The sequence below is a fragment of the Flavobacterium sp. PL02 genome, assembly GCF_035013205.1.
Lineage (GTDB): Bacteria > Bacteroidota > Bacteroidia > Flavobacteriales > Flavobacteriaceae > Flavobacterium.
The window spans coordinates 403,701-519,043 of the sequence record NZ_JAYGJP010000002.1 but is presented as its reverse complement, the minus strand read 5'-3'; the positions used below and the strand labels follow the sequence as shown (position 1 = coordinate 519,043).

102 protein-coding genes, 2 tRNA genes and 1 riboswitch (2 of these 105 cut by a window edge) are annotated in these 115,343 nt (G+C 32.6%); of the genes, 65 read left to right on the top strand and 39 right to left on the bottom strand.

The features are described from left to right. The 6 genes from thrA to SHI72_RS10250 all read left to right on the top strand — a co-directional run. Positions 1–684: the 3' portion of a bifunctional aspartate kinase/homoserine dehydrogenase I gene (gene thrA / locus SHI72_RS10275; protein ID WP_323489904.1), read on the top strand. It extends 1,731 nt beyond the left edge of the window; the window shows 684 of its 2,415 coding nt (coding positions 1,732–2,415); its start codon lies beyond the left edge, outside the window; it ends in the stop codon at positions 682–684. Between the two features lie 34 nt (positions 685–718). After that, a complete protein-coding gene (locus SHI72_RS10270) occupies positions 719–1,276 on the top strand; it encodes a hypothetical protein (RefSeq protein WP_323489903.1) in 558 nt (185 codons plus the stop codon). A gap of 105 nt (positions 1,277–1,381) precedes the next feature. Next, positions 1,382–2,017: a LysE family translocator gene (locus SHI72_RS10265; protein ID WP_323489902.1), complete on the top strand. Its 636-nt coding sequence runs from the start codon at positions 1,382–1,384 to the stop codon at positions 2,015–2,017. 16 nt (positions 2,018–2,033) lie between these two features. After that, positions 2,034–2,459 (top strand): OsmC family protein, encoded by a 426-nt coding sequence (locus SHI72_RS10260; protein ID WP_039112462.1) that lies wholly within the window; start codon positions 2,034–2,036, stop codon positions 2,457–2,459. A 154-nt stretch (positions 2,460–2,613) separates the two neighbouring features. Beyond that, the gene (locus SHI72_RS10255; protein WP_039112461.1) at positions 2,614–3,786 is read left to right on the top strand and encodes a trans-sulfuration enzyme family protein; all 1,173 of its coding nucleotides are present in this window, start codon (positions 2,614–2,616) and stop codon (positions 3,784–3,786) included. Positions 3,787–3,968: 182 nt separating this feature from the next. Next, the gene (locus tag SHI72_RS10250) at positions 3,969–4,379 is read left to right on the top strand and encodes an RrF2 family transcriptional regulator (RefSeq protein WP_035619819.1); all 411 of its coding nucleotides are present in this window, start codon (positions 3,969–3,971) and stop codon (positions 4,377–4,379) included. An 81-nt stretch (positions 4,380–4,460) separates the two neighbouring features. Here SHI72_RS10250 and SHI72_RS10245 read toward each other — a convergent pair whose 3' ends face one another. Next, the gene (locus SHI72_RS10245; protein WP_039116909.1) at positions 4,461–5,243 is read right to left on the bottom strand and encodes a sulfite exporter TauE/SafE family protein; all 783 of its coding nucleotides are present in this window, start codon (positions 5,241–5,243) and stop codon (positions 4,461–4,463) included. Positions 5,244–5,525: 282 nt separating this feature from the next. Between SHI72_RS10245 and SHI72_RS10240 the strand changes: the two genes are divergently transcribed. The 19 genes from SHI72_RS10240 (at position 5,526) to SHI72_RS10150 (ending at position 30,111) form a co-directional block, all read left to right on the top strand. Then, the gene (locus SHI72_RS10240; protein ID WP_039112459.1) at positions 5,526–6,428 is read left to right on the top strand and encodes a sulfite exporter TauE/SafE family protein; all 903 of its coding nucleotides are present in this window, start codon (positions 5,526–5,528) and stop codon (positions 6,426–6,428) included. 24 nt (positions 6,429–6,452) lie between these two features. Then, on the top strand, positions 6,453–7,163 hold the full coding sequence (locus SHI72_RS10235; RefSeq protein ID WP_323489901.1) for a phosphoadenylyl-sulfate reductase: 711 nt from the start codon (positions 6,453–6,455) through the stop codon (positions 7,161–7,163). A gap of 109 nt (positions 7,164–7,272) precedes the next feature. Further along, on the top strand, positions 7,273–8,172 hold the full coding sequence (gene cysD / locus SHI72_RS10230; RefSeq protein ID WP_035619812.1) for a sulfate adenylyltransferase subunit CysD: 900 nt from the start codon (positions 7,273–7,275) through the stop codon (positions 8,170–8,172). A gap of 122 nt (positions 8,173–8,294) precedes the next feature. Continuing rightward, the gene (locus tag SHI72_RS10225) at positions 8,295–9,539 is read left to right on the top strand and encodes a sulfate adenylyltransferase subunit 1 (protein ID WP_039112457.1); all 1,245 of its coding nucleotides are present in this window, start codon (positions 8,295–8,297) and stop codon (positions 9,537–9,539) included. Between the two features lie 114 nt (positions 9,540–9,653). Next, complete coding sequence (locus SHI72_RS10220; RefSeq protein WP_323489900.1) at positions 9,654–11,744, top strand: nitrite reductase; 2,091 nt, start codon at positions 9,654–9,656, stop codon at positions 11,742–11,744. Further along, on the top strand, positions 11,737–12,513 hold the full coding sequence (gene cobA / locus SHI72_RS10215) for a uroporphyrinogen-III C-methyltransferase (protein ID WP_323489899.1): 777 nt from the start codon (positions 11,737–11,739) through the stop codon (positions 12,511–12,513). Before SHI72_RS10220 ends, cobA begins: the two co-directional genes overlap by 8 nt. Next, positions 12,513–13,091: a precorrin-2 dehydrogenase/sirohydrochlorin ferrochelatase family protein gene (locus tag SHI72_RS10210; RefSeq protein ID WP_039112454.1), complete on the top strand. Its 579-nt coding sequence runs from the start codon at positions 12,513–12,515 to the stop codon at positions 13,089–13,091. The genes cobA and SHI72_RS10210 overlap by 1 nt, the downstream gene beginning before the upstream one ends. 103 nt (positions 13,092–13,194) lie before the next feature. After that, positions 13,195–14,247 (top strand): NAD(P)/FAD-dependent oxidoreductase, encoded by a 1,053-nt coding sequence (locus tag SHI72_RS10205; protein ID WP_039112562.1) that lies wholly within the window; start codon positions 13,195–13,197, stop codon positions 14,245–14,247. A gap of 432 nt (positions 14,248–14,679) precedes the next feature. Then, positions 14,680–14,792: riboswitch (SAM riboswitch) on the top strand. Between the two features lie 267 nt (positions 14,793–15,059). Next, entirely contained in the window at positions 15,060–16,061 is a 1,002-nt protein-coding gene (locus tag SHI72_RS10200) for a homocysteine S-methyltransferase family protein (protein ID WP_039116916.1), read from the top strand. A 108-nt stretch (positions 16,062–16,169) separates the two neighbouring features. Then, complete coding sequence (locus tag SHI72_RS10195) at positions 16,170–16,619, top strand: hypothetical protein (RefSeq protein ID WP_039112452.1); 450 nt, start codon at positions 16,170–16,172, stop codon at positions 16,617–16,619. A 257-nt stretch (positions 16,620–16,876) separates the two neighbouring features. After that, positions 16,877–19,552, top strand: coding sequence for a methionine synthase (gene metH / locus SHI72_RS10190; RefSeq protein ID WP_323489898.1), 2,676 nt, complete (start codon positions 16,877–16,879; stop codon positions 19,550–19,552). A gap of 84 nt (positions 19,553–19,636) precedes the next feature. Further along, positions 19,637–19,993 (top strand): four helix bundle protein, encoded by a 357-nt coding sequence (locus tag SHI72_RS10185; protein WP_323489897.1) that lies wholly within the window; start codon positions 19,637–19,639, stop codon positions 19,991–19,993. 87 nt (positions 19,994–20,080) lie between these two features. After that, positions 20,081–21,037, top strand: coding sequence for a methylenetetrahydrofolate reductase [NAD(P)H] (metF, locus tag SHI72_RS10180; protein ID WP_039112451.1), 957 nt, complete (start codon positions 20,081–20,083; stop codon positions 21,035–21,037). 167 nt (positions 21,038–21,204) lie between these two features. Then, complete coding sequence (locus SHI72_RS10175; RefSeq protein WP_323489896.1) at positions 21,205–21,861, top strand: class I SAM-dependent methyltransferase; 657 nt, start codon at positions 21,205–21,207, stop codon at positions 21,859–21,861. 75 nt (positions 21,862–21,936) lie between these two features. Further along, positions 21,937–23,160: a dicarboxylate/amino acid:cation symporter gene (locus SHI72_RS10170; protein ID WP_323489895.1), complete on the top strand. Its 1,224-nt coding sequence runs from the start codon at positions 21,937–21,939 to the stop codon at positions 23,158–23,160. A 219-nt stretch (positions 23,161–23,379) separates the two neighbouring features. Beyond that, positions 23,380–24,789: a pyridoxal phosphate-dependent decarboxylase family protein gene (locus SHI72_RS10165; protein WP_323489894.1), complete on the top strand. Its 1,410-nt coding sequence runs from the start codon at positions 23,380–23,382 to the stop codon at positions 24,787–24,789. Between the two features lie 285 nt (positions 24,790–25,074). Then, positions 25,075–27,456, top strand: coding sequence for a TonB-dependent receptor (locus SHI72_RS10160; RefSeq protein WP_323489893.1), 2,382 nt, complete (start codon positions 25,075–25,077; stop codon positions 27,454–27,456). Positions 27,457–27,505: 49 nt separating this feature from the next. Next, entirely contained in the window at positions 27,506–28,741 is a 1,236-nt protein-coding gene (locus tag SHI72_RS10155; RefSeq protein ID WP_323489892.1) for a DUF4374 domain-containing protein, read from the top strand. Between the two features lie 197 nt (positions 28,742–28,938). After that, positions 28,939–30,111: a PepSY-associated TM helix domain-containing protein gene (locus SHI72_RS10150; protein ID WP_323489891.1), complete on the top strand. Its 1,173-nt coding sequence runs from the start codon at positions 28,939–28,941 to the stop codon at positions 30,109–30,111. A 427-nt stretch (positions 30,112–30,538) separates the two neighbouring features. Here the strand turns inward: SHI72_RS10150 and SHI72_RS10145 are convergent, their stop codons facing one another. From SHI72_RS10145 to gldA, 3 genes are all read right to left on the bottom strand, one after another. Next, a complete protein-coding gene (locus SHI72_RS10145) occupies positions 30,539–32,656 on the bottom strand; it encodes an outer membrane beta-barrel family protein (protein WP_039116923.1) in 2,118 nt (705 codons plus the stop codon). 628 nt (positions 32,657–33,284) lie between these two features. Beyond that, on the bottom strand, positions 33,285–34,481 hold the full coding sequence (locus tag SHI72_RS10140) for a DUF5018 domain-containing protein (protein WP_039116924.1): 1,197 nt from the start codon (positions 34,479–34,481) through the stop codon (positions 33,285–33,287). A 40-nt stretch (positions 34,482–34,521) separates the two neighbouring features. Further along, positions 34,522–35,418, bottom strand: a complete 897-nt coding sequence (gene gldA, locus SHI72_RS10135) for a gliding motility-associated ABC transporter ATP-binding subunit GldA (protein ID WP_323489890.1) — start codon at positions 35,416–35,418, stop codon at positions 34,522–34,524. A 144-nt stretch (positions 35,419–35,562) separates the two neighbouring features. Between gldA and SHI72_RS10130 the strand changes: the two genes are divergently transcribed. Further along, the gene (locus tag SHI72_RS10130; RefSeq protein ID WP_039112444.1) at positions 35,563–36,144 is read left to right on the top strand and encodes an outer membrane beta-barrel protein; all 582 of its coding nucleotides are present in this window, start codon (positions 35,563–35,565) and stop codon (positions 36,142–36,144) included. A gap of 304 nt (positions 36,145–36,448) precedes the next feature. Here SHI72_RS10130 and metE read toward each other — a convergent pair whose 3' ends face one another. Next, positions 36,449–38,770, bottom strand: coding sequence for a 5-methyltetrahydropteroyltriglutamate--homocysteine S-methyltransferase (gene metE / locus SHI72_RS10125; protein ID WP_323489889.1), 2,322 nt, complete (start codon positions 38,768–38,770; stop codon positions 36,449–36,451). Positions 38,771–38,926: 156 nt separating this feature from the next. Here metE and SHI72_RS10120 point away from each other — a divergent pair, with 156 nt between their 5' ends. Both SHI72_RS10120 and SHI72_RS10115 read left to right on the top strand, forming a co-directional pair. Continuing rightward, positions 38,927–39,388, top strand: coding sequence for an Lrp/AsnC family transcriptional regulator (locus SHI72_RS10120; RefSeq protein ID WP_035619782.1), 462 nt, complete (start codon positions 38,927–38,929; stop codon positions 39,386–39,388). A 120-nt stretch (positions 39,389–39,508) separates the two neighbouring features. Then, the gene (locus SHI72_RS10115; protein WP_086893563.1) at positions 39,509–40,855 is read left to right on the top strand and encodes a deoxyguanosinetriphosphate triphosphohydrolase; all 1,347 of its coding nucleotides are present in this window, start codon (positions 39,509–39,511) and stop codon (positions 40,853–40,855) included. A 12-nt stretch (positions 40,856–40,867) separates the two neighbouring features. Here the strand turns inward: SHI72_RS10115 and SHI72_RS10110 are convergent, their stop codons facing one another. Genes SHI72_RS10110 through SHI72_RS10100 form a run of 3 tightly spaced genes read right to left on the bottom strand, consistent with a single transcriptional unit; the run spans position 40,868 to position 44,599 of the window. Beyond that, entirely contained in the window at positions 40,868–41,863 is a 996-nt protein-coding gene (locus SHI72_RS10110) for a DUF3078 domain-containing protein (RefSeq protein ID WP_323489888.1), read from the bottom strand. A 38-nt stretch (positions 41,864–41,901) separates the two neighbouring features. Then, on the bottom strand, positions 41,902–43,683 hold the full coding sequence (locus SHI72_RS10105) for a 1-deoxy-D-xylulose-5-phosphate synthase (protein WP_323489887.1): 1,782 nt from the start codon (positions 43,681–43,683) through the stop codon (positions 41,902–41,904). 52 nt (positions 43,684–43,735) lie between these two features. Continuing rightward, complete coding sequence (locus tag SHI72_RS10100) at positions 43,736–44,599, bottom strand: hypothetical protein (protein WP_323489886.1); 864 nt, start codon at positions 44,597–44,599, stop codon at positions 43,736–43,738. Between the two features lie 61 nt (positions 44,600–44,660). Between SHI72_RS10100 and SHI72_RS10095 the strand changes: the two genes are divergently transcribed. The 5 genes from SHI72_RS10095 (at position 44,661) to pbpC (ending at position 55,659) form a co-directional block, all read left to right on the top strand. Further along, positions 44,661–45,104: a nucleoside deaminase gene (locus SHI72_RS10095; protein WP_039112436.1), complete on the top strand. Its 444-nt coding sequence runs from the start codon at positions 44,661–44,663 to the stop codon at positions 45,102–45,104. Positions 45,105–45,139: 35 nt separating this feature from the next. Continuing rightward, positions 45,140–45,772 carry a hypothetical protein gene (locus tag SHI72_RS10090; protein ID WP_323489885.1) on the top strand — a complete coding sequence of 211 codons (633 nt, stop codon included), beginning with the start codon at positions 45,140–45,142 and terminating at the stop codon, positions 45,770–45,772. 803 nt (positions 45,773–46,575) lie between these two features. Beyond that, positions 46,576–52,260: an alpha-2-macroglobulin family protein gene (locus tag SHI72_RS10085; protein ID WP_323489884.1), complete on the top strand. Its 5,685-nt coding sequence runs from the start codon at positions 46,576–46,578 to the stop codon at positions 52,258–52,260. 213 nt (positions 52,261–52,473) lie between these two features. Continuing rightward, positions 52,474–53,064 (top strand): transposase, encoded by a 591-nt coding sequence (locus SHI72_RS10080; RefSeq protein ID WP_323489883.1) that lies wholly within the window; start codon positions 52,474–52,476, stop codon positions 53,062–53,064. Between the two features lie 219 nt (positions 53,065–53,283). Next, positions 53,284–55,659, top strand: a complete 2,376-nt coding sequence (pbpC, locus tag SHI72_RS10075) for a penicillin-binding protein 1C (RefSeq protein ID WP_323489882.1) — start codon at positions 53,284–53,286, stop codon at positions 55,657–55,659. 6 nt (positions 55,660–55,665) lie between these two features. On the opposite strand, the gene SHI72_RS10070 is transcribed toward pbpC, so the two are convergent. The 3 genes from SHI72_RS10070 to SHI72_RS10060 form a co-directional block, all read right to left on the bottom strand. Further along, positions 55,666–56,466, bottom strand: coding sequence for a hypothetical protein (locus tag SHI72_RS10070; protein ID WP_323489881.1), 801 nt, complete (start codon positions 56,464–56,466; stop codon positions 55,666–55,668). A gap of 150 nt (positions 56,467–56,616) precedes the next feature. Continuing rightward, complete coding sequence (locus SHI72_RS10065; RefSeq protein WP_039116937.1) at positions 56,617–58,161, bottom strand: ribonuclease E/G; 1,545 nt, start codon at positions 58,159–58,161, stop codon at positions 56,617–56,619. 419 nt (positions 58,162–58,580) lie between these two features. Further along, positions 58,581–58,871 (bottom strand): HU family DNA-binding protein, encoded by a 291-nt coding sequence (locus tag SHI72_RS10060; RefSeq protein WP_039112429.1) that lies wholly within the window; start codon positions 58,869–58,871, stop codon positions 58,581–58,583. 131 nt (positions 58,872–59,002) lie between these two features. Between SHI72_RS10060 and mutY the strand changes: the two genes are divergently transcribed. Genes mutY through gldD form a run of 4 tightly spaced genes read left to right on the top strand, consistent with a single transcriptional unit; the run spans position 59,003 to position 62,413 of the window. Further along, a complete protein-coding gene (mutY, locus tag SHI72_RS10055; protein ID WP_323489880.1) occupies positions 59,003–60,037 on the top strand; it encodes an A/G-specific adenine glycosylase in 1,035 nt (344 codons plus the stop codon). Between the two features lie 48 nt (positions 60,038–60,085). After that, the gene (locus SHI72_RS10050; RefSeq protein ID WP_039112427.1) at positions 60,086–60,526 is read left to right on the top strand and encodes a single-stranded DNA-binding protein; all 441 of its coding nucleotides are present in this window, start codon (positions 60,086–60,088) and stop codon (positions 60,524–60,526) included. A gap of 23 nt (positions 60,527–60,549) precedes the next feature. Next, the gene (locus SHI72_RS10045; RefSeq protein WP_323489879.1) at positions 60,550–61,845 is read left to right on the top strand and encodes a gliding motility-associated protein GldE; all 1,296 of its coding nucleotides are present in this window, start codon (positions 60,550–60,552) and stop codon (positions 61,843–61,845) included. A gap of 4 nt (positions 61,846–61,849) precedes the next feature. After that, positions 61,850–62,413 carry a gliding motility lipoprotein GldD gene (gene gldD / locus SHI72_RS10040; protein ID WP_039112425.1) on the top strand — a complete coding sequence of 188 codons (564 nt, stop codon included), beginning with the start codon at positions 61,850–61,852 and terminating at the stop codon, positions 62,411–62,413. A 73-nt stretch (positions 62,414–62,486) separates the two neighbouring features. Here the strand turns inward: gldD and SHI72_RS10035 are convergent, their stop codons facing one another. Beyond that, the gene (locus tag SHI72_RS10035; protein ID WP_039112424.1) at positions 62,487–62,867 is read right to left on the bottom strand and encodes a heavy-metal-associated domain-containing protein; all 381 of its coding nucleotides are present in this window, start codon (positions 62,865–62,867) and stop codon (positions 62,487–62,489) included. A gap of 104 nt (positions 62,868–62,971) precedes the next feature. Between SHI72_RS10035 and SHI72_RS10030 the strand changes: the two genes are divergently transcribed. After that, on the top strand, positions 62,972–63,838 hold the full coding sequence (locus SHI72_RS10030; protein WP_039116941.1) for a DMT family transporter: 867 nt from the start codon (positions 62,972–62,974) through the stop codon (positions 63,836–63,838). A 279-nt stretch (positions 63,839–64,117) separates the two neighbouring features. Here SHI72_RS10030 and SHI72_RS10025 read toward each other — a convergent pair whose 3' ends face one another. Together SHI72_RS10025 and SHI72_RS10020 are read right to left on the bottom strand one after the other, a co-directional pair. After that, entirely contained in the window at positions 64,118–66,166 is a 2,049-nt protein-coding gene (locus SHI72_RS10025; protein WP_416348470.1) for an insulinase family protein, read from the bottom strand. Positions 66,167–66,179: 13 nt separating this feature from the next. Further along, the gene (locus SHI72_RS10020; RefSeq protein ID WP_323489878.1) at positions 66,180–67,502 is read right to left on the bottom strand and encodes a pitrilysin family protein; all 1,323 of its coding nucleotides are present in this window, start codon (positions 67,500–67,502) and stop codon (positions 66,180–66,182) included. Between the two features lie 270 nt (positions 67,503–67,772). Here SHI72_RS10020 and rplU point away from each other — a divergent pair, with 270 nt between their 5' ends. The 4 genes from rplU (at position 67,773) to SHI72_RS10000 (ending at position 70,538) form a co-directional block, all read left to right on the top strand. Beyond that, entirely contained in the window at positions 67,773–68,210 is a 438-nt protein-coding gene (gene rplU, locus SHI72_RS10015) for a 50S ribosomal protein L21 (protein ID WP_035619759.1), read from the top strand. A 24-nt stretch (positions 68,211–68,234) separates the two neighbouring features. After that, positions 68,235–68,495, top strand: a complete 261-nt coding sequence (rpmA, locus tag SHI72_RS10010) for a 50S ribosomal protein L27 (protein WP_007805051.1) — start codon at positions 68,235–68,237, stop codon at positions 68,493–68,495. 226 nt (positions 68,496–68,721) lie between these two features. Beyond that, positions 68,722–70,014: a hypothetical protein gene (locus SHI72_RS10005; protein WP_323489877.1), complete on the top strand. Its 1,293-nt coding sequence runs from the start codon at positions 68,722–68,724 to the stop codon at positions 70,012–70,014. Positions 70,015–70,100: 86 nt separating this feature from the next. Next, the gene (locus SHI72_RS10000) at positions 70,101–70,538 is read left to right on the top strand and encodes a GNAT family N-acetyltransferase (protein WP_323489876.1); all 438 of its coding nucleotides are present in this window, start codon (positions 70,101–70,103) and stop codon (positions 70,536–70,538) included. An 18-nt stretch (positions 70,539–70,556) separates the two neighbouring features. Here the strand turns inward: SHI72_RS10000 and SHI72_RS09995 are convergent, their stop codons facing one another. Then, positions 70,557–71,105 carry an ATP-binding protein gene (locus SHI72_RS09995; protein ID WP_323489875.1) on the bottom strand — a complete coding sequence of 183 codons (549 nt, stop codon included), beginning with the start codon at positions 71,103–71,105 and terminating at the stop codon, positions 70,557–70,559. A gap of 202 nt (positions 71,106–71,307) precedes the next feature. Here SHI72_RS09995 and SHI72_RS09990 point away from each other — a divergent pair, with 202 nt between their 5' ends. From SHI72_RS09990 to SHI72_RS09975, 4 genes are all read left to right on the top strand, one after another. Next, positions 71,308–72,378, top strand: a complete 1,071-nt coding sequence (locus SHI72_RS09990; protein WP_323489874.1) for a PQQ-binding-like beta-propeller repeat protein — start codon at positions 71,308–71,310, stop codon at positions 72,376–72,378. A 266-nt stretch (positions 72,379–72,644) separates the two neighbouring features. Then, positions 72,645–73,784 (top strand): AraC family transcriptional regulator, encoded by a 1,140-nt coding sequence (locus tag SHI72_RS09985; protein ID WP_323489873.1) that lies wholly within the window; start codon positions 72,645–72,647, stop codon positions 73,782–73,784. A gap of 155 nt (positions 73,785–73,939) precedes the next feature. Then, positions 73,940–75,424 (top strand): serine hydrolase domain-containing protein, encoded by a 1,485-nt coding sequence (locus SHI72_RS09980; protein ID WP_323489872.1) that lies wholly within the window; start codon positions 73,940–73,942, stop codon positions 75,422–75,424. Positions 75,425–75,849: 425 nt separating this feature from the next. Next, positions 75,850–76,458, top strand: coding sequence for a GNAT family protein (locus SHI72_RS09975; RefSeq protein ID WP_323489871.1), 609 nt, complete (start codon positions 75,850–75,852; stop codon positions 76,456–76,458). Positions 76,459–76,654: 196 nt separating this feature from the next. Here the strand turns inward: SHI72_RS09975 and SHI72_RS09970 are convergent. The 3 genes from SHI72_RS09970 to SHI72_RS09960 form a co-directional block, all read right to left on the bottom strand. Beyond that, positions 76,655–76,735: transfer RNA gene (locus SHI72_RS09970), tRNA-Tyr, on the bottom strand. 80 nt (positions 76,736–76,815) lie between these two features. Beyond that, positions 76,816–76,890: transfer RNA gene (locus SHI72_RS09965), tRNA-Val, on the bottom strand. Positions 76,891–77,092: 202 nt separating this feature from the next. Next, complete coding sequence (locus SHI72_RS09960; protein WP_323489870.1) at positions 77,093–78,331, bottom strand: folylpolyglutamate synthase/dihydrofolate synthase family protein; 1,239 nt, start codon at positions 78,329–78,331, stop codon at positions 77,093–77,095. Positions 78,332–78,462: 131 nt separating this feature from the next. On the opposite strand from SHI72_RS09960, the gene SHI72_RS09955 reads away from it, so the two are divergent. Genes SHI72_RS09955 through SHI72_RS09945 form a run of 3 tightly spaced genes read left to right on the top strand, consistent with a single transcriptional unit; the run spans position 78,463 to position 80,211 of the window. Continuing rightward, a complete protein-coding gene (locus SHI72_RS09955; RefSeq protein ID WP_039111796.1) occupies positions 78,463–79,158 on the top strand; it encodes a MotA/TolQ/ExbB proton channel family protein in 696 nt (231 codons plus the stop codon). Positions 79,159–79,161: 3 nt separating this feature from the next. Next, positions 79,162–79,557 (top strand): ExbD/TolR family protein, encoded by a 396-nt coding sequence (locus SHI72_RS09950; protein ID WP_035619731.1) that lies wholly within the window; start codon positions 79,162–79,164, stop codon positions 79,555–79,557. Positions 79,558–79,608: 51 nt separating this feature from the next. Next, positions 79,609–80,211 (top strand): hypothetical protein, encoded by a 603-nt coding sequence (locus tag SHI72_RS09945; protein ID WP_039117337.1) that lies wholly within the window; start codon positions 79,609–79,611, stop codon positions 80,209–80,211. 77 nt (positions 80,212–80,288) lie between these two features. On the opposite strand, the gene SHI72_RS09940 is transcribed toward SHI72_RS09945, so the two are convergent. The 5 genes from SHI72_RS09940 to SHI72_RS09920 all read right to left on the bottom strand — a co-directional run bounded on the left by SHI72_RS09940 (position 80,289) and on the right by SHI72_RS09920 (position 85,530). Further along, complete coding sequence (locus SHI72_RS09940) at positions 80,289–81,191, bottom strand: hypothetical protein (protein WP_039117336.1); 903 nt, start codon at positions 81,189–81,191, stop codon at positions 80,289–80,291. A gap of 398 nt (positions 81,192–81,589) precedes the next feature. Beyond that, on the bottom strand, positions 81,590–82,816 hold the full coding sequence (locus SHI72_RS09935; protein WP_039111794.1) for a Glu/Leu/Phe/Val dehydrogenase dimerization domain-containing protein: 1,227 nt from the start codon (positions 82,814–82,816) through the stop codon (positions 81,590–81,592). 123 nt (positions 82,817–82,939) lie between these two features. Beyond that, on the bottom strand, positions 82,940–83,515 hold the full coding sequence (locus tag SHI72_RS09930) for a chalcone isomerase family protein (RefSeq protein WP_323489869.1): 576 nt from the start codon (positions 83,513–83,515) through the stop codon (positions 82,940–82,942). Between the two features lie 607 nt (positions 83,516–84,122). Then, a complete protein-coding gene (locus tag SHI72_RS09925; RefSeq protein ID WP_323489868.1) occupies positions 84,123–84,698 on the bottom strand; it encodes a chalcone isomerase family protein in 576 nt (191 codons plus the stop codon). 256 nt (positions 84,699–84,954) lie between these two features. Next, the gene (locus SHI72_RS09920) at positions 84,955–85,530 is read right to left on the bottom strand and encodes a chalcone isomerase family protein (RefSeq protein WP_323489867.1); all 576 of its coding nucleotides are present in this window, start codon (positions 85,528–85,530) and stop codon (positions 84,955–84,957) included. Between the two features lie 655 nt (positions 85,531–86,185). Here SHI72_RS09920 and SHI72_RS09915 point away from each other — a divergent pair. The 5 genes from SHI72_RS09915 to SHI72_RS09895 all read left to right on the top strand — a co-directional run bounded on the left by SHI72_RS09915 (position 86,186) and on the right by SHI72_RS09895 (position 90,223). Continuing rightward, positions 86,186–87,328, top strand: coding sequence for an acyl-CoA dehydrogenase family protein (locus SHI72_RS09915; RefSeq protein WP_195735617.1), 1,143 nt, complete (start codon positions 86,186–86,188; stop codon positions 87,326–87,328). A gap of 184 nt (positions 87,329–87,512) precedes the next feature. Next, complete coding sequence (locus SHI72_RS09910) at positions 87,513–88,487, top strand: M20/M25/M40 family metallo-hydrolase (RefSeq protein WP_323489866.1); 975 nt, start codon at positions 87,513–87,515, stop codon at positions 88,485–88,487. A gap of 37 nt (positions 88,488–88,524) precedes the next feature. Next, positions 88,525–89,202 (top strand): SDR family oxidoreductase, encoded by a 678-nt coding sequence (locus SHI72_RS09905; RefSeq protein ID WP_323489865.1) that lies wholly within the window; start codon positions 88,525–88,527, stop codon positions 89,200–89,202. 28 nt (positions 89,203–89,230) lie between these two features. Beyond that, positions 89,231–89,584, top strand: coding sequence for a four helix bundle protein (locus SHI72_RS09900; RefSeq protein ID WP_323489864.1), 354 nt, complete (start codon positions 89,231–89,233; stop codon positions 89,582–89,584). Between the two features lie 33 nt (positions 89,585–89,617). Then, the gene (locus tag SHI72_RS09895) at positions 89,618–90,223 is read left to right on the top strand and encodes a SprT-like domain-containing protein (protein ID WP_323489863.1); all 606 of its coding nucleotides are present in this window, start codon (positions 89,618–89,620) and stop codon (positions 90,221–90,223) included. 92 nt (positions 90,224–90,315) lie between these two features. Here the strand turns inward: SHI72_RS09895 and SHI72_RS09890 are convergent, their stop codons facing one another. The 6 genes from SHI72_RS09890 to gcvP all read right to left on the bottom strand — a co-directional run bounded on the left by SHI72_RS09890 (position 90,316) and on the right by gcvP (position 97,631). Then, positions 90,316–91,077 (bottom strand): ABC transporter ATP-binding protein, encoded by a 762-nt coding sequence (locus SHI72_RS09890; RefSeq protein ID WP_323489862.1) that lies wholly within the window; start codon positions 91,075–91,077, stop codon positions 90,316–90,318. Then, positions 91,074–91,823, bottom strand: a complete 750-nt coding sequence (locus tag SHI72_RS09885) for an MlaE family ABC transporter permease (protein WP_035619715.1) — start codon at positions 91,821–91,823, stop codon at positions 91,074–91,076. The genes SHI72_RS09890 and SHI72_RS09885 overlap by 4 nt, the downstream gene beginning before the upstream one ends. Positions 91,824–91,904: 81 nt before the next feature. Next, the gene (locus tag SHI72_RS09880; protein WP_323489861.1) at positions 91,905–92,753 is read right to left on the bottom strand and encodes a glycosyltransferase family 2 protein; all 849 of its coding nucleotides are present in this window, start codon (positions 92,751–92,753) and stop codon (positions 91,905–91,907) included. A 30-nt stretch (positions 92,754–92,783) separates the two neighbouring features. Further along, on the bottom strand, positions 92,784–93,305 hold the full coding sequence (locus SHI72_RS09875; protein WP_323489860.1) for a methyltransferase: 522 nt from the start codon (positions 93,303–93,305) through the stop codon (positions 92,784–92,786). A gap of 156 nt (positions 93,306–93,461) precedes the next feature. Then, positions 93,462–94,520 (bottom strand): ketoacyl-ACP synthase III, encoded by a 1,059-nt coding sequence (locus tag SHI72_RS09870; RefSeq protein ID WP_323489859.1) that lies wholly within the window; start codon positions 94,518–94,520, stop codon positions 93,462–93,464. A gap of 261 nt (positions 94,521–94,781) precedes the next feature. Continuing rightward, a complete protein-coding gene (gene gcvP, locus SHI72_RS09865; protein WP_323489858.1) occupies positions 94,782–97,631 on the bottom strand; it encodes an aminomethyl-transferring glycine dehydrogenase in 2,850 nt (949 codons plus the stop codon). 135 nt (positions 97,632–97,766) lie between these two features. Between gcvP and SHI72_RS09860 the strand changes: the two genes are divergently transcribed. Continuing rightward, positions 97,767–98,582 carry a hypothetical protein gene (locus SHI72_RS09860; protein ID WP_323489857.1) on the top strand — a complete coding sequence of 272 codons (816 nt, stop codon included), beginning with the start codon at positions 97,767–97,769 and terminating at the stop codon, positions 98,580–98,582. Positions 98,583–98,644: 62 nt separating this feature from the next. Here the strand turns inward: SHI72_RS09860 and SHI72_RS09855 are convergent, their stop codons facing one another. The 7 genes from SHI72_RS09855 to SHI72_RS09825 all read right to left on the bottom strand — a co-directional run bounded on the left by SHI72_RS09855 (position 98,645) and on the right by SHI72_RS09825 (position 103,421). Further along, on the bottom strand, positions 98,645–99,043 hold the full coding sequence (locus SHI72_RS09855) for a DUF1090 domain-containing protein (protein WP_039111782.1): 399 nt from the start codon (positions 99,041–99,043) through the stop codon (positions 98,645–98,647). A 216-nt stretch (positions 99,044–99,259) separates the two neighbouring features. Beyond that, complete coding sequence (locus SHI72_RS09850) at positions 99,260–99,715, bottom strand: SRPBCC family protein (protein ID WP_323489856.1); 456 nt, start codon at positions 99,713–99,715, stop codon at positions 99,260–99,262. A 348-nt stretch (positions 99,716–100,063) separates the two neighbouring features. After that, on the bottom strand, positions 100,064–100,972 hold the full coding sequence (locus SHI72_RS09845; RefSeq protein ID WP_323489855.1) for a TIGR01777 family oxidoreductase: 909 nt from the start codon (positions 100,970–100,972) through the stop codon (positions 100,064–100,066). A 75-nt stretch (positions 100,973–101,047) separates the two neighbouring features. After that, on the bottom strand, positions 101,048–101,434 hold the full coding sequence (locus tag SHI72_RS09840; protein ID WP_323489854.1) for a hypothetical protein: 387 nt from the start codon (positions 101,432–101,434) through the stop codon (positions 101,048–101,050). 13 nt (positions 101,435–101,447) lie between these two features. Next, positions 101,448–101,804 (bottom strand): hypothetical protein, encoded by a 357-nt coding sequence (locus SHI72_RS09835; protein WP_039117328.1) that lies wholly within the window; start codon positions 101,802–101,804, stop codon positions 101,448–101,450. After that, positions 101,801–102,514: a DUF2071 domain-containing protein gene (locus SHI72_RS09830; RefSeq protein WP_323489853.1), complete on the bottom strand. Its 714-nt coding sequence runs from the start codon at positions 102,512–102,514 to the stop codon at positions 101,801–101,803. The genes SHI72_RS09835 and SHI72_RS09830 overlap by 4 nt, the downstream gene beginning before the upstream one ends. 403 nt (positions 102,515–102,917) lie before the next feature. Then, complete coding sequence (locus SHI72_RS09825) at positions 102,918–103,421, bottom strand: GbsR/MarR family transcriptional regulator (protein WP_039111775.1); 504 nt, start codon at positions 103,419–103,421, stop codon at positions 102,918–102,920. A gap of 377 nt (positions 103,422–103,798) precedes the next feature. Here SHI72_RS09825 and SHI72_RS09820 point away from each other — a divergent pair, with 377 nt between their 5' ends. The 10 genes from SHI72_RS09820 (at position 103,799) to SHI72_RS09775 (ending at position 112,526) form a co-directional block, all read left to right on the top strand. Continuing rightward, positions 103,799–104,452, top strand: coding sequence for a hypothetical protein (locus tag SHI72_RS09820; RefSeq protein WP_323489852.1), 654 nt, complete (start codon positions 103,799–103,801; stop codon positions 104,450–104,452). Between the two features lie 174 nt (positions 104,453–104,626). Next, a complete protein-coding gene (locus SHI72_RS09815) occupies positions 104,627–104,938 on the top strand; it encodes a hypothetical protein (RefSeq protein ID WP_323489851.1) in 312 nt (103 codons plus the stop codon). A 90-nt stretch (positions 104,939–105,028) separates the two neighbouring features. Continuing rightward, positions 105,029–105,205 carry a DUF1843 domain-containing protein gene (locus SHI72_RS09810; protein ID WP_081912437.1) on the top strand — a complete coding sequence of 59 codons (177 nt, stop codon included), beginning with the start codon at positions 105,029–105,031 and terminating at the stop codon, positions 105,203–105,205. A gap of 74 nt (positions 105,206–105,279) precedes the next feature. Beyond that, entirely contained in the window at positions 105,280–105,453 is a 174-nt protein-coding gene (locus SHI72_RS09805) for a DUF1843 domain-containing protein (protein ID WP_323489850.1), read from the top strand. A 78-nt stretch (positions 105,454–105,531) separates the two neighbouring features. After that, entirely contained in the window at positions 105,532–106,962 is a 1,431-nt protein-coding gene (locus tag SHI72_RS09800) for a radical SAM/SPASM domain-containing protein (RefSeq protein ID WP_323489849.1), read from the top strand. A 193-nt stretch (positions 106,963–107,155) separates the two neighbouring features. After that, positions 107,156–108,076, top strand: coding sequence for a glycosyltransferase family 2 protein (locus SHI72_RS09795; RefSeq protein ID WP_323489848.1), 921 nt, complete (start codon positions 107,156–107,158; stop codon positions 108,074–108,076). 441 nt (positions 108,077–108,517) lie between these two features. Next, on the top strand, positions 108,518–108,781 hold the full coding sequence (locus SHI72_RS09790) for a hypothetical protein (RefSeq protein WP_323489847.1): 264 nt from the start codon (positions 108,518–108,520) through the stop codon (positions 108,779–108,781). A gap of 110 nt (positions 108,782–108,891) precedes the next feature. After that, positions 108,892–110,733, top strand: a complete 1,842-nt coding sequence (locus tag SHI72_RS09785; RefSeq protein ID WP_323489846.1) for a hypothetical protein — start codon at positions 108,892–108,894, stop codon at positions 110,731–110,733. 111 nt (positions 110,734–110,844) lie between these two features. Next, on the top strand, positions 110,845–112,035 hold the full coding sequence (locus SHI72_RS09780; RefSeq protein ID WP_323489845.1) for a hypothetical protein: 1,191 nt from the start codon (positions 110,845–110,847) through the stop codon (positions 112,033–112,035). A gap of 2 nt (positions 112,036–112,037) precedes the next feature. After that, on the top strand, positions 112,038–112,526 hold the full coding sequence (locus tag SHI72_RS09775; protein WP_323489844.1) for a hypothetical protein: 489 nt from the start codon (positions 112,038–112,040) through the stop codon (positions 112,524–112,526). A 30-nt stretch (positions 112,527–112,556) separates the two neighbouring features. On the opposite strand, the gene SHI72_RS09770 is transcribed toward SHI72_RS09775, so the two are convergent. The 3 genes from SHI72_RS09770 to SHI72_RS09760 all read right to left on the bottom strand — a co-directional run. Then, positions 112,557–113,966, bottom strand: coding sequence for a hypothetical protein (locus SHI72_RS09770; RefSeq protein ID WP_323489843.1), 1,410 nt, complete (start codon positions 113,964–113,966; stop codon positions 112,557–112,559). A gap of 141 nt (positions 113,967–114,107) precedes the next feature. Further along, on the bottom strand, positions 114,108–114,767 hold the full coding sequence (locus tag SHI72_RS09765) for a SanA/YdcF family protein (protein WP_323489842.1): 660 nt from the start codon (positions 114,765–114,767) through the stop codon (positions 114,108–114,110). Between the two features lie 19 nt (positions 114,768–114,786). Further along, positions 114,787–115,343 carry the 3' end of a M3 family metallopeptidase gene (locus tag SHI72_RS09760; protein ID WP_323489841.1) on the bottom strand. 1,471 nt of this gene lie beyond the right edge of the window, so only the last 557 of its 2,028 coding nucleotides appear in the window; its start codon lies off the right edge, out of view; the stop codon is at positions 114,787–114,789.

The window sequence follows — 115,343 nt, the reverse complement described above, 5'->3', positions numbered from 1 at the left end:
GCATTGGCAGACAATCAAAAAAACTATTTGTATGAAACCAATGTTGGTGCAGGATTGCCATTAATTGATACAATAAAATTATTACACCTTTCAGGAGAGAATATTACTAAGATAAAAGGCGTTTTCTCAGGAACGTTGAGTTATTTATTTAATAATTTCTCTGCCAAAGATGCTCCGTTTAGTGAAATATTGAAAGAAGCAATCGATAACGGATATACAGAACCAGATCCACGTGAAGATTTATGTGGTAATGATGTTGGAAGAAAATTATTAATTTTAGCTAGAGAATTGGATTTGCAAAATGAATTTGAAGAAATCTCTATTCAGAATTTAATTCCAGAACATTTACGTGAAGGAAACGTTACCGATTTCTTGACTAAATTAAAAGAATTTGACCCAATTTATGACAAGATTAAAAAGGATCAAAAACCAAATCACGTATTAAGATACATAGGTGAATTATCTGGCGATTTGCAAAACGACAAAGGAGTTCTGGAAGTAAAATTAGTTTCGGTACCTTCGGATACAGCTTTGGGCGGATTAAAAGGTTCAGATTCTTTCTTCGAGATTTACACAGAATCTTATGGAGACAGACCAATCGTAATACAAGGTGCAGGAGCAGGATCGGCAGTGACAGCAAGAGGTGTTTTTGGAGATGTTTTGAGATTGTCGGATAAAGAATAATTCACGAGAACTATTAAAATCACATATTTAAAAAATGAAAAAACTTTTTTTACTGTTATTATTTACAAACGTTATTACTGCGCAAGTTTCGAGTATTGTTAGAAACAAAGACAGTTATACACAAGAAGTTTTTCCATACAAAGGAGTTAGAGCGATACAAATAGATGAGGTTAACTCTCCAGGAAACGAGGATAATGTATTTATTTTTTCTAAGATTGAAAAAAATGCAAATCCAGATAAAATGTATTTTCAACGGTTTACAAAAGTCGGCGACAAATGGATAGTAAAATCTATTATTGAAGTAAACCATAACGGAATCATATCGGCTTGGGGAAGTAGAAAAGCATTTTGGGATTTTGATAAAGACAAAAGTATTGATGCTCTTTTTATTTATGGACTTTATGATGCTGATTTCAAACAACAATCAGTTCATTTAATCTTTTCGCAAAAAGACCAGCTTTACACTATAGAATCAAGTGTCTCGGATAATTTTGGAACAGATAAATTCTCCTCTAATTTTGATTCTTTGAGTGAAATATATAAGGCCAAAATTCTAGAATATTGGAGTAAATTAGATAAAAAAGATAAATAAGCGGAATCACTTTTATCTTTCTAAAGAAGACGAATATTCGAATAAATTATAATCAGCTGAATTTGCATTTGAAGATTCGTGCAATCAGTATTTAATAAACAAAAAATGGTACCATTTAATGAGCTTATAGGTTTTATGATAGCTGCATTTCTTCTGGTATTGACTCCGGGGCCAAATATGCTTTATTTGATTTCAAGGTCGATTACTCAAGGTAAAAAGGCTGGGATAATTTCGTTAACAGGAATAGTATTTGGATTTTTATTTCATATCGTATTGGTATCATTTGGAATAACGGCTCTTTTATTTGCAGTTCCTTTTGCGTATTTAATCTTGAAAATTTTGGGTGTTGCTTATCTTCTGTATCTGGCTTTTCAGGCAATTAAGCCAAATGGAAAAAATATGTTTGAAGTAAACGATAAATTGACAATCGATAAACCAGGTAAGCTGTTTGGTATTGGGTTTTTAACAAGTGTTCTAAATCCTAAAATAGCAATGTTTTATTTATCCTTTTTTCCTCAGTTTATTAAACCTGAGCATGGCTCAATAATGACACAAAGTTTGCAATTAGGAATCACTCAGGCGACCATAAGTTTTACAGTAAACTTTGTAATTGTATTAACAGCATCAAGAATGGTAGTATTTTTTGCAACAAAGCCAACATGGTTAAAAGTTCAAAAATGGTTTATGGCTGGAGTTTTAACTTCAATGGCAATAAAAATAGCTTTTTCGAAAGCAAAATAAAATAAAAACAAAAAACATGAAAGTAACCTTAAACAGAGTAAACGACGCGTTTCATTTTAAGCTCAAAAATGAACGTGGTCATGTAGTTGATGTAGATAGCAGAGCCGAATTTGGCGGAAGCGATTTAGGTGCGAGCCCAATGGAATTAGTGTTGATGGGAGTTGCAGGATGCAGCGCTATTGATATGATTTCGATTTTGAAGAAACAACGCCAGGAAATCACTTCATTTAATGCTGAGGTCGAAGGAACTCGTGTTCAAATTGGAGAAGCAAAACCTTTTAAAGAAATCTTTGTAGTTTTTTATCTGGAAGGAGATATTAATCCTGAAAAAGCGCAACGTGCAGCACAACTTTCTTTCGAGAAATATTGCTCAGTTGGAAAAACTGTCGAGCCTACAGCCACAATAAAATATAAGGTGGTTTTGAACAACGAGGAATTATAGGAATTATAAGAATTAGAAAATTAGTCAATTAGAGGATGAGATAATTCTTTGACTAGCTATTATAACATAGTAAAAGAACTGTTTAGTTTAAGATTGTATCAAATGCCTTTGAGAATCTTTGTGTAATAGCTCTTTACAAAAAACAAAAAATAAAATGAACGAACAAGAATTTGGTTTTGAAACCCAAGCCATAAGAACGCAATTAGAAAGATCACAGTATTTAGAGCATTCGGTGCCATTGTACCTATCATCAAGTTTTGTATTTGAAGATGCCGAAGATATGCGTGCTTCTTTTACAGAAGAGAAAGATAGAAATATTTATAGCCGTTTTAGTAATCCGAACACAACTGAATTTGTAGATAAAATTTGCAAAATGGAAGGTGCCGAAGCAGGTTATGCTTTTGCAACAGGAATGGCAGCTGTATATTCTACTTTTGCAGCTTTGTTAAATGCGGGAGATCATATTGTGTCGGCAAGCAGTGTTTTTGGTTCAACTCATGCCTTGTTTGTGACTTATTTTCCAAAATGGAATATTGAAACTTCTTATTTTGATATCAATAAACCAGAGACTATTGAGAGTTTTATCAAGCCAAATACAAAGATATTGTATGCTGAGTCACCTACAAATCCTGGTGTAGATGTAATCGATCTGGAATTGCTTGGAAAAATTGCTAAAAAACATAACTTGATTTTAATTATCGATAACTGTTTTGCAACGCCATATATTCAGCAACCTATAAAACATGGAGCACATTTGGTAGTACATTCTGCTACTAAATTAATTGATGGTCAAGGACGTGTTTTGGGTGGAGTAACAGTAGGAAACGAAGATTTAATCAGACAAATTTATTTGTTCTCAAGAAATACAGGACCTGCTTTATCACCATTTAATGCTTGGATTTTATCTAAAAGTTTAGAAACATTAGTTGTGCGTGTAGAGAAACATTGCGAGAATGCACTTAAAGTTGCTGAGTTTCTAGAAGCACACCCAAATGTAAACAGCATTAAATACCCATTTTTAAAATCGCACCCACAATATGAAATCGCCAAAAAGCAAATGCTTTTAGGTGGTAATATTATTGCATTTGAAATAAAAGGCGGAATAGAAGCTGGTAGAAAGTTTCTGGATAAAATAAAATTATGTTCACTATCGGCTAATATTGGTGATACAAGAACAATTGTTACGCATCCAGCATCGACAACTCACAGTAAATTGTCTGAAGAAGATCAATTAGCAGTTGGTATTACACAAGGATTAGTGCGTGTATCTGTTGGTTTAGAAACTGTAAAAGATGTAATTGCCGATTTAGAGCAAGCGCTTTCTTAAATAATTTTGAATGGTGATTGGCGATTTTTTATTTGATATATTTCATCAGAAAAAGAATCGTTAATCATCATTTTTTATTCTTTTGTAATTGTTCACTCAAAAAGTATATTTTTGTTGTAGAAAAATATGTAGTCCATTTTAGCAGAAATCTAAAATTTACATTCTAAAATCTAAAATAAAAAATGCTTTCAAAGAAAACTAAATACGGAATTAAGGCTTTAACATATTTGGCCAGGCGAGAAAATAACGAGCCTGTACAAATTGCTGAAATTGCTAAAAGCGAGCATATTTCGATTAAATTTCTGGAAAGTATTTTGTTACTACTTAGAAACTCTGGTTTTCTTGGAGCTAAAAAAGGTAAAGGTGGTGGGTATTACTTGATAAAAGACCCAAAAGATATTAGCATGGCAAAGGTATATCGTATTCTCGAAGGACCTATCGCATTACTTCCATGCGCGAGTCATAACTTTTATGAAAAATGTGATGATTGTGATGATGAAACTACTTGTGCAGCAAGGCGCTTAATGACAGAAGTGAGAGATAATACTTTGAAAGTTTTAGAGAATAACTCACTTGCAGATATTGCGTTTTAGTTAATCCTGTTCTATATACTATAATAAAAAAAGACCATTTCAGATTCTGAAATGGTCTTTTTTATGTCTTTTAGATTTGGTTTAAAAAATCAATTTATATCCAGCTAAAAAAAGCATTACTGCAATAGCATTTCTAAGTAACGAATCTGGTACTTTTCCGCTTAACATACTTCCCATAAAGATCCCCGGAAGTGATCCCATTAATAACTGAGCTAATAAGGTTAAATCTAAATTACCCATTGAAGCATGTCCTATTCCTGCAACAAGAGTTAAAGGCACAGCATGAGCAATTTCAGTACCTACCAAACGTGGTGTAGGTAAAAGTGGGTAGAGGAAAAATAAAGTAACAGTACCTAAGGCTCCTGCGCCTATTGATGTTAATGTTACGGTTGCTCCAAGTAATACGCCAATTCCAACGGTTAACATGTTTTGTGTATCGCTTTCGCTGTGAAATTTATCGCCAGCGTGTTTTTGAGAGTATACTAATAATTTCTTTTTGAATAAAATTGCAATAGAAGTAAAAAGTAATGCCCAGCCTAAACTATATTTTATAACCGCATTTATAGTTGTAATATCTGTTTTGATGCTGTTTAATATCCATAAAGTCAATAAAGCAGCAGGAACACTACCTAAAGTAAGCCAGCCAGTTATAGACCAATTTATATTGCTTTTTTTATGATGTACAAATACACCTCCCATTTTGGTAAAAGCTGCGTATAGTAAGTCGGTACCAACTGCAGTTGTTGGAGGGATACCAAAATATAATAAAATAGGAGTCATTAAAGAGCCACCTCCTACACCTGTTAATCCTACTATAAAACCTACGACTAAACCTGCAATTACAAGACCTATTTGGAAATCCATAAATAAAATTTGGGTAAAAATAATAACAATTTCACGATAATCCTATAGATATGGTAGACTTTAAGAAAAATATCACAATTAGATAACAAAACATTATTTATAATACACAATGATAATTCTTAGAATTCTTTAAAGCGTATTACGATGTAACTTAAAGACAATTAGCGATGTAAAAAAATTAAAATTTATTTTGATATTTAGAAATAAGTAGTAATTTTGCATTGTAATCTACTAAGCCGATAGGGTAATGTATTTTAAAAATAAAAAAGAATAATTAGGTGTATGGAAAAAGAACTGAAGTTGGATACCGTAGCAATAAAATCAGGTGGATCGTTTTCAAAACAATTATGGGTTATAATTCCTGCTGCATTATTGTTAGGTTTGATTTCAGTATTGATTTATAATCATCATGCAGAATTTACTTGGGAAGGCTTTCTAGATGGATTTAATCAGGAATTTTTAGTGTTTTTCTTAATTGGAGTTTTTGCACAATTGGTAGATGGAACGTTAGGAATGGGTTACGGAGCTACATCAACATCTTTTTTATTGGCTTATGGAGTTTCTCCGGTTATTAGTAGTGGAGGAGTTCACGTAGCAGAAATGTTTACAACAGGAGCATCAGCAATATCACACCATAGATTTGGAAATATCAATAAAAAACTAGTTAAGAATTTATTGATCCCAGGGGTTTTAGGATCAATTACAGGAGCATATTTACTGTCGGATGTAATTGATGGAGATGTTATAAAACCTTTTATCGCGGTTTACATGATTGTACTGGCAGTAATAATTATCAGAAAAGCATTAAATAAAACTATAATCAAAAAGAAAACCAAGCGACTAGGAATCTTAGCAACCTTTGGAGGTTTTATGGATGCTGTAGGAGGTGGAGGTTGGGGACCAATCGTAACTTCGACATTGTTAGGAAGAGGTAGAAATCCTCGTTATACAATTGGGTCGGTAAATGCAGCCGAGTTTGCAGTTTCATTTGCAAGTGGTGTTACATTCATGCTTTTTGGAGGAATCCACGGATGGCAAGTTATTATAGGTTTGATTTTAGGTGGCGTAATTGCTGCTCCTCTTGCTGCTTTTTTAGTAAATAAAATTAAAAGAAAACCTATGATGGTGGCAGTAGGAATATTAATTATCCTTTTGAGTTTAAAAACATTATCTAAATTATTGTAATAATTTTTTAGAAATATCAAGAATATGAGCACAACAAATATTACATCTTTATTAGCTAAAACAAAAGATTTTTCTCTGGAAGAAACATTAGAATTTTTGGCTAATGAATACAAAGACAAAGTCGTTTTCTCGACTTCATTTGGTCAGGAAGATCAGGTTATAACCGATTTTATTGCTAAAAATAATATCGCAATTACCATTTTTACATTAGATACAGGTAGATTGTTTCAGGAAACATACGATGTTTTTCATAGAACATTAAAAAAATATAAAAAACATATCGAAGTTTATTTTCCAGAAGCAACTGCAGTAGAGAGTTTATTGAGAGAAAAAGGACCGAATAGTTTTTATGATTCGGTAGAGAATAGGAAAGAATGTTGTTTTATCCGTAAAGTAGTTCCATTAAGAAAAGCCTTGTCAGGAAATGCAGTTTGGATTACAGGTTTAAGAGCCGAACAATCGGAAAACAGAAATGATTTGCAATTGTTTGAATACGATGCAAACTTCGAAATAATAAAATTCAATCCATTATTAAAATGGTCATTACAAGAAGTTGAGAATTATTTACAAGAACACAACGTACCTCAAAACGCATTACATAAAAAAGGCTTTGTAAGTATAGGATGTGCGCCATGTACGAGAGCAATTTTGCCAGACGAAGATATTAGAGCCGGAAGATGGTGGTGGGAATCGAGCCATAAAGAATGTGGTTTGCATAGCGCTAAGAAAGAATAGAGAGCCTAGAGGCAAGAGAATAGAATAAAAAACAATAATGGTTATGAGTTTTTAGATGAGGTGATCAAAACCTTAAACTTTAAACTTTAAACTTTGAAACAAAAAAACAATGAGTTCAGTATTAAAAACAAATGCTTTAGAGAGTGAAGCGATATACATTTTTAGAGAGGTAATTTCTCAATTTGATAAACCGGTTTTACTTTTTTCAGGAGGTAAAGATTCGATTACTTTAGTGCGTTTAGCACAAAAAGCATTCTTTCCTGCGAAAATTCCTTTTCCACTATTGCACGTTGATACAGGACACAATTTTCCTGAAACGATAGAATTTAGAGATAAATTGGTTGCAGAGTTAGGATTAGAATTAATCGTAAGAAATGTACAGGATGCTATCGACGAAGGAAAAGTTGTAGAAGAAACTGGAAAATATTCTAGTAGAAACAGCTTACAAACTACAACACTACTAGATGCTATCGAAGAATTTAAGTTTGATGCTTGTATTGGTGGTGCGCGTAGAGATGAAGAAAAAGCAAGAGCTAAAGAACGTATTTTCTCAGTTCGTGATGATTTCGGTCAATGGGATGAGAAAAACCAACGTCCAGAGTTGTTTGATATTTTGAACGGAAAAATAGAAAATGGACAAAACGTACGTGTTTTTCCAATTTCAAACTGGACAGAATTGGATGTATGGAGTTATATCGAACAAGAAAAAATTGAAATTCCATCTATTTATTTTTCACACAAACGTAAAGTTTTCTTGAGAGATGGATTAATCTGGTCACATTCTCCTTATGTGTATCAGGAAGAAGATGAACAAATCGAAGAAAGAATTGTTCGCTTCAGAACCGTTGGAGATATGAGTTGTACAGCAGCCGTTGAATCGTATGCAGCAACAATTAAAGAAGTAGTTGGAGAAATCAGAACATCTACAATTTCTGAAAGAGGTGCCAGAATCGATGATAAACGTTCTGAAGCAGCAATGGAGAAAAGAAAACAACAAGGATACTTTTAATTGATAATTAATAATTGACAATTGATAATTAAAAAAACAAAAACATACAGATTTAAACTTTAGTTCAAAGAGAATCAACTTTAAACTTTAAACAAAAATTTAAACCTGAAACAATATACAAGATGGAAGTTTTAAAAATAGCAACAGCAGGAAGTGTAGATGACGGAAAGAGTACTTTAATCGGGAGATTGTTGTATGATACAAAATCATTGACTACAGATAAAATCGAAGCAATAGAAAAAAGCAGTAAATTAAAAGGATATGATTACTTAGATTTTTCACTTGCAACTGACGGATTAGTAGCAGAAAGAGAACAAGGAATCACGATTGACGTAGCTCACATTTATTTTTCGACAGCAAAGAAAAGTTACATTATTGCCGATACTCCAGGTCACGTTGAGTACACACGTAACATGGTTACAGGAGCTTCGACTTCGCAAGTTTCAATCATTTTGATTGATGCTCGAAAAGGAGTAATTGAGCAAACATACCGTCACTTTTTTATCAATAATTTATTGAGAGTAAAAGAGGTAATTGTAGCGATTAACAAAATGGATTTAGTTGATTATTCTGAAGAAGTTTATAATAAAATCAAAGCCGATTTTCAGGCTTTAAACGCCAAAAGTACTTTCAAGGAGCAAAACGTAAGCTACATTCCGTTAAGTGCAATCAACGGTGGAAACGTAGTTGATCAATCTAAAGATATGCCTTGGTACGATGGACAAACTGTTTTGGAGCATTTAGAAGCTTTAGAGCCAACAGATGTTTTTGAAAAAGGACAAGCACGTTTTCCAGTTCAAACAGTTATTCGTCCAAAGACCGAAGAGTATCATGATTTTAGAGGATATGCAGGTAAATTATACGGAAACTCAATTAAAGTAGGAGATGCAGTAACAGTTTTACCTTCATTAACAGAATCTAAAGTAAAGAACATTCATTTTTTTGATAAACAATTCGACGAAGCAATTGCAGGTTCATCAATCACAATTGAATTAGAAAATGATATCAATGTTACCAGAGGAGATATGATTGTAAAATCAACAGAACTTCCTAAAATAGAAAAAGATATCACAACAACAGTTTGTTGGATGGATTCTAAAAAGTTAGTTCCGGGAACAAAATATATCGTTCAGCATAATACAAACAGAGTTTTGGCAAAAGTAGAAAGTATCAAGAATACAATTGCAACCGATTACTCAGGAACAACACCAGCAACTCAATTAGCAATAAACGAAATTGGTGAAGTAAGTATTAAATTAAGCAAGCCTTTATATTTTGATGCTTACAATGACAATAAATCAAACGGAGCTTTTATCCTTATTGATACCGCAACAAATACAACTGCAGGAGTAGGATTCATTAGATAGTTTCACTGCTGTAAGCAATAAGCTTTAGGCTGTAAGCTTTTAGCAAAAAACGTATAACAAGGTACGCAAGAAAGCCTACAGCTTATTGCCTAAAGCCTAAAGCATTAAAAAGAAATGGAAAGTTTTAGAACAGAAATAGAAAATCCGATAGTTCAGAAAGAGATTATCGATTTAGAAAAAAAGATTCATTTATTCCGTGGAGGAAAAATTGATGATGAACGTTTTCGTAGTCTTCGTTTAGCACGTGGAATCTACGGGCAACGTCAGGAAGGCGTTCAAATGATTCGTATTAAATTGCCTTTTGGTAAAGTTACCAGCGAGCAATTAGTGCGTATTACTAAAGTTTCTGATGAATATTCTACAGGGCGTTTACATATTACAACACGTCAGGACATTCAGATTCACTATGTAAGTTTAGACAGAACTCCAGAACTTTGGGCAAATTTAGCCAAAGACGATGTTACCTTGCGTGAAGCTTGTGGAAACACCGTTCGTAATATTACAGCAAGCGAATTGGCGGGTGTAGATGTAAACGAACCTTTTGATGTTTCGCCTTATGCACACGCTTTGTTTCAGTACTTGTTAAGAAATCCTATTTGTCAGGAAATGGGACGTAAATTTAAAATTTCGTTCTCATCATCAGATGAAGATACTGCTTTGAGTTACTTACACGATTTAGGATTTATTCCAAAAGTTGTAGATGGCATTCGTGGTTTTAAAATAATGTTAGGAGGAGGATTAGGTTCACAACCAGCACATGCCGAATTACTTTCGGAATTTGTACCTGCAAACCAAATCATTCCAACGGCAGAAGGTGTAATTCGTATTTTTGACAGATACGGAGAACGTGCAAAAAGAATGAAAGCACGTTTGAAGTTTTTAATCAAAGAAATAGGAAGAGATACCTTTATGGATTTGGTTGAACAAGAGAAAAAAGCAATTGCTTTTGAAACTTACGAAATAGATACAACAGCTTTTGAAGCGCCAATTCCAGAAACATTATTACCAGTTCCAGCGGTTACTATTGAAGATACTAAAGGGTATGAAGCTTGGAAAAAATCAAACGTAATTGCTCAAAAACAAGAAGGATATTATGCTATCGGAATCAAAGTTTTATTAGGAGATTTTTACACCGATAAAGCAAGATTATTAGCTGATTTGATTAAGAATTATGCAGCAAATGAATTACGTTTTTCATTGCGTCAAAATATTGTAATACGTCACGTAAAAGAAGAGAATCTGCCCTTCTTTTATCAGGAATTAGCCAAATTAGGTTTTGTAAATCTAGGGTATAATTCTACTGCCGATATTACAGCTTGTCCGGGTACAGATACTTGTAATCTTGGGATTGCAAGTAGTACCGGAATTGCTGAAGAACTAGAAAAAGTATTAAATGCTGAATATCCTCAGTATAGCAATAACCATGAAATCGAAATAAAAATTAGTGGTTGTATGAATGCTTGTGGGCAACACAATATGTCAGCAATCGGGTTTCAGGGAATGTCAATTAACTCAGGAAAATTAGTAGCACCAGCGTTACAAGTTTTATTGGGAGGAGGAAAATTAGGAAATGGAGCAGGACGTTTTGCCGATAAAGTAATTAAGATTCCAAGCCGTAGAGGACCAGATGCTTTGCGTACTATCTTAAATGACTTTGATGCCAATGCAAACGGAGAAAAATTCCTGAATTATTACGACTTAAAAGGAGAGAAATATTTCTATGAAATCTTAAAACCTTTTGCAGATGTAACCAATTTAACCGAAGCTGATTTTGTAGATTGGGGTAATGCCGACAACTATGTAAAAGCAGTTGGAGTAGGAGAATGTGCTGGTGTTGTTATCGATTTAGTTGCTACTTTATTATTAGAAGCTAAAGACAAATTAACGTTTGCACAAGAATCATTCGACGAAAATAAATGGTCTGATGCTATTTACCATGCATATGCAGGATTTGTAAATGGTGCTAAAGCATTATTACTTTCAGAAGATGAAAAAACAAATAATCACGCAGGAATTGTTGATTTGTTTGATACTGTTTTTGTAGTAACTTCTAAAATTGAATTGCCAACAACTTTTAAAGAATTGGTATACCAAATCAATAAAGTAGAACCTTCAGAGGCATTTGCAAAACAATATATCCAAGAAGGAATTGCTTTTTTTGATACAATAGAAAAATATAGAGCCAAAGATTTAGCTAATGCTTAATACAGTAAAACCCAAAGTAACTTTAGTCGGAGCAGGTCCGGGCGATCCAGATTTGATGACTTTAAAAGGTGTAAAAGCACTTGCTGAGGCAAATGTGGTTTTGTACGATGCTTTGGCAAATGAAGAAATTTTAGAATATGCACCTAAAAGTGCAATCCGAATTTTTGTTGGCAAGCGAGTAGGGAATCATGCTTACACACAAGACCAGATAAATCAATTGATAGTTGATAACGCATTAACTTACGGAAATGTAGTGCGACTAAAAGGTGGAGACCCATTTGTATTTGGTCGTGGAAGCGAAGAAATAGAATACGTAGAGAGTTTTGGAATTCCTACTTTTGTAGTACCCGGAATCTCATCGGTAATTGCAGTTCCTGCTTATCAGGGAATTTCAATAACCAAAAGAGGAGTTTCAGAGAGTTTTTGGGCAATTACAGGAACAACTTCCGATAGAAAATTATCATCAGATGTAGCTCTTGCAGCACAATCTTCTGCAACAGTAGTTATCCTGATGGGGATGAGTAAATTATCGCAAATAGTTGCTTTGTTTCAAAAAGAATCAAAAGGAGAAACACCGATAGCGATTATTCAAAACGGTACAACGCCAGAGGAAAAAGTAGGAGTAGGAACGATAAATACAATCCAAGAAATCGCTGCAGAAAACAAACTAGGTTCACCAGCTATTATTATCATTGGAGAAGTAGTTAGAGAAAGTACCAAATTAAAAGGATTTTACGAAGAATTTGTATCAAGCCAAATACGATTATAATGGAAAGAAACGAATTGTATCCCATTTTTTTAAAACTGCATAAGCTTAATGTACTTATTGTAGGCGGTGGAAATGTGGGATTAGAGAAGCTTTCCTTTTTATTAAAATCAAGTCCTAATGCCAATGTTGAGGTTGTTGCAACCACTTTTTTACCAGAGATAGAAATCTTGGCAGAGAAGTATAATCTAACGCTAACAAAGGCAAAGTTCAAAAAGAAAATGCTTAAAAGGAGGCATATGGTTATTGCCTGTACCGACGATTTATTGGTTAACAAAAGAATATACGATTTATCTACAGAAAGATATCTCATATGTAATATTGCCGATACCCCCGAATTATGTGATTATTACTTAGGTGGAATCGTAACCAAAGGAAATGTAAAAATTGCCATTTCGACAAATGGTAAATCACCGACCACTGCCAAAAGGCTACGAGAATTTTTCGAAGAAATAATTCCCGAAGATATCAACCAGATGGTAGAAAACCTTAACGAATATCGAAAAACCTTAAAGGGGAATTTTGAAGATAAGGTTAAAAAAATGAATGAGATTACTGCTTCACTAAAAAATACACAGTAATTTTTTTTGGACAAAGGAAGAAATGAATGATAAAAATCATTGAAAATAGTGTAAATTATTTGTTTCTTTGTATTTATTAAGAATGATTATAAACAACAATAAAATGATTAAAACAGACATACTTATAATAGGAGCTGGTCCAACTGGTTTATTTGCCGTTTTTGAGGCAGGATTGTTAAAATTAAAATGCCATATACTAGATGCTTTACCTCAAGTAGGAGGGCAACTTTCAGAATTATATCCTAAGAAACCTATCTATGATATCCCTGGATTTCCAGAAGTATTAGCAGGAGATTTGGTAGATAACTTAATGGAGCAAATAAAGCAATTCGAACCAGGTTTTACATTAGGAGAACGTGCTGAAACAATAGATAAACAAGAAGACGGAAGTTTTATTGTAACCTCAAATAAAGGAACAAAAATTCATGCAGCAGTTGTAGCTATTGCAGGAGGTTTAGGAAGTTTTGAGCCACGTAAGCCACTTATTGAAGATATCGAGTTTTATGAAAATAAAGGAGTAAAATACTTCATCAAGAATCCAGAAAAATTCAGAGATAAAAGAGTTGTAATTGCAGGAGGAGGAGATTCAGCTTTAGACTGGAGTATATTCCTTTCTAATGTAGCTTCAGAAGTAACTCTAATTCACCGCAGAAACGAATTTAGAGGAGCTTTAGATTCTGTAGAAAAAGTACAAGAATTAAAAACAGCTGGAAAAATTAAATTAATTACACCAGCAGAAGTTATCGGAATCAATGGTGCAGAGCATATTGAATCATTAGATATCGAAGAAAACGGAGCACACCGTAAAATCGAAACCGATTATTTTATTCCACTTTTCGGATTAACACCAAAGTTAGGACCAATCGGAGACTGGGGATTAGAAATCGAGAAAAATGCGATTAAAGTAAATAACGCATTAGATTATCAAACTAATATTCCGGGAATCTTTGCTATTGGAGACGTTAATACTTACCCAGGAAAATTAAAATTGATTCTTTGCGGATTCCACGAAGCAACACTTATGTGTCAGGCAGCATACCAAATTATCAATCCAGGAAAAAAATACGTGCTTAAATATACTACCGTTTCAGGAGTAGACGGATTTGATGGAACTCGTAAAGAAGCTCCAAAAGCTGTTGTTAAAGCAATAGTTTAATTTTTTAAGCCTCTAAGAAGCTAAGTTTCTAAGGGACTAAGATTTTTATATATAAAGCTCAAACTTGTTATCAAGTTTGAGCTTTATTTTTTTTAATAATATAGGGCAATTTCGTTTTATTACACATTCATATCTTTCAGAACATTTGGGAATAATTTAAAAACATAGCCAGTGGTTTCAACCACTGGAACACAATATATAATCACGATCCGTATCCCACGGTTGAAACCGCGGGCTATAAATTGATAATAATAGAATTTCAGGTGTATAAGAATGTTAATTATCTTTAAATTTACTAGAATTTATTCTTAATTTTTTGATGCTAAACGTCAACCCTAAAACCCTTAGTAACTTAGTTCCTCAGAATCTTTAAAAAACACTTGCAATTGTTAGCGCTATGTGTTTACTTTGCACTGTTCATATATTTATTGAAAGTTATCACGAAAGGCGGAGGGATAGACCCATTGAAACCTTAGCAACCCTTTATCATAAAGAAGGTGCTACATTCTACTTTATACATTTACTGTATTAAAGATAGATAACACATAATACAGCAATGTATTTCTCAAAACTTTTCTTGACAAACTTATCGATATTAACTGAATAAAATTTCAGTATCAGAAGCGAATTATTGGCGCATTTTTGCCCAAAACATTCCCGCTTTCCGCTATATCTTTTTTTCTATCCCGAGGCTTCGGGACCAGAAAAAAAGGATACCGCTGCACTCGGGGCTAAAAGGCTATGATATTGAATTTTTGGTAATATTTAATAAAAGCTTTGCGCCTTAGCGTCATTGCAAGAAAAGAAAAAACATGTCAACAATTCAAGAAGCAATTAAAAAAAACATACTCGTGCTCGATGGAGCAATGGGAACAATGTTGCAACGCTATAATTTTTCCGAAGAAGATTTTCGTGGAGAACGCTTCAAAGACTTTCCACATCCCTTAAAAGGAAACAACGATTTACTATCCATAACACAACCACAAGCAATTCGCGATGTCCACGCCGCTTACTATGAAGCGGGTGCCGACATCGTAGAGACGAACACATTCTCGGGAACAACAATCGGTATGGCCGATTATTTCCTGGAAGAGTACGTTTACGAATTAAACTACGAGTCGGCTAAATTAGCACGAGAAGTAGCCGATGAATTTACAGCTAAAAATCCTGACAAACCACGTTTCGTAGCCGGTTCAATTGGGCCAACAAACCGTACAGCAAGTATGTCACCCGATGTAAACGATCCGGGTTACAGAGCCGTAACGTTTGATGATTTACGTATTGCCTACAAACAACAAGTAGAAGCCTTAATGGATGGTGGCTGCGATTTACTGTTGGTAGAAACCATCTTTGATACATTAAATGCCAAAGCAGCACTTTTTGCGATCGAAGAAGTAAAAGAAGAACGTAATATCGAAATTCCAATCATGGTTTCGGGAACAATTACCGATGCATCAGGAAGAACACTTTCAGGGCAAACTGTTGAAGCATTCTTGATTTCGGTATCACATATTCCGTTGTTAAGTGTAGGATTTAATTGTGCTCTTGGAGCCGATTTGTTAAAGCCGTACCTTAAAACATTAGCACAACATACAAGTTTTAATGTTTCGGCGCACCCAAATGCAGGTTTACCAAATGCATTCGGACAATATGACGAAACACCAGAACAAACACAGGCATTCATCAAAGAATATTTAGAAGATAATTTAATCAACATCATCGGAGGTTGTTGCGGAACAACGCCGGAACATATTAAGTTAATTGCTGAAATAGCAAAAGATTATAAGCCACGTGTGGCGCCGGTGTTTGAATAACATTTTCCTGCAAGGTTTTTAAACCTTGTAGGTTGAATTGAGAATAAAAGTTCCAGAGGAACGACATATTTGTAGCAACGGAATTTATTTCGTTGAAAATTAAAAGAAATGATTGAAAATAAAGAAGTCGCAAATTCTCTGAAATTGTTATTGCGAATTTTTATAGCTGTAATAATAATTTCAACAGTACATTTTTTATTTAAGAATGCTCATAGAAATGATGAGCATAGATATAGAAAGACATTTAAAGGGGAAACAATAGGGCTTACATTAAGAATTAAACAATCGGGTAAATCCCAATATTTAAGATATTGTTTTTATTCGGGCAAAAAAAAGATTTTGGGAGGGGCTTCTATTGTTGATTATAACCTTGTAAACAAGTTTTATAAAGTGAAATATGATTTAGATAATCCTGAAAAAGGACACTATATTATTTTGAAAGAAGAATTAAAACCTGATTCTATTTCACTTGTAAAAGCAGGTTTTACTAAAGTGAAATATTATACATACGATGGAGGTGTAACCTGTAAATATATAGAAGGGTCAAAATGGAAATGATCTTTAAATTGTAGATTAAAATTGAAATTTCGGGAAACATAAATGTCTTATGAAACCGAATTTGCGTGAGGGATAGAAGTGGATAGCCCACAGCCTGACGAAGGAAGTGCGAGGACTAAGAACGGATAGCCCGATTCGCCGCGGCGAAACACGCCCAAAATAAGATTATAGAGATGAAAGGTCTTAGAACCTTATAAAAATAGAATAAAAAAAACTCAGAATCTAAGCAACTTAGAATCTTAGTAACTTAAAAAGAAATGGCAGAAAATAGAAGAGACCTTGTATTAGCAGGATTAGAACCGTTGATTATTACGCCTAACAGTGTTTTTGTAAATATTGGTGAACGTACAAATGTTACGGGTTCAAGAAAATTCCTTCGCCTAATCAAGGAAGAGAAGTATGATGAGGCACTTGATGTTGCAAGACAACAAGTAGAAGGTGGAGCGCAGATCATCGATATAAATATGGATGAAGGAATGCTTGATGGTGTTCAGGCAATGACAAAATTCCTGAATTTAATAGCATCAGAACCCGATATTTCGAGAGTGCCGATTATGATCGACAGTTCGAAATGGGAAATCATCGAAGCGGGTCTTAAAGTAGTACAAGGAAAAAGTGTTGTAAACTCGATTTCGTTAAAAGAAGGAGAAGAAGCCTTTATTCACCACGCCAAACTAATCAAACGTTACGGAGCTGCGGCTATTATCATGGCTTTTGATGAAGTAGGTCAGGCAGATAATTTTGAACGTAGAGTCGAAATTTGTCAGCGTTCGTATGATATTTTGGTTGATAAAGTTGGATTTCCTCCGCAGGATATTATTTTCGATTTAAATATTTTCCCTGTTGCAACCGGAATGGAAGAACATCGCTTAAATGCTTTGGACTTTTTTAGAGGTACAAAATGGGTTCGTGAGAACTTGCCACACGCGCATATTAGTGGTGGAGTAAGTAACGTTTCATTCTCTTTTAGAGGAAATGATCACGTTCGTGAAGCAATGCACTCGGTGTTTTTATACCACGCAATTCAGAACGGAATGACAATGGGAATCGTAAATCCAGAGATGCTTTCGATTTATGATGATATCCCTAAAGATTTATTAGAACACGTAGAAGATGTAATCCTTAACAGACGTGACGATGCAACTGAAAGACTTTTAGATTTTGCAGAGAATGTAAAAGGTGAAGTAAAATCAGATGAAAAAGCGATTCAGGAATGGCGTTTAGGAACAGTTCAGGAGCGTATTACACATTCATTGGTAAAAGGTATTGATGCTTTTATAGAAATAGATGTCGAAGAAGCGCGTCTAGCAGCTGTAAAACCTATTGAAGTTATCGAAATCAATTTGATGACAGGAATGAATGTCGTAGGAGATTTATTCGGAAGCGGAAAAATGTTCTTGCCACAAGTAGTAAAATCAGCGCGTGTAATGAAAAAAGCCGTAGCATATTTATTGCCTTATATTGAAGCTAGCAAACAAGCTGGAGACAAACAAGGGAATGGTAAAATATTGATGGCAACTGTAAAAGGTGACGTTCATGATATTGGTAAAAATATCGTTTCTGTAGTATTGGCTTGTAACAATTACGAGATTGTAGATCTTGGTGTTATGGTGCCTCCAGAAAAAATTATTGCTGCCGCGATAGAACATAATGTTGATATTATTGGTCTAAGCGGACTGATTACACCTTCGCTTGACGAAATGGTGTATTTGGCAAAAGAACTAGACAAACAAGGAATTAAAATCCCGATTATGATTGGTGGAGCAACGACTTCGCGTGCACATACTGCCGTGAAAATTGCACCACAATATAGAGAAACTGTAATTCACGTAAACGATGCTTCGCGTGCCGTTACGGTTGCAGGAAACTTATTAGATCATAACCGTAAAATATATGCAAGCGATATTCGTGCTGATTATGATGCGTTTAGAGAGACATTTTTGAATCGTTCGAGAGATAAAAACTTCCTGACGATTGAGCAAGCGCGTAAAAATAAATTACAATTGGATTGGGCAGAATACACGCCAACCAAACCAAAATTTATTGGAGCAAAAGTAATCGAAGTAGAGTTGGACGTTCTGGTACCGTATATCGACTGGACACCATTTTTTAGAACATGGGAATTGTTCGGGAAATACCCAGCGATTTTAACCGATGAGGTAGTTGGAGAACAAGCAACTTCGGTTTTTGCAGATGCACAGGACATGCTGAAAGTAATTTTGGCAGAGAAAAAGCTAACTGCAAAAGGTATTTACGGAATTTTCCCTGCGAATCAGGTAGATGATGACGATATCGAATTGCGTGATGAAAACGGAAAAGTTCTGGAGAAATTCTTAACGCTTCGTCAGCAATCACAAAAAACAAAAGGCGCACCAAACATTGCTTTGTCGGATTTTATATTGCCAAAAGACAGCGGAATTACCGATTATATTGGTGCATTTTGTGTAACAACCGGTTTTGGTGTAGACGAATGGGCTGCCGAATTTGAAAAAGATCTTGACGATTACAATTCGATCATGGTAAAAGCATTAGCCGACCGTTTTGCAGAGGCTTTCGCCGAATATCTACATGAAAAAGTACGTAAAGATTTTTGGGGTTATGACGTAGACGAATCATTATCGACAGAAGATTTAATCGAAGAAAATTATAAAGGAATTCGTCCAGCGCCAGGATATCCTGCTTGTCCAGACCATTTAGAAAAGCCAACAATCTGGAAATTACTAAATGTAGAAGAAGAAATAGGAGTAACCCTTACCGAAAGTATGGCGATGTGGCCAGCATCTTCGGTTTCAGGATATTATTTTGGAAATCCGAAAAGTAAATATTTTGGACTCGGAAAAATAAAAGAAGACCAAGTTGTAGATTACGCCAAACGCCGAAGTATTTCGACAGATAAAGCTATGAAATGGTTAAATCCTAATATAGCAGATTAATTTGGTTGATGGTTGATAGTTTTTGGTTGTTAGATTATAGCACTCAAAAACGATCGACTGACAACAAACAACCATCAATAAAAAATGGAATATAATAAATTAGATGTTTGGTTGGAAGCTAGGAAATTGGTGAATTTATTATATGATTCATCTAAATTGTTTCCAAAAGAGGAACTATTTGGTTTGACCAATCAAATGAGAAGAGCTGCGGTTTCAATACCATCAAATATTGCTGAAGGTTGTGGGCGACAAACATCAAAAGATACCATTCATTTTCTTCATATTTCAAGAGGATCATTGTATGAATTAGAAACGCAATATTATTTAGCATTTGATCAAAAATACATAGATGAAAATAATTTCAATATTGCTTTTGAACAGATTCAAACTTGTAAAAAGCTATTGAATGGGTTTATTAACTATTATAAAAAAACAATTTAGTTTTTGATTTATGATTATTCATTTTTAGACTAGCAACAGTTCTAAAAACTATCAACCAAAAACTAAAAACCATCAACTAATTAAGAAATGAAAGTAACACAACATATAGAAAACGCCAACGGAAATACATTATTCTCATTTGAGATTATTCCGCCTCAAAAAGGGAAAAGTATTCAGGAATTATACGACAATATTGATCCGTTGATGGAGTTTAAACCGCCATTTATAGATGTAACAACTTCTCGCGAGGAGTATATTTATATTGATAAAGGCAACGGACTTTTAGATAAAAAATTAACTCGTATGCGTCCAGGAACACTGGGAATTTGTGCTTCTATAAAACATAAATATAACGTCGATACAGTACCACATTTGCTTTGCGGTGGGTTTACTCAAGAAGAAACCGAGTATATGTTGGTAGATTGTCACTATCTAGGAATCAATAATGTAATGGCGCTTCGTGGAGATGCTATGAAAGACGAACAATCTTTCGTACCTAAAATTGGAGGAAACAGTTTTGCGATAGATTTAGTTAAACAAATCAATGAACTAAATTGTGGAAAGTATTTGCACGAAGTAATGGATGTTGATAACAAAGCCGATTTTTGTATTGGTGTTGCAGGATATCCAGAGAAACATTTAGAATCTCCATCATTAACTTCTGACTTAAAAAGACTAAAAGAAAAAGTTGATGCTGGTGCTGATTATGTGGTAACACAAATGTTTTTTGACAATTCAAAATACTTCGAGTTTGTAAAAAGAGCACGCGAAATGGGGATTACAATTCCTATTATTCCAGGAATTAAGCCAATTGCTGTACAAAGACATTTGCAGGTTTTACCACAAATTTTCCGTATCGATTTACCCGAAGACTTAATTAACGAAGTCGATAAATGTAAAAATAATGTCGAGATACGACAAGTAGGAATCGAATGGGCAATTCAGCAATCATTAGAGCTTAAAGCTGCAGGAGTTCCGGTTTTGCATTATTACTCCATGGGGAAATCCGAAAATATTCGTCAAATAGCGAGTAAAGTTTTCTAAATTTGCTCTTTAAAAAAGCACCGTTTTGTCATTGCGAGAAACTAAGTAATCCCATTTAGTATGTCCTTATCGTTAATAAGTTTGCTTAGTTTCTCGCAATGACTCTCGTCTTTGTGAACAATTGGAATTTGGAATTTAAAGTTTGGAATTTTATAAATTTAAACATTATGGAAAAAGAAGAATTACAAGCAATCGCATCTCAATTAAAAAAACCAGAAGGAGAAAAAGGAATTGAAATGGCAAATATGATGCATGAAACAAACATCAATATGACGCTAAGTTCAATCCGAAACTTAAATATCTCTCAGGGTGATAAAATACTAGAACTCGGTCATGGTAACGCAGCGCATTTAGAATACGTAATGCAGCAGAGTACCGATTTAAAATATTACGGACTCGAAATGTCTGAATTAATGTATGGAGAAGCGCGACAGATAAACAGAAACTATGTCTCTCAAAAACAAGCTTTCTTTTCCGTTTATGATGGAAACACCATTCCGTTTCTAGATGCCACCTTCGATAAAATATTTACTGTAAATACGTTATACTTTTGGCAAGAGCCTGTAAAATTTCTTTTAGAAATATATAGAGTGCTTAATAATAAAGGAATCTTTAGCCTAACATTTGCACAGGAAAGTTTTATGAAGAAACTTCCGTTTACCGAATTTGAATTCAACCTTTATGATACTGAAAAAGCTGAAAAACTAATCAGTCAAACCCCTTTTAAAATCATCGATTCAGAAACGTTGACCGAAAAAGTAAAAAGCAAAACAGGAGAACTTGTCGATAGAGAATTTACTACACTTGTTTTACAAAAAGAATAAAATTAGAGTTAACAATTTAGAATCCTTTTTTGGTGTAATTTAATTGATTTTTAAAATACTAATGCTTTTTAAACTATGGGGACTAAAAAAATCAATTTTATAAAAAATTACAGTAGTATACTTTTGCTTCTGGGAGGTATAATTGCGGGGAGTATTTTAGGATTAGTCTTTGGTAAAGATGTTGAGATTATAAAGCCATTGGGAGATATCTTCTTGAATTTGCTTTTTACAGCAATTATTCCGTTAATCTTTTTTACGATAACTTCCTCTATTGCCAATTTAGAGAAAACAGAAAAGTTAGGAAGATTATTTGTTGTTATGATTGCCGTTTTCTTAGGAACACTTCTTATTTCGGCTATTGTAATGATTATTGCCGTTTATCTTTTTCCTATTCATCAGAACATTATAGTTTCTAAAGTTCCATTAGAGAATATTGCAACAGGTAATGTTGGGGATCAAATTGCACAATTACTTACAACCAATGATTTTTACGAATTATTGTCTCGAAAAAGTATGTTGGCACTTATTATCTTTTCATTTTTAATAGGATTTGCAACGTTACAATCAGGAGAAAAAGGAAATGCTTTCAGGAGTTTTCTAGACTCAGGAAACGAAGTGATGAAACAGCTTTTAAATATGATTATGAAATTAGCTCCAATAGGTTTGGGAGCTTATTTTGCATATCAGGTTAGTTTTTATGGGCCCCAATTGTTTGGAGTTTACGCTAAACCCCTAGGGATTTATTATGGAGCCTGCATTTTTTATTTCTTTGTATTCTTTAGTTTGTATTCTTTAATAGCAGGAGGGAAAAGAGCCTTTGTAGTATTCTGGAGTAATAATGTTACACCCGCGCTTACAGCTATAGGAACTTGTAGTAGTATTGCAACAATACCTGCTAATCTTTTGGCAGCCGAGAAAATGAAAATTCCTGCACATGTCCGGAACGTGGTTATTCCGCTAGGAGCGCCATTGCATAAAGACGGTTCGAGTATGTCATCTATTTTAAAAATCACCGTATTATTTACCATGTTCGGAAAAGATTTTACCGAACCAAGTACAATACTTTTAGCATTGGGAATTACAGTAATCGTTTCTATTGTTGAGGGCGGAATTCCAAACGGAGGATATATTGGAGAAGTTTTGGCTATAACAGTTTACGGTTTGCCAATGGCAGAAGCCTTACCTGTAGCTATGATTTTGGGTACACTTGTAGACCCAATTGCTACTTTGCTTAATGCCAATGGCGATGTGATTTCGTCGATGATGGTCTCCAGATTTTCGGAAAAAACGAAATGGTAGGGATTTAACATAATGAAATTGTCGTAACATTTATTCAATAAAATTATTTTAACCATATAAGTAATGTAAGTAAATATAAGAGAGAATAATCAACGCAAAACTTAAATGAACTTACATTACTTATATGGTTATTTTTTCACAATAAAATCTTATTCTTAAACAGATTAGGCATTGATACCATATAATGCATTAATTTTATTTTAAACTATAATATCTAAAATGAATACAGCACTTCAACAAGATTTAAACGATATTGAAAATATACTTGAACAAGTAAAACAACAAGGAATAGCGTTTTTAAATTCTCTAGATTCAATTCCAACATCCAATTCCAACAGTATAACAACCAACCGAAATCTTAATCAGGAAGGATTAGGCGCATTATCGGCTTTGGAAGAATTTAATCAGCGATTAGCACCATTAATGATTGCATCGCCAGGACCAAGATATTTAGGTTTTGTAACTGGTGGGAGTACACCAGCTTCTATAGTTGGTGATTGGTTAACGACAATCTATGACCAGAATACGCAAGCGGTAAAAGCACAAGGAGGAGTTTCGGCTTTAATAGAAATCGAAACTATTAATTTATTATTACAATTGCTGGATTTGCCAAAATCATTTCTTGGCGGATTTGTAACTGGAGCAACAATGTCTAATTTTACTTCATTGGCTGTTGCAAGACAATGGTTTGGAAAACAACTAGGAAAAGACTTTGCTAAGAACGGAATATCTGAACCTATTACGATTTTTTCATCTACGCCACATTCATCTTCTATAAAATGCTTGTCAATGTTAGGTATTGGAAGTCAGAACTTCACTAAAATAAAAACAATCGAAGGAAACCGTGAAGCAATAGATGTAGCCGATTTAGAAAAAAATATCAAAGCTCTAAACGGAAAACCATTTATTGTAATTACAAGTGCAGCAACAGTAAATACAGCCGATTTTGATGATTTTGTAGCAATAAATGAATTAAAAAAGAAGTATAAATTCTGGTGGCATATTGATGCTGCTTTTGGAGGATTTGCAGCTTGTTCGCCTAAATATAAACATTTGGTAAATGGTTGGGAAAATGCAGATAGTATTACAATAGATTGTCATAAATGGCTTAACGTCCCTTACGAAAGTGCTTTTTATTTGATAAAAGAAGAACACAAAATATTACAGATAGAAACATTTCAAAATTCGAATGCACCCTATTTGGGAGATCCATTAGAGAATTTTAGTTTCTTAAATTTCTTACCCGAAAACTCAAGGAGATTAAAAGCATTACCAGTTTGGTTTTCTTTATTAGCTTATGGAAAAGAAGGATATCAGTATATAGTCGAAAATAGTGTAGCTCTTGCATTGCAATTTGATGCATTTATTACAGAGAATGAAAACTTCGAGTTATTAGCACCAACAAGACTAAATAATGTTTGCTTTACATTATCGGGAGATCATAATCAGGAGAAAGTAAATTCATTCTTGACTAGCCTTAATGATAAAGGAAAAGTATTTATGACGCCCACTGTTTATCAAAATCGTAAAGGAATTCGTGCTTCATTTGTGAACTGGAGGACAAGTGAAAAGGATATAGAAATAATCGTAGAAGAAATGAAAAATAGAATTCTAGAGTTGAAAATATAAGTAAAACATACAATAGAATTTTTTGAAACTAGCCCGTTTAATTTTTTAAACGGGCTAGTTTTTTTATTTCTTGATGAATTGAAGCTTTGAGTTTTAACTTTTAAGATGTTAAATTTTAATCGAATATTAAGTTAATCTTAATTATTCACTAATAAATATATTAATTTTTTATTGAATTGGCTACTTGAAAGTTAATCATCGTTTTTATTTAGAATAATTAAAAATAACTTGGAAATGGTGTTTATTGATGTTAATTTTGTGCCAAATTAATTTCAACTTTAAGTAATGAAAATAAATAGAATATTTATCTTAATCCTGGTGCTCTTAACTTCGATTCAAGGTTTCTCACAAAATAACAAAGTAAAATTAAATGGGGTCATTTTAGGTAATAACGGGCAACCTGTCGAAGGTGTTTCTGTAGAACTAAAAGGTACTGCTTACTCAACATTAACCAATGAGAAAGGAGAATATGAAATTATAGCAGAACCACGAAACTATATTTTATCTATTACTTATGTTGGATATAAACCAAAGCAAGTAAAGATTAATTTAAAAGAGGTAAATCAAACAGTTCCAACTCTTACTATTGAAGAAGATATGGCTGCGTTAGATGAAGTTCAGGTTAAAGGAATATCTAAAGTAACCAGAGTAAAAGAATCTGCTTTTCAGGTTAATGCGGTCGATACTAAGTCAATGGCTAATATTACATCCAATTTGAGTCAAATATTGAATAAAACTACTGGAGTAAAAGTTAGGGAGCAAGGAGGTATGGGGTCTGATTTTGATTTTTCTATCAATGGTCTTTCTGGTAGTGCCGTAAAGTTTTTTATAGATGGTGTGCCTTTGGATATTATGGGGAGCTCCATGTCGTTAAACAATATACCAGTTAATTTATCTGAAAGAATTGAAGTATATAAAGGTGTAGTACCAGTAAATTTAGGTTCTGATGCTCTTGGCGGTGCTGTAAATATTATTACGAATCATCAAATATCAAATTATTTTGATATGTCTTATAGTTTAGGATCATTTAATACGCATAGTGCTTCATTAACAGGACAGCTGCGTGACAAAAAATCAGGATTAACTTTTAAAGCTTCTGGTTTTTTAAATTATTCGGATAACGATTACACAATGCGAGATGTACAAGTAATAGAAGTGATTGATAAAGATAATTCTCGATTTGTTACTGGTGATTTTAAAAGATTCAATGATCAATTTAAGTCTGCTATGGGGCAGGCAGAACTAGGTTTCGTTGATAAATCTTGGGCTGATATGTTTTTTATTGGAGGAAGTTATTCAGCTACAGAAAAAGGAATACAAACAGGAACTAACCAAGACGTAGTGTACGGTCAAGTACATAGAGGAGGAGATGCTTATTCATTCTCACTAAGATATTTAAAAAAGAATTTGTTTACAAAAGATCTTGATTTAAGCTTTTTTTCTTCCTATTCAGACGATCAATATACTATTACAGATACTGCACTTAGAAAATATTATTGGGACGGAAGTTATGTGGCAGCTACTTCTTCCGAAATGGGAGGGCCTGTAACTAAATGGAATATTCGACGTCCAAAATATTTTATCGGATCGAATCTTAGCTACAAAATAGACCATAATAATTCGTTAAGTCTAAACTATACTCTGGACAAGGTCGAAAACAAGACTTATGATGAGTTGCTTACTGACAAAGATTATAATCCTGGGAAAATTACAAAGCATATTATTGGGCTATCCTATCAACAGAATTTATTGGAAGAAAAACTGACCAACACGTTTTTTGGAAAATATTATAGCATGTTGTTAGAACAACCTTTTGCTATTACTAATTCTGGAACTGGAGCGGGTGAAACTGTTAGAGATAACAATGGTTACACCGGATATGGAATTGCATCACGCTATAAAATAACTTCGTCTATAGGTATAAAAGCTTCTTATGAAAAAGCATATCGCTTACAAAGAGTAGATGAGGTGTTTGGTAATGGGTACTCGGTTGTAGCTAATCCTAATCTTAAACCAGAGAATAGCGACAATTACAATCTGGGTGGTTATTGGAAGAATGCAGCGGAAAATCATCATTTTTTTATTGAAACAGGAGGGTATTTAAGAAATGCGAAAGGCTTTATTTCTCCAGTTGTTTATCAATCGAATAGTCAGATAAGTAGATTTGAAAATACATCAAATGTTCTTATCAAAGGACTTGAGGCCGATATTAAGTACAATTATCAGGATAAAATAAACGTTGGGATAAATTTTACTTATCAAAGCACGCTTGACAACACGAAATATCCTAATGGATCAAATTCAGGAACAATATCTGCTACATACAAAGATGACTTGCCTAATAGACCTTGGATGTTTGGTAATGCCAATTTAGGATATAGAAAGTCGGACTTCATTAAAAAAGGAAATAATCTACAGCTTAATTGGGATTTGCAATATACACACTGGTATTACCTTACATGGGAAAACTATGGTACAAAAGAAGGGAAAAGTATAATTCCTAATCAGTATATCCAAAATGCATCTATTTCTTATTCTATGAATTCTGGAATGTATAATATTTCTTTAGAGTGCAACAATCTAACAAATGATTTGGCTTATGATAATTTTAAGCTACAAAAGCAAGGACGCTCCTTTTCAATTAAATTTCATTATTTCTTAAAATAGCCTGAAACGAACTTTTATTTTTAATAATTATATAAAAAATATTTTAAACATGAAACGATTTATTAAACCCTCTTTTTATTTTCTATTTATTAGTACATTGATAATGGGTACAACTATTTCTTGTTCTAGTAATGATGATTCTGGAAGCGATTCAGATGGTGCAAAAGCTGATTATGCGCTATGGTTGCAATTAGGGAGTTGGCCAAATACAACTCAGTACATTGTAGGAGTTGATGATTTAACTAAAGGGAGTGTTAGTTTGGTAGGTAATGGTGCCGAAGTTACAAGCAAGGCAGATTATGGAATTATTGCCAAAAACGGGTTTTATTACTATCCAAGTACAAGTTCTAATTTTGGTAAAATGACTAAATTCGAATTTAAAAACAATCGATTATCTGTTGTATATGAAGTGCCTTTTACGTATCAAAAATCTATAAGTTGTTATGCATGGGTTGATGACAACACGCTAGTATTGTTTGGAACGAATGGAGATGGAAGCAAAGTATTATATACCGTTGTAAATGCCACAACACTTTGGATAAAAAATGGAGAATTGGCATTGCCTGCGATTCCAGCGGGATATACTTCTTATAATCAAGGGAATATTCAATATTCAAACGGAAAATTATATGTAGCATTTTCTAATATGGCAATTTGGCCATCACTTGCTGAGGCAGGTATGAATATTGCCGTAGTAGATTATCCAAGTTTTGCTGTTGAAAAGGTTATTAAAAGCTCGGAAGCGGATGGAAATGGAGGATCTAATATGTGGATGCCAACTTCTTGTACTGATGAGTCTGGTGATGTTTATATGATGTTTTTTGCTGACTGGATGACTTCTAAAGATAGTCCAACAAAAATATTTAGAATCAAAAAGGGTGAAACTACATTAGACTCTTCTTATAATTTTAACCTTGGTACTGCTTTAGGAGGAGAAACTGCTAGTGGACTTTGGTATGTTGGTAACGGTAAGGCTATTGCTAAATACATAGATTCAAAAATAGTAACAGAAAATCCTTCAGGATTGTTTAATACTAAATTTGCTTTAATCGATATAGCTACTAGCTCGGTAATTAAAAAATTAGATTTACCTGCAGATAAAGGAAGCCAATTACAAAATGTAATTACATCTGATGGTAAAGTATTTATTCAGGTTAATGCTGAAACTACTAAAGATTATATCTGGGAAGTTAATACCACAACAGGTGCTGTAACTTCAGGAGTAGAAATTGTTGGAGGTTATGATTATATTTTACGTTTAGATAATTTGAAATCATCTAAGTAAAAACTTTAAGAGCTCTTGAAATTTTATTTTCATTTCGCTATTTTCATTAATTGATTGCAATTGCTAAGCTTACACTTTAAGCTAATACAATTTTAATGGCTTGAGGAATTACTTAACTATAAATATTCCTCAAGCCATTTTTACTAATACATCTTTTTTGCCCATAAAAACTATTACCTATTAAAATTATAATATCAATGAGTACTATTAAAAGCCGTTCGAATAAACCACCAAATAAAGGAAAATCACGTTTTAGTAAAATTAATGCATGGTTGCATTTATGGTTAGGACTCGCTTCGGGACTCGTTGTATTTATAATGGGAATTACAGGTTGTATTTTGGTTTTTGAGCAAGAAATCAAACATGCAACATCCTCTTGGCTTAATGTAGAAGCACAAGAATCAGAGAAAGTATTACCGCCCTCTAAGATATATCAAGCAGTAAGTAAAGCTTTGCCTAATAAAGAGATTCATGGTTTATGGTACAATGGTTTAGATAAAACTATAAAAGTAGACATCGAATCGGATTCTTTAATTTATGTAAATCCTTATAATGGTAAGATTACCGGAATTGTAGATCACGAAGATTTTTTTCATATCATGGACGAAGGACATCGTTACTTATGGTTAGGTCGGGATATTGGTTCGCAAGTAACAGCTTGGGGAACGCTAATTTTTTTCTTTCTTCTTATAAGTGGACTTATTCTTTGGTTTCCAAAAAAATGGAACAAAACAACTAGAAATAGTAGTTTTAAGATAAAGTGGAATGCTAAGCTCAAACGTTTGAATTATGATTTGCATAATGTAGTGGGATTCTACACTATTATATTAGCATTACTTATTTCGTTTACTGGATTATTAATGAGTTTTCATTGGCTAAGAGAAAGCACCTATTGGATAAGTGGTGGTTGGGCTGATGAAAAGGAAAAAAAGGAACAAGTTGTTACTGCCAAAAAAGATACTTTATCTAAAAAGCAATTAGACAAACTGGCTGCAGCCGATTTTATCTGGAACAAAGTACGTAAGGAAATTGCCAAAGAAAATAAAGAAGCTGTTATCATTGATCTTCCACATGAGCCAGAAGATGATTTTTACGCTTGTACAGATATGAATAAAGGAGTTTGGAGGGATTTGTACTTTGATCAACAAACATTGGAATTAAAGCCTAATTCGCAGAAATATATTGATAACGAACGTTTCTCTAAATGGCTTATGCGATCTAATTATAGTTTACATATAGGAGCTATTGGAGGAATACCAACTAAGATTTTATATTTTGTAGGTAGTTTGATATGTGCAAGTTTACCAGTTACAGGTTTTTATATTTGGTGGGGAAGAAAGAAAAAGCAAAAACCTACAGTTAAAATTTAATATTACCCATTTACATATTTTTAGTTAGTTAAAGTCTTTTGAAAGTATTCGTACTCTTCAAAAGACTTTTTTGTGTTTTAACTTAAGTAAAATATTGAATTATTTTATCACGAAACAACCACAATATTGTCTTTCTGAGGAACGAAGAATCTCCGAAAGAAACTAACACAATGTATTTATTTCAAGTTTGTCGAGCTACTAATGGAGATTCTTCGTTCCTCAGAAAGACAAGTATGCGATAACTATTCCGTAGGTTTTAGTATTGTTCCATTGCTTTGGATTTAGTTTGGAGCAATTTAGAAATTCATTTAATTTGTATTATCTACATTCTATTTTAATACAAAGACTATGATGATTACAAAAACATATATAACAAAGAAAGCCCATGAAATTTCATGGGCTTTCTTTGTTATAAAATGTAGCTTTTTTAAATTCTGTAAGTAAAGGAAATTGTTGCTACACGGCTATCAAGATTATATCTTTTGTCAATGCTGGTTTGTCCGATAACCGAATTGATATTGTATTTATTGGTATTAAAAATATCGGTAACATTAAACTTTATACTGCCTTTGTTAGCAAGAACCTGTTTTGATAATCCGATGCTAAAATCAAAGAAACTATCTCTTTCGTAAATCCCAACATTCGATTTTGATTGATATTGTACATTTGCTTCCGCTTTCCAGGTATCTGTAATTGTAAATGAGTTTTGAACACTTAAATTTAAGGTTACAATTGGGTCGATTGTATTGGTATTGATAATCTTTCCTTCAAATTTATTCTCAAAAACATTAAAAAGCGTGTTCACCGACCACCATTTATAAATATCGGTTGTATTGGTAATATTTACACCATAATTGTATGATTTATTGGCATTGATTTGTGACGTAACCGTTGTGTTATTATCAGGATTGTAAACATATATTTCTGTAAAAACATCTTTGGTTTGATTAAAATATACCGAAGCCATAAAAGCACTTTTCCAAGAATATCCTATTTCTGATGTATGTGTAATTTCAGGAACCAGATTAGGATTACCTTGAGAATAATTGAACGAATCGTCATAAAAACGGAACGGATTCAAATCAAATTGACTCGGTCTGTTTATTCTCTTACTGTAAGAAGCATGCATAGAATGGTTACTACTCAATTCATATTTAAGCGAAAGACTAGGGAACCATTTTAAATAATCATCTTTATGTTTCTCATTTAATGTCTTTTGGTTAATGTCAATTGCAGTATATTCAGTTCTTAAACCTCCCTGAATACTTAGTTTCTCTAAACGATATTTGTAATTAGCATAAGCAGCATAAATTTGCTCATCATATTCAAAATGATTAGTAGAATTAAGATCAACAATCCACTGATTGTTATCGTTGTATTCATACACCGATGGATTGTCATTGTTTTTGATGCTACCTTTAAAACCCCATTCCAAAGTCTGTTTTTCTTTAATTGGATTTGTAAAATCAACTTTTCCAGTAAAGACTCTCAATTGAGATGGAATATAACCTCTTCTGTCATTAATTGCAGTGCCTGGAATTTGATTTTGCGCACTTTGAAATTGATTAGATCTGAATTTTGAAGTTTCATATTCAAAATCAAAAGACATGTTTTTCCCTTCTGTATTAAACTTATGTACGCCAGAAAAAGCATAGGTATAGTCATACCACTTTTCTTTGCTGTCATTGTAAGTCAAAGCGTCAAATTGCAACTGATTTAAATTATTATATAGTGTATTCCCTCCATTAGCAATATTTTCATAGCGACCGATTTTTGCGTCAAGCGAAACTTCTAAATTTGTTTTAGAAGAAACCTCATATGTTGTTCCTACTTTGAAGTTGTTAGACGTAAGAGGTTCATTAGTTGTTGAATTTTGATAATTCTTTGTTGCAATTTCTTGTCTTGTAATATCAGTAAATTGAATTTGTTCAAAATTCTTGCGTTCCTCTTCACCTCTATAAGTGTAGCTGTAATTACCAAAGACTCCAAACTTATCTTTGTTGTAACTTAAATTCATTCCTGTATTGGTTCTGTTTTTTCTTCCTCTTCCATAACTAGAAAATACAGTTCCTTTTATTCCAGCACTACTTGGTTTCTTCAAAATAATATTAATCATTCCAGCTTTACCAGTGGCATCATATTTAGAAGAAGGATTAGTAATAACCTCAATTTGTTTGATATTAGATGAGGTTGTTGATTTTAAATAATTAGCAAGTTCCTTTTGCGAAAGCTGCGTTAATTTACCATTAATCATAACGCCAACGCCTTGTTGTCCTCTAATAGATAATTCTCCGTCCTGAGAGACTACAACACCTGGAGCACGCATTAAAACATCCAGCGCAGTTCCGCCTTCAGACACAATGCTATTTTCTACATTAAAAACCATTCTGTCTGATTTTTGAGTATATAGAACTTTCTTTTTTACGATTATAATTTCATCTAATGCGTTTATTGATGTTTCGATAATGCTGTCTTTTCCTTTTTCAGTTTGCGAATAGGCATAAACAGAAAATGCAAGCATAATTGATGTTATAATATTTTTCATATTATTTATTTTTAATTTTTGAAGAATAATAAAACGGCTTTAAAAGTTGATTAAGCCTTAAGAGTATAGTTTATCTATGATGATTGTGTTTTAAGAAATAGAAATTTTGGATAATAAAATAGAATCTTTAATAGGTAAGAAAATTATTTTATTCGAATGCTTTTTTGGGAGATAAAATATGCTGTTTATAAGCGTAGAAAGTAGCGTTTTTGTGGGGTAAAGTAAAAACATGATTGCCTGTTATTTGAAGTTTTTAAACTTCAAATATATAACTATTTATAACAAGTCTAAATAAAAATAAATTTAAATTTGTTCAGAAATGATAACTTACTGATAGTTAGTTGTTAGCAAGATAAGAGACGGTTTTATATTGTAAGATATGACTTGTTTATTCACTTAAATGTTGAGAATTTCTAAAAGCTATAATCTGCAAGAAAGTATTGATTTCGCTAGGTGTTGAATAGAAATGATGTTCAAGATACTTTTGGTTTAGCTTATAATGTAAATCACTTTTTTGAAATTTTAAAAGTTAATTTAACAGAGACAATTTTGTGCTTAGATATAATGATTGCACTATATTGAAAAGGCTCGTTTAATCAACGAGCCTCTTATTTAACTTGAGAAATATTTACTTAAAATCTAAAATTATAGAATCACCATATCTTCCATTATTATAAACACTAACTCGCGTACTTCTTGGAGATTGTTGTCCCATAAAAGAAGGGAACACTTGATATAAACTCATATAATATTTTAATGTTGTTTTTTCTGGATTTAATGTGACATGGTATTCTGTAAAATTGTATGTGTAGCCATTAGCAGGAATGCTAAGTCCTGGAATTAGATTTGTGCCAGTAAGGATTAATGTGTCCGAATAATTATATGAAGTTTGATTGGCTGATATAATTTTTGGAGCATTTTCAGCTAAGACATCAATAGTATAATTGGTTTCAGCTTTAATTTCTCCGTTCAATTTAACTCTTAATTTATAATTATTGGCGGTTAGTATTTTTTCATCAAATTTAAAATAAAAAGCAGTATGTATTTTATTTTCACTAGTGTAACTTACAGGATCAAAATAATTTAATAAATAAGAATTTTTATCATTTTCAAGATACAATTTATAATTTGAATCAGATAATAAATCTATATTACTTAATTGCCCTAATGAGACTGCTCTAATATAACATTTTGTGATAGTTGATGTAATTTCTGGTTTTACGATATGAACTTTGTAGACATTACTTGTACCATTTTGGGCAGTTACTGTATATTCTAGCCCAGAGGTAAAGTCTTGGCTGGTTTCTGCATCAGGTGATATTTTAGCTAAGGGTGAGATTGTTATTTTAGGAAAAATATTTGTAATATCTTTATATGTAGTAATATTAATCGATAAGCTGGTTTGGTCTATTATTCCTGTGAAAGTTTCATTATCAATATTGAATTTAAAATCAAGAATTTTCTTTTCATTTGATAAAGGAGTATTATTTGTGATGACGTTATAAATAACTTTGTTACCATTTTCAGCAGTAATTGTATATGTGATTTGCTTATTGAAATCTTGTGGGATTTTATCAGGAGAAATTGTTGCTTTTTCAGAAATTTCAATATCAGGAATTATTTGATTTTCTAATTCAATACCTTTTGTAGTTAGAGTGATTGTCTTTGCAACATCATCAATTTTGCCAATATAGATGTCACCCTTTAGAGACGTTAATTTAAATGTAAGGATTTTGTTTTCAGAACTTAATTTTTGGGAATCATCTTTTGAACAATTAAATAATAATAAAGTGGTAAGAAAAATTAATAGCGTTTTTATTTTCAATGTTTTGGGTTTTAGTTATAGTTTTTAATTTTTAGTTAAATTATTTAGTAATCTCTCTAAACACAGCTTCCAGATTTTTATTTTTTTGATTAAGCTGTAATGTCTTTAAACCGTTGGCAGTTGCAAAGTCAAAAATAGCTGGGCGCATATCTTTTTCAGTGACAAATGTCAGTTCCCATGTCATGTCATGAGTATTTATATACGAAGAAATGTTTTCTAATTTTGCAATTAATTGTTCTTCAATTCTATAATCAAATTCTACTTCGATAACTTGCTCTTTATTTTCGGCAATTAATCTGTCAAGTTTTTTGTCAGTAACAATTTTTCCGTTGTTAATGATAATAACTCTGTCACAAATTGCCTCCACTTCTTGCATAATATGTGTCGATAAAAAAACAGTTTTATTTTTACCTACATTCTTAATTACGTTTCTGATTTCTATTAACTGATTAGGATCCAGACCAGTTGTTGGCTCGTCTAGAATTAAAACATCAGGATTGTGTAACAAAGCATTTGCCAAACCTACACGCTGACGATATCCTTTAGATAATTGTCCTATTTTTTTATGACTTTCGGCTGACAGTCCTGTCAGTTTTATGACTTCTTCAATTCTCGATTTTGGAACCTTATAAACATCAGCATTAAAAGCCAGATATTCACGAACGTACAAATCTAAATACAACGGATTATGCTCTGGCAAATACCCAATAGATAGCTGTACTGCCTTGGTATCAGTCATGACATCATGACCGTTTACAAGGGCTGTACCTGAATCGGCTAACAAATAAGTAGTTAAGATTTTCATCAAAGTTGATTTTCCTGCACCGTTTGGGCCAAGAAATCCAACGATTTCACCTTTTTCAATAGAAAATGAAATTTTATCTAATGCTTTTTGAGTACCGTAACTTTTTGATATGCTGTTTACTTCTATCGACATGACTTTTTTATTTGATGCAAAAGTAAACAGAAATCTGCTTGATTGCTAAATTTTTGGTCTTTAAAGAAATCATAAAAAAAACTTAAAGGCGAGCAGTAACGGCACTGTTATTGTTAAAAGAGTATTAAATTTAAAATATTACAAATGAAAAAAATGTTAGTTGTTATTGCATTAGCTGTAGTTAGCTTTGCAAATGCTCAAAAAGGAACAATCTTAGTTGGTGGGAACATCTCGTACACTTCTGAAAAATCAGAATTCAAATTTGGTGAAGAAAAAACAAATACTTTTAGCTTTTCTCCTAAAGTAGGTTACCAATTTAATGATAACTGGACAGTTGGGGGTGAATTTACAGTAGCATCATCTAATGAAGATAATGGAATTGAAGAAGTAAAAAACAATGCTTTCAAAATTGGAGCATTTGTACGTTACTCTGTGCCATTAAACCAAACTTTTTCTGTATTTGCTGATATGGGTGCAGGTTTTCAAAACGTAAAACATAAAGAATACGGACCTGGAAATGCTTACTCAAAATCTAAAGCAGATGGTATGTACGTAGGTGTAACTCCAGCTCTTTTCATTAACATGAAAAATGGTTTCGGTTTAAACTTTAATATTGGTGGTTTAGGTTATGAAACTTTAAGTTTTGATAATGATGGTCCTGATAACAGTAAATTCTTCTTTAATTTCGGTAAAGAAGTTGGTATTGGAATTTCTAAAAACTTCTAGTCTTAAATAGATTAAAATTTTAAAAGCATCCGTCATTGGCGGATGCTTTTTTTTATGCTTTAGATTAAAGTGTTTTGAAAATGAAATTTCTTATTTAGCCCCGATAGAAACGATATCCTGTTGTGGCGTTTTTTGCCACAATAGATATAGTGGATAGCGGGACAAAAGATGTTTTGAAAACTTAAATTATCTGCTTCAAAAAAAATAGAGCCAACTAAAGTGAAATCGAAAATAATCATAACTACAAGAATTTCGACTCCACTAGTTGACATAAATAACAAAAAATAGATCTAAATAAAAATTATTAACTCACTGGGTTTTCAACGGCTGCTCTCATTTCCTGAGCTGCAGAAACCATCTCGATCAGGGCTTTTTTTGTTTCATCCCAATGACGTGTTTTTAAACCACAATCAGGATTTACCCATAACTGATCTACAGGAATAACGGCAGAAGCTTTTTCTAATAGTTTAACCATTTCCTGACTAGATGGAACGCGAGGCGAGTGGATATCGTAAACTCCAGGTCCAATTTCATTAGGATATTTAAAATCGGCAAAAGCATCTAGTAATTCCATTTGCGAACGCGAACATTCAATCGTGATTACATCAGCATCCATATCGGCAATATTCTGGATAATGTCATTGAATTCGCTATAACACATATGTGTATGAATTTGAGTATCATCTTTAACGCCACTTGCCGAAATACGGAAAGCTTTTACAGCCCAATCCAGGTAAGTTGCCCATTCTTCTTTACGCAATGGTAATCCTTCGCGAATAGCAGGTTCATCAATTTGGATAATTTTAATCCCTGCATTTTCTAAATCTACAACCTCATTACGTATTGCCAATGCAATTTGAGTACAGGTTTGAGAGCGCGGCTGATCGTTACGAACAAATGACCATTGCAGAATAGTCACTGGACCAGTTAACATTCCTTTTACCCATTTAGGAGTTAGCGATTGCGCATATTCTGACCATTTTACAGTCATAGGTTTAGGTCTCGAAACATCACCATAAATTACAGGAGGTTTTACACAACGGCTACCATAACTTTGTACCCAACCATTTTTGGTAAAAGTAAATCCAGCTAATTGTTCGCCAAAATATTCCACCATATCATTACGCTCAAACTCACCATGCACGAGAACATCAATGCCAGTTTCTTCCTGAAAACGAATTGTATCTTCAGTTTCTTTCTTGATTAAATCGTCGTATTGTTGTTGCGTTAATTCGCCTTTTTTAAATTTTGCTCTCCAGCTTCTTACTTCGGGAGTTTGCGGGAAAGAACCTATTGTTGTGGTAGGGAACAAAGGAAGATTTAAAGCATCGATTTGTTTTTTACGTCGGATAGCAAAAGTGTTTTTTCGCTGGTCATCACCAGAAGTAATGCTGGCCACACGATTTTTAACCGATTCGTTATGGATTAATTTTGATGTTTTTCTGTTTTCGTTTGCTAATGTATTTTCTGCAAATGGAATAGAGTTTTCTGTATCTATTTCTTTTGAAGCAAACTGTTTCAATAAAACAACTTCTTGTATTTTTTGTTTCGCAAAAGCCAACCATTGCTTAATTTCGGGAGTAAGCGTTTCGTTGTTTGTTTCTAACTCTAAATCGCAAGGACTGTGAATTAATGAACACGATGGAGCAATTAATATTCTGTTTTCGCCAAGAGCTTTAGTCGCTTTTTCGATAATTGCCAATGAATTTTTAAAATCATTTTTCCAGATGTTTCTTCCATCAACCAAACCAAGAGAAAGATTTACGTTTGGAGATAGTTGATTTGATTCTAAAATATCATCTAATTGTAACGGACAACGAACTAAATCTAAATGTAAAGTATCAACTGGCAAGGCCAATGCCGTAGCTAGGTTTTCGCCAAAGCAATCAAAGTAATTAGCCAGAATGATTTTGATATTCGGGAAACGGTTGTTGATTTCAGTATATACTTTTGTAAAAGTGTTTCTTTCTTTATCGGTTAAGTTCAGCGCTAAGAAAGGCTCGTCTAATTGAATATAAGTTACATTTTCGGCTTCAAGCTTTGCAAATATTTCAAAATATACAGGAAGCAAAGATTCGATAAGATCAATTCGGTGAAAACCTTCTTCTTTTTCTTTTCCTAAAAGTAAGTAGGAGATAGGTCCGATAAGTACAGGTTTTGTAGCAATACCTAAATCATTTGCTTCTTTAAATTCATTGATTATTTTTTCTGAAAACAGAGTGAATTTTTGGTTTTTTGTAAATTCAGGAACAATGTAATGATAATTGGTATCAAACCATTTTGTCATTTCCATAGCAACAACATCTTGTCCGTTTTTTTGCGAACCTCTAGCCATTGCAAAATACAAATCGATAGAAGAATTAGTTCTTGCAAAATCATTATAACGTTCAGGAATTGCTCCTAAAGTTAATGTTAAATCCAGAACCTGATCGTAAAATGAGAAATCATTCGACGGAATTAAATCAATGCCAGATGCGGCTTGTAATTGCCAGTTTTCTTTACGGATGTTTTTACCGACAGCCAGAAGTTCTTCTGCCGAAATTTTATCTGCCCAGTATAATTCACTAGCTTTTTTTAATTCTCTGTTGCTGCCAATTCGAGGATAACCTAAATTATTTGTTTTCATTTTGTTTCAGTATTTTTTACTAAACAAATTTATTGTATTAGATTTTATAACTTATATTTGGCTTTTATTTAAGTAAATAAACTTTAATTTGTTCGTTTTTGAAGATTATAATACTGATTAATTCTTCTTAAACGAACTCTAGCCGTAAAAATTACTATGGAAAATTTAGATAAAACCGATTTAGAGATCTTAAGACATCTTCAGGAGAACTCAAATATCAATACAAAAGACCTGGCAAGCAAATTATTCCTGACTGTTACACCTGTTTACGAACGCATAAAAAGATTAGAGCGAGATGGATATATTACTAAATATGTTGCCTTGTTAGACAAGAAAAAAATGAATTGTGGAATGACAGTTTTCTGTAACGTTCGGTTAAAAGAACATGCAAAAAACGTAGGAAGCAATTTTGTAAAAGATATTGTGGCGCTTCCAGAAATTATAGAATGTTATAATATTGCGGGCGATTATGATTTTATGCTAAAAATCCTTGTTCAGGATATGACTAGTTATCAGGATTTTGTAATGAATAAATTATCTACCATAGAAAACATAGGTAATACAAACAGTATTTTTGTGATGGGAGAGATTAAACACAGTACAGCATTAGAGTTTTAATCATTATAAAGTACTGAAATAAAAATGTATTTTTGCCCTTCTAAATCTAATTCTATAGCCATCGGTGCTATAATCTAAAATCAACAATCTAAAATCAACAATCTGAAATCTAAAATCACAATGAACTGGGAACAACTCTTATCACTAAAACGCCAAGGCGATACTAGCAAAAGATTACGTGTAGAACAAGATGATACGCGATTGGGATTTGAAGTAGATTATGACCGAATTATATTTTCAGCAGCTTTTAGAAGTTTACAAGATAAAACACAGGTAATTCCGCTTTCTAAAACAGATTTTGTACATACCCGATTAACGCATAGTTTAGAAGTTTCGGTAGTAGGACGTTCGTTAGGGCGTTTGGTAGGAAAAAAAATCATCGAAAAATATCCATACTTAAAAGAAGTTCACGGATATCATATGAATGATTTTGGAGCTATTGTTGCGGCGGCATCATTGGCACACGATATCGGGAATCCACCATTTGGACATTCAGGAGAAAAAGCTATTGGAGAATATTTCTCTATAGGAAACGGACAACAGTATAAAGAGCATTTGACAGATAAAGAATGGCAGGATCTAATAGATTTTGAAGGTAATGCTAATGGATTTTCGGTTCTTACGGCAAGTCGTCCGGGAATAGAAGGAGGACTTCGTATTTCGTACGCTACGTTAGGAGCTTTTATGAAATATCCGAAAGAGAGTTTGCCTAAAAAACCAACCAAAAATATAGCCGATAAAAAATATGGTTTCTTCCAGACCGATAAAGACTTTTTTAATAAAGTAGCTGTCGATATGGGAATGTTACCTAATAAATCAGGAGATGATATTGGTTTCGAAAGACATCCATTAGCTTATTTAGTCGAAGCGGCAGATGATATTTGCTATACTATTATTGACTTTGAAGATGGAATAAATCTTGGGCTTGTTTCTGAGGATTATGCTTTAGAATACCTGATTAAATTGGTAAAAGATAATATAGGTGTTGCCAAATATAAAACACTTACGACCAAAGAAGATCGTATTAGTTATTTGCGTGCACTAGCAATTGGAAGTTTGATAAACGATGCCGTTAAGGTTTTTGTTGATAACGAAGAAGCTATTCTTGCAGGTAAATTTCCGTTTGCATTAATGGATAAAAGCCAGTACAAAGCACAAATGGATGATATTATAAATCTTAGTGTTCAGAATATCTACCAGAGTCGTGAAGTAATCGAAAAAGAAATAGTAGGGTATCAGATTATCCAAACACTACTAGATAAATTTATAACAGCTTTTAATAATAAATACGACGGAAAAGCATCTAACTATGATGCATTGATTTTAAAAATGTTGCCAGAAAAGCATCATTTAGAAAAAGAAGGTCTGTATGAAAGATTGCTGCACATATGCCATTACGTTTCATTACTAACCGATGGAAATGCATTGGAATTATATGATACTATAAACGGAAGAAAAACAACGTAACAAATTAATTATCTAAAAGGCATATACTACACCAACTCCCAGAACTTGTTTTAGTTGTGCCTTTGGTCCTTCTGTGACTTGTTCCCCATTAACTTCTTTTTTTGATTTGATGTCATCATCGTACACAAAATGCAACCCCACATTTGCTTTTACATACTCATTTACAACTAAGTCTAAACGAGTAGCATAATCGATGTCGATATTTCCAAATCTGTTCAGGTAATCGGTATAAAGGCTAAGGCGGTTTTCAAAAAACATATTTTTGAAAATTTCATTTTTAGTATAACCAGTTAATAAAATACCAAATTCCGCTTTTATCTTTTGTCCCTCTTCAATCAGAATTTGGGTATTAGGATCTAGTGGGTCTGGTGCATAAACTGCTTTTTTAACACCAAAAGCTCCTTGATTTGCTAAAGTCTGATCTAATACCAAAGTGGTCTTTAAAGTAACTGGTGAGAAATAAAAGGTGCGATTCTTTTCTTTATTAGCGTTTTCAGCTCCAGCTCCTAAGAATACATATGCTGGAGCAAAAAGTTTCGAAATTGGGTTTTCTGTATTTGGATAGGAATATCCATTAGTGAATTGAGAATTTAAATTAAATTTTGCCGAATAATACCAATTTGTGAGACTGTCTTTTCTAAAACCATAAGTAGAGTTAAATAGGAAAGCATCATCGGTTTTTCGTAATTCAATTCCGTCTTGCTTGTTTAAACCATATTTTAAAAGAAGCTCATTTGCCCATTTATGATTACCATGAGTATATGTTCTCGAAAATTCCCCTTTAAAAAGTCCAGAGATAGAACTAGTACCCCCGGCACTCCAGTTAACAAATGCAATTTGAGTAAGATCAAAACCTAATTTATTTTTTTTAGTCCAATTAGATGTAGTGTCTTCTAATTGAGTTTGAATTTCTGGTACCAATTGCGTCTGAATTTTAGAATTCTGAGCGAAATTTTTAGAAGAACAAAATATAAGAAGTACTAAAATAGATAAACGGAATAATTTCATTATGGCATTTTTTGTTTGGGTCCGCAAAATAATTATTTTTAACCAACAGAAAAAAGATTTTCTAAACTTTTAACGTCAATATTGCATAATTGTTGCAATTCGGTAACAGTTCCATGCTCAATAAATGTGTCTGGAATTCCTAGTATTTGTATTTTAGTGTTGTAATTATGTAATGCCGAAAATTCTAAAATAGCAGTTCCAAAACCACCATTTACAGCACCATCTTCGATAGTAATTACGGATGAGTATTTACTGAAAATAGAATGTAGTAGTTTGTTATCTAGAGGTTTAATAAAAGAAAAGTCGTAATGAGCAATAGTATTTGGATTGCCAATATTTGCTAGTGCAGTTATTACGTTGTTCCCAATAGTTCCAGTAGATAAAACTGCGGTTTTACTACCATCTTTAAGGCAAGTTGCAGCTCCAATTTCGATTGTAGCATAATTCTTAAAATAATTCTTTTGCCAATCGGTAATAATGCCGCGACCTCTAGGATATCGAATTGCGATAGGATGATTTAATCCCAGTTGTGCAGTATATAAAATGTTTTGTAAGGCTATCTCGTTAAGTGGAGCGTAAATTATTAGGTTAGGAATACAACGCAAATAAGCAATATCAAAAACACCATGATGTGTTGCTCCATCTTCTCCAACCAAGCCAGCTCTGTCCATACAAAAGATAACTGGTAAATCTTGTAATGCGACATCATGTATCACTTGGTCGTATGCACGTTGCAAAAAAGTTGAATATATATTGCAAAAAACAATCATTCCCTGAGTTGCCATTCCAGCTGCAAGTGTTACCGCATGTTGCTCGGCAATACCTACATCAAAGGCGCGTTTTGGGAAAGCATCCATCATAAATTTAAGCGAACTTCCAGAAGGCATTGCAGGAGTAATACCAACAATTTTTTCGTTCTTTTGGGCTAAATCCAAAATGGTTAAACCAAATACATCCTGGTATTTTGGCGGAAGGTTGTCTTCTATCTTAGGAATGATTTCTCCAGTTGAAGCATTAAATTTTCCAGGAGCGTGATATTGAACCTGATTTTCTTCGGCTTGTTGTAATCCTTTTCCTTTGGTAGTAACAATATGCAGGAATTTAGGACCTTTTATGTTTTTTAAACGTTTTAATTCTTTTATTAAAGCAAAAATATCATGACCATCGATAGGACCCGAATAATCAAAATTCAATGATTTAATCATGTTATTCTTCTTCGGATTTTTTCCTTCTTTTACAGCAGTGAGATATTTTTTAAGCGCACCTACGCTTGGATCAATCCCGATTGCATTGTCGTTTAAGATTACCAATAAATTAGCATCGGTCACTCCGGCATGATTTAAACCTTCAAAAGCCATTCCCGATGCAATCGAAGCATCGCCAATTACAGCTATATGATGTTTGTCAAAATCACCTTTTAAGTTAGAAGCAATTGCCATTCCTAATGCTGCCGAAATAGAAGTAGAAGAATGGCCTACGCCAAAAGTGTCATAGTTACTTTCGGCTCTTTTAGGAAAACCAGAAATCCCGTTAAGCTGACGATTGGTATGGAAATTTTCTCTTCTTTCGGTCAGGATTTTATGTCCGTAAGCCTGATGTCCTACATCCCAAACCAATAAATCATCGGGAGTATTAAATACATAGTGCAAAGCAATAGTAAGTTCGGTAACACCTAGACTTGCGCCCAAATGGCCTTCTTTTACAGAAACAATATCAATAATAAAATCACGTAATTCCTGAGCAACTTGAGGAAGTTGCGCTTCGGGAAGTAAGCGTAAATCGGCGGGATTGTATATATTGGGAAGTAAATTGCTTTTCATTGTAAGGTAAAAAGCAAATTTACGGTTTTAAATTTAAATTTTACCTGAGATCTCATTCCAATACAATTGGTAAGGAATATTGCATCCTTATTTTTTTTCCATTAGATTCTCCCGGCTGCCATTTTGGGGATAAGCTTAAAACTCTAATGATTTCGTTCTCTATTGTTTTATCAATAGCTGGTACAGATTGAAGATATGACAAAGTTCCGTTTTTTTCTACTGCAAAGGAGATTCTAATTTTGAGATTTTTGGTATTTGTATTTTCGGGCATTTTAAATTCATTTTCAAAAAAAGTATAAAATGGGTCAATACCCCCAGGAAATTCTGCATTTATATGTATTACCGCACCAGTAGTAAATACGGAATCGTCTTCTTTATTTTGTTTTGAAGATTGAGTTTTACCTTTAGTGGTTTTACTGTGACTTATAGAAACTGGCTTTACAAATTTAACCTGATTAATTTTTGGTGGCGGTGGAGGTGGAACGTGAGTTGATTCATTTCCACTAACTTTAATATCGCCAACCATAACTCTTTGGTCAGTTGAGGAATCTTTAACAACTTCTATTTTATCAATTTTTTGCTTGTCTCCGTTCTTATCTTGGCAACTAAACAATGTTGTACCCATGGCAATAAACAAAGCCAATAAAAACATTTTATGATATTGAGTCTGCTTGTATAAAACTTCAGTTGGAATTTGAATTGTTACATTTTCTAATTGAGAGTTTTTGAATCTTCCGCAAACACTTTTGTTTTTATTTGCAATAAAAAAATGCTGCACTTCATCAGGTAGCATTCTTGTGAAATCAACTACAGTTTTAGAGCAGCTAATGCAAAAACGACCATTTTCGGCAGGCGTCATTTTATCCCAGTTTTCGTGGCAAGGCTCAGGAATACTTATTTTATGTTTTGTTGGCATAATTTGAATATCAAAAAATAAATGTAATAAAAATTACTTCTTAAAAATGTATTTTTGTTTTATGATAGATATTTTTACCGACGAGTATTTTATGAAAAAGGCTTTGCAAGAAGCAGAAATGGCATTTGATAAAGATGAAATTCCTGTTGGAGCCATTATTGTAATTGATAATAAAGTCATTGCAAGAAGCCATAATTTAACCGAATTATTAAATGATGTTACGGCTCATGCCGAAATGCAAGCGATAACAGCTGCCGCTAATTTTTTAGGCGGGAAATATCTAAAAGACTGTACGCTTTATGTAACATTAGAACCTTGCCAGATGTGTGCAGGTGCTTTATATTGGAGTCAGATTTCTAAAATTGTTTTTGGAGCAAGTGATGAACATCGAGGTTACGAAAAAATGGGAACACAATTACATCCTAAAACTGTTGTTGTTCGTGGTGTTATGGCAAATGAAGCTTCGGACTTAATGAAACGTTTCTTTGCTAAAAGGCGAAGATAATTCTGTCGTCGTTTCATTCTTATTAAAAAGTTATTATGACTGATTTTTCAATAATAAAAAAACTATTTCATATTACAGAACCTGATGGTTTTACTAATGATGAAATTCAAATTGTTAAAAATATCTTCGGGCAACTTCCTGAGGTATTTGTTGATTACTATAGTGAATTAGGTAAGATTAAAAGCTTAAATCAAACGCAAGATTTGCTAATTATACCAGAGCGATTTCAATATTATAAACAGAATGATTATTTGATATTTTATTCTGAAAACCAAAGAGCATGTGTTTGGGGAATTCATAAAGATGATTTGTCAAAATCGAATCCGCCTGTTTTTATGAGTGCCGATGGAAAAGAATGGAACTTGGAAACAGAAACCTTAACGGAATTTTTTACGGCAATGGCTTTTCTTCAGGCTGGTTTTGCATTAGAATTTCCATGCAATACATTTTATGAATTAGAACAACATGAGCTAGATTTTGTTGTTGAAAATTACCGAAATAAAGGAGTTTCATTTAGGCAATGGCTTGAAGGAATAAATTTTTATGGTAATTATGAGGATGATGTAATTGTAATTATGGCAAATAATCAATTATTTTATGCTGCAAATACAGAAGAACATTTTACGGAATTAGATAATGTATTGTCTAAGCTTGGTGTAGAGCTTTAAAGGTTATAAATAATGATTATATAAATAACATTGTTTTAGTTTAATATATATAAGTCATGTAGACACATACGAATATCATAAATGAATTAAAACAAATTATATTGTAAAATGTGTTTTCAGAAAAACTCTTTTTCGAGAGAAGTATTTTCAAACTTATGACTATTGAAAAAAGTAGTATGCTACAAGAATAAAATTGAATTCCGTTAATGCTTAAATCATTGCAAAGAAGATTAGTGTAATCATTCTTATTTGATTTTACTTTCGTTACAGATTTAAATAAAAAAGAATACTCAAGTTCTATATCATTTTCTTCAATGTCATTTTCGACAGTTGAGAAAGTAAAACCTTTCTGTGTGTAATAGTGAAAAGAAACTTTTTCTGGTTTAGATCCATTTTTACCTCCTGTAGTTCTCACTGCATAGTGTGTTATTACATCTGTTGTTTTTGTGGAAGGTAAAACATAGTAATCCGCAAAACATAACAAAATAATAAAAGTTACTACCATTAGAAGGTATGTGATAACTGATTTATTTTTTATAATAAATTTATTTTCTGTAGAATCTTTATACAAGCTATTTGATATTTTAATAAAGAACGAAATATAGCATATTTAGTAATTGATTTTTTATGATCTTCAATAAAAGTTAAAATAATTAACGTTACTGAATTTTCTTCTTAAAAGTTATTAAAAATTACAGTACTTTTATTACATATAAAGTTAATTTAATCAATATAGTTTTGATTGTTAAATGGCTTAAACTTTATAAGTACTATTATTTTGTAACCATTAATTAGATACTCAATTGAAAACAAGAGGATTAGTTTACGTGTTGTTTGTGTTTTTTATTTTTCAGGGTTGTGGCAGGAAATCTGCTGCCGATTTCAATTCTGATTTTTCATTGTTCAAAGAATATATAACGAGTTTTACTGGTGGGATAGTTTCATCTCAATCGGATATACGCGTTGTTCTGGCTTTTGAAAAAAAGGAGTGGAAAGTAAATGAAGTTTTAGATAATGACTTATTCGATATTTCTCCAAGTGTCGATGGTAAAGTTGTAGCGCTCTCGAGTAATACAATTGCTTTTATCCCCGAAAAAAAGCTAAAACCTGGAACCGAATATCAGGTAACACTAAATTTAGATAAACTAATTACGCTTCCTAAAAAAGGAGATGATGATAAGGATCTTTCTAAATTCAACTTTACTGTTAAAACCGTTAAGCAGGATTTTATCGTAAATACACTAGATGTTCAATCCTATAGTAAAGAATATCAGTATCTAAATTGTGTATTAAAAACAGCTGATGTTATAGATTTAGAGACAGCAAAGAAGTTGGTTATGGCGAGCCATAACGGAAAAGATCTTACTATTAAATTTGATAAAGCAGCAAGTTCAGGAAAAGAATTTAAGTTTATCATAGATAGTATTCAGCGTTTATCTGACGTAAGTAATCTTGAAATTTCTTATGATGGAAGTGATTTTGACATTGATCAAAAAGGAAAAATGGATTTCCCGATAACATCAATAAATGAGTTTAAAATTATTAAAGTCGAAATTCCAGATGAAAACAATCAATCTGTATTAATTAATTTCTCAGAACCATTAGAGAAAGGGCAGGATTTTAAAGGATTGGTAGCTATACAAAATACAAATAATCTAAAATTCTCAACACAAGGAAATACGCTAAAAGTTTATTTTAGTAACGAAAAGCCTGTTGAGGAAGTGGTACATGACGTTGCTGTTGCGGTTGTTGATACAGCAAGTGTAGCTGTAGACTCAACGAGTGTAAGTGTAGATAGTGCTGCGGTAGCTGTTGAAGATGCTGCTGAAGAAGTAGCTGCAGAACCAGAACCAGTATCTGATCAAACAGTAACAGGCGAGTTATTATTAGAAGTTTTTCAAGGGATAGAAAGTCAGTATGGTCGAAAAATGGCAGAGAATTATTCGGAGAAGATTTCCTTTGACCAAATAAAACCAAACATTCGTTTTATAAAAAACGGAACAATTTTGCCAAGTTCTAATAATTTAAAACTGAATTTTGAAGCAGTAAATCTTGGAGCGGTAGATGTAAAAGTTTATAAGATTTATAAAAATAACATATTACAGTTTCTTCAAAACAATGAATTAAACGGAGCTCAGAACCTAAAACGAGTTGCACAGCCTGTTGCTAAAACAACGCTTAATCTTAAAGATAATACATTAGTTAATCCGACGAAGTGGAATACTTATGCATTAGATTTATCTAAAATTATAACTCCAGAACCAGGTGCAATTTATAGAGTAGAGTTCTCGTACAAGAGAGCATATTCTTTATATAAATGCGAAACTTCTGAACCAGATACAGATCAAACCGAAGAGGAAGAAGATGTAGATGAAAATGATGTGAACTACAGCGGTAATTCGTATGACGACTATTATTATGATGATTACGAATGGAGAGAAAGCCAGGATCCTTGTACAGGTTCGTATTATTACAATGCCAAAATAGGAACAAATATTTTAGCTTCAGATTTAGGAGTAATTGCTAAACGAGGAGAAAATAAATCGTATTTATTTGTAGTAAATAATATAATCACGACAGAACCAGTTTCGAATGCAAGAGTAGATTTATATAGTTTTCAGCAACAAAAACTAGCAACAGCGGCAACAAGCAGTGAGGGAATTGCTTCTTTTCAGTTAGACAAATTTGCTTATTTTGCTATTGTTACTTTAGGAACACAATCGACTTACGTGAAACTTGACGATGGAAATTCATTGTCAGTAAGTAATTTTGATGTTGCAGGCGAGACTTTGCAAAAAGGATTAAAAGGATTTATTTACGGCGAACGTGGCGTTTGGCGTCCGGGAGATAATTTGTATTTGTCATTTATACTTAATGATGCTGCAAATAAACTACCAAAATCCCATCCGATAAAATTCAGATTAACCGATCCTAACGGAAAAGTTACGTATCAAACCGTACAAAAATCCAATGACTTAAACCATTATGCGTTTACAGTTCCTACTGATACAGAAGCGCCTACAGGAAATTGGGAAGCAATGGTAAGCGTTGGTGGAGCCAAATATTATAAGAGCATAAAAATTGAGACGATTAAACCGAATCGTTTAAAAATTAAAAATACTTTCAGGAGAGCAATATTATCTTCATCATATCCAAATACAAGTAGCCTGGAAGTTACATGGCTTCATGGTGCTATAGCTAAAAATCTGAATGTAGAAATGCAGGCAAAATTTTCGCAACAAAGCACGACTTTTAAAGGCTATGACAAATTTGTTTTTGACGATTTAGTACGACAATTTAGTACTGAAGAAATTAATATATTTTCAGGGAAACTAGATGGAAACGGAAGAGCCTCTGTAAACATTGAACCTAAATTACAAGGTCAGGCACCGGGAATGCTAAAAGCAGCTTTTATAACCAAAGTATATGAAGAAGGTGGAGATTTTAGTACCGATGTTATCTCGACAACTTATTCTCCGTATAATACTTATGTGGGAGTAAAATCGCCAGAACCTACTAAATACGGAATGCTGGAAACCCGTAAGCAAAACCGATTTGATATTGTTACTGTTGATGAAAACGGAAGACCAAAATCTGTAAGAAACCTTGAGGTAAAAGTGTATAAAACAGAATGGCGCTGGTGGTGGGATGCTTCGAGTGATAATTTATCCAATTATAATTCGTCGAATGCGACAACATCATATAAAACATTTACTGTAAATACAGATTCAAGCGGAAAAGGAAGTTTTCAATTTGCTTTGACAGATGAAGAATGGGGACGTTACTTAATTCGTGTTTCGGATGAGATTGGCGGACACGCATCGGCATTAACTGTAAATATTGACTGGCCAATATGGTCTGGAAAAACAAGAAACACAGATGCTTCTACAGCTAATATGCTTGTTTTTTCTACAGATAAAAAGAATTATGCAGTAGGCGAAAAAGCACAAATATCTTTCCCGTCAAGCGAAGGAGGACGCGCTTTGGTATCTATAGAAAATGGATCGAAAGTAGTACAGACACTTTGGGTGAAAACCCAAAAAGGAGAAACTAAAGTCGAAGTTCCTATTACAGGAGCAATGGCACCTAATGTGTATTTTAATATAACACTTTTGCAGCCGCATGCATCGACTAAGAATGATTCACCAATTCGTATGTACGGAATCGTTCCTATCGAAGTAATTGATAAAACTACGATTCTTGCTCCAAGCATTGCAATGCCTGATGTGCTAAAACCTGAGGAAACGTTTCCTATAAAAGTAAGCGAGAAATCAGGAAAAGAAATGACTTATACAATCGCAGTTGTCGATGAAGGTTTGCTTGATTTAACTCGATTTAAAACACCAAACGCTTGGGATAGTTTTTATGTACGCGAGGCTTTGGGTGTAAAAACTTGGGATGTGTATGATGATGTTATTGGAGCGTATGGCGGAAAAGTAAATCAGATTTTCAGTATTGGAGGAGATCAGGATTTAGGTGGTGGAAAAGCGAAGAAAGCAAATCGTTTTAAACCAGTCGTAATTTACCTTGGACCATTCAAATTAAAAAAAGGAGAAACAAAAACGCATCAGGTAAAATTGCCAAAATACATTGGTTCGGTAAGAACAATGGTTGTAGCGGGTGATGCTAATACAAGTGCTTATGGAAGTGTTGAGAAAGCAACTCCGGTACGTAGTCCGTTAATGGTATTGGCTTCATTGCCTAGGAAAATTTCTCCATCAGAAAAAGTAACACTTCCAGTTACAATTTTTGCAATGGAAAAACACATCAAAAACGTTACTGTACAAATAAAAACAAGCAATGGTTTAAGAGTTGTAGGAAGTTCAGCCCAAAGATTGACATTTGCTCAGCCAGACGAAAAAATGGCTTATTTTAATCTGGAAGTTGGAGGTGCAACCGGAATTGCCAAAGTGCAGGTTATTGCTACATCAGGAACTGAGAAGTCAGTTTATGATGTCGAAATAGATATGACAAATCCAAATCCTGTAACGAATACTTTTACAGATGTTATTTTAGAGCCTAATAGTTCTAAGACAATTGTGTGGAAAACATTCGGAGTTTCGGGAAGTAATAAAGCGAAACTGGAAGTGTCATCGATGCCAACGATTAACTTAAATGGTCGTTTGCAATTCCTTATTCAGTATCCACATGGATGTGTAGAGCAAACAACTTCATCGGTATTTCCACAGTTATTCTTAAATGATGTTGCCGATATTGATGCAACACGCCAGCAACTTATCCAAAAGAATGTTACGGCTGGAATTACAAGATTAGGAAGTTTCCAATTGCCAAACGGTGGACTTTCATACTGGCAAGGAAATTCAATTGCCGATGATTGGGGAAGTTCATACGCTGGACATTTTATGATCGAAGCAGAAAAGAAAGGATATGTTTTACCAATTAATTTTAAATCAAAATGGTTGTCATATCAGCAAAGAGAAGCTAAACAATGGCGATTTGAACCTCGTTACGGAAATGATATGGCACAAGCGTATCGTTTGTACACATTGGCTTTAGCAGGTTCTTCAGATTTGTCTTCGATGAACAGATTACGTGAAACCAAGGGAATTTCTAACGAAAGTAAATTACGATTGGCAGCAGCGTATGTTTTAGCAGGTCAAAAAAGTGCTGCTTCGAGTTTGTTATTAAGTAGTACAATCGATGATGAATCGTCTAGTTATAATTACTACTACTATGGTTCAAGCGACAGGAATCGTGCTATGGCTCTGGAAACAATGTTATTATTAGGGCAGAAACAAAAAGCATTTACTATGGCTACAAAACTGGCTAAAAGTATGGCAAGTGATCGATGGATGAGCACGCAAACTACCGCTTATTCGTTGTATGCAATGTCTAAATTCTCATTAAACAATGGTGTTAAAGGAATAGATGTACAGTTTAGCAAAGACGGAAAAAGCCAGGTTATAAAAACTTCAAAAACAGTTGCCGACAGAAGTTTAGTAGTTAAAACTGGTACAAATAGTATCACTTTAAAAAATAATAAAAAGAACACCATTTATGTTCGAGTATTAAATACTGGAATTTTACCAATAGGTCAGGAAAATGTAGTTCAGAGTGATGTATCTGCTGGGATAGTGTTTAAAAACAGAAAAGGTGGAGTAATTAATGTTTCAAAGATTACGCAAGGAACGGAGTTTATTGCTGTGGTGACCGTTAGGAACCAAAGAAACGAGCGTGTAGAAAATGTAGCATTATCACAAATTCTACCTTCAGGATTCGAAATTGTAAATACTCGTTTTACAGATTATGGAGATGCAACCAATAATGTTGCCGATTATATCGATATTCGTGATGATAGAACAAATTTCTATTTCGGATTAAAAGCCGGTGAAACCAAAGTCTTTAAAATCCTATTGAACGCATCTTACCTTGGTAATTATTATTTACCAGGATTGCAATGCGAAGCAATGTATGATAATACGTTCTTAGCGAGAACAAAAGGATTTTGGGTAGAGGTTGTGAAGTAAAGTTCTGTTGGATTTCATATCCTAACAGGTTTCTAAAACCTGTTAGGTATTATTAGGTATATAGGAATGAGAGAACGAATATTAGAATCAAGAACCGTTAAAGTATGCTTAACTTCACAAGTTTCTAAAATTAGTTAGGAAAGACAGATAATTAAATATTAGAGTATACCTAACAGGTTTTTAAAACCTGTTAGGATAATAAAATTGAAGAAGGTGAAGAAGGATATTTTTGAAGCAGGACAATATTATCATATTTATAACAGAGGAAATAATAAAGAAGATATTTTTATAGAAGAAAATAATTATAATTATTTTCTGGAAAAAGTAAAAAAGTATATTTTACCAATAGCGGATATTTATGCCTATTGTTTGCTGAAAAACCATTTTCATATTGTTTTAAGGATAAAAGATGAAAGTAATTTATCTGAAAAATCAAAAGAGAAGATTCATCTGCCATTTTCAAATTTGTTTAATGCCTATTCTAAAAGTATTAATAAAGCTTATAATAGAACAGGAAGTTTATTTCAGGAACATTTACAAAGGAACAGAATAGAAGATGAAGTGTATTTGAAACAATTAATTATATATGTTCATTTGAATCCTCTTAAGCATAAATTTACAGAATATTTCGACTCTTATTTGCATTCATCATATCGTTCTTATTTGTCCGAAAAGCTAACAAGTATTGATAGAGAATCTATTCTCGAATTATTTGATGGTTTAGATAATTTTAAAATTTGTCATAATGAAAGAAGGATTGTTTATGAGGGAGTAATCAATGATGTAAATTTAAGTGATGAATAGAAAAATAAATTGAGTTATAGTTATCCTAACAGGTTTTTAAAACCTGTTAGGTATCTGTTAGCTATGGGAGAGATTAAAAGTAGAACTAAAGAATATATCTAAAAGGTATTGGAAGCTTGCAAGGTATTCTAGAAATAGAAGAAAAAGTATTAAAAATAAGAACTGAAAAATATATACCTAACAGGTTTTAAAAACCTGTTAGGATACTAAAAGATTACTTTGAAAAATAAATTAAAAGCGTTCCTTCAACGCATTATAAATTGGATTAAACAGAATAAAATAAAATCACTACTAGCATTTTTATTAGTGGTGATTTATTATTTTTCGTTGCCACGAACATTATTTCAAGAACCATATTCTACAGTTATTGAGAGTAAGGAAGGAGAATTATTGGGAGCAAAGATTGCACGTGATGGACAATGGCGTTTTCCTGCGCAGGACAGTGTTTCGGATAAATTCAAGAAGTGTATAGTGTATTTTGAAGATGAGTATTTCTATAAACATCCCGGATTTAATCCTGTTGCAATGGTCAATGCGATTAAGCAAAACAGGAAAGCAGGAAAAGTTGTAAGAGGAGGAAGTACGCTTACACAGCAAGTAATCCGATTATCAAGAAAAGGAAAAGGTAGAACTTATTTTGAAAAACTAGTCGAGGTTATTCTTGCAACAAGATTGGAGTTAGGATATTCTAAAGATGAAATTTTGGAATTATATGCAGCTCACGCTCCTTTTGGAGGAAATGTTGTTGGATTAGAAATGGCTTCATGGAGATATTTTGGAGTAAAATCTAATCAATTATCATGGGCAGAAAATGCAACTTTGGCGGTTTTGCCAAATGCGCCGAGTTTAATTTATCCGGGAAAGAATCAAATTAAATTATTAGAGAAACGGAATCGCCTTTTGCGTAAGCTTAACCAGGAAGGTATTATTGATAAACAAACCTATGAACTCTCGATAGAAGAACCTTTGCCTAAAAAGCCTTATGATTTGCCACAAATAGCTCCACATTTATTACAGCGCGTGGCTAAAAATCAAGAGGGAACGAGAGTGAAAACTACTGTTGAGTTTGCTTTACAGAATAGAGTAAACCAAATCGCAAAATATTATTACAATCAATACAAGCAGAACGAAGTTAATAATCTGGCAATTTTAGTAATTGATGTTTCTAACAGAAATGTGATAAGTTATGTAGGGAATTCTCCAACAGATGGAGATCATCAAAAAGATGTTGATATAATAGATGCGCCAAGAAGTACAGGAAGTATTTTGAAGCCTTTATTGTATGCAGCAATGCTCGATGATGGCGAGATATTACCAAATACTCTGGTTGCCGATGTACCGACACAAATTGCGGGTTATACACCTCAAAATTTTAATTTAACATTCGATGGAGCTGTTCCGGCTCACCGTGCTTTATCGCGTTCGCTTAATATTCCTTCGGTATTGATGTTGCAGGATTTTGGAGTAAATAAATTTTATGAAGAGCTGCAAAAATTCAAATTAAGAAATATTTCCAAATCGCCAGATCATTACGGATTGTCGCTTATTCTTGGCGGAGCCGAAAGTAACTTATGGGATTTATGTCGTAGTTATGCGAGTATGTCCTCGACAATAAATTATTTTAATAAAAGCAACGGTAAATATCGAACAAACGAATTTACTGAACTAAATTATGAAAACGATTTTGAGCCTGATTTTGGCGACGAAAGTACGCAGAAGAACATCTTAGGCGCGGGGTCAATTTGGTTGACGTATAACGCCATGGAAGAGGTAAATAGACCAGAAGGAGATGAAGCTTGGAAATTTTATGATAGTTCGCTTAAAATAGCTTGGAAAACAGGGACAAGCTTTGGTAATCGCGATGCTTGGGCAATAGGAACAAATTCCAGATATGTAGTAGGAGTTTGGGTAGGAAATGCAACTGGCGAGGGAAGACCAACTTTAACAGGAGTTACAAGCGCTGCACCAATTTTATTTGATGTATTTAATTTATTGCCAAGGCAAAAATGGTTTACAACACCTTATGGAGATTTAGATGAAGTTGAGGTTTGTCGTTTAAGCGGACATTTGGCAAAAGATGGTTGTCCTAAAATTAAACAATGGGTTGCCCGAAAAGGAAAAACGACTTCTATTTGTCCGTATCATAAAATTGTGCATTTAGATCAAACGGAAAAATTTCAGGTAAATAGTAGTTGTGAGAGTATTGAGAATATGGTTGTGAAAAATTGGTTTGTTTTACCTCCAGTTATGGCTTGGTATTACAAAAGCAAACATATAGAATATATGCCGTTGCCGCCATTTAGAGATAATTGCGTTGGGACACAAACAGCTGCAATGGATTTTATTTATCCTAAAGCCAATAGCAAAATCTATTTAACTAAAAATTTTAATAGCGAAATACAACCAGTGATTTTTAAAGTGGCATATTCACAAAGAGAAAGTCAGTTGTTTTGGTATGTAGATAATGTGTATAAAGGCGTTACTAAAGTTTTTCATGAAAAACCTATTGTAATGACTGCCGGATTCCATTATGTTACAGTTGTAGATGAATTAGGAAATGAAATTAGACGAAGAGTTGAGGTAGTGCGGGAATAAATAGGATTAAAACATTCTTAAACGACCATAAACATTTTTGTTATTGGTAAATCTAAAAGTGATTCCAAAAGTAAAACCTTTAATTACAGGGGTTTTTTCTTTGTCAAAAGGAGCTGAATATCCAAAGCCTAAATCAATCATATTTAAAAAAGTAAGACCAGCTAATGCGTAAGCACTTTTATCAGACCCACCAGCTTTTATAAAAATAGATTTCTGAATGTTATATGATAAATGTATGTCTGGCAAACCGTAATATTTGCCGTCATAACTTGTAATTCCGTATCCTAAACCTAGAAAAAGTTTGTTTTCTTCTTTGCAATCTAAACAAAATTCTAATCCGCCAGTAAATTGACTTTTAGTTGCAATCGAATAGCCAAGATAAAGGATTGGCCATTGAGGAATTTTAAATCCTGATGCATTGTTGTTTGGTTTGTAATTGAATTCTCTAGTATCGGATTTGTTGTCGTTTTCATCATACCATTTTGCATTGCCAACTAAGTATTCGCCTTCAGAGTCTTTGGAATATCCTTGAAATTGTATTTTGTTGCTTTTTAAATAGTAATCATTAATTACATAAAGCGAGTCAGTATTTACTATTTTGTAGCCAACTGCACTTTTGGTTTTTATTTTTATTGGTTTGATTCTGTAATAAATAGCAGCTTCTTTGTTGGATTTTTTCCAATTCGAATCAAAAAAGATAGTGTCATTTTGAGCTGATATTTTGGATGTGAATAAAACAAAAAGGATTAGAAGATGGTATATGTTTATCTTCTTTGAGGAAATATATAAGTGTTTTGTTGAAAGCATTTTCAGTTGATTTTATTATTTTAAATCGAATCAAATATAAGAAAACACTTTAACTTGCTGGGTTTGTTAACTGTTTTTTGGTTTAATTTATAAGCACAAAAAAACCGCCAATCTCTCGATAGTTATCGGGACGAAAGGCGGTTTCTTGTTTTATTCTTTAATAACATTTCCATCTTTATCATAGAAATGATATTCTAAATACGTGTAAGCGTCACGAGGTATGATTTTCACCCATTTTTTATGTTCAAAAAACCATTTTGAACGTATTGATGGAAAACCTTTACTGAGGTATGCAGCCACAAATGGATGTGTGTTAAGCACAACTTTTTTGTGGGTTTTTAAAAGTCTGTCTAAATCAGATGATATTTTATCAATGATTAAAATTGGCGCTTCAATTTCGCCATTTTCATTGTTAGGATCTTCTTCTCTAGTTTTAATGTTTACTTCGGGTCTTACTCTTTGTCTTGTAATCTGGACTAATCCAAATTTGCTAGGCGGTAAGATTTTATGTTTTGCTTTATCGTCGCTCATTTCTTCTCGCAAGAAGTCGAACAAGACTTTCCTGTTTTCAGGATTAGACATATCAATAAAATCAACTACGATTATTCCACCCATATCGCGCAAACGTAATTGTCTGGCAATTTCAGCGGCGGCAATCATATTAACTTCCATGGCTGTGTCTTCTTGATTAGTGGCCTTATTAGAACGGTTTCCGCTATTTACGTCTATAACGTGTAAAGCTTCAGTGTGTTCGATAATAAGATAAGCCCCTTTGCTCATGGAAACGGTTCTGCCAAATGAAGTTTTGATTTGTCTCTCTATATTATATTTCTCGAAAATTGGAGTATCATTTGATTGATAAAACTTAACAATCGATTGTTTTGAAGGTGCAATTTCTTGCAGATAATCCTTCGTTTGATGGTACAACTCTTCATCATCAATTTGAATACCACTAAAGGTATCATTAAATACATCTCTTAATATTGAAGAAGCTCTATTGAGTTCTCCTAATACCTTGGATGGATGATGAGCAGTTGGTAATTTTTTACACATTGCAGTCCATCTGCTAAGCAGGTTCTGCAAATCTTTTTCTAATTCGGCTACGTTTTTGCCTTCGGCTACTGTACGAACAATAACACCAAATCCTTTAGGTTTGATCGATAATACAAGTTTTTTTAAGCGATCCTTTTCTTTTTTATCTTCTATTTTTTGTGAAATAGAGACACGGTCAGAAAAAGGAACTAAAACAATAAAACGTCCAGCCAAAGATAGTTCTGCACTAATTCTTGGACCTTTAGTAGATATTGGTTCTTTTACGACTTGTACTAAAACAGATTGATTAGCACTTAAAATATCAGTAATGGTGCCGTCTTTATCAATCTCTTTTTCAAACTGAAAGGTTTTTAGGGAGAAATCTTTTAATTTACCTGCGCTTACAAGTTTTATGAATTTCAGTTGGGAAGCTAAGTTAGGTCCTAAATCGTGATAATGTAAAAAGGCATCTTTTTCGAAGCCTACATTTACAAAAGCAGCATTAAGTCCAGCAACGGGTTTTCGTATTTTGGCTATAAAAATATCACCAACTTGAAAATTGCTTTTCTCTTCTTCCTTGTGTAATTCAATTAGTTTTCCATCTTTTAATAAGGCAAAATCTACGAAATCAGAACTTGATCTAATGATTAATTCTTTATTCATTTGTAAATTTTTATCCGAACTTTTTAGTTTTCAATTAACAGTTTTCAGTTCATAGTTTTTGCAACTCTTAAACTCATAACGTATAACTCATAACTGAATTGTTAGGATGGATTAAACAATATTTTTTAACAGGTATTGAACCCGGGAGGGAAACTTAAATCTCAATTTTAAAACTCCAAATTCCAATAGAATCAAGATTAATTTCTCAATTTTTGGATTTTGGATTTTAATTTTTGGAATTTTTGAAATTTCCCAAATTTCAATGAACGTTTAAAAAGAAAAAAGTAGTTTAAAACTACTTTTTCTTTTTGTGGCGGTTAGCTCTCGCTCTTTTTTTACGTTTGTGCGTTGCTACCTTATGTCTCTTTCTTTTTTTACCACTTGGCATATCTTATCGATTTTATGATTAATTAATAGTATTATTTTGCTTCGTTATTGATTTTTACTCCTTCTACAAAAACTTTTGCAGGTTTAAACGCAGGAATGTTGTGTGCTGGAATTTTAATAGTGGTGTTTTTAGAAATGTTTCTTCCAGTTTTTTCAGCTCTGGTTTTTACAATAAAACTACCAAACCCTCTTAAATAAACATTGTCTCCAGTTTCTAATGAAGTTTTTACTTCATTCATAAAAGTCTCTACAGTTGCTTGAACGTCACCTTTTTCAAGACCTAATTTTTCTGAAATTTTCGCTACGATATCTGCTTTCGTCATTTTCTTTCCTATTTATAATGGTATACTATTTTTTGAGTTTGCAAATATAGGAATTAAAAAAACAAATATTCAAGCTAATTCGTTAAATTTTAATTACATAAACTTTTACTTTTGTTGTCTAATATTTAATGATGAGTTTTTCTAAACAATTGATAAAATGGTATTTACAAAATAAACGCGATTTACCATGGCGTAATACCACTGATTCTTACCCTATTTGGCTATCAGAAATAATGCTTCAACAGACAAGAGTAGCCCAAGGAATGCCTTATTTTTTGTCTTTTACAAAAGCATTTCCTACTGTTTTTGATTTGGCTAAAGCCGATGAAGAGCAAGTTTTGAAACTTTGGCAGGGATTAGGGTACTATTCTCGTGCAAGAAATTTACATCAAACAGCACAATTTATCGCTAATGAATTAAATGGAGTCTTCCCTGGGAGCTATAATGATTTATTAAAACTAAAAGGAGTAGGGGAATATACGGCAGCGGCAATTGCATCATTTTCTTATAATGAAGCTGTTCCTGTTGTCGACGGAAATGTATTTCGAGTTTTATCACGTTACTTCGATATAGAAACTGATATTGCAGCAGCTTCGGCTAGAAAAGAATTTGCAGCTCTGGCTTATGAGCTAATGCCAAAAGATAATCCTGCAATTTTTAATCAGGCTATAATGGAGTTTGGTGCATTACAATGTGTGCCTAAAAGTCCGGATTGCTCCATTTGTATTTTTGATGATAGTTGTGTGGCTTTGCAAAAGAAGAAAGTAAGTGAATTGCCGATAAAATCTAAAAAACTAAAAGTAACTAATAGATATTTTAATTATCTGGTTGTGGAGGATGAATTGGGTAATACGGTTTTGCAAAAACGAACTGCAAAAGGAATTTGGCATAATCTGTACGAGTTCCCGTTATTGGAAACGGATGCCGAAAAAGATTTTGATTTTGTTTCGATGCGTGTTCAGGAAGACTTTTTCAGGGAGCATTCTATTATAGGTATAGAAGAGTGTAATTCGAAAAGTATAATTCATAAGTTGTCGCATCAGCATTTGTATATCAAATTTTGGAAGATAAAGTTAAAAGAGACGATTGTAAATGGGATTAATGCTCAGGATTTAAAAACATATCCATTTCCGATTGTGATTCATAATTTTATCGAATCAGAATAAATAAGTTTCTAAAAAAATGTATCTTTGATAGAAATACTATAATAAACCATGAACGGAACATTAAATAAAGTGATGTTAATAGGTCATTTAGGTGACGATGTAAAAATGCATTATTTTGATGGCGGAAATTGCATTGGGCGATTTCAATTAGCAACTAATGAGGTTTATATAAATAAAACGACCAATGAGAAAATCACTTCTACAGAGTGGCATAACTTGGTGGTTCGGAATAAAGCTGCAGAAATCTGTGAAAAATATTTATCTAAAGGAGATAAAATTTATATCGAAGGTCGAATAAAATCACGTCAATGGCAAGCCGAAGATGGTTCGACAAAGCATACAACCGAGATTCAGGTAACTGAGTTCACTTTTTTAACAACTAAAAAAGAGACAGAGAACCAGAAACAAAATCCTCCTTCAGAATCATCAAAAAACACTAACTTTGATGCTTCAAATGATGGCTTACCTATAAATGATTTGCCATTTTGATTGTTTAACTAATTCTTTTTAATTTGGACCCAGAGCCCAGTTTATACGTTGCAAGTACCTTAGATACCAACCTGATTGTTGGTTTTGTTGGAATTTTTATTTTACTTTTTTGTTCGGCCATTGTTTCTGGTGCCGAAGTAGCACTTTTTTCGCTGTCTCAAAAAGAGATAGACGAAGCATTGCAAGAAAACGTGTCCAAAGGGAGAATTATTTCTAATCTTCTGGATAAACCCAAAAAACTTTTAGCGACATTGCTCGTGGCCAATAACTTCATTAACATTGGAGTTGTTATTTTATTCTCCTTTGTAGGTAGAGATATTTTTGAGGCAGTTATTTCGCCTGTTTTAAAATTTATTCTAGAGGTAATCTTGGTTACATCTTTAATATTATTGTTTGGCGAGATTTTGCCCAAGGTATATGCGAGTCGTAACAATCTTAAATTTGCACAACGAGTTGCATATCCAATAGCGATATTAGACAAGTTGCTTTCTCCGGTAAGTTTACCAATGCGTTCCGCAACTATTTATTTGCATAACAAATTAGGGAAACAAAAAACGAGCATCTCGGTAGGTCAGTTATCGCAGGCATTAGAGCTTACGGACTCTGATGATACATCAACAGAAGAACAAAAAATATTAGAAGGAATTGTTTCTTTCGGAAATACCGACACAAAACAAGTAATGAGCCCTAGAATTGATATTTTTGCATTAGAAATTTCAGAGTCTTTTGCGGCTATCTATCCTAAAATAATTGAAAAAGGATATTCTAGAATTCCGGTTTATCGTGATAATATTGATCAGATCGAAGGAGTTTTGTTTGTTAAGGATTTGCTTCCTTATATAGATCAAAAAGATTTTGATTGGGTTACGCTTATACGAGAACCGTTTTTTGTACCAGAAAATAAAAAGTTAGATAACTTATTAAAAGATTTTCAGAGTATGAAAAGCCATTTAGCAATTGTTGTTGATGAGTATGGCGGAACTTCGGGATTAGTTTCTTTAGAAGATGTAATCGAAGAAATAGTAGGAGATATTAGTGATGAATTTGATGATGAACATATTAATTTCTCTCAGATAGATGATAAGAATTACTTGTTTGAAGGGAAAATAAATTTAAAAGATTTTTACAGAATCATTGATGTTAATGAGGATTTGTTTGAGATACAAAAAGGAGAAGCTGAGACATTAGGAGGTTTTATTTTGGAGATTATAGGGAACTTTCCGAAGAAGAATCAAAAAATCACTTTCCAGAACTGTACTTTTACAATAGAAGCTGTAGATAGCAAAAGAATAAAACAAATAAAAGTAACAATAGAATAATAAAATGCTTAAAAAATCAATTGCCATAATCGTACTTTTTATAATGACGATAACTGTATTTAGTTGTAAAGACGATGTTGTGCCTAAACCGGCGAGTTATTTAAGGTTGGACTATGCTGAAGCTAAATATGTGAATTTTGAAAACCAATGCCCATTTGCTTTTGAAATGAATGCAGAAGCTGTTATAAAAGGGGAAAAGGATTGTGGATTCACGATTTCATACCCAAAAATGAAAGCAACTATTTATCTTACGTATAAACCGGTAAATGGTGATATTAATAAATTATTGAAAGATGCTCAAAAGTTAACGTATGAGCATGTTATAAAAGCCGATGATATATTAGAACAGCCTTATTTAAACCCTGATAAAAAATTATACGGTATGTTTTATCAAGTTGATGGAAATGCGGCTACAAACTCTCAATTTTACATCACAGACAGTATTAAGCACTTTGTAACAGGTTCAGTTTACTTTTATGCTAAGCCTAATTTTGATTCGATAATGCCAGCTGCGAGTTATATTAAAAACGATATGCAGCATTTAATGGAAACCATTAAGTGGAAGTAGAGAAAAATAGAACTATAAAAAAAGAGCATTCGTTATGAATGCTCTTCTTTTTTTGTGGTAAAAATCGTTGGAATTACGATTTCATATTCGAAACTTTATATGTTTTTCCGTCTCCAGTGGCCTGAACTATTTTGGTTAAGTTTTCTGGGTTTTGAATAGTTTTGTCAAAAGTTACAGTAGCAGTTTTTTTGTCAAAATCTACTTTTGCTTCTTGTACGCCATCTAAGTCAGATAATTCGCTTTCGATAGTTTTAGCGCATCCCATTGCACAAGTCATTCCTTCGATATTAAAACTTGCAGTTTGCACGTTTTGAGCAGCAATTTCTTTATGTACTTTTGGAGCAGCTGCTTCAGTTGTAGCTACTGGCTTAATTTCTTCTGTTTCATTCTTTTTACAGCTTATAAACAAAAGGCTTGCAATTGCTAAAGCTGCGATTGATTTTACGATTTTCATATTGTTTTGTTTTAATAGTTTACAACAGGATTTGTTTGCAAAATTAATAAAAAACGAGTGAGGAATTCATAAATTTATTACAATTTTGCAGTAAAACAACTATTATGGATTCAAGACAATTGAAGTGGGTTTACTTAACAGTATTGGCCTTGGTTTGGGGAAGTTCTTTTATATTGATAAAAAAGGGACTTGTTGGTTTAACCGCAATTCAATTGGGTTCATTGCGAATTATTTTTGCATCCTTATTTTTGTTTTTGGTTGGTTTTAAGAGTCTGGCTAAAATTCCGCTAGGGCAATGGAAGTATATTGCATTGACTTCTGTTTTTGGAACTTTTACGCCTGCTTATCTTTTTGCCATTGCCGAAACTGAAATTGATAGCTCGATTACGGCAATATTAAATTCGCTTACACCATTAAATACATTGGTAATTGGAGCTGTTATTTTTGGAATTCAGTTTCAGAGGCGACAAATCTTTGGTGTTTTTATTGGTTTAATAGGATGTTTGCTTTTGGTTTTTAATGGAGCAATGAGTCATCCAGAACAAAATTATTATTATGCTATTTTAGTTGTGATAGCTTCCCTTTGTTATGCAATAAATGTAAACTTGATTAAGAGGTATTTGTCTGATTTAAGTTCGCTGAGTATTACTACAGGAAACTTTGCAGTACTATTGATTCCTGCAATTGTAATTTTGAGTTTTACAGGCTTTGGTGAAGTAATGTATGATGATAAAGTGCAGAATTCAATTTTGTATATAATTATCCTTGGAGTAGTAGGAACAGGAATTGCGAATGTCTTGTTTTTTAAATTGATACAAATGTCATCGCCAGTATTTGCAACTTCAGTAACGTATTTAATTCCTATAGTAGCTTTCTTTTGGGGTTTTTTGGATAATGAACTACTTACACCAATTCAGCTTTTGGGCGCATTTATTGTTTTAATAGGGGTTTATCTGTCGGCGAAGAAGTAAAATTTGTTTGTGAAATGTTGTTTAGGTTTCTGCTATTTTTAGGAGCTAATCCCGCTATCCGTTGCAATCTTTTATGGCGAACCCCGCCACAAAAGGATTTCCACTTCTATCGGGGCTATGACAAGATTGCGGGCTTCGACTTCGCCTGACAAAAAAATGCATAAAAAAAGCTTTGTCAAAGGGTAAACTTTGACAAAGCCTCTAAAATCTTAGTAACTCAGAATCTCAGTCCCGACACTTCGGGATCAGAACCTTTGTCACTTTGAGCCTTTGAACCTTCTAAAGAAAATCAGCATCAGAAACTCCTTCGTTGATTTTTACTTCAGACATTTTGATGTTTAGTTCAAAACCTACATTTTGAACGATATTAAAAGGAACTTTAACTCCTTTTACTTCTTTATAATCGCCAAAATTGGTGGTTTGTGTAACGGTCTGTCCAGCTTGTTCGGCTATTTTAGATTCAGCAACTTTTAATCCAGATTTTGTATCATAGAAATAAGTTGTTTTACCGTCTTTTATCGCATAAGCATCGCTGTTATTAATAGGCTCGATATGATCTATTGTTAATCCTTCTTTTTTAGAAAGTTGTAATTCTTCAAACGGAACTGCGCTAGCTTTCATGTCTGTAAGGTCTTTTCCTTCAAGATTTTTTCGTTGTCCTTGTTGCTCGATGTAAGCTCCTTTTTCGTTAACAACTTGTTTCATTAAATTCATAGGTCCCATAGCAAGCGAAACCATCATTTTTCCTTTTGCATCCATCTTAGAAGTGAAGCTTAAAGGAGAAGGAGCCTGAGGAATTGTAGTTGATCCTAGCATTGCAATTGTTTTTACAGAGGCAACGGCTTTTTCTCCACCAATAGCTTTTATGTAATCACTAAAAACAGTTTTAGCAGTTACTCCGGCAGGAACTTCTTTCTTTAATACTGGTTTTTCTACAGGATTAGCATATTTATCAAAATAGCTGATAGGAATATTTAGTTTTTCTAAGCCAGGAATAACCTCAGAGCCTTTTCCTGTAATTACAATTCTCGTATTGTCAATTAAGAAATATTTGTTGGCTACTCGAAGTACTTCATCAGCAGTTACATTATTTATGTTTTGGATGTATTTCTCATAAAAATCTGCAGGAAGATTTTCTGTTTCGATATTCAATGCGTATCTGGCAACAGCTTGTGGTTTTTCGACTTGCATTACAAATCTACCAATATATCCAGCTTTAACAGTTTTTAGGATTTCATCAGAAACTTTTTCAGCTCGGATTCTTTTTATCTCTTTTACAAATTCAGTTACGGCACTATCAGTTACTGCGTTTCTAACTGCAGAAGCAGCTTTAAATTTAGTAGTGTATTTTCCGCTGCCTAAGCCTGAGCTAGCGCCATAAGTCCATCCGTGAGCTTCACGTAAATTCATGTTTAAGTAGCTGTTAAAGTCACCTCCTAAAATTTGATTTGCTATTACTGCTGGGAAAAAGTCAGGATCACCCATTTTTAAATTTACAGTATTCACTAATGCTATTTCTGATTGTACTGCATTTGGAACATCAACAAAATTAATTTGAAGATTAGAAACGTTTACAGGATTAGGATAGGTTTCTTTTGGTTGTGTTCTTTTCTCCCATTTTCCAAAAAGCTTTTCTACAGCAGCTTTGGTTTCTTTGAATTTTATATCTCCAATAACTACCAAATAAGCGTTTTCGGGAACGAAATGATTTCTGTAATTAGTTTCAACGTCAGCGAGAGTTACATTTTTTATAGATTGCTCGGTAATAAATTCTCCCGAAGGATGATTTTTTCCAAATGCTAATGCATCAACAACTCTACCTTCGATTGCAGGAACGCTTTTTTCATCGGCTTTAAGGCCTTCTAATATTTTTGCTTTTTCCTTATCAAATTCTGCTTGGGTAAAATTAGGTTGTAATGCACCTTCGGCTAAAAGCTCAAGGATTCTCCCTGAATATTTAGAAAGCGAACTAGCAAAAGCGCCTTGTGAACTAAAATTGATGCTTGCTCCGTAAAAATCTATTTCTTCGTTAAAAGCTTCTTTGGTTGTTTTTTTGGTTCCGTTACCAATTAAACTACTTGTTAGTTCATCTACTCCTTTTTTGTTTCCTTCTACAAAAGGAGCGTTGTCTAATGTTAAATTAAAACTTACTCTTGGTAGTTTGTGATTTTCGACAACTAAAACTTTCATACCATTTGCTAAAACAAAGGTTTGTGGTTTTTTTATGTTTACTACGGGTGAGTTTCCTGGTTTTGGTTGCGGGCGATCTTGTGCTTGCATAATTCCTGTTACGAATAAAAGGATTAAAATAATTTGTCTTTTTTTCATGATTCTAAGAGTCTTAATTTTGTGCCTTTGTGCTAGGAACGTAGTCTAAAATTAAACGTTGATTAGGATTCAGATATTTTTTTGCAACATCTCTAATTTCTTCTCTAGTGATAGAGTGATAGAGGTCGATTTCGGTATTTATAAGATTTACATCGCCATAAAGTAGGTAATAACTAGCTAAATTTTCGGCAATCCCTTCTACGCTTGAGTTAGAGTTAACATAATTATTGTCGAACTTGTTTTGTAGTTTTTTATAATCTTTTTCAGAAATTAAGTTGGTTTGAAGTTTTACAATTTCTTCATCAATTTCTTTTAATAAATCAGCAGATGTGTAAGGATTCATTGGTAATCCATATAAAATGTACATACCATAATCTTCCTGGCTAAAACCAACTGCTCCAATTTGTAAAGCCATTTTTTTATCGTCAACTATTTTCTTGTATAGTTTTGAACTTTTCCCATCACTTAAATAAGAAGATATTAAATCAAGAACTCTTGCATCTCTGGTTTTCATAGATGGGGTTCTGTAAGACGCAATCAACATCGGAATTTGGATGTTAGGATCTTCGTAAGTTGCTTTGATAGGTTGAGTTATTGGCTCTTCTGTGTAAGTTTGTTTTTGTAATGATTGTCCTTTTGGGATTGGTCCAAAATATTTCTGAACCCACTCTTTTGTTTTGGCTTTGTCAAAATCTCCAGCAATTACTAAAACGGCATTGTTTGGAGTATAGAATTTTTTGTTGAAAGCTTTAAATTCTTCTAGAGTTGCGGCATCTAAATCTTTCATGGAGCCAATTGTTGTCCAGCGATAAGGATGATTTTTGAACATGTTTTTCTTTACCTCTGGAAGAATATTTCCGTAAGGTTGGTTGTCATAACGGGTTCTTTTCTCTTCTTTAACAACTTCATTTTGGGTATCAACCCCAATTTTGTTTATTACAGGATGCATTAATCTTTCAGATTCCATCCATATTGCCAATTCAAGATTGTTAGAAGGGAAAACTTCATAATAATACGTTCTGTCGTCTGAAGTGTTGGCATTATTGGTTCCACCATTAGCGGTTACAATTTTCATCCATTCACCGCGTTTTATATTTTCGGTTCCTTCAAATAATAGGTGTTCAAAAAAGTGTGCAAAACCAGTTCTGTCTGGAGTTTCGTCTTTTGATCCTACATGATACATTACTGAGGTTATGACAACTGGTGCAGAAGGATCATTGTGTAGAATAACGTGCATGCCGTTATCTAAATCATATTCTTCAAAAGCTACTTTTTGAGCCGAAGCTACTCCACCTAACATAAGTGCTGCGCTTAGCATAATTAATGGTTTTTTCATAGAGGTTAATAATTTTTTCAATTACAATTAATTAGTAATGATTAATTAAAATAGTTACATCAAAAATAACTTTTTTTAATTAGGATTTAGAAAATGGCTTATCTTTTGATGAATGTTTAACAGTATTTTACTACAATAGTGATTTTTAACTATTTGAAAAGTCTTGAAAAACAGGAATTAAAGAACATCGAATAATTTTACTTTAAGAAATTGCACAGTAAATTATTAATTGTATATTTGCAACCTTAAAAATCAATAAATCAATTTGGTATGTATGCAATCGTAGAGATAGCAGGGCAACAATTTAAAGTAAGCAAAGACTTAAAGGTTTTCGTTCACAGATTAGCTAATGAAGAAGGTTCAAAAGTTTCTTTTGACAAAGTTCTTTTATTAGATGATAATGGGAATGTAACTTTAGGCGCCCCAGCTATAGAAGGTGCTTCAGTAGAAGCTAAAGTGTTACAACACTTAAAAGGAGACAAAGTAATCGTTTTCAAAAAGAAAAGAAGAAAAGGTTACAAAAAGAGAAATGGTCACAGACAATATCTTACTCAAATTGTAATTGAAGGTATTACTGCAGCAGGAGGAACTAAAAAAGCAGCGGCTAAAAAAGCGGTTGTAGCAGAAGAAGTAGCTACTGAAGAAGTAGAAGCTCCTAAAGCGAAAAAAGCAGCTCCAAAAGCAAAAAAAGAAGCTACTAAAGAATAATAACAATATTTAAACTCATACGTCATGGCTCACAAGAAAGGTGTCGGTAGTTCGAAGAATGGTAGAGAATCAGAATCAAAACGTTTAGGCGTTAAGATTTTTGGAGGTCAAGCTGCTATTGCTGGGAACATCATCGTTAGACAAAGAGGTTCAAAACATAATCCAGGTGAAAACGTTTACATTAGTAAAGATCACACTCTACACGCAAGAGTAGATGGAGTTGTAAAGTTCCAAAAGAAAAGAGATAATAAATCATACGTTTCTATACTTCCATTCGAAGCATAATAACTAAGATTCTATATTATTATAAAACCCGTTTGCCAAGGCAAACGGGTTTTTCGTTTTTAGGCTGTTGCTTATAATCAATTTGTGATTTGTGTCTCCTTAATTTAGGTTTTAAGATTTACTAAATTAATGCAAAAATCTACGAAATTGCATTCTTAAAGTTTTTTGTCCTGGTTCTGGATAGTTTTATTATTACTACTTTTGATTAGATAAATCTATTTTAGTTTTGAAAAGAATATTATTACTTCTATTATTTTTTTGTGTCACTGTGTATGCGAAAAGTGTATCTGGTCATATTGCAAATCAAATTGTATCACTTGATGAATCACAAAAAAGAATTTTATATGAATTTGCAGTTTTGCAAAAAAATGGTTCTGATGCCAATGTGTATTGGGAAAAATATAAAAGTCAGTTTCCTGCCATAAATGATAGTATAAGAGATGGGTTGGCTAATGAAATATTTGTTAATTCTCATGTTTTATATACTCCAATAAAAAACTCTGCTATCGAATTATGGATGCAGGCACAATCATTTACGAATTGGATGTTGTACTTAGCTGCATTTATTGCGGTGTGTGCAGTAATAGGTTTGTTGCGTAATTATTGGGGAGCTATTATCAGAATGCTTATAAAGCAATTTGAACCTTTGTTTAAAGTATTGTTTTCGGAAGTTTTGCTAACGTATGAATTACTATTGATTGGTGCAGTTTGTGTTGTTCTTGGGTGTAGTGTAGAAGATATGGTACTGCGTACAGTTATTATTCATGTTGGGTTCTTTTTATTGTGGAGTCAATCTACAGCATTGTTTACTAAAAAGTATCTTGTTCGTGGATACATCTACAAAATAAAAAGTAATTTTTGGGAACAAGATAGGTGGGAAGTGGTAAAAACAATTTGCTTTCCTGCAATTATTGTTACGGTTGCTATTTTGTATGTATTGTATAAAGTGCCAGAGGATGTGTTTTATAATTATGAAGTTGTTGTGTCTGGTCTTGCTGCAATTTATGCTTTTCCTGTTTGGAGATTGCTAGAAAAATACATGTATCCTGTTTTAATACCTTATAAGGATGTTTATGTAGAAAGAGGTATTTATTCTCTTGCAACTTGTACGGTTTTGGCTTTGTTTATAGATGTCGTGTTTTTGTGGCAATCAAACGCTGCGTTATCGTATATTATAATTGCATTGACTTCGCTGTTGGTTCTGTCGTTTTTAATTTTATCTGTAAAGGTTAATTACAGCCATAATTATAAAAATTATTTTTACTTGCAATTTGTCACAGTTCTTTTCTTTTTATCTGTTTTGTTTTATGGTTTTAGTATTAAATCGGGTGAAATGATTTGGGTATCATTAGTTGGAACATGCATTTTTATTGTTATTAAATATTGGGAGATTCCAACATTTTACTTTAGTTGGAAAAGAAGAAATGGATCATGGGCTTGGGGATTTCTCGGGATGGCAGCTTTATTGTGGTTACTAGCTAAGGGGATTTTGTATGTTTCGAAAGTCTTGTATGTATAAGTTTGGACAGACGGAAGAATTTTAACTAGATAAAATGCAGCTTAGATTTTGAGATGTTATAAATTAAAAATAATATAATTTAAGTGATGGATAAGATTTTGATTAGATTAGCAAACAAGGATGAAATAGATTGGATAAATTCTAAATATTCTGAAATTGATTTTGTGCCTTCAAATTTTGAAAATGAAATCATTGCTATAGCAGAAATGGGTGATGCAAAATGCGGTCTGGGAAGAATTGTAAATGTAGATGATGCTAATTGTGAACTTGGAGGAATGTTTGTTTTTGAAGAGTTTAGAGGACTTAAAATTGCAGAAAAAATCATTGAATTTCTTATTGATAAGAATCAAAATAAAGATAAAAACACTTGGTGTTTGCCATTTGAAAAACTAAGTAATTTCTATAATAAATTCGGATTTGAAGATAATAATAGAAAAAATATAGAAGTTCCTAAAGCTGTTATAGAAAAACATACTTGGTGTAATTCTAATTATGATGACAAAGTTCTTTTATTGGTAAAATAGATTTTGGTTGAAAGAAGATTATTTATTTTCTATAGTCGATAAGATAAAATCGACTCTTTCCTTTGTTCCTAATTTTGGGACTTCTATTAATTGGTAACCACAACCATTATAGGTGTTTTTTATTGCTTTATAGGTGTCTATTGCTTCTTGAAAAGATTGTTTGCGTTCGGTATCTGTCTGGTAGATTTCTTCCCAAGGCGGCAGGATAAATACAATCGGATTATACTGGTATTTTTTAACAGCCTCTGTGAGTTCTGGAGGAGGTTTTAAACCAATTAAATTTGCGTACGCTAAAGTGTCTGGAATTCCTCGGTCAAAAAAGGTGATTAAAGCATTGTCTTTGTTTTTTATATAGGTTTCAATCGAGTGTTCCAGCATTAATAATGTAAATTTTTCTTTGTCTGCCCAAGGCAAAGCATTTCCATTTGATTGTACTTGTTCCTTAATTATTTCACGAGCCACTTCGTCTACACAATTATAACCTCTTTTTTTTAATTCTTCGATAATAGTTGTTTTGCCGCATCCTGGTCCTCCGGTTATGGCAAACAAATGGGTTGCTTTGTTCATTTTAATTGATTTGATTGTTGTAAAAGTTTTTCTAGGTTGTATGTGTTAATTTGAAATACTTGTGATAAAGATATTTCATATATTCGCTGATAGTAGAGTTCTGTTTATGGTTTTAGTGGTCTAAAAGCCGAAATGATAAAATTCTTTTTTAATGTTGTTGATGTATAAGTTAATGAGGTTTTTGTTAAAAAACACAATAAGAATGAAAATAAGAAATGTTGTAATATTTGTTTTTTTAATTTGCCTTTTTGCTTGTAAAAAAGATAGGGAGACTGTAGTTGATGATAATAAGAAATATGTAAAATTGTTATGGCGAAACAAGCCGTTTGATTGGACTCCGACAACATTAGTAGTAAAAAATAAAATTTTGTATTTCGGAGATTTACATAGGAATTTCTATGCTGTAAATTTAGAAAATGCTAAAGTAAAATTGAAATTTAAATCGGACTATAATCCGTTTTATAAACCATTAATAGATGGTCAAGATTTGTTTTTAGCGGATTATAACGCTGAATTAAGTTGCTTTGATTCTTTAGGAAAGTTAAAATGGAAAGTTAATGGCGAGATGAATTTAAGAAAGGATTTGGCTGAGAATGGCAACTATATTTATGGCTCAGTTCAAGGAAACGGATTTAGTAAACTAAATAAAAAAGATGGTAAAGTGGTTTGGTATTTGCCTAAAGATTCAAATATTACCGAAACAAACGAACCTGAATTTTTTGAAAATATGGTATATTTAGGTTTGTCAGAACATGACGCTAAACTTTTAGCAATCGATAACAAAAGCGGAAAAAATATTTGGGAAAACAAATATAAAAAATATTCAAACTTAAACCAGATTAAAACAGAAAATGGACTTTTAGTTTGTCTTAATAAAGATTTCAAACAAGGGGAAATTTTGATGTTGGATTATGAGACTGGAAACGAAATTTGGTCAGAATCTTTTAACTGCGATGTGTTTTATAAACCTTGCGTTGCTAACAAAAGTATAATTTTAAGTACGTATGATAGCAAAGTTGTTTCTGTGAATATTGAAAACGGAAAAACAAATTGGGTATTAGATTTAAAAAATGATCAAGTTGAAAGTAAGATTATAAGCTTTAAAGGGAATATTTATTTTGGAACTATGAATCGGAATTTATATTCTTTAAATATTAAAGCAGGGAAAATTAATTTTGTTCAACAATTTTATTACGGAATTTCAACACCAATTGTAGAAGATAATAAGATTTATTTTCCGACTGGAGGAAGTGAAATGTGGGTATTAAAATAAAAAATTAAGATCGTAAAACGTTATTAATTTTTTAAGTGATTGTTTGTGAGCCACTTCTTTAGAGGTTTAGAGAATAAAATAATGAAATAATACGAAGAAAATATTTCTATTTCTATTTAGAAAAAAGGGATGAATTGGAGTGATAATATTTCTTATATTCGCTCAAAAAAAGTTAAATTATTGCGTAAAGGCATATTTAGATCGGGATAGTTTGGCTGTTTTGTGTGTTAATTATAAGAATATATATTTAAACCTTAATAATATAAATGGGTAAGATCGATTTGTTGGTTATTGTGACTATAATTTCTTTGTTCATTTCATTTTTTCTTGCTTTTTTTTTAATTACAGTTAAGACAAAGGGCAGGTTAAGTAATTGTCTTTTTGCTTTTTATCTAGTAATAACGGCAATAGATACTAGTGATCCTTTATTTAATTTAATGGTTAATGGGCCTTCAAATCTAGGAATGCTAAGGAGTATGTTTGCTTTCTTACAAATACCTACTTTTTATTTATATGTATTATCCGTTTGTTATTCTGATTTTAAGCTTAAGCCTAAATATTTATTACATCTGCTTCCATTTGTAGTTGTGAATGTGATTTTGATACCTCGTTTTTATGCTGTTGATGTTGCTTCTAAAATTAATTTTATTAAAAGCTATAAAAGTATGATTGAATTACAGTTTAATCATATTCTTATAACAGTTCAACTAGTTGTATATATTATTGCTGTTTTTGTGGCATTAAAAAAGGCAAAAAAGTTATATCTTGAAAATAATGCAGGTACAAATATTAATTCCTATAAGTGGTTGTTTCAGTTCGCGATTGTAATCACTATTATATATTTGATTGCCATTTTAAAAAATATTCTTAAGTTTTCTGATTATCCATACATTTCCGAAGGGATAAAAATTGGGCTGCAAATATCTCAGCTATTTATTGTTTGTTGGTATTTATTTAAGGCATTAAGCAATCCTGCTTTGTTTAGAAACGTTGATTCAAAATTAAAACTTGTAAAAGATTTAATTTCTGAAGAAAAAAAAATTGGACCATTAGGTGTAAGCGAAAAAGTATATGATGAAGAGTTATTGAAATTGCAGGAGTATATGATTGCAGAAAAGCCGTTTCTAAATCCTTCCTTAACAATTCAGGATATTTCATCTGATGTTAAAATTCCTGTTCGTGACTTATCTCTTTTAATTAATCATAAATTAGAACAGCATTTTTACGATTTCGTTAATACGTATCGCATAGAGAGTGCTATGGGAATTTTAAAAGATGCTACAAAAAGTAAAGTAACGGTTTTGGAAATTCTATATGATGTAGGTTTTAATTCTAAATCTTCTTTTAATACAGCTTTTAAAAAGCATACAGGTTTTACTCCTACAGATTATCGTAAAGCGTTGTAAAATAGAGCTTTGTAATTATTCGTACGCGTAGTTTTAATTACTCATACTTATTTTTAGAAACTAATGTGTCCGACTATTTTTATTCGGTCGCATAGCGTTAATTTCCACCACATCTTTGTATCGAAATAAATTTTTAACCAAAAAATCACGATACAATGAAAACTACTATTTACTTCCTAATTCTTATAGTAACAATTTTAAATTGTCAAATAAGTAGCTGTCAAACAAACAAGAAAGTATTATCAAAACAAAAAGATTATAGTTTTCTGACAGATAGTTTGAATATTAATCCGCAACTGGAAAAATATAAACTTGCGGGATTTAGTCTTGTTGTTTTTGAGAACTACGAGATTGTATATACAAATGAATTTGGTGTTAAATCAATAAACTCTCCAGAGAAAATCGATAAAAACACCGCTTTTTCTACCGCTTCAATTTCAAAACCAATTACAGCGCTTCTTTGTTTTATGCTTGAAGAGAAAGGATTGATTAAGTTAGACGATCCAATAGATGGTTATTTAAAACGCTGGCACTTGCCAAAAAGTAAGTTTACAGAGAATAACAGTCCTACCTGGAGACAATTTCTTAATCATACGGCTGGTACAACCCAAAGCGGATTTGCAGATTACTATGAAGGCGATACAATCCCGACAATAAAACAAAGTCTTTTAGGGAAGATTCCGCGATATGATAAAGAAATTGATTTCTTGTTTACGCCAGGAACAGGTTGGGCGTATAGCGGTGGTGGTTATGTAATTGTTCAGATGGCATTAGAAGATACTTTTAATAAGCCTATTGCAGAACTTGCTGCAACATATATATTTTCTCCTCTTGGATTAAAAAATACTACAATGATACAGCCTGATGAAAAAGGATTCCCTGCAAATGTAGCCCTCGTTCATGATGAAAATGAAAAGGTTATTAGAACAGGTTTGCCAATCACTCCACAAGTTGGAGCATCAGGAATGTGGTCTACGCCAACAGATTTGGCTAAACTTGCTATCGAGATGCAAAATGCGTTGCGAAATAAAAACAATAAAGTGATTTCTCATAATGTTGCAAAAATAGTAACAGAAGTGACTGCTTTAAAAGATGCTGTTGGCGGCTGGAGTTACGGATGGCAAAAGTCTTTTGGTTATAATAACTATGATTGGTTTATATGTAATGGTTCTAATACAGGAGTAGGAGGTAGTGTTTTTGCTACGATGACAGATGGAAACGGCTTTGTATTTCTAACCAATGGTGAAAAAAAGAATCGTTTTCCTGTGATGGGGCAAACTCAAAGAAAGCTTCTGACTTTGATGAACTGGAATGGAAAAACATCTAATGAGGAAATTCAGGAAATGCCTTCAAGTCTAAAAGAAAAACTAATCGGAACTTATGATGATTTTCTTTATGCACAGGGAGTGGAAACTAAAATTGTAGAAAAGAATAATCGCCTTTATGTTGAATCCATGCTATTGGATCATTTTAAAGGGAAAAATGATAATGAGTTGGTATATCTTAAAAATGGACTATTTAAAATTATAGATTATCCTAACTTGTTAAAATTAGATTTTAGTGACGGAAAACTAAGTTCTGTGACCTTAGTAAGAGGTAATATGAACACTAAGGTCGAAAAGATTTATAAAGGGAAATAATGATTTAGTCTTAAATTTGATTGTAGTATATTCTGTGAAAACAAACTCCATTAGAAATAATGGAGTTTTGTAGTTGTCTTTGCGAGTCTGTTTGCGAACCGTTTTTACGCAGGATTTAAGGATTTGTAAATAACACAGCTCCAAGAAATCTATTCTTTTTAATTTGAAAAACTTGTAGTAATTAAATAATGTATTATTAAACAAAATGCTGATAGTTTAACTTGGAACTGTACTATTCTGGTCTACTTAATAATAGCTAAACTGGATCACAATTTTAATTATTAAGATGGTTAACTTCGTGGTTTTTTAAAATATTCTTAATTATTTACATCAGGAAAAGCCAAATTATTTTGTGGCTGGTATAAATGAGTTGGTGGTAATGCTAAAAAATAACTAAAGACAACCAAAAAAAACATAAAATTTAAATGAACGAAATAAAATTTGACTACAAAGCGGACTATATTTTAGAAGACGAAACGGTACTTTTGAGACCTTTGAAAGCAGACGATTTTAAATATCTTTTAGACTTTTCAATTAACGAACCCGAAATTTGGGAGTTTAACATGGGCGGTGCAAACGGAGAAGAAAATTTATTGAAATATATCGATAATGCTATCAGTCAAAGAGAAAAGGAAAAAGAATATCCATTCATTATTTTTGATAAAAGAACCAATGAATATGTTGGGAGTACGAGATTTTACAATATTGTCTTGGAGATGAACACGATTGAAATTGGTTATACTTGGTATGGAAAAAAGTATCAAGGAACAGGAATAAATAAAAATTGCAAATACTTAATGTTCGACTTTGCATTTGATAAATTAGGAATTGTAAGGATTGGGCTTGGAGCAAACAGTAAAAACATGCGAAGTATAAATGCGATGAAAGGGGTTGGTTGTACAGAAGAGGGAATATTAAGAAGCCGTAGTTTTGATCAAAAGGGAAACAGAATTGATGCAATAATTTTGAGTATTTTGAGAAACGAATGGGACGAAATATGGAAGGCAAGACTTAAAGATAAAACTGTAAAATAATAAAAGGAAATACAACAAAGAAAAAATTGACTTTATGTCTTTGTTCTCCCGATAGCGGGGATTTGTAATCTGTGCCCGCAATAGTAAAGTATTTTAAAACAAAAAACCTGTGAATCTTTCGATTTACAGGTTTTTTTAATGTTTCGGGTTTTGAAAAGATTGATAAAGTTGCCTTTTTCACTTCTTTTCCCCTTCGTGGGGAGAGCAGGATTCGAACCTGCGAAGTTTACACAGCAGATTTACAGTCTGCCCTCGTTGGCCGCTTGAGTATCTCCCCGAACCCGATAGTCTAGATTTGAAATCCATGACACTCGGTAAGCTATAAAAAAACTCCATTATTTCTAATGGAGTTCTTTGTGGGCGATGAGGGGTTCGAACCCCCGACCCCCTCGGTGTAAACGAGGTGCTCTGAACCAGCTGAGCTAATCGCCCTATTTTACTAGGTTGCTATCGTTATGTGATTGCGAGTGCAAATATAAGACTGTTTTCTGCATTACCAAAACTTTTTTAAATAAAATATAATAATAATTTGCAGTTAGTTTTTATGCGATTGATATTTAGTTATTTGAATATGTGGTTTTTTTGAGCGAATTTATTTTTGTAGCTTTTTTACTAGTTTTTAAAATAAGTCTTGTTATTGTTTCTCTTTATCCAAAGGCAATTCGGCGACTACAAATGTGCTTCCTCCCACAAAAATAAAGTCATTTTTGGTCGCATTTTCTTTTGCAGCCGTAAAAGCATCCGAAACAGAGTCGTAAGTTTTACCTATTAAATCATATTTTTTAGCATTTTCCTGTAAAATAGCAGTGCTTAAACCACGAGAGGAATTTGGACTACAGAAATAGTATTGTGCCTTTTTAGGAAATAGTGGTAAAACGGAATCTAAATCTTTATCATTTACAACTCCCAATACAATATGTAAGTTCTCGTAAGTTTCATTCTGGATTTGGTTCATCACTATTGCCAGGCCATTTTTGTTATGAGCCGTATCGCATATAATTTTAGGATTTTCGCCAAGCTGTTGCCATCTTCCTTGTAAACCTGTATTTGTAACAACGTTTAATAATCCAGTTTTAAGATTTTCGTCGGATATTTTAAATTCATTTTGAGTATTCAGGATATGTATGGTTTCCTGAACAGTCTTTTTATTATATTGTTGGTAATCGCCAATTAAATCAGAAGGGTAAACTTCGGTAATAATATCAGAAGCAAAATATATTTCAGAATGAGTCTCTTTTGCTTTAGCTAAAAAAACAGGTTTTGTTTCTGGAGTATATTCTCCAATTACAACTGGTACATTTTGTTTTATAATCCCCGCTTTTTCGCCTGCAATTGCTGCTGGTGTAGTCCCCAGAAACTGCGTATGATCTAAGTCGATATTGGTAATAACAGAAACCAATGGAGTAATGACATTGGTTGCGTCTAATCTTCCGCCTAAGCCTACTTCTATAATAGCGATATCTACTTTTGCTGTAGCAAAATAATCAAATGCTAAGCCCACAGACATTTCGAAAAAACTCATATCATTAGATTCAAAAAAATCTTTGTGTTTACTTATAAATTCGCAAACAAAATCTTCTGAAATTTCTTTACCGTTAATTTTAATACGTTCGCGAAAGTCTTTTAAATGTGGTGATGTATAAAGTCCTACTTTATATCCAGCTTCTTGTAATACCGAAGCGAGCATGTGAGAGGTAGATCCTTTTCCGTTTGTTCCTGCCACGTGAATACATTTTAATGAATTTTGTGGATTGTTTAAATGGTCAACCAAATGTAATGTATTGGTTAAGTCTTTTTTATATGCCGAAGCCCCTTGTAGCTGGTACATTGGGAGTTGGTTGAACATCCATTCGGTAGTTTCTTGATAGTTCATTTTTTTCGAGTAAAATAGTTGTTGATTGAAATATTTTTCGTTTTTTTTAGTTTAATATAACAGCGAAAAGTATCTTTATTGCAAAATTGGAATATTTTTTAGAATTAATTATCAAATACAAGAATTAATATATGTTTAGCTTCATTCAATTACAAGCGGATACTATTGCAAATGCCGCATCTAACGTAGTTATCGAAAAAATTGCACCAAATACAGAGATTTCTGTTTTAGGATTTATTTTAAAAGGAGGATTTTTCCTGATTCCAATTGCCATCTTATTGTTCTATACTTTTTACGTTATCATCGAGCGTTATTTATACATAAGCAAAGCTTCAAAAATTGACCCTAGATTAATGATGGATGTGGGGGTTAATCTTAATTCTGGTAATCTTGATATGGCAAGAAGTATTGTAGAAAGAAATGAAACTGCTGCAGGAAAGATTCTTAAAGAAGGAGTATTGGTTATAGGAAGGCCAATTGCGGAAATCGAATCGAATATGGATCGTGCTGCCGATATTGAAATAGGAGAGATGGAAAGACGTCTTGGTCATTTAGGGCTTATTGCAGGTATTGCACCTACATTAGGTTTTATTGGTACTATTTCGGGAGTTATTAAGATCTTTTATAGTATCTCGGTTACAGAGAATATTAGTATTGGTAATATTTCGGGAGGTTTATATGAGAAAATGATTAGTAGTGGTTCAGGTTTAATTGTTGGTATTATCGCATATAGTGCGTACCATCTTTTGAATGGGAAAATTGATGATTTTGCCTTAAAAATTCAGAAACAAATACTTGAATTTGTAAACATAATTCAAAGATCATAAGATATGTCTATTAAAAGAAAAAGAAGATTTCATGCCGAGGTGGCAACTTCATCGCTAAGTGACATTATGTTTTTCTTGCTGTTGTTTTTCTTGATTATATCTACATTGGCAAATCCTAATGTTATTAAAATGACATTGCCTAAAGCCAAAGCAAATGAAAAAACAAACAAACAATTTATAAGCTTATCGGTTACAGAAGATAAAAAATTCTACATCGATAAACAGCCAGTAGATTTTGAAGAGTTAGAAACTACATTAATGTCTAAATTAGGTACTGATAAAGAACAAACAGTAATCGTAAGGATTCCGTTTAATCTACAAGTACAAGATTTGGTAGATGTGCTACAAATAGGGGTTAAAAACAATCTTAAGTTTGTTATAGCAACAAGTCCTAAGTAAACATAGTTTAAGGTAATTTCTCGAAAGTCTCTATTGAAATAAATATTTTATATGGATTTATACATATTTGAAGAAGAAGTCAACGAATTCATTAAAAAGGATAACCTTGATAAAGCGATAGAAATTACAGAATCGGAATTAAAAAAACTTCCTAGTAATAGTTTTCAAATAGTTCTAAATCGTAATTTACTTCATTTAAAGGCAAGATTGAATGAGTATCTCAATGAGTTTTATAAAGAATCTAAAAGCGATATAGAAGAGATAGATAAAACAATTAAGGCTATTTATTGTGAGATGAATGGTTTTACAATTAACTATGACTTATGGTTTTTGTCAGGTTTTGGATTTAGTTTTTGTAATGATTTAGAAGATTTAGATTGGCTTGGCGATTATGATTCTTATACTGAGAATCTTTTTGAAATTACAGGATTTGAAGATTTACAAAATGTTTATAAGGATTATATGCAAAATGAGAAATGGGAAGATGAAAATTTAGAAATCGCTTCTGAGTTATGTGCTATCTTGATAACATTAAGACTTGAAGAACTATTTAGAGAAACTTATAAGGAGTCTACAAGGAATAATGATTTGTGGTCAGAGATTCCTGTTTTTGTGACTTCGCACGATAGTGAATTGGTGTATCGAACCCAATAAAGGCTATCCATATCAACGAATATTAAAAAAGGCTTTCTGAATAATTTCAGAAAGCCTTTTTTATTGTCTTATGTTTTTTAATTCAAATTAAAATTATAAATGATCTTACCAACTTGTTTTTCGGGAGCATCACTACTTGCGTCCCATTTGGTATTCATGGCAGCTATTTTGGCTTGATCCAATAAACATTTCGCTGTGTTTGTAGTTCCTTTAATTCCAGCTATAGCACTTATGGTTCTCCCGTTTCTATCTACAGAAACTTCTACAACGACTCTTCCTGTTTCATTACACGTATAGTTTGGAGCTGGTTTAGATAATGCTTTTCTGTTTCCAAGAGAGTAACCTGAAACACCACCAGAACCACTTCCTGATCCTCCGCCACTTCCGGAACCATATCCGCTACCTGTTCCTATGCCTGTACCAGTTCCGTTTCCTCCACCAGTTCCACCTCCAGAGCCTCCGGTTCCGTAATAACCATTAGAGCTTAAATTTCCGTTTGATTTTCCTTTGTTTCCTGCAACTTTATCATCGCCATCACCACCTTTGTTAGAGCCTTTTAAAATGCTCGATAAAGCATCATTAGTCGTATTCGAAACTTTAGGTTTTACAACGACAGGTTTTGGGTCAGGTTTTGTAACAGTTATCGGTTTTTTAGTTTTTTCTTTCTGCGGAATAACAACACTTTCTTCTGTAGAATTTTCTTGTGATAATGTTGCTTCTTCAGGAGTCGATTTTACAGGCGTTTGTTTTGCATGATTTTTAACTTCCAGAACTTCACTTTTGTAATTTGCACCAGAGCCTAAATCGCTATCACCAAAGTTTACGGTAACGCCACCACCTCCGCCACCTCCAGCGAGTTCAGTCATACCATTTGCTGGTGGCCAAAAACGAATGAAGAACAACAATAATAGTATTGTTGCATATATAAGGGTAGAGAGTAGTAATGATTTCTTTTTGTCTGAAGAAATGGGTGAACTCATTTTTATGCTGAATTTTTATAAGTGTATTAGTAAAACGTATAAAATTACTGAAAATTGTTTACAATCAAAGAGGGTAAGGGATTTAACCGTAAAGTTTTTAAATCTGTAGTTGGTGATTTAACCGCAAAGGACGCAAAGTTTTATAAATCTGCTTAGATCTGTGTAAATCTGCGTGAAATTTTAAAGGTAATTTTTTTAAATCCGTTTAATTATTTTAATCTGTGGTATAAAAAATTAACCGCAAAGTGCGCTAAGGTTTACGCAAAGTGCGCAAAGTTTTTCCTCAGAAAGACAAGTTTGTGGTTAAATCTGTGGCTAACCTTTTTTTATAAACAAAAAAAACGAACCAAATAGATTTAATCTGATTCAGTTCGTTTTAAAATATGGTATAAAATAATTTATACTAATTGTTTCAGTGCAATTTCAAAAGCTGTTGCGCTGATATTTGTTTTTGATGCACTTAAAGCATGCGCTTTTTGTATCGCATTTTTTATAGTGTCTGAAGTGTCATTAAAAATAGCCTCATCGGTCATTTGTACTTTCTTTTCCATGAAATAAGCAAAAACACGAGCCATTCCGCAGTTAGAAATAAAGTCAGGAATTAAACTCACTTTGCTGTCTACTTGTTCCATGATAGAACCAAAGAAAATTTCTTTATCTGCAAAAGGTACATTTGCACCACAAGAAATAACTTCAAGTCCATTAGCAATTAATGCGTCGATTTGATTTTGAGTTACTAATCTAGATGCTGCACATGGAGTGAAAATTTCGGCTCCAATTGTCCATATCTTTTCGTTAATTTCTTCAAACGGAATCATGTTTTGAGCAACAAGTTTGTTACCATCTTTTGCTAAAAATAATGCTTTGATTTCTTCAAAAGAAAAACCTTCTTCGTTAATCAACCCACCATCTCTGTCGATGATTCCAATTACTTTAGCTCCCATATCTGCCAAGTAAAAAGCAGCTGCAGAACCCACATTTCCAAAACCTTGTACGATTGCTTTCTTACCTTTTACATCGCCACCATAAGTAGTGTAAAAATGACGAACAGCTTCAGCAACACCAAAACCTGTAATCATATCGGCTACAGTATATTTTCTGGTTACATCTGGAGAGAACTTTGGGTTTTCGATTACCTTAATAACACCTTGACGTAATTGTCCAATTCGGTTAATTTTGTCAGCTTCGGTAGGTTTAAAGTGTCCGTTAAAAACTCCTTCTTGTGGATGCCAAACACCGCATTCTTCGGTCATTGGAATTACTTCGTGAATTTCATCAACGTTTAAATCCCCACCAGTTCCGTAATAACTTTTTAGTAATGGAGAAACTGCTTTGTACCAACGTTGTAAAACACCTTTCTTTCTTGGGTCATTTGGATCAAAATTAATACCAGATTTAGCCCCACCAATCGCAGGTCCAGAAACTGAAAATTTTACTTCCATTGTTTTTGCCAATGATAAAACTTCGTTCATATCCAAACCTTTTCGCATACGAGTACCACCACCGGCAGCCCCACCTCGAAGAGAATTAATTACTGTCCATCCTTCGGCCTCAGTTTCAGAATCTTTCCAATTGAATACGATTTCAGGTTCTTTATTTTCGAATTTCTTTAATAAATCTTTCATTTTCTGCGATATGTTTAATTTTCACAAATATAAAAAATTGGATAATGCGAAATGTGTATTTAGTAAAATATTTCGGATGCCTTATTTTATGCTAATTTTTTAACTAAAAACCTTCAGAAATAATTATTTGCCTAATAATTGATCTTTTAGTTTTTGGTCAGCAGGCTTCTTGGATAACCAGATTCCGAAGAGTGCTTTTTTGAATTCAAATCCAGGAATTTTACCCTTTAACTGATTGTTTTTGTAGATCCAAACAGAGGCATCAGAAGGGGAGTATATAAGTTTAAAAGTGTTTCTTTTACTTATTTCACCCATAAAGTAGCTTTTAAATTCTTCTATTTTAGGTCGCAATGTTTCTATGTTGCCTGGGTATGTTTTTTTGAAATTATCATCTATAGCTTTTAATAATTTTGGTGTAGATACTGTTGAAGAAGTAACTTCAATACGCATTGCCATTGCGCTATCACTATCAAGAATATATTTCGAATCTTGGCTTAATTGTGATAAGTATAATGCTTGCAGATATGTTCCTGGCCACATTGTCGATTTTCCACCACCGCCATTTAACGATAAAGCTTTACTTTGAAATTGGATTGTTCTCGGAATTGTAACACCATCTATAGTAAAGGTTTTTTGTGCTGTTACGGTTGAGATTTGGAAAGTAAGAATTAATGTAAATAAAAGTAATAAATTTTTCATTGTATGGTATTTTATGATTTTTGCTAAAATACGCCTAATTTCTATGTTTTTAAAGTAATTTACGTCCCGTTTTTCAGGAAATGCCTTATGTTTAAGGATTTTAATAAATTTTATGAATTTGTAAATCAGGGTGTTATAAGAATGAAATAATCCAGAATTTTGGAGTGTTTTGATAAGTAGTTCCATCAGTTAAAAAAACTATTTTGCTTCTTGATTTTATTATGGCAAGAAATAGAAAAACAAAAGTTTATTTAAGTTTAAGTGTCTTGTTATTAGGAGTTATGAGGTTTATTTTTGATAAAATAAATTTATTCTATCTAACCAAAATAAAGAATGTAAACAGTAATACAAATTATAAAAACAGGTTTGTTTTTATAGGGTAAAAAGTACATATGTTTTTTAGGGAGGTGTAATTTGTAAAAGTTAGCAATTTATTTGTAGTTCAAATACTATGTTATTTGATTGCTAGTAGTGAAATTTATACTGAAAATTTAAATTTCATTATCGAGTCAGGGTTTATTCTGATGGAAATTCGGAAGAGGTAATTTTTTTTAATGCAGCTTCTCTAGTTTTCTTTTCTAAGAGAAGCTGTATTTGTTTCTGTAGATTATTTGCCTAATAATTGATTCTTTAGTTTTTCATCGGCAGGTTTTTCAGACAACCAGATTCCGAATAGCGCTTTTTTGAAATCAAACCCTGAAATTTTTCCTTTTAAATGTTCATTTTTATAAACCCAAACAGAGGAGTCGATAGGAGAATAAATGAGTTTGTAAACATCGTCTTTGGTGATTTCATCGCTTAAGTAGCTTTTTAATTCTTCAATTCTTGTTCGTAATGCTCCAATGTTATCACCAGCTGTTTTCTGGAAATTTTCGTCCATCGATTTGGTTAGTTTCTTTGCAGATACCAACGAAGAAGTGATTTCAATTCGGATAGCCATTTCGGTATCACTATCAATAATAAATTTTGGATCTTGACTCAATTGAGATAAGTATAGTGCTTGTACATATAGTCCAGACCACATTGCCGATCTTGCACCAGCACCATTTAACGATAAAGGTTTGTTTTGAAATTGAATTGTTCTTGGAACTATAACACCTTCAATATCGAATGATTGCTGAGCTGTAACAGTCGAGAATTGTAAAGTCAGAATTACTGTAAGGGATAGCAAAAAGTTTTTCATTTTATTGAATTTTAAATTTTTGCAAAATTACTTTTAATTTTCTATTTCTCTAGCATAGTTCAGTTGCCTTTTTTATGGATTGAAAAAGGGGAGTGTATTTTTAAAATAGTTTTATTTTTTGCAAGAGTAAAATCTTATGGAGAAAGAGATTCTTTTACTCTAAGATTTTTATTGTAAGTCTTATTTAATAGACATGAAAAAAATGCTCCAGATAATTTGATTACTGGAGCATTTTTAATCTAAGGAGTTAGGAATATTATTTACCTAGTAGTTGATTTTTTAGTTTTTCATCTGCTGGTTTATCAGATAACCAGATTCCGAAAAGTGCTTTTTTGAAGTCAAAACCTTGAACTTTTCCTTTTAGAACATCATTCTTGTATACCCAAACTGAGGAGTCGACAGGGGAGTAGATAAGTTTAAAAACATCCTTTTGGGTGATTTCATCGCTCAAAAAGCTTTTAAATTCTTCGATTCTTGGACGTAATGCTTCCAGATTATCTCCAGCAGATTTTTCGAAACCACTATTCATGGCTTTTGTCAATTTATTTGAGGATACCATCGAAGAGGTAATTTCAATACGAATTGCCATTTCGGTATCACTATCAATAATAAATTTAGGATCTTGGCTTAGTTGCGATAAATATAATGCTTGAACATAAACCTCTAACCACATCTTTGATCTTCCGCCTGCACCATTTAAGGATAAAGTTTTGCTCTGGAATTGCATTGTTCTTGGAACAGTAACACCATCAATATCGAAAGATTTTTGAGCCGTTGCATCTGTGAATTGCAAAGTTAAAATTACAGTAAGTAATAGTAATAAGTTTTTCATATTCTCGTAATTTATGTGATTTTGACAAAAATACTTTTAATTTCTATATTTTTATAACTAAAGCGCTGTATTTTTTACGAAAACCGCTTATGTAAGAAAACGTCTATTTGAAAGTTATCGTTTTGGCAGTTAGTTGTTTATGAAATGGGAATATTTGCTGAATTATCTTATTTTTTGATGTTCATAATTTGATTGAAAATGACATTTTGAAGTGTGAAATTTGAATAATTGGCTCGTTTTTTTCTTCAAAAAACATATTTTAGAAACTTTATGCTTGCAATTTGTTAACCTTACTCGCGATTTTGGCTTTATCTCTTATGATGAAATCTGAAATTATTTGGAGATGTATTAAGATACGTTTATTTTAAAAAAGGTTGTAATTCTGAGAAGTATTTTATGTATTTTTCAGATGAAATTTTTATATTCAATTGTCTCAGTTTTTAGAATTTTTGATAGCTATTTCTGAGTTCTTTAATAAAATTTTAAGGGTTGCTAAACTGTCGAGATTAAGCGAAGTTCTTGATATCATTACGATAACGATATAGTGATGTTTTTTCTTTAGTCAAAAATGCAAGTCAAAATTGAAAATTTCAGTATAAAAAAGTACCTTTGGATATATTTTTTTAACAAAAAGCAACTTTTATTTTATAATACTATGGATTTTAATCTTACCGAAGAGCACTTAATGATTCAACAAGCTGCTAGAGATTTTGCTCAAAACGAATTGTTACCTGGTGTGATAGAAAGAGACGAAAAGCAAATTTTCCCTACGGAACAAATAAAAAAAATGGGACAACTCGGATTCATGGGAATGATGGTTGACCCTAAATACGGAGGAAGTGGTTTAGATACGACTTCATACGTAATTGCTATGGAAGAGATTTCGAAAGTTGATGCTTCGGCTTCAGTAGTAATGTCGGTAAATAATTCACTAGTTTGTTGGGGACTTCAAGCTTTTGGTACCGAAGAACAAAAACAAAAATACTTACCAGGATTAGCTTCTGGAGAAATTCACGGTGCGTTTTGCTTAAGTGAGCCTGAAGCTGGTAGTGATGCTACATCTCAAAAAACTTCTGGAATTGATATGGGAGACCATTATTTAGTAAATGGTACTAAAAACTGGATTACTAATGGTAATACTGCATCAGTTTATATTGTAATTGTACAAACTCATGCTGAGAAAAAACATAAAGGTATCAACGCTTTAATCATGACTAAAGATATGCCAGGTTTCTCTGTTGGTCCTAAGGAACAAAAAATGGGAATTCGTGGTTCAGATACACATTCTTTGATGTTTAGTGATGTAAAAGTACCTAAAGAAAACAGAATTGGTGAAGATGGATTTGGTTTTAAATTTGCTATGAAAACATTGGCAGGTGGAAGAATCGGTATTGCTTCTCAAGCTTTAGGAATTGCTTCTGGTGCTTATGAACTTGCTTTAAAATATTCTAAAGAGCGTAAAGCTTTTGGAACTGAAATTTGCAATCACCAAGCTATTGCTTTTAAATTGGCAGATATGGCAGTAAATATCGAAGCAGCTCGTCATCTTTGTATGAAAGCAGCTTGGGATAAAGACCAACATAATAACTATGATGTAAGTGGTGCTATGGCAAAATTATTTGCTTCGCAAGTTGCAATGGATACGGCTGTAGAAGCGGTACAAATTCATGGTGGAAACGGATACGTAAAAGAGTATCATGTTGAGCGTTTTATGCGTGATGCAAAAATTACACAGATTTATGAAGGAACTTCTGAAATTCAAAAAATAGTAATTTCAAGAGCAGTTATCGCAGGATAATTGTATCCTTAAATTGTATAAAAAACCCTTTCGGCTTTTGGCTTTGAAAGGGTTTTATTTTTGCAATAAAAAATAATTATATTTACAACTAAGCGAGTGACTATGTTTTTTAGTAGTTGCTCGTTTTTTAGAATTATAATTGAAAACGATATAAACTTAACGAATCAACTCAAAATTTTATATAATGAAAAAACTAGTACTTTTATTTCCTTTTATCTTTTTTGGATGTAAATCCAATAATACAGTTACAACCGAAACTACACAAACAGCTTCTAAGTTAGAAGTTACTTATAAAGTAAAAGAGAATGATGTTGCATCGATTTTAAAATATCTTTCTTCGGATGAATTAGAAGGTAGAGAAACAGGAACTAAGGGAATTGAAGCGGCGGCTATTTATTTGGAAGATTTCTTTAAAGCCAATAAGGTAAAACCTTATTTCTCCTCTTATCGTGATACTTTATCTACATTTAAAACTCCAGCATATAACATAGTTGGATATTTAGAAGGAACTGATGCAAAACTGAAAAATGAATTTGTGATTTTGAGTGCGCATTATGATCATATCGGAATTGATAAAAAAGGAGTTAATGGCGATTTTATAAATAACGGTGCAAATGATGACGCTTCTGGTGTTACTGCTGTTGCTGAAATAGCTAAATATTTTAGTGAAACCAAATCGAATAAACGAAGCGTACTTTTTGTGTTTTTTGCAGGTGAAGAAAAAGGACTTTTAGGTTCTAAACATTTGGCGAAAAAACTTAAAGCTAAAAACTTTAATTTATACACACAGTTAAATATAGAAATGATTGGAGTGCCAATGAAACGTGATTTCTTAGCTTATATTACAGGTTTTGATAAATCGAATATGGCGACAAAAATCAATGAATATACAGGAGATAAAACTATTGGATTCTTACCTAAAGAAGCCGAATATCAATTGTTTTTTAGATCAGATAATTTTCCTTTTTTCGAGGCATTTAAAGTTCCTTGTCAATCAATAAGTACATTCGATTTTGAAAATTTTGAATTTTATCATCATGTTTCGGATGAATTTAAAGTAATGGATATTCCACATATGACTTCATTTATTCAGGAATTGTTGCCTGCAGTGACTCATATGGCAATTTCTCCAACAAAAGAGATTTTGATGACTAAATAAACTATGCTTTTTTATTGGTTTTCCTTATTTTTGCTACATGAAAAATATTATTATTACAGGAACGAGTAGAGGGATTGGTTATGAGCTTGCTTTGCAATTTGCAAATGCGGGACATCAAGTATTGGCTATCTCTAGAAAAATTCCTCAATTGCTTTTGGAGCATGCTAATGTTACTTGTCTTTCTATTGATTTATCTAATGAATCTGAATTATATAAAGTAGAGGATTTTCTTTCTTCGACTTGGAAAAAAGTTGATGCTTTGGTACATAATGCCGGAAGTTTACTTTTAAAACCTTTTGCAGAAACTACTCAAACAGATTTTGAAAGTATTTACAAAGTGAATGTTTTTGCAGTAGCAAACCTTACGAGAGTTTGTTTGCCTTATCTTCAAAAAGGAAGTCATGTGGTAACAATAAGTTCTATAGGAGGAGTTCGCGGAAGTCTTAAATTTGCAGGACTTGCTGCTTATAGTTCTAGTAAAGGTGCAGTAATTACGTTATCGGAATTATTGGCAGAAGAATACAAAGAAAAAGGAATCTCATTTAATGTTTTGGCATTAGGTTCTGTTCAGACAGAAATGTTGCAAGAAGCTTTTCCTGGATATCAAGCGCCAATTTCGGCTAGCGGAATGGCAACTTATATTTATGATTTTACATTAAATGGTAATAAATATTTTAACGGAAAAGTATTAGAAGTTTCTTCTACAAATCCTTAAATTAATTATGAATTATAAGTTCTGAATTATGAGTGAAAGTATCGTGAAAACCAAAAGTTTTGAGTTAGCTATAAGAGGAGTTAATTTTTATAAATGGATGGTTTCTGAAAAGAAAGAATTCATAATGAGTAAGCAGTTTTTACGTTCAATTACTTCTGTTGGGGCAAATGTTCGCGAAGCTGTTAATGCTCAAAGTAAGCCAGATTTTATTCATAAGTTATCAATTGCTCAAAAAGAATGTGATGAATCTATGTATTGGTTGGAAATATTAAAAGAGACAGATTATGTTTCTACTATAGAATTTGAATCTCTACATCAACAATGTAATGAGGTTTTGAAAATTATAAGAAGCATAATAATTACCTCAAAGAAAAACTTATAACTCATAACTCATAATTTATAACTTATTTCAGTTTTGAACGAAACGCTATCTAAATATATTCCTGAACACGCTGTAAAGCCAGTTTTTGACCTGATTGTTGATAATCGTGTGCATCTTAAGATTGTAAACGAAAGGCAAACTCGTCATGGAGATTATAGGAAAGGTCCGAGCGGTAAGCATGAGATTACTGTAAATTCTAGCTTGAATAAATACAAGTTTCTGATTACATTAATTCATGAAATTTCGCATTTGGTTGCGTTTGAAAAGTTTGGAAGAAAAATTAAACCTCATGGAAATGAATGGAAATATTCTTTCCAACGATTGATGGTTCCTTTTATTCGTCCAGAGATATTTCCTAGTCACTTATTACCACTGCTTGCAAGGCATTTTAAGAACCCTACGGCAAGTAGCGATACGGATACTACTTTATCATTGGCTTTGAAGCAATACGATAAGCAGAATGATAAAAATTACATTTTTGAGATTCCATACGGTAGTGTTTTCAGAATTCACAACGGAAAAGTCTTTAAGAAAGTAGCTGTAAGAACGAAACGTTTTGAATGTGTAGAAATAAGCTCAGGAAGAACGTATCTTTTTAATCCAAATGCCGAAGTTGAGTTGTTGGTTGGCAGAGATTAATTTTTAGCATTAAAAGCAAATATAAAAATCCCAAATTTCAATCTGAATAAAGTTGAAATTTGGGATTTTTAATATTGTATATAATAAAGAAATTATCCTTTTAAATAAGCTTCTCTTACTTTCTTGAACAGATTAGAAGAATAAACAAATTCGACAATAGCTTTATTATCGGTTACGAAAATTTCTTCTTTAGTTCCTTGCCATTCTTTTACTCCATTTTTTAAGAATAAAATATTCTCACCAATTTCCATCACAGAGTTCATATCATGCGTGTTTATTACGGTGGTAATGTTATATTCTTCAGTTATTTCTTTAATTAAATTATCAATTAAAGTCGAAGTATTTGGATCTAAACCAGAGTTTGGTTCATCACAAAATAAGTATTTTGGGTTGTTTACAATGGCGCGGGCAATAGCCACACGTTTTTGCATTCCTCCAGAAATTTCTGAAGGTAATTTTTTATGTGCGTCAATTAGATTTACTCTTTTTAAAACAAAATCTACACGGTCTTGAATTTTAGATCCCGTGTCTTTGGTAAACATTCTAAGTGGGAAAGCTACATTCTCGGCTACGGTCATAGAGTCAAATAAAGCACTTCCTTGAAATACCATTCCGATTTCTGTACGTAATTCTCTTTTTTCATCTGGATCAAGTTCTGAATAAACTCTGCCATCAAACTCAATTGTTCCAGAATCTGGTGTATGAATACCTAATAAGCTTTTTAATAATACCGTTTTCCCAGATCCACTTTGTCCAATAATAAGATTAGTTTTTCCGGTTTCAAATACGGTTGAAACACCTTTAAGTACTTTGCTGTCGCCAAATGATTTTTCTATGTTTTTTACTTCTATCATGAGCCTAATAACAATTGTGTTAGTATATAATTGAAAAGGATAATCGATACAGATGTCCATACGAAGGCTACTGTACTTGCTTTACCTACTTCTAGTGCTCCACCTTTCATATAATAACCATGAAAAGATGGGATTGTTGCCAATAACATGGCAAAAATTATGGTTTTAATAAACGCATAAGTAATATGAAACGGAATAAACTCCATTTGTGCCCCCATTATAAAATCATCACTGGTTGTAAATCCGCCGTAAACTCCAGCTAGCCATCCACCAAAAATACCTAAGAACATACTGATTCCGATTACAAAAGGATATAATAGTAAAGCGATTATTTTAGGGAAAACAAGATAGTTTAATGAGTTTACACCCATAACTTCCAGCGCATCGATTTGTTCTGTAACGCGCATGGTTCCTATACTTGATGTAATGAAAGACCCCATTTTTCCCGCCATAATAACAGAAATAAAGGTTGGGGCAAATTCTAAAATTACAGATTGTCTGGTTGCAAAACCAATTAAGTATTTAGGAATTAATGGATTTGTTAAGTTTAATGCAGTTTGTATTGCAACAACTCCACCTACGAAGAATGAAATGAAACAAACAATACCAAGTGAATCAATAATTAAGTCATCAATTTCTTTAAAGATTAGTTTTTTCATCACAGACCATTTGGTTTGTTTGTTGAAAATTTCTTTAAGCATCAAGAAGTATCTTCCTATTTGGGATAAATAACGAATGAGCATCATAGTTTTTACGAATATGGGCTAAATTACGAAAATAGTTGCCAGTTTACGGTTTAGATTTTATAGTTTTTTTGATTGCTTGAACTAAAAAAGCTTTTCTTTCATTTTTTTCAAACGATAATTTCGAATGAATTTTGCTTGTGCATCGGTTACCAATAATGGTGTTTTTGCTTTTTTTGCTTTCAGGAATCCTTTAATGTAATCAAAGAATAGTAATGGTTTTTTCTTCATCATTGCCAACTTTGCAGATGCAATTGCGGTGATCCAAAATCCATATCCTAAAGTGTAAAAAGCTTCGCCTTGTTTATAACGGGCTGTTTTGTTGTAGTTTGCGCCTGTTGGTTTAAGGTGTTTTACATGTAAAGAAGAATCGGTAACTATTTTCCAATCATAATATTTACAAAGTAATTCGTCTACCGTGTCCCAACCCATTGAAGCTTTTAAACCACCAATTTGCTGAAAAGTTTCTTTTCTATAGGCTTTTAGAGCGCCACGAATATGGTCTTTATCAGTTAGGTTTTCTAAGATCCAATCTCCATTTTTTTCTATATAGCAAAATCCTCCAGCCATTCCGATTTTAGGATCAGATTGAAAGTGAGAAATAATAGTTTCGAAATAGTTTGGTGGGAAAATTAAATCTCCATCTATTTTTACAATGATATCATAATCATCATCAAGGGTTTCAAATCCTTTATGAAATGCTTGAATTACTTTGCTTCCTGGCAAATGTATAGCACTCGAGGTTTTGTTTACCAATGATATGTATGGATTTTCTTTGGCATAATTCAATACAACTTCTTCCGTTTTATCGGTTGAATTATCATTGACTACAACAATCTTTTTTGGTAAAACGGTTTGCGAAATCAATGATTGCAACGTTAAGCCAATAAGTTCTTGCTCGTTATGTGCCGGTATAACAATGTAATATTTCATATTTAATAAACTGGAAACTGATACTGAAAACTATTTTCTTTCTGCGTATACAATATAATATCTATTGGTAAAGCTTCTTAACAAAGGACGGATTCCGAATTTTTTTACCGGATTGGTCCATTTTTGTCTGTCGATGATTTTCCAACCTGTTTTTTCAAGAAGCCAGTCTAATTGCCAATCTTCAAATTCATGATAGTGTCTGTCCCACATATCTGTTTTACTACGATATGCTGGTGAGAACCATAAACGCATAGGAATCGAGATAAATAGTTTATCTGATTTTATTTCGTTTAGAATTGTGAATGGGTTTAGCAAATGTTCGAAGATTTCGAAAGCAGTAACTACATCTTGTTTTTCGGTAGAAAATACGCTTTGGTCAATATCTAAATCTTCACCAGTTGTATTTTTTACTTTAAATCCTTCAGCTTTCATAATTTTTGAAAACGGATTTTCAACTCCTAAATCCAAAACGGTCTCGGATGTTGTGATGTGCTTTTTTAGGAATTCTAAAGTATGTTTGAATCGTTTATTCGGATATGTTTTTTCGTACATAGTTATTGCGAGGAACGAAGCAATCTCTCGTTCTTAGTTTTAATTAGGGTGCAAATATACTAAAAAGTCCGCATTTTAAAATGCGGACTTTTTAGTATTCAGTTGCAGTAATCAGTTTAACATACTGTAAACTGCGACTGAAACTATTTTATAAATTTAATATCTGTATACAAATGCATTTACATTCATTCCTGCTCCAACTGAAGCAAAAATTACAACGTCGCCTTTGTTAATTTGATGATTCTCTAATTTTCCTTGTATTAATAGGTCATAAAGCGTAGGTACTGTTGCTACACTGCTGTTTCCTAAATCATGAATGCTCATTGGCATGATGTTTTCTGGTGGAGTTTTGCCGTGTAATTTGTAAAAACGATTGATAATCGCTTCGTCCATTTTTTCGTTTGCCTGATGTATCAAGATTTTTTTTACATCATCGATAGCAATTCCGCTTTTGTCTAAACAGCTTTTCATAGCTGCTGGAACTTGGCTTAAAGCAAATTCGTATATTTTACGACCATACATTTTTATGTATTTGGTATCTGGGTCTAAATCGGGGTTGTATGATTTACCGAAGTATAAATATCCGGCTTCTTCACTTGCAAAAGTGGCACTTTCGTAAGACAATAATCCAGTTTCATCATCTGAAGCTTCGATTATTGATGCTCCAGCTCCATCTGAATATATCATAGAATCTCTATCATGATCATCTACAACTCTAGAAAGAGTTTCGGCTCCAATAACTAAACAACGTTTTGCCATGCCAGATTTGATGAAAGCATTTGCTTGTAGCACGCCTTCAATCCATCCTGGACATCCAAAAAGGATATCGTATGCAACACATTTTGGGTTTTTAATACCTAATTTGTTTTTTACGCGAGTTGCTAAACTTGGTAAAATATCAGATTGGGTTGTTCCGTATTTTACATCACCAAAGTTGTGAGCGAAAATAATGTAATCAAGAGTTTCTGGGTCGATTTTGGCATTTTCGATTGCTCTTTGTGAAGCGAAGAATGCTAAATCGGAAGAAGTATATTGATCTTCGGCATAACGTCTGTTTTCAATACCTGTTATACCTTTGAACTTATTAATGACAACCTCGTTTGGGTAGCCAAAAGGTGTTCCGTCTTCATTTAAAAATACATGCTTATCAAAATCCGTATTCTTTATTTCTTTCTGCGGAATATAGCTACCTATTCCTGTTATTTTTATTTTCATTATACAGTTTTCCAAAATAATTTAGGCTAATTTAGAAATAAAATAATAATTACAGCCATAATATTTACTATGCGTGCATATAATTATGGAATAATTTCTGTTTTGCGGCAATAACTGGTTATTTATCAATTAATATTGGCGATTTTTGAATTTTTTATTAAGTAAATTAATGCTTCTCGAAAATTTATTTTAAAAATATTTTATTATGTCAAAAAAAATGCCTCGATTAATCGAGGCATTTGTAAGAATAGCTTTTGTTTTTTACTCTTCCATGTAGGCTTCAATAGGAGCACAACTACATACTAAATTTCTATCTCCAAAAGCATCATCGGCTCTGCGAACAGTTGGCCAGAATTTGTTCTCAGCAATATAATCTAATGGGAAAGCTGCTTGCTCTCTTGTGTATGGGAAATCCCAAACATCTGTAGTAAGCATTGCTAATGTATGTGGAGAATTTTTTAATACATTGTTTTTGTCTTCGATAGTAGAAGCTTCTATTTCTTTACGAATAGAAATCATAGCCTCGCAAAAACGATCTAATTCTTCTAAGTTTTCACTTTCTGTAGGTTCAATCATTAATGTTCCTGCAACTGGGAAAGAAACTGTTGGAGCATGGAAACCATAATCCATTAAACGTTTTGCGATATCTGTAACTTCGATTCCTTTTTGTTTAAAAGGACGACATTCTAGGATCATTTCGTGAGCTGCACGACCCATTTCTCCAGAATATAAAGTTTCATAATGACCGCTTAATTTTTCTTTGATGTAGTTAGCATTTAAAATTGCATGTTGTGTAGCGCTTTTTAAACCTTCGGCTCCTAACATCGAGATGTATCCGTAAGAAATTAAGCAAACTAATGCTGAACCCCATGGAGCTGCAGATATAGCTGTAATTGCATGATCTCCTCCTGTTGCTATAACTGGGTTTCCTGGTAAAAAAGGAACTAGTTGTGGCGCAACGCAAATTGGTCCAACTCCTGGTCCACCGCCACCGTGAGGGATTGCAAATGTTTTGTGTAGGTTTAAGTGACAAACGTCGGCTCCAATTGTAGCAGGATTTGTTAATCCAACCTGAGCATTCATATTTGCACCATCCATATATACTTGACCTCCGTTATCGTGGATCAATTGTGTGATTTCTTTAATAGCACTTTCGTAAACTCCATGCGTAGATGGGTAAGTTACCATTAAACAAGAAAGGTTGTCTTTATGCAAGATTGCTTTTTCGCGTAAATCTTCTACGTCGATATTTCCGTTCTCTAAAGTTTTAGTTACAATAACTTTCATTCCAGCCATTGCAGCCGATGCAGGATTTGTTCCGTGTGCCGATGAAGGAATTAAAGCAATGTTTCTGTGGTGATCTCCTTTTGATTGGTGATACGCACGAATAACCATAAGACCTGCATATTCTCCTTGTGCACCAGAGTTTGGTTGCAAAGTTGTTCCTGCAAAACCTGTGATAACATTTAATTGTTGCTCTAGTTTTTTCAACATTTCTTGGTATCCTTGTGCTTGATCAAGCGGAGCAAAAGGGTGAATGTTGTTCCATTGTGGGCTACTTAATGGTAACATTTCTGAAGCTGCATTCAGTTTCATTGTACAAGAACCTAGCGAAATCATCGAGTGATTTAAAGCTAAATCTTTACGTTCTAACATTTTGATGTAACGCATCAAAGCTGTTTCTGAATGGTATTTATTGAAAACATCATGTTCTAAAAATGATGATGTTCTTTTTAAATGTTCTGGGAAATGATTTGTATTTGTTAAGCTATCGATTGTAGTAGCTTGTTGATTTGTAGCTGTAGCAAAAACGGAAATGATTTCGTTTACTTCGGCAACACTTACTGTTTCGTTTAATGAAATAGAAATTGTGTTATCGTCGATGTAGTAAAAGTTAATTTCGTTTTGTTCTGCAATTGTGCGTACTTTTTTAGCATCAGCTTTTACAACGATTGTATCAAAGAATGCTGTATTAGTTTGTTCTACGCCTAATTTTTTTAATTCGTTTGCAAGTGTTGCAGTTGCAGCGTGAACTTTGTCTGCGATGTATTGCAATCCTTTTGGGCCGTGATATACTGCATACATTCCTGCCATTACAGATAATAATACCTGTGCAGTACAAATGTTTGAAGTTGCTTTATCACGTTTTATATGTTGCTCACGTGTTTGTAATGCCATACGTAAAGCACGGTTTCCGTTAGTATCGATTGTAACACCAATGATACGTCCTGGCATGCTTCGTTTGTATTCGTCTTTTGTTGCAAAATAAGCAGCGTGTGGTCCACCATATCCTAACGGAATACCAAAACGTTGTGTAGTTCCTACAACAACTGCAGCTCCCATTTCTCCTGGAGGAGTTAATTTTGCTAAGCTTAAAATATCGGCAGCAACAGCAACTTTAATTTCGTTTTCTTTTGCTTTAGCGATAAATGCAGCATAATCATGAACTTGTCCGTATTTTCCAGGATATTGTAGGATTGCTCCAAAATATGCAGTAGAGAAATCGAATGTTTCGTGATTTCCTATAACTAGTTCAACTCCGATAGGTGTTGCACGAGTTTGTAAAACTGATAATGTTTGTGGTAAAATTTCTTCAGAAACGAAAAACTTATTGATTTCGTTTTTCTTTTGATCTCTTGATCTTACATCAAATAAAAGTGCCATTGCCTCAGCAGCAGCAGTTGCCTCATCTAATAATGATGCATTGGCAATTTCCATTCCAGTTAATTCAATAACTGTAGTTTGGAAATTAAGAATTGCCTCTAAACGACCTTGAGCTATTTCAGCTTGGTAAGGTGTATATGCTGTGTACCATCCTGGGTTTTCAAAAACATTTCTTTGAATTACAGCTGGAACAATAGCTTGGTTGTATCCTAAACCAATATATGATTTAAAAACCTTATTTTTATTTCCTAGTTGGTGTATGTGATTTGAAAACTCATATTCTGTCATTGCAGGATCTAAGTTTAACGGTGCTTTTAAACGAATGTCATCTGGAAGCGTTTCATAAACGAGTTGTTCAATAGATTCAACTCCAATTGTTTTCAACATTTGTTGATGGTCGGTTTCTCTCGGGCCAATGTGTCTTAAAGCAAAAGCATCTGTTTTCATATAGTAGTAAAAGTGTTGTTTTTTAGTGGTGCAAAATTAAGTATTAATAATAATCTAATTGCTATTTTTAATCGCATTTTTTGTCAAATTTACAACTAAAGGGTTGATTTCTTATTAATTGATTAGTTTTGTTATATGAAGGTAGTTACGCAGTTATTTAATTTTTATATCATTAGTAGCATTCACGTTGCTTTATCGTGTTATGCATTGGTACGTTTAACGTTCCATATGTTTGGTATTGAGTATGATGAATCGATGGCTTTGTTTGTGTTTTTTGGAACTATTGTAGGATATAATTTTGTGAAATACGATGCTTTGGTTCGGGTTAATAGAGTGCCAATAGGGAATCAATTAAAAATTATTGCAGTTTTTAGTTTTTGTTCTCTTTTATTAGTAGGGTATTATTTTTTTCAATTAAAGCGAATCACTCAAATTGTCTCGGTAGGAATATTTGCAATTATGGCACTTTATACACTTCCATTTTTCCCGAATAGAAAAAATGCCCGAAACTGGGCTGGTGTCAAAATATATATTGTGGCACTTTGTTGGGTTGGAGCTACTTTGGTTTTGCCATTAATAAATGCTGAAATTGCGTTTACTTCCGATTTTTATTTAAAATGTGTACAGCGTTTTATTTTGGTTTTCGTGCTAATATTAATTTTCGAAATTATCGATCTTGCCAATGATGATCCACATTTGCAAACTGTTCCGCAGCAAATAGGAGTAAAGCGAACAAAAATTTTAGGATTATTACTTCTAATTCCATTTTACCTTCTTGAGTTTTTTAAATCTACTCTTGATAATAATCAATTGGTGATTAATTTAATTATGGTTCTTGTGTTGTCACTTTTTATTGTTTTTGCAAATGAAAAAAGATCTAAATATTATACTTCTTTTTGGGTCGAAAGTATTCCGATTTTTTGGTGGTTGATGGTTGCATTTTATGGATAAAAGATATAAAAACAAAAAAACCGATGTATCAACATCGGTTTTGTATAAGTGCAAGTAAAGCTTTATTTCGTTTTTTGAGCTGTAACAGCTTTATTTAATTCTGCTTTGGCTTCATCCAATTTCTTCTTTTTCTTGTCGATTTTTTCTTTTCCCTCCTGATCTTTAATCGCTTTATTTAGATCATCGGTTCTTTCTTTAACTTTTTGTTCTTTATCTTTTACCTTTTTGTCAAGATCATTATTTACTGTCTTTGTAGTACAGTTATTTTTGGTTTGTGCTATAGCATTTTCAATCCCTCTAATCTTATTTTGATTTCCGTACTGTTTGGCATACTCTAATTTTGTGTTCAATTCACATAATTTTCTTTCGCATCCTGTTAAGTCTTTACAATTACTTTGCGCAAATCCGATAAAAGAAACAGTAAAAAATGCTGCGGATAATAATTTAGTTTTTAATGTCATAACTTTATTTTTAAAATTAATGATTTTCAGCTTTAAGAAGAAAATCTGGTTGTTTTAGAGATAAGTTCATAAAATTTGAAAGTTTTATCTTTCATATCTCTTTACATAAAGCATGCCATGCCTGTCTTTTTTTATGTTGAAATTTTGTTAAATTATATTAAGCTGGTTGATTTTAAAGGTTTTGGATGTGGTAATTATAAAAATAAGGAATCTATTTTAGTTATCTTTTTCAGATACTTTTTTTAAGATTTTGTTTCGTTCTAATAGAAATTGAATCAAATGTTTCTTTAAAAACAGCAGATCAAACAATTTTCCAATTACACTAAACGGAGTTTCATATTCTAATTTATCAGTCATGATTGTTTGTCCGTTTTCTTCTTTAAAAAAATGCTCGTGTTTAAATGACTTAAATTTTCCGCTTTCCATTTCATCTACAAAATGATCGTAAAAATTCATTGCAGTAATTCGGCTTTTGTGTGTTAAGTACAATCCGAAGTGTTTGCTTCGCCACGTTACCGTTTCGTTATAGTTTATGAGTCCGGTTGTTACACCAGCAATTGCAACTTCATTAGATTTGCTAGCAGATTGTTGGTGAATATCAATATCTCTGGAATTATCAAAGACGATCTGTTTCGTTGCTTTTATTTTTGTTGTGAGATGAATTGTTGTCATAATTAGTTGGTGTTATCTTTGTCAAAGTTTTAAATTACTGCTGTAAGGAACTTCCTTTGAATTTTACCAATTTTTTTTATAGAAATAGACAGAATCTTTTTCTTTTTGATGTGAGAGAAATTCAGATTATACAAATCAAACTAATGGCTTGACAACGAATAGCAATAATATATGCATGTTATAACATTGCCAACGGTTTCAACCGTTGGAGCGCAATATTATCACAATCTGTATCACACGGTTGAAACCGTGAGCTATGATCAAAATGTGATAGAACTTAATAAATTATAATCACTTGAGATAAAATGAAGTTCTTTAGAGACTTGATTCTAAGCTTTGTCAAAGATTTTACTTCAATAAATCTTTAAAAGCATCCTCTACATTATCGAACTTAAATTCAAATCCATTCTCTAAAAGTTTTTTCGGAATCACGTTTCTGCTTTTTAAAACTAATTCGGGTTGTGTTCGAATAAAGAAAGCTCCTATTTTAAGCAAAAATGTATTGAGTGGGATTCCGAAAGGAAAACCAACAGCTTTTTGAAGTTTCTTCATAAAGTCTGTATTGCGAATCGGTTTAGGGGAAACAACATTAACTAGCCCAATCATTTCTTTTTGGAGTATAAAGTCTATTGCATTGGCAAAATCGTCTTCGTGAATCCAACTAATAAATTGATTTCCTTTTCCTTGTTTTCCTCCGAAACCTATTTTGGCTAAGGTTTTAAGCGGAATTAAAGCGCCGCCTTTCTTCCCTAAAACGATCGAAGTTCTTAAAGCGGTTTTTAAGGTACTTGGAGTTTCTGTTTTAAAGAACGCTTTTTCCCAAGATAGAGCTACATTTATAGAAAAATCATTTCCGATTTCGCCAGTAGCTTCATCCATTTCTTTATCTAATGAAAATCGATAAATTGTTGCTGTAGATGAATTTAGCCAATGTTTAGGTGGATTTACACAATTTAAAACGGCTTTGTTTAAAACCTTGGTACTCTCGATTCGAGATAATAATATTTCTCTTTTGTTTTCTTTTGTATAACGACAATCTACAGATTTTCCTGCCAGATTTATTAAAACTGTAGCATCTTCAAGTTCGCTTTCCCAACCAGAAAAAGTTTTTGCATCCCAGTTTATATATTTAATTCCGTCAATAGTTTTTGATTTTCCTCGAGTCAGAATTACAATTTCTTCAAATTTATTTTTAAAATGGTTGACTAGGACCTGTCCTAAAAAACCTGTTCCAGCTGCTATAATAAGTTTACTCATTTTGTAAAGTATTAACCCTAACAATCCCGTCTCGACGTTTCGAGATCAGGATTGTTAGGATTTGGTTATTAATAATTAAATTTTTAAAACTAATCTGTCTTCTTGTTGTGCTTCTCTAGCTTTTCTTTTTCCTCTAAAGAAGAAATACAAATTAAGGAATAACATTAATCCAAGGTAAATAGAAAAACTTCCTATTTTATAACTTAAAGCTTCGATTAAGGTTTGATAATTATTAATGTCTTCGGTTATTCTTAATATCATTAATGCAAAGCCAAGATTAAGAAGGTAAAAACCTGTTTCGAAAAGTTTGTTGGTTGCATCCGCAATTTCTTCTCTTCCTCTAAATATGTCTAGCATGTATATTTTTCCGTTTGCGAATAAAGTTTTAGAAACATAGTATGTTAGAAAAAGTGCTATTGGTAAATAGATTGCATAACCGACTAAAATTTTTGTAGTTTCCATGATGTTTAATTTACTAGTTATTAATTAATTTTTGAATGTATTTAGTTATTATAATGATGTTTATGTAATGTAATCCTGAGATTATAAATATGATAATTGCTGTTTTGGTTGCTATTACTTCTATGAGTTGATTGGTAGTTATTATTGTTTCCCACGAAATTAAAGTCATTGCACAATAGCCAATATTTAATAGATAATAGCCTAGAAGTAGCATTTGATTTATTCGTTGGCATAAATCTTCGTGATTGGGAATAAGTTCAGAAACGAATACATTGCCATTTTTATAACAAGTTTTTCCAACCCGTACAATGATGAAGATGGTAATCATTAAGTAAATGAAATACCCAATAATATTAAGATTTGCATTCATGACCTTATTTTTTTCTTGTTCTCGACAGTAATCTTAGAGCCAATTGCTAGAAAAGCTGAAACTGGTTTTGATTTATTCAGGAAAGCAAAATCTTTCCCGTAGTTATCTTCAAAATCGACATCTATTTTATAATCGATTATTGGTAGTTGTTGCCATCTTGGGTGCGTTACTTCATATTCGAAAGTGGTATTATTATCATATTTAGTATATCCAAAATAATGCTCAGTAATAAATTCGGCTTCGGAGTTTAATTCTATTTCTAATTCCTTTTTCTCTGTTTCAATTTCAATTGAATTCCACTTGTTATAATTTTTCCATTGGTAAACAAATGTTTTTGATTCTTCATTATCGGTAACAGAATGCTTCATTTTATTGGTTTGGTAATGCTCATTATATAGTGTATTTGCTATAAAGGTAATGGCAGTTTTCGGGACTATTTCTTTAATGAAGACTACACCACGTTTCCATTCTCCATTTTCAAAACGTTTAACATAAAATCTTAGATTGACTTCTTCGAAGTTGATATGAAAAGGGAATTTCATTCCTAATACTTTTGTATTCTCGAACATAAAACCAACTAAACTCACATAACATTTGTTGTTCCATATATCTATTTCGGTTCCTGAAGGAATATATTTCTCTAATGTTTTAGCATCAACTTCGTAATTTAATAATGCTAAGTTTTTCCATTCGGCGGTTAAGAAACTCATTGGTTTGGTTTTTTATAAATTATACTTGAAAGATAAATTGCTAATAGTAGAGGAGTAGGAAATAATATATAGGTTAAAAAGTGATTATAATTTAGACGGTGATTAATTAACCAAAGAATAAAGAATGAAGCTACTACTGCCATATAAGTTTGGAGAGCTCTATCATGCGGATTATCGATTAACATTTTTACACCAATTGAAAATTGTAGGAACCCAGTTAGCATAGTTGAGTATAAGGCTAGTATAAATGCCACTTCTTTAAATATGGGATAGGTAAGTAGAAGGACAAAGGGAAGGCAAATGGCAAATGTGTTAATGTTTTTTATAGTTTTCATGGTTATTGATTGTTTTAAACTTTCAGAAAAAAATGAAAGTTTTAGTTAAATTTTTTTAGTTTGATGTTTTACTTCATAATTTTCAGGACCAAACGCCCCAACCAGTTTTCATTGAATTCGGTCATTTTATCCAACATATTATCTGCTTTTAAAACAAAATCATACAACTTGGTGGTTTGCTCAACAAAGTGTTTTTCTTCTGCAGAATTCTTCGAGTCAATCGAGGAAACTTCTTTTAAAATTTTAAGAGCAGGTTTAATTTCGCGTTTACTTCTTTCTCTTGCAATCTTCACAGCAAGTTCATCTAAATCTTTTTCGGCAGTAAAGAATTCTCTTCTTTCTCCGGTTTTGTATTCTTTATAGACAATTCCCCAATCCATCAAAGCTTTTAGGTTCATGCTGGTATTACCACGCGAAATTTGCAATTCGTCCATAATATCTTCCATAGAAACTGGTTCGTTTGAAACCATTAATAAAGCATGGATTTGTGCCATGGTTTTATTAATACCCCATTGAGAACCTAATGCTCCCCATGTTTGAACGAATTTATTTTTTGCTTCTTTGAATTCCATAGATCAAAAGTAAGTAAAAGTTTTTAAACTTTCAAAAATAAATGAAAGTTTATTGCGTAAAAGTGAAGTTTGTTGTTTAATACAGTTTAAATCAGGTGTTTATACGTGGTTTTCGGTTTCGTGTCATTTCTTTGTTTGATTCATAGCAAAGAATTTCTGTTTGATAACATTTTGTCCAAAAGGGGTATTTGTTTGTTCTAGCTTTGAAATAGAAATAGCCCCAAAAACGTACCATTAAGATGTTTTTGAAAATTCTAAAATGCTTTTTAGCATACCAAATAAGTGGAGCAGAACCCACTTAAAAAAACGAACTGTTTCGCACAGTAAAAAGCGGAGGCGGATCTGAAAAGCCATATGAGTAGGACAAAACTATTATTATGCAAGCAATACCTGTAAAAGTAAAAAATGTGAAAGTGTACCCTTACATTGATTGGAATGGTGGAGGGATTGGACCTGTAATTCTTCCTGTTATCGATGGAGCTAGCGGAACCTACGCTGTTGGAACACTTGGAAGATCTGTATTCTACAATCTTGATTTAAAACCTGAGAAATCTAGTATCGGTATACATCAGAGATATTTTGCTACTGGAGAGAATGAAGATGGTACTCCTTTTACAACTCCGTGGATGTATAGCACAAATACAACCAATGATATAGAGTTTGGGAGAACCATAAGATTGGGGATTAAAGAATCTGAAGCTGTTAATGTTGGAAATGTACCTCCTTATATTGTACTAGGTCCACTTACAGATATTACAGTAACTCAGATATTTCCTGCACCAGCTATTGGAGAGGCAATACTAATAGAAAATGGTTCGGGTAATATTATTGCTACCAAAACTGGTACTCCTCATGAAATGGGAATTGAAGTTATTAAAGGAAATCGCTTAGGCAGATTAAGACCAGGATTGAAAGATATCATGATTACTGGAAAAAACAAAGAAGGTAAAACTGTGACAATGGGGCATCTGACTTGTTTGGATGCAAATGAACCAGCACTTTTTTTGCATCATTTTGGACCTACTGAATAATAGATAGATGCAATAACAGTGGAAATGATTATTCCATATTGAGTCACTATTAGAGAAGCTTTAGTTTCAAATCAAATAAGTGGAGCAGAACCCACTAAAATAAACGGACTGTTTCGCACAGTACAAAGCGGGGGCGGATCTGAAAAGCCTTATGAGTAGGACAAAACTATTATTATGCAAGCAATACCTGTAAAAGTAAAAAATGTGAATGTGTATCCTTATGTTGAATGGAATGGTGGAGGCGTTGGACCTGTTATTCTTCCTATTATTGAAGGAGCTAGTGGAACCTATGGTTTTGGTACACTTGGGAGATCTTTATTCTATAATCTTAATTTAGAAAGCCCAAAACCAAAACTTAATATCCATCATAAATATGTAGCAACGGGAGAGAAAGAAGATGGTTCTCGTTTTACAACTGAGTGGATGTTTTGCACAAATGTTAGTAATGATCCACAATTTGGAAGAACTATAACATTGGGTGAATAAGCTACTACAATGATTTTTTGCATGATTCATAACGTACAAAAGTTATTTGTCATGAAGTAAAACGATAATTAATTATTAAAAACTATAACAATGGGAATAATTATGCCATACGGTGTTGCTATTAGAGAAGCTTTAGTCTCAAATGATTTGGCTAAGATGGAAGCTGTCGCTAAACAAGCAAAGCAAACCATAAAAGACCAAGGAGATCTAACTGTAGCTTTATTAGACTTGCTAGACGCAATAGATTCTTTAAAGAAGAAAAAATAAACTGACTTGTACAGAAAAACAAGGGTGGATCTGAAAAACCTAAAGAGTAGGAATAACTATAAATACAAGACATTATGGCAACAGTGCTTTACGGAGTAGGAATCAGAGAAGCGATTGCTTCAAATGATTTAGAAAAAATGGTTGCAGTAGCTGAACAAGCTAAGAAAACCATAAGAGATCAAAAAGATTTGCATGTAGCATTGGTAGAATTGCTTGATGCAATTGATTCTTTGAAAAAGAAAAAGTAATCTCAAAAAGACGGTTTATTAAGTTTTACTTTTTAAACCGTTTTTTTAACCAATTATCAAACCATAAATAAAATTAAGATGGACAAGACTTCGACACGATACAGAGTAAGAGATGATTATGAAACAGCTACTCCGGTTCATGTAGTGTGGGAAATTACTTTAGCTTGTAATTTAAAATGCTCACATTGCGGATCCAGAGCTGGAAAAGTAAGACCTGGCGAATTAACTACGGAACAATGTTTTGGTGTTATTGATAGTCTTAAACGTCTTGGTACAAGAGAAATTTCCATTATTGGTGGAGAAGCTTTTTTAAGAAAAGACTGGCTTGAAATTATCGAAAGAATACATCAAAGTGGGATTGAATGTTCTATGCAGTCTGGTGCATATAACTTAAACGAAGAGCGAATCATTGATGCAAAAAAAGCAGGAATAAATAATATTGGAGTTTCCATCGATGGAATGCCTGATACACATAATAAAATAAGAGGAAGAAGAGATTCTTTTGAGCATGCAGTTAATTGCTTGCAACTACTTAAAAAACACAATATAACTTCTAGCGTAAATACAGTAATTACAAAAAGAAGCAAAAATGAATTGAATGAACTTTTGGATGTTCTAATAGAAAATGATGTAAAGAACTGGCAAATACAACTTGCGGTTGCTATGGGAAATGCCGTAGATAACTCAGAAGAATTAATAGTTCAGCCTTATGAATTAATAGATTTTTACGACGATCTTATCGTAATATACAGAAAAGCCTTAGCGCATAATATTTTAATACAGGCAGGTAATAACATTGGTTATTTTGGACCGTATGAACATATTTGGAGACAGGGAAATGAAAAATATTATACAGGATGTTCAGCAGGACATACAGGAATAGGGATTGAGGCAGATGGTAAAATTAAAGGTTGTCCGTCATTACCCACAAGTGCTTATACAGGAGGTAATGTAAAAGATATGGATCTGGAAGACATTTGGAAATATAGCGAAGAAATGGTTTTTTCAAGATATAGAAATAAAGAAGAATTATGGGGAGGTTGCAAAGGCTGCTACTATGAATCTTCTTGCTTGGCTGGCTGTACATGGACAAGCCATGTGTTGTTTGGTAAGAGAGGTAATAATCCTTTTTGTCATCATCGTGCTTTAGAATTAAAAAAGAAAGGACTTAAGGAACGAATAAGAAAAATACAAGAAGCTCCAGGCGATTCTTTTGATATGGGACTTTTTGAAATTATAGTTGAAGATGAAAATGGAGTAATAGTAGAAATACAATCACCAAATAGTGAAACTCCTATTTCTGTTCCAGTTACAGAGATTGCAGACAGAGTTCCCAGAATACCCAAAGCACTTAAGTTATGCAACGGATGTGATAATTATGTCTATGAAGAAGAAACAATTTGCAGTTTTTGTAATGCCGATGTTCAAAAAGTAAATGATGAATATGCCGTTAAAATGGAAAGAGCAAAACAAACCCTAGAAAAATTAGAATTATTAATGATGAAATAATAGAGAACTGTTTAAGAAAGGCGGGTTGTTTTTTAAGAATCCAGCTTTAATCTTTTCTATCTAATACTAATGAATTTGTGACATCTTGTATTTATCTGGTTTATTTCGAGGTTAAGATGAATTGGTTGTAAATGTAAATCAAGTCAGAGCCTTGATTTATTTGATATTAGAGTAATGAAAATCATGAAAGATCATGGGACATACAGTTATTATACCTCTTTATAATAAGGAAGCTTACATATATGATACGATTCGTTCCTTGGCTTTTCAGGATAAAAAGGCATCGCAAATTATTGTTATAGATAATTTTAGCACAGATAGAAGCTTAATTTATTTAAAAGATTCGCTATCGTTTTTTGCACCACAATTTTTGCAAACGGATATTCAAATTATCGAATTAGAGGAAAATAAAGGGCTTGGTAATGCAAGGAATATTGGGATAGAACTTGCAACAGGAGATTTTGTAAGTTTTTTGGATGCAGAAGATTGTTATACCGCTTCTTGTTTAAGCGATGTCAATTTGATTATAGAACAAGAAAATATAGATGTTTTGATACTTGGGATTGTATTGGTTCCATCCGATGATTATTTGCCAAACATTAAATCATTCGAAAGAGAATTAGTTCCCCTTTCCGATGAATGGTTTTTAGTACCAAATGCATTGCACACTATTAGTTCGCCAGATTTTATTATGGGAGTTGGCAGTAATGTTGTTATCCGAAAACAATATTTGAAAGAGATTTGTTATGAGATTGATGATTCCTTAAACGAAGGAATTGATTTTTGGTATCATGTTTTAAAAAACCTGCCTCAATCTGCTCGGGTTGGATTACTCAATAAAGCTTGTATTGAAGTAAGAGAGATAGAAGGAAGTTTATCTCGAAGCAGTTATGCTAATTGGGCAGCATTAGAAATTCCTATCTCAATAAAGCGATATATGGGGAGCTCTAATCGATACGATCAACAGTTAATGGGAATGTTATCACAGCGATGGCTAAAACATGCAATGGAGCGATTGCCGTCCTGGCAACAAAAAGCGTTATTTATTTTAAATCATTTAGAGATCTTAATTAAAAACGGCTATTACTTAAAAAAAAGAAGTAAACAAAAATAGAACTATGTATTCAGATTCAATTATCCACCGATGAGTTCTTTTTAAAGATGTTGCTCAATCAGAGATAACGGTTTTTTATAAAGTAATTGTCTTTAATTAGTTACCCAAAAAAGTTTCATTCCGATTATTATTTGCTTCATGGATAAAAAAACCTGTTTTATGACATTTTTTTATTCATGACTTTATGTGCATTGTAATTTTAATGATGAAAATAGAAAAAGATTGTCAATTCAGACAGTCTTTTTTGCTTACTGTTTTTCGGTATAGGTACAAGGGCATGATTTTATTTAAAATATATTTATTTCATTTGAAAATCAGGTATTTATACGTTATTCGAGTTTATGGGATTATTGTTTCTTTATTCTTGAATAATCAAATGGTTTTAATAAAATAAAAATCAGCCCCAATGATTTTGAATCCTTAACCTATAAAAAAATAAATATGTCACACGATTCCCCAAATTTAGATTCTGATACATGGATTTATCGGAACCTGTATTATCGTTCAGACCAATCTCTTGGCGAAAAACTTTTAAAAGAGAAAAAGGTTGCTGAGGTTATTAAAGTGCCAAGAATTAATCAAGTCCCAATAAGAGGTTCTTTCTCGATTTCGGCCTTTGCAACAATTGTAGGTAGAGACAGTTTACGTAACGAGAGTAGTATAATGGAAACACTATGTTTAAATCTACAAGAAAACCATCAGTAACTTTCGAATGGAAGTAGTGTGATACTTCTACTAAAAATTCAAAAAAAAATAAAACCAATAATAGCACCAATTTATCTTGATAAATAAGTGTTGTTTAAAACCAAGAAATCATGAGAAAATTGAATATAAAAACCAGTATTGTATTTATTGCAATTGGGATGCTCCTTTTTTTAGGATGCAAGAAAACAGATTTGCTATCTAATACAGATAAAGATTATGAATATTTACCCCAAGATGTAGAACAGTCTTGTGTTGTTACGGATGCCGAATTTAAAACTTGGTTTAAGGGAGGAACAGTTACTGAAAACGGATTAGTTGAGCCTGCAAATAGTGTAACATTCCCTCATAATAACAACTGTGATTTCTATAAATGGTCGGAGCAAATGTTTTTATGGATTACCTCACCAACTTCTAGCGGTTCATATAAAAGTGGAGGAACTGTAATGGAGTCTCCTGTGTTTTACAATGTTTCGGCGGCAGATAAAAACGGAAACCGAGTATTGACTCCTCATGCTCCAAATACTATAATGAGTGCAGTAGGTAATATTGAGCAAACAGGACCAAATAGATTACCGATTGTGTTTGATAAAAGCGGGAAAATGTTTGAGGTAGAGCCTCAAGAGAAAAATGAAGCCGTTAAAGATGCCGCAAATAAATCTGTTGTTGTAGGTAAAATAATTGCCAATGCCAATGGATTGCATTCTTTTGTAGATACAAAGGGTAAAGCTATTTCAGGCCCTAAAGCAATAATTGCTGGTAAAGTTCATCCTGAAAATATTGTGCAAGAATTTAAACAGGGAAATAAAATTATTCTTCTTGATTCAAAAGGAAATATAATTGATACTGAGCAAGGACAGGCAGGTTCTAGCGGAGCATTAGTTGCGAGCAATAATTCATTAGTTTATTATATAACAATGGTAAATGATGTTTATGCTTACTTTTTGACTGGTATAAAAGATAAGACATTAAAAGCAAAAGAATTTCCAACGACTGCGGCTGCACGTGACAGTATTCTTGCTTATGCAAAATTGAAAGGTTTTGCACCACCACCAGATCCAGATGCTTTGGCAATGGAGTTAAAAACATCTTGGGTTGAAGCTAAGGATTTACCAAATGCAGAGACTTATATCACAATTAAAGCTAAAGTTCCAGTATATGACAAGACAGATCCTAAACTTTGGAAATTAACAGATAAAACAACAGTAACAACATTGGCATTAGTTGGAATGCATGTGGTAGGAAGTGTTGCAGGACATCCTGAAATGATTTGGGCAACTTTCGAACATCTAAAAAATGCACCTAATACAGCATATTCATACACAGATGTTAATGGTAAAGTAAAGCAAGTAAAAGGAGATACTGGTAAAGGATGGCTTTTTAATGATAATGCAAATGATACTGTAGGAGGACAAAATATCCAGAATATGACAGTAGTTAATGATACACTTAATACAGATGTAATTAAAATTGTAAATCCTGCACTTAATAGTTCTAAAGTCAGAAGAATTATGGCTTGGGGTGTTGCTTCAGATACGATACCAAATGCTGAAGATAAAACGCCTGCAAATTCTAATAGTGAAATCATCTCTATTAATAATGCAGTACGCAAAATGTTAGTTGGTAACGATATCAGGAAAAATTATTTACTAATAGGGGCAACCTGGACTTCTGGAGGTGTTGTACCAAATGGTTATTCATATCCTTATAATGGGACTCCACCAACTCCAGGAAATGCGATTGGTACCGGACGATTAGCAAACACTACTATGGAAACCTTTTTTCAGGCACCAAGTTCAAATGCAGTTGCGAGCAGTGGTACTAACGCAGTTACTTCTTGTTTATATTGTCATGGTTATTCATTAGATCCAAGAACTAAGAATGGGATAAGTCATATATTTAGTGATATTCGTGCATTGCCTACAAATATGAAGAATTTACCGAAATTAAAATAAGTTACTAATTCAATAAAAAAGCCAGTACTAAATTTTTAGTTACTGGCTTTTTGCTTTTATATATTTTATAATAAAGGGTTTGTTAAAATTTCTAAATTTCTATATTTGTGAATGAATAAAATACGTATGGAAAATAATTTCAGATTAAAATTAGGAAAAAACAGCTTAATCCTTTTTGCTTTTGTTACAATTTTAGTAGGTTGTAAACGTATAGAAAAGACAAATGATGATAGTAGTTTAAGCGTGGAAAAAAAACTTGAAATTTCTTCCAAAGAAATACAAAGGATTTTGAGCACAAAAGCGAATCTAGAAAACACACAAGTTTCAGATGAAATGAAATTGAGTATTCCAGAGAACTATTATTTCCGAACAAGTTCTATAAAAAAGGATGAAATCGATGCAGACTCTAAATTTGGGAAACTGGCATTGGCTACAAAAGATAGTTATGATTATGTCGAAATCATAAATTCCTTGTTTGTTAATAGTAAAGTAGGTGAAGAAAGTGTAGTCATTATAAAAGATGATAACCCAAGCCTACTTACAATCGATGATTTGAAAGAAGACTATGAAATAGAAACTATCTATTTTGAGGATGAAAACAGTATCGTATTTAGCGAAGATAAAACGTTTACAACAATACATTTTCAATACGATCCAACAACCAAAAGTTATTTGATTTACAGAGGAAGCATTAGTTGGAGCAAAGCTTTTCCTAATGAAGATAAACTCGATTTGGCTTTTTACTTTCTACGAAATGCTAAGAACCTTTTGAGTACTAATTTTACAAAGCAAGAATTTACATGGAAAGATTATGTAGATAACAGACCAAAAATCGAAATAAATTTAATGAAGTTCTATTTCAAGAATTTCAAAAAAGAAATGGGGGCTTTTCTGAATGTTAATGAAATCTCAAGTCCAGAATATGATGGTCATTCATTGGTTAAGTTGTATCGATTAGCTCCAAATGGAGATGCTTTGTTTTACGAATATTTAAATAAACTAGAAACTGGACAATCCTATGGGGCTCAAGATACAAAATGGGCTAGTGAGTTATTTTATACAGATGATAAGTGTAAGGTAATCCCAAAAGGTAATTCTTCTATCGTAGAGATTACCAGCTTAAATTATGCAGGAGAGGTTTATGAAAAAGAATTTATGGTTTTTTCGATAATCAATTATGACAAGAAAGCTTTTTTACTGAAAACCGAAAATAATTTAAATGAAAAAACAACTGATTTTTTCGTCAAGATGTTTAATTATTATTCAGAAAACTTCACTTTAGATTTAGCTAATAAAAAATAATTATGAAAAAAAGTATCGTTGGTTTATTAGTTTTAGCTTTGACTTCCTGCAATCCAGTTGGAGAAAATTTGGGAGAAATGCCATTGTTTCAAAATGCCATTTCATCTATAGATAGTTTAGATTTAAAAAAAGGAGAAGAAATTGTGTTTTGGACCAAAGTAACAACGCGCAAAGACTCGTTGTTTTCAAAATATAAGATAAAATACAGTATTAGTCTTAATGGTAAAATTATTCATTTTGACAGTACTTATGTAGAAGATGGAAAACATACCATAAATTCAAAAGTAATAAAAGATGAAATTGTTCATTCCTCTTCAACAGAAAAAGATTCGATAGAACATGTCGAAAATTGGGAATTCGAAATAGAAAATAAATCGTTTAAAATTCCTCAAGACGGAAAGTATAATTTTGACTTTAAATTGGAGGCTCCCGAACTGGATTTTTTTGCAAAGAACAGTAGTGCTACTTCGGTTATAATTAGAAAGAAATAAAAAAAAAGCTGTCAATCGACAGCTTTTTTTTTATTGGAATTGTTTGATGTTTTCTTCAAATTCTATTTCATCTTGGTTTTGAAAATACTCGGTATAAAATGATTTATGGATTATATAATAAAAAACGTAATAAACCATAAACACTGAAATTATTGCCAGCCAAAGGAAAGAGAAAATTTTATCCTGAATAAAAAACAGGTATCCTTTTGTAAAATCAAATACCTCTTTGATGTCTTCATAATAAGTTATAATCGCTATGGCAAAAGGAACAATTTTAGTAGTAATCCTGAATCTTGATAATAAAATTACGGCAATGATTAACATTGGAATTTTATAGAAATCATTGGGATTTCGATATTCAGCTTCAGTAGAGAAATATCCATAACAAATTAACAAAACAGCGAGAACGCAGTAAATAGCCAGATGGATATTTCTTTTTGTTTTTAGTTTAGTTATATATTCTGGGATAGATTGGTTGCCTTTTTTTGAAAATAATAGAATAAAAAACGAAATAAGATTTAATATCGGAAGCAACGAAAGAGCGTTGATTACACCAAAATATTTTTTAAGCGAATAATTTCTGTATTGAAGTAAGTTTCCTAGAAAACGACCACTTACAAAGAGGACAAAGAAACTTGATAAGAAAAATAAAACGCGAGTATATTCAATCTTATCAAATGCATAAAAAGAAACGCGAAGAGCATTACTACCTAAATCGATAATGCACATTATTAAAACCGTATAACTAATAATGAATCCCCATTTAAAAAATGAATTAGAAATAGGTTGAATATCTACTGGGTTGATTATTCCTTTTCTAGAATAAATTCGGTTTGATAGGTAAAAAAAGCCAGCTAAAACAAGTGCGGTTTTTATTGAAATTAACAGAAAAATAAAACAAACAATTATATCCTGAGTATATGGAGAATCGCTTACAGAGGCAAAGTATTTATAAAACTCATCGACGTCACTCTCTATTATATAAGATAAAACAATTGTTATGACCAACTGAATCAGGAATGTTTTATATTTTGAAAAAGTTGTAGCATGTTTTTCATTTTTGAAATACGAAACCGAAAAGTAAAGCATCGGAATGATAAATGTAAAAAACTGAACGACTGAATGAATATAGGCGCTATTGGCGATAGGAAGATAATAATCGGCTGTTAGGTACAAATCATTTCTTAACGTAAAATAGGGAATGAATAATAACTGAATAATAATTCCCTTTTTTATAAGGTCATTTTTATAAAAGTACCAAGCAAAAATAAGACTGTGTAAGAACCAACTCTGAGCTTTCCAGATAGTATCATATATGGTTGTTTCTGGCCCGTAAAACGAAACAAAGTAGTTACTACAGTAAAAGAATGCAATAAGTGAAATTAATATCCAAATGGAGTTTAAAGCTCTTTTTTGTGTTGCAGAGTATTTTTCGGTCATTAATAAATATTTAAATGATGTTTAAAAAGATTTATAAACAAATATAAATAATTATATCGCATTAGTAAGAAAACTTTTAGATGCTATAAAAAGGATTAGATTTTAAAAAAGAAAGCCGAAGTATTTACTTCGGCTTTTTACTTATCTTTTGTCTTCTTTAGAATAATTGGAAATGCCATTTATATCAATTTCATTTCCTAGAAAATATGGCTCTCGATTTCGTGCAACATCAAGAACCGATTTTAATCTCGAAAAGTATTCTCTAAAACATACATATTTGTAGTTTTGATATTCTCTGGCATTAGCAGAAAATCCAACAGATTTTATTCTGAGTTTATCACCAATATAGATGGCTCTATTTAGGTGATATTCTTGAGAAATTAAAACAGCACTTTTTATTTTGAAGATAGATTTAGCTCTAAACATTGTCGAATAGGTATCAAAACCTGCATAATCAACGTAAATTTTAGTAGTGTCAACTCCGTTTTCAAAACAATAATTTTTCATTACTGTTAACTCATCGTGTTCATCATTGCCATTATCACCAGAAAGTAAAATTTTATTTATTTTCTTCGATTTATACAATAAAATACCAGCATCGAGTCTATCTTTTAAATACGTACTGGGTTTGTCACCATTGATTCCAGCACCAAAAACAATCCCAACATCAGTTTTTGGAATGTCATTTAAGGAATGATAAATCAAATCATTGGTTTTTGATTTTATATCTACATTGATGTAAATAATTATAATTAATCCAATAATTGAAAGATATATGAGTTTTTTGAAATGTTTTTTCAAGTTAAAGCTTGTTTACTATTTATATCAATCCCGCTCTCTTCAATAAAGCTTCTGGTTTTGGTTCCTGACCTCTAAAACGTTTGTACAAAATCATAGGATGTTCAGTTCCTCCTTTAGAAAGTACATTGTCTTTAAATTTTGTAGCTACTTCATGATTAAAGATTCCTTTTTCCTGAAAGTATTCAAATGCATCGGCATCTAGAACTTCTGCCCATTTGTAACTGTAATATCCAGAAGAATATCCACCTTGAAAAATATGTGAAAACGCAGTACTCATTGCATTTTCTTTCACCTCAGGATATAATTGAGTGTCTTTAAATTGTTCTGTTTCGAATGCTTTTAAATCAGTAATACTTGTTGGATCTTGTCCGTGCCAAGCCATATCTAATAATCCAAAACTTAACTGACGCAATGTTGCTAAACCTTCCTGAAAACTTGCACTTTCTTTGATTTTAGTAACATATTCCATCGGAATTACTTCGCCAGTTTCATAATGATTAGCAAACAAAGCCAAAGCTTCAGGTTCGTAACACCAGTTTTCCATAATCTGACTTGGTAATTCTACAAAATCCCAAT

Excerpts from the sequence above, each read along its gene's own strand:
- cysD (WP_035619812.1), top strand. The coding sequence starts at position 7,273 with ATGAGTTCAGTATTAAAAACAAATGCTTTAGAGAGTGAAGCGATATAC.
- SHI72_RS09840 (WP_323489854.1), bottom strand. The coding sequence starts at position 101,434 with ATGGAAACTACAAAAATTTTAGTCGGTTATGCAATCTATTTACCAATA.
- SHI72_RS10160 (WP_323489893.1), top strand. The coding sequence starts at position 25,075 with ATGAAAATAAATAGAATATTTATCTTAATCCTGGTGCTCTTAACTTCG.
- SHI72_RS10150 (WP_323489891.1), top strand. The coding sequence starts at position 28,939 with ATGAGTACTATTAAAAGCCGTTCGAATAAACCACCAAATAAAGGAAAA.
- SHI72_RS10165 (WP_323489894.1), top strand. The coding sequence starts at position 23,380 with ATGAATACAGCACTTCAACAAGATTTAAACGATATTGAAAATATACTT.
- SHI72_RS09985 (WP_323489873.1), top strand. The coding sequence starts at position 72,645 with ATGGGTAAGATCGATTTGTTGGTTATTGTGACTATAATTTCTTTGTTC.
- SHI72_RS09885 (WP_035619715.1), bottom strand. The coding sequence starts at position 91,823 with ATGATGCTCATTCGTTATTTATCCCAAATAGGAAGATACTTCTTGATG.
- SHI72_RS09910 (WP_323489866.1), top strand. The coding sequence starts at position 87,513 with ATGAAAAAACTAGTACTTTTATTTCCTTTTATCTTTTTTGGATGTAAA.
- SHI72_RS09860 (WP_323489857.1), top strand. The coding sequence starts at position 97,767 with ATGAAGGTAGTTACGCAGTTATTTAATTTTTATATCATTAGTAGCATT.
- SHI72_RS10200 (WP_039116916.1), top strand. The coding sequence starts at position 15,060 with ATGTCAACAATTCAAGAAGCAATTAAAAAAAACATACTCGTGCTCGAT.
- SHI72_RS10120 (WP_035619782.1), top strand. The coding sequence starts at position 38,927 with ATGGAAAATTTAGATAAAACCGATTTAGAGATCTTAAGACATCTTCAG.
- SHI72_RS10210 (WP_039112454.1), top strand. The coding sequence starts at position 12,513 with ATGGAAAGAAACGAATTGTATCCCATTTTTTTAAAACTGCATAAGCTT.
- gcvP (WP_323489858.1), bottom strand. The coding sequence starts at position 97,631 with ATGAAAACAGATGCTTTTGCTTTAAGACACATTGGCCCGAGAGAAACC.
- SHI72_RS09790 (WP_323489847.1), top strand. The coding sequence starts at position 108,518 with ATGTCACACGATTCCCCAAATTTAGATTCTGATACATGGATTTATCGG.
- SHI72_RS10205 (WP_039112562.1), top strand. The coding sequence starts at position 13,195 with ATGATTAAAACAGACATACTTATAATAGGAGCTGGTCCAACTGGTTTA.
- SHI72_RS10060 (WP_039112429.1), bottom strand. The coding sequence starts at position 58,871 with ATGACGAAAGCAGATATCGTAGCGAAAATTTCAGAAAAATTAGGTCTT.
- SHI72_RS10245 (WP_039116909.1), bottom strand. The coding sequence starts at position 5,243 with ATGGATTTCCAAATAGGTCTTGTAATTGCAGGTTTAGTCGTAGGTTTT.
- SHI72_RS09780 (WP_323489845.1), top strand. The coding sequence starts at position 110,845 with ATGAATAAAATACGTATGGAAAATAATTTCAGATTAAAATTAGGAAAA.
- SHI72_RS09940 (WP_039117336.1), bottom strand. The coding sequence starts at position 81,191 with ATGAGTTCACCCATTTCTTCAGACAAAAAGAAATCATTACTACTCTCT.
- rpmA (WP_007805051.1), top strand. The coding sequence starts at position 68,235 with ATGGCTCACAAGAAAGGTGTCGGTAGTTCGAAGAATGGTAGAGAATCA.
- SHI72_RS09880 (WP_323489861.1), bottom strand. The coding sequence starts at position 92,753 with ATGAAATATTACATTGTTATACCGGCACATAACGAGCAAGAACTTATT.
- SHI72_RS10090 (WP_323489885.1), top strand. The coding sequence starts at position 45,140 with ATGACTGATTTTTCAATAATAAAAAAACTATTTCATATTACAGAACCT.
- SHI72_RS09995 (WP_323489875.1), bottom strand. The coding sequence starts at position 71,105 with ATGAACAAAGCAACCCATTTGTTTGCCATAACCGGAGGACCAGGATGC.
- SHI72_RS10155 (WP_323489892.1), top strand. The coding sequence starts at position 27,506 with ATGAAACGATTTATTAAACCCTCTTTTTATTTTCTATTTATTAGTACA.
- SHI72_RS10105 (WP_323489887.1), bottom strand. The coding sequence starts at position 43,683 with ATGAAAAGCAATTTACTTCCCAATATATACAATCCCGCCGATTTACGC.
- SHI72_RS10220 (WP_323489900.1), top strand. The coding sequence starts at position 9,654 with ATGGAAAGTTTTAGAACAGAAATAGAAAATCCGATAGTTCAGAAAGAG.
- SHI72_RS09915 (WP_195735617.1), top strand. The coding sequence starts at position 86,186 with ATGGATTTTAATCTTACCGAAGAGCACTTAATGATTCAACAAGCTGCT.
- SHI72_RS09820 (WP_323489852.1), top strand. The coding sequence starts at position 103,799 with ATGCAAGCAATACCTGTAAAAGTAAAAAATGTGAAAGTGTACCCTTAC.
- SHI72_RS09945 (WP_039117337.1), top strand. The coding sequence starts at position 79,609 with ATGGATTTATACATATTTGAAGAAGAAGTCAACGAATTCATTAAAAAG.
- SHI72_RS09855 (WP_039111782.1), bottom strand. The coding sequence starts at position 99,043 with ATGACATTAAAAACTAAATTATTATCCGCAGCATTTTTTACTGTTTCT.
- SHI72_RS09850 (WP_323489856.1), bottom strand. The coding sequence starts at position 99,715 with ATGACAACAATTCATCTCACAACAAAAATAAAAGCAACGAAACAGATC.
- SHI72_RS10225 (WP_039112457.1), top strand. The coding sequence starts at position 8,295 with ATGGAAGTTTTAAAAATAGCAACAGCAGGAAGTGTAGATGACGGAAAG.
- metF (WP_039112451.1), top strand. The coding sequence starts at position 20,081 with ATGAAAGTAACACAACATATAGAAAACGCCAACGGAAATACATTATTC.
- SHI72_RS09925 (WP_323489868.1), bottom strand. The coding sequence starts at position 84,698 with ATGAAAAACTTTTTGCTATCCCTTACAGTAATTCTGACTTTACAATTC.
- SHI72_RS10270 (WP_323489903.1), top strand. The coding sequence starts at position 719 with ATGAAAAAACTTTTTTTACTGTTATTATTTACAAACGTTATTACTGCG.
- SHI72_RS09955 (WP_039111796.1), top strand. The coding sequence starts at position 78,463 with ATGTTTAGCTTCATTCAATTACAAGCGGATACTATTGCAAATGCCGCA.
- SHI72_RS10260 (WP_039112462.1), top strand. The coding sequence starts at position 2,034 with ATGAAAGTAACCTTAAACAGAGTAAACGACGCGTTTCATTTTAAGCTC.
- SHI72_RS09785 (WP_323489846.1), top strand. The coding sequence starts at position 108,892 with ATGAGAAAATTGAATATAAAAACCAGTATTGTATTTATTGCAATTGGG.
- SHI72_RS10025 (WP_416348470.1), bottom strand. The coding sequence starts at position 66,166 with ATGAAAAAAAGACAAATTATTTTAATCCTTTTATTCGTAACAGGAATT.
- SHI72_RS09920 (WP_323489867.1), bottom strand. The coding sequence starts at position 85,530 with ATGAAAAACTTATTACTATTACTTACTGTAATTTTAACTTTGCAATTC.
- cobA (WP_323489899.1), top strand. The coding sequence starts at position 11,737 with ATGCTTAATACAGTAAAACCCAAAGTAACTTTAGTCGGAGCAGGTCCG.
- SHI72_RS10020 (WP_323489878.1), bottom strand. The coding sequence starts at position 67,502 with ATGAAAAAACCATTAATTATGCTAAGCGCAGCACTTATGTTAGGTGGA.
- SHI72_RS09935 (WP_039111794.1), bottom strand. The coding sequence starts at position 82,816 with ATGAAAGATTTATTAAAGAAATTCGAAAATAAAGAACCTGAAATCGTA.
- SHI72_RS09905 (WP_323489865.1), top strand. The coding sequence starts at position 88,525 with ATGAAAAATATTATTATTACAGGAACGAGTAGAGGGATTGGTTATGAG.
- SHI72_RS09960 (WP_323489870.1), bottom strand. The coding sequence starts at position 78,331 with ATGAACTATCAAGAAACTACCGAATGGATGTTCAACCAACTCCCAATG.
- SHI72_RS09810 (WP_081912437.1), top strand. The coding sequence starts at position 105,029 with ATGGGAATAATTATGCCATACGGTGTTGCTATTAGAGAAGCTTTAGTC.
- metH (WP_323489898.1), top strand. The coding sequence starts at position 16,877 with ATGGCAGAAAATAGAAGAGACCTTGTATTAGCAGGATTAGAACCGTTG.
- SHI72_RS09875 (WP_323489860.1), bottom strand. The coding sequence starts at position 93,305 with ATGTACGAAAAAACATATCCGAATAAACGATTCAAACATACTTTAGAA.
- SHI72_RS09930 (WP_323489869.1), bottom strand. The coding sequence starts at position 83,515 with ATGAAAAATTTATTACTTTTATTTACATTAATTCTTACTTTCCAAATC.
- SHI72_RS09805 (WP_323489850.1), top strand. The coding sequence starts at position 105,280 with ATGGCAACAGTGCTTTACGGAGTAGGAATCAGAGAAGCGATTGCTTCA.
- SHI72_RS09975 (WP_323489871.1), top strand. The coding sequence starts at position 75,850 with ATGAACGAAATAAAATTTGACTACAAAGCGGACTATATTTTAGAAGAC.
- SHI72_RS09800 (WP_323489849.1), top strand. The coding sequence starts at position 105,532 with ATGGACAAGACTTCGACACGATACAGAGTAAGAGATGATTATGAAACA.
- SHI72_RS09900 (WP_323489864.1), top strand. The coding sequence starts at position 89,231 with ATGAGTGAAAGTATCGTGAAAACCAAAAGTTTTGAGTTAGCTATAAGA.
- metE (WP_323489889.1), bottom strand. The coding sequence starts at position 38,770 with ATGAAAACAAATAATTTAGGTTATCCTCGAATTGGCAGCAACAGAGAA.
- SHI72_RS10130 (WP_039112444.1), top strand. The coding sequence starts at position 35,563 with ATGAAAAAAATGTTAGTTGTTATTGCATTAGCTGTAGTTAGCTTTGCA.
- SHI72_RS10265 (WP_323489902.1), top strand. The coding sequence starts at position 1,382 with ATGGTACCATTTAATGAGCTTATAGGTTTTATGATAGCTGCATTTCTT.
- SHI72_RS10255 (WP_039112461.1), top strand. The coding sequence starts at position 2,614 with ATGAACGAACAAGAATTTGGTTTTGAAACCCAAGCCATAAGAACGCAA.
- SHI72_RS09835 (WP_039117328.1), bottom strand. The coding sequence starts at position 101,804 with ATGAATGCAAATCTTAATATTATTGGGTATTTCATTTACTTAATGATT.
- SHI72_RS10235 (WP_323489901.1), top strand. The coding sequence starts at position 6,453 with ATGAGCACAACAAATATTACATCTTTATTAGCTAAAACAAAAGATTTT.
- SHI72_RS10195 (WP_039112452.1), top strand. The coding sequence starts at position 16,170 with ATGATTGAAAATAAAGAAGTCGCAAATTCTCTGAAATTGTTATTGCGA.
- mutY (WP_323489880.1), top strand. The coding sequence starts at position 59,003 with ATGAGTTTTTCTAAACAATTGATAAAATGGTATTTACAAAATAAACGC.
- gldA (WP_323489890.1), bottom strand. The coding sequence starts at position 35,418 with ATGTCGATAGAAGTAAACAGCATATCAAAAAGTTACGGTACTCAAAAA.
- SHI72_RS09990 (WP_323489874.1), top strand. The coding sequence starts at position 71,308 with ATGAAAATAAGAAATGTTGTAATATTTGTTTTTTTAATTTGCCTTTTT.
- SHI72_RS10115 (WP_086893563.1), top strand. The coding sequence starts at position 39,509 with ATGAACTGGGAACAACTCTTATCACTAAAACGCCAAGGCGATACTAGC.
- SHI72_RS09870 (WP_323489859.1), bottom strand. The coding sequence starts at position 94,520 with ATGAAAATAAAAATAACAGGAATAGGTAGCTATATTCCGCAGAAAGAA.
- SHI72_RS09795 (WP_323489848.1), top strand. The coding sequence starts at position 107,156 with ATGGGACATACAGTTATTATACCTCTTTATAATAAGGAAGCTTACATA.
- SHI72_RS10240 (WP_039112459.1), top strand. The coding sequence starts at position 5,526 with ATGGAAAAAGAACTGAAGTTGGATACCGTAGCAATAAAATCAGGTGGA.
- SHI72_RS10095 (WP_039112436.1), top strand. The coding sequence starts at position 44,661 with ATGATAGATATTTTTACCGACGAGTATTTTATGAAAAAGGCTTTGCAA.
- SHI72_RS10000 (WP_323489876.1), top strand. The coding sequence starts at position 70,101 with ATGGATAAGATTTTGATTAGATTAGCAAACAAGGATGAAATAGATTGG.
- SHI72_RS09890 (WP_323489862.1), bottom strand. The coding sequence starts at position 91,077 with ATGATAGAAGTAAAAAACATAGAAAAATCATTTGGCGACAGCAAAGTA.
- gldD (WP_039112425.1), top strand. The coding sequence starts at position 61,850 with ATGCTTAAAAAATCAATTGCCATAATCGTACTTTTTATAATGACGATA.
- SHI72_RS09845 (WP_323489855.1), bottom strand. The coding sequence starts at position 100,972 with ATGAGTAAACTTATTATAGCAGCTGGAACAGGTTTTTTAGGACAGGTC.
- SHI72_RS09825 (WP_039111775.1), bottom strand. The coding sequence starts at position 103,421 with ATGGAATTCAAAGAAGCAAAAAATAAATTCGTTCAAACATGGGGAGCA.
- SHI72_RS09770 (WP_323489843.1), bottom strand. The coding sequence starts at position 113,966 with ATGACCGAAAAATACTCTGCAACACAAAAAAGAGCTTTAAACTCCATT.
- SHI72_RS10070 (WP_323489881.1), bottom strand. The coding sequence starts at position 56,466 with ATGCTTTCAACAAAACACTTATATATTTCCTCAAAGAAGATAAACATA.
- SHI72_RS10145 (WP_039116923.1), bottom strand. The coding sequence starts at position 32,656 with ATGAAAAATATTATAACATCAATTATGCTTGCATTTTCTGTTTATGCC.
- SHI72_RS09775 (WP_323489844.1), top strand. The coding sequence starts at position 112,038 with ATGAAAAAAAGTATCGTTGGTTTATTAGTTTTAGCTTTGACTTCCTGC.
- SHI72_RS10035 (WP_039112424.1), bottom strand. The coding sequence starts at position 62,867 with ATGAAAATCGTAAAATCAATCGCAGCTTTAGCAATTGCAAGCCTTTTG.
- SHI72_RS10175 (WP_323489896.1), top strand. The coding sequence starts at position 21,205 with ATGGAAAAAGAAGAATTACAAGCAATCGCATCTCAATTAAAAAAACCA.
- SHI72_RS09950 (WP_035619731.1), top strand. The coding sequence starts at position 79,162 with ATGTCTATTAAAAGAAAAAGAAGATTTCATGCCGAGGTGGCAACTTCA.
- SHI72_RS09815 (WP_323489851.1), top strand. The coding sequence starts at position 104,627 with ATGCAAGCAATACCTGTAAAAGTAAAAAATGTGAATGTGTATCCTTAT.
- SHI72_RS09980 (WP_323489872.1), top strand. The coding sequence starts at position 73,940 with ATGAAAACTACTATTTACTTCCTAATTCTTATAGTAACAATTTTAAAT.
- SHI72_RS10170 (WP_323489895.1), top strand. The coding sequence starts at position 21,937 with ATGGGGACTAAAAAAATCAATTTTATAAAAAATTACAGTAGTATACTT.
- SHI72_RS10110 (WP_323489888.1), bottom strand. The coding sequence starts at position 41,863 with ATGAAATTATTCCGTTTATCTATTTTAGTACTTCTTATATTTTGTTCT.
- SHI72_RS10030 (WP_039116941.1), top strand. The coding sequence starts at position 62,972 with ATGGATTCAAGACAATTGAAGTGGGTTTACTTAACAGTATTGGCCTTG.
- SHI72_RS10100 (WP_323489886.1), bottom strand. The coding sequence starts at position 44,599 with ATGCCAACAAAACATAAAATAAGTATTCCTGAGCCTTGCCACGAAAAC.
- SHI72_RS10065 (WP_039116937.1), bottom strand. The coding sequence starts at position 58,161 with ATGAATAAAGAATTAATCATTAGATCAAGTTCTGATTTCGTAGATTTT.
- SHI72_RS10250 (WP_035619819.1), top strand. The coding sequence starts at position 3,969 with ATGCTTTCAAAGAAAACTAAATACGGAATTAAGGCTTTAACATATTTG.
- SHI72_RS09830 (WP_323489853.1), bottom strand. The coding sequence starts at position 102,514 with ATGAGTTTCTTAACCGCCGAATGGAAAAACTTAGCATTATTAAATTAC.
- SHI72_RS10050 (WP_039112427.1), top strand. The coding sequence starts at position 60,086 with ATGAACGGAACATTAAATAAAGTGATGTTAATAGGTCATTTAGGTGAC.
- rplU (WP_035619759.1), top strand. The coding sequence starts at position 67,773 with ATGTATGCAATCGTAGAGATAGCAGGGCAACAATTTAAAGTAAGCAAA.
- SHI72_RS10185 (WP_323489897.1), top strand. The coding sequence starts at position 19,637 with ATGGAATATAATAAATTAGATGTTTGGTTGGAAGCTAGGAAATTGGTG.